The 115343-nt window shown below is 37.5% G+C and carries 83 protein-coding genes (2 of these 83 running past the window's edge); 46 read left to right on the top strand and 37 right to left on the bottom strand.

Going from position 1 to position 115343, the window contains the following annotated elements:
• From QM481_RS05325 to QM481_RS05295, 7 genes are all read right to left on the bottom strand, one after another.
• Positions 1 to 443: the 5' portion of a UDP-2,3-diacylglucosamine diphosphatase gene (locus tag QM481_RS05325; RefSeq protein ID WP_283380934.1), read on the bottom strand. Its footprint begins 361 nt before the window's first position; only the first 443 of its 804 coding nucleotides appear in the window; the start codon lies at positions 441 to 443; its stop codon lies off the left edge, out of view.
• A gap of 296 nt (positions 444 to 739) precedes the next feature.
• Positions 740 to 1426 carry a response regulator transcription factor gene (locus QM481_RS05320; protein WP_095163658.1) on the bottom strand — a complete coding sequence of 229 codons (687 nt, stop codon included), beginning with the start codon at positions 1424 to 1426 and terminating at the stop codon, positions 740 to 742.
• A gap of 269 nt (positions 1427 to 1695) precedes the next feature.
• Complete coding sequence (locus tag QM481_RS05315; protein WP_283380933.1) at positions 1696 to 2772, bottom strand: alkaline phosphatase family protein; 1077 nt, start codon at positions 2770 to 2772, stop codon at positions 1696 to 1698.
• Between the two features lie 163 nt (positions 2773 to 2935).
• Positions 2936 to 3505 (bottom strand): HD domain-containing protein, encoded by a 570-nt coding sequence (locus QM481_RS05310; protein WP_283380932.1) that lies wholly within the window; start codon positions 3503 to 3505, stop codon positions 2936 to 2938.
• Between the two features lie 280 nt (positions 3506 to 3785).
• Positions 3786 to 5258, bottom strand: coding sequence for a SusD/RagB family nutrient-binding outer membrane lipoprotein (locus tag QM481_RS05305; protein WP_283380931.1), 1473 nt, complete (start codon positions 5256 to 5258; stop codon positions 3786 to 3788).
• 162 nt (positions 5259 to 5420) lie between these two features.
• Positions 5421 to 8684 carry a SusC/RagA family TonB-linked outer membrane protein gene (locus tag QM481_RS05300; RefSeq protein WP_283380930.1) on the bottom strand — a complete coding sequence of 1088 codons (3264 nt, stop codon included), beginning with the start codon at positions 8682 to 8684 and terminating at the stop codon, positions 5421 to 5423.
• A 281-nt stretch (positions 8685 to 8965) separates the two neighbouring features.
• A complete protein-coding gene (locus tag QM481_RS05295) occupies positions 8966 to 10261 on the bottom strand; it encodes a DUF5690 family protein (protein WP_283380929.1) in 1296 nt (431 codons plus the stop codon).
• A gap of 252 nt (positions 10262 to 10513) precedes the next feature.
• On the opposite strand from QM481_RS05295, the gene QM481_RS05290 reads away from it, so the two are divergent.
• From QM481_RS05290 to thiD, 4 genes are all read left to right on the top strand, one after another.
• Positions 10514 to 11254: an HAD hydrolase-like protein gene (locus QM481_RS05290; RefSeq protein ID WP_283380928.1), complete on the top strand. Its 741-nt coding sequence runs from the start codon at positions 10514 to 10516 to the stop codon at positions 11252 to 11254.
• Positions 11255 to 11402: 148 nt separating this feature from the next.
• Complete coding sequence (locus tag QM481_RS05285; protein ID WP_283380927.1) at positions 11403 to 12557, top strand: TIGR03364 family FAD-dependent oxidoreductase; 1155 nt, start codon at positions 11403 to 11405, stop codon at positions 12555 to 12557.
• Positions 12558 to 13019: 462 nt separating this feature from the next.
• Positions 13020 to 13538, top strand: a complete 519-nt coding sequence (locus tag QM481_RS05280) for a hypothetical protein (protein WP_283380926.1) — start codon at positions 13020 to 13022, stop codon at positions 13536 to 13538.
• 158 nt (positions 13539 to 13696) lie between these two features.
• On the top strand, positions 13697 to 14491 hold the full coding sequence (gene thiD, locus QM481_RS05275; RefSeq protein ID WP_283380925.1) for a bifunctional hydroxymethylpyrimidine kinase/phosphomethylpyrimidine kinase: 795 nt from the start codon (positions 13697 to 13699) through the stop codon (positions 14489 to 14491).
• Between the two features lie 138 nt (positions 14492 to 14629).
• Here the strand turns inward: thiD and QM481_RS05270 are convergent, their stop codons facing one another.
• From QM481_RS05270 to QM481_RS05260, 3 genes are read right to left on the bottom strand one after another with little or no spacing between them, the layout of a single operon-like run.
• Positions 14630 to 15289, bottom strand: a complete 660-nt coding sequence (locus QM481_RS05270; RefSeq protein ID WP_283380924.1) for a hypothetical protein — start codon at positions 15287 to 15289, stop codon at positions 14630 to 14632.
• A 17-nt stretch (positions 15290 to 15306) separates the two neighbouring features.
• A complete protein-coding gene (locus QM481_RS05265; RefSeq protein ID WP_283380923.1) occupies positions 15307 to 17559 on the bottom strand; it encodes a hypothetical protein in 2253 nt (750 codons plus the stop codon).
• A gap of 40 nt (positions 17560 to 17599) precedes the next feature.
• A complete protein-coding gene (locus tag QM481_RS05260; RefSeq protein WP_283380922.1) occupies positions 17600 to 17998 on the bottom strand; it encodes a hypothetical protein in 399 nt (132 codons plus the stop codon).
• A gap of 715 nt (positions 17999 to 18713) precedes the next feature.
• On the opposite strand from QM481_RS05260, the gene QM481_RS05255 reads away from it, so the two are divergent.
• Entirely contained in the window at positions 18714 to 19103 is a 390-nt protein-coding gene (locus tag QM481_RS05255) for an RDD family protein (RefSeq protein WP_283380921.1), read from the top strand.
• A 303-nt stretch (positions 19104 to 19406) separates the two neighbouring features.
• Here the strand turns inward: QM481_RS05255 and QM481_RS05250 are convergent, their stop codons facing one another.
• Positions 19407 to 20276 (bottom strand): DMT family transporter, encoded by an 870-nt coding sequence (locus tag QM481_RS05250; protein WP_283380920.1) that lies wholly within the window; start codon positions 20274 to 20276, stop codon positions 19407 to 19409.
• Positions 20277 to 20513: 237 nt separating this feature from the next.
• On the bottom strand, positions 20514 to 21080 hold the full coding sequence (locus QM481_RS05245) for a Crp/Fnr family transcriptional regulator (protein WP_283380919.1): 567 nt from the start codon (positions 21078 to 21080) through the stop codon (positions 20514 to 20516).
• Between the two features lie 155 nt (positions 21081 to 21235).
• On the opposite strand from QM481_RS05245, the gene QM481_RS05240 reads away from it, so the two are divergent.
• The 8 genes from QM481_RS05240 (at position 21236) to QM481_RS05205 (ending at position 27784) form a co-directional block, all read left to right on the top strand.
• Positions 21236 to 21859, top strand: a complete 624-nt coding sequence (locus QM481_RS05240) for a chloramphenicol acetyltransferase (RefSeq protein WP_283380918.1) — start codon at positions 21236 to 21238, stop codon at positions 21857 to 21859.
• A gap of 164 nt (positions 21860 to 22023) precedes the next feature.
• The gene (locus tag QM481_RS05235; protein WP_283380917.1) at positions 22024 to 22710 is read left to right on the top strand and encodes a M48 family metallopeptidase; all 687 of its coding nucleotides are present in this window, start codon (positions 22024 to 22026) and stop codon (positions 22708 to 22710) included.
• Positions 22711 to 23026: 316 nt separating this feature from the next.
• Complete coding sequence (locus QM481_RS05230; protein ID WP_283380916.1) at positions 23027 to 23590, top strand: Crp/Fnr family transcriptional regulator; 564 nt, start codon at positions 23027 to 23029, stop codon at positions 23588 to 23590.
• 88 nt (positions 23591 to 23678) lie between these two features.
• Positions 23679 to 24131: a hypothetical protein gene (locus tag QM481_RS05225; protein ID WP_283380915.1), complete on the top strand. Its 453-nt coding sequence runs from the start codon at positions 23679 to 23681 to the stop codon at positions 24129 to 24131.
• An 11-nt stretch (positions 24132 to 24142) separates the two neighbouring features.
• On the top strand, positions 24143 to 25081 hold the full coding sequence (locus tag QM481_RS05220; protein WP_283380914.1) for an NAD-dependent epimerase/dehydratase family protein: 939 nt from the start codon (positions 24143 to 24145) through the stop codon (positions 25079 to 25081).
• Positions 25074 to 25769, top strand: a complete 696-nt coding sequence (locus QM481_RS05215; RefSeq protein ID WP_283380913.1) for a DUF4386 domain-containing protein — start codon at positions 25074 to 25076, stop codon at positions 25767 to 25769. Before QM481_RS05220 ends, QM481_RS05215 begins: the two co-directional genes overlap by 8 nt.
• A 29-nt stretch (positions 25770 to 25798) precedes the next feature.
• Complete coding sequence (locus QM481_RS05210) at positions 25799 to 26269, top strand: hypothetical protein (RefSeq protein ID WP_283380912.1); 471 nt, start codon at positions 25799 to 25801, stop codon at positions 26267 to 26269.
• A 54-nt stretch (positions 26270 to 26323) separates the two neighbouring features.
• Entirely contained in the window at positions 26324 to 27784 is a 1461-nt protein-coding gene (locus QM481_RS05205; protein WP_283380911.1) for a serine hydrolase domain-containing protein, read from the top strand.
• Between the two features lie 215 nt (positions 27785 to 27999).
• On the opposite strand, the gene QM481_RS05200 is transcribed toward QM481_RS05205, so the two are convergent.
• The 3 genes from QM481_RS05200 to QM481_RS05190 form a co-directional block, all read right to left on the bottom strand.
• Positions 28000 to 28350: an L-rhamnose mutarotase gene (locus tag QM481_RS05200; protein ID WP_283380910.1), complete on the bottom strand. Its 351-nt coding sequence runs from the start codon at positions 28348 to 28350 to the stop codon at positions 28000 to 28002.
• 162 nt (positions 28351 to 28512) lie between these two features.
• A complete protein-coding gene (gene fucP / locus QM481_RS05195; RefSeq protein ID WP_166552003.1) occupies positions 28513 to 29790 on the bottom strand; it encodes an L-fucose:H+ symporter permease in 1278 nt (425 codons plus the stop codon).
• Between the two features lie 383 nt (positions 29791 to 30173).
• Positions 30174 to 30938 (bottom strand): MeeY/MeeF family manganese export membrane protein, encoded by a 765-nt coding sequence (locus QM481_RS05190; protein WP_283380909.1) that lies wholly within the window; start codon positions 30936 to 30938, stop codon positions 30174 to 30176.
• A 390-nt stretch (positions 30939 to 31328) separates the two neighbouring features.
• Here QM481_RS05190 and QM481_RS05185 point away from each other — a divergent pair, with 390 nt between their 5' ends.
• From QM481_RS05185 to QM481_RS05170, 4 genes are all read left to right on the top strand, one after another.
• Entirely contained in the window at positions 31329 to 34154 is a 2826-nt protein-coding gene (locus QM481_RS05185; protein WP_283380908.1) for a TonB-dependent receptor, read from the top strand.
• Positions 34155 to 34359: 205 nt separating this feature from the next.
• On the top strand, positions 34360 to 36120 hold the full coding sequence (locus QM481_RS05180; protein ID WP_283380907.1) for a beta-helix domain-containing protein: 1761 nt from the start codon (positions 34360 to 34362) through the stop codon (positions 36118 to 36120).
• Positions 36121 to 36212: 92 nt separating this feature from the next.
• Positions 36213 to 36767: a hypothetical protein gene (locus QM481_RS05175; RefSeq protein WP_283380906.1), complete on the top strand. Its 555-nt coding sequence runs from the start codon at positions 36213 to 36215 to the stop codon at positions 36765 to 36767.
• Between the two features lie 499 nt (positions 36768 to 37266).
• Entirely contained in the window at positions 37267 to 37806 is a 540-nt protein-coding gene (locus QM481_RS05170) for an SRPBCC family protein (RefSeq protein WP_283380905.1), read from the top strand.
• Positions 37807 to 37970: 164 nt separating this feature from the next.
• On the opposite strand, the gene QM481_RS05165 is transcribed toward QM481_RS05170, so the two are convergent.
• From QM481_RS05165 to QM481_RS05120, 10 genes are all read right to left on the bottom strand, one after another.
• Complete coding sequence (locus tag QM481_RS05165; protein ID WP_283380904.1) at positions 37971 to 39794, bottom strand: RagB/SusD family nutrient uptake outer membrane protein; 1824 nt, start codon at positions 39792 to 39794, stop codon at positions 37971 to 37973.
• A gap of 38 nt (positions 39795 to 39832) precedes the next feature.
• The gene (locus tag QM481_RS05160) at positions 39833 to 43036 is read right to left on the bottom strand and encodes a SusC/RagA family TonB-linked outer membrane protein (protein ID WP_283380903.1); all 3204 of its coding nucleotides are present in this window, start codon (positions 43034 to 43036) and stop codon (positions 39833 to 39835) included.
• A gap of 37 nt (positions 43037 to 43073) precedes the next feature.
• Positions 43074 to 44531 carry a fasciclin domain-containing protein gene (locus QM481_RS05155; RefSeq protein WP_283380902.1) on the bottom strand — a complete coding sequence of 486 codons (1458 nt, stop codon included), beginning with the start codon at positions 44529 to 44531 and terminating at the stop codon, positions 43074 to 43076.
• Between the two features lie 27 nt (positions 44532 to 44558).
• Positions 44559 to 46214, bottom strand: a complete 1656-nt coding sequence (locus QM481_RS05150) for a fasciclin domain-containing protein (RefSeq protein WP_166551995.1) — start codon at positions 46212 to 46214, stop codon at positions 44559 to 44561.
• A 35-nt stretch (positions 46215 to 46249) separates the two neighbouring features.
• On the bottom strand, positions 46250 to 47755 hold the full coding sequence (locus tag QM481_RS05145) for a RagB/SusD family nutrient uptake outer membrane protein (protein WP_283380901.1): 1506 nt from the start codon (positions 47753 to 47755) through the stop codon (positions 46250 to 46252).
• A gap of 30 nt (positions 47756 to 47785) precedes the next feature.
• Complete coding sequence (locus tag QM481_RS05140; protein ID WP_283380900.1) at positions 47786 to 51064, bottom strand: SusC/RagA family TonB-linked outer membrane protein; 3279 nt, start codon at positions 51062 to 51064, stop codon at positions 47786 to 47788.
• Between the two features lie 44 nt (positions 51065 to 51108).
• Positions 51109 to 53373: a fasciclin domain-containing protein gene (locus tag QM481_RS05135; protein WP_283380899.1), complete on the bottom strand. Its 2265-nt coding sequence runs from the start codon at positions 53371 to 53373 to the stop codon at positions 51109 to 51111.
• 946 nt (positions 53374 to 54319) lie between these two features.
• Positions 54320 to 56449 carry a hypothetical protein gene (locus QM481_RS05130; protein WP_283380898.1) on the bottom strand — a complete coding sequence of 710 codons (2130 nt, stop codon included), beginning with the start codon at positions 56447 to 56449 and terminating at the stop codon, positions 54320 to 54322.
• Between the two features lie 169 nt (positions 56450 to 56618).
• Positions 56619 to 57842: an MFS transporter gene (locus tag QM481_RS05125; RefSeq protein WP_283380897.1), complete on the bottom strand. Its 1224-nt coding sequence runs from the start codon at positions 57840 to 57842 to the stop codon at positions 56619 to 56621.
• Between the two features lie 29 nt (positions 57843 to 57871).
• Positions 57872 to 58462, bottom strand: coding sequence for a TetR/AcrR family transcriptional regulator (locus QM481_RS05120; RefSeq protein ID WP_283380896.1), 591 nt, complete (start codon positions 58460 to 58462; stop codon positions 57872 to 57874).
• Positions 58463 to 58643: 181 nt separating this feature from the next.
• Here QM481_RS05120 and QM481_RS05115 point away from each other — a divergent pair, with 181 nt between their 5' ends.
• The 14 genes from QM481_RS05115 (at position 58644) to QM481_RS05055 (ending at position 81885) form a co-directional block, all read left to right on the top strand.
• A complete protein-coding gene (locus QM481_RS05115) occupies positions 58644 to 59735 on the top strand; it encodes a helix-turn-helix domain-containing protein (protein WP_283380895.1) in 1092 nt (363 codons plus the stop codon).
• An 88-nt stretch (positions 59736 to 59823) separates the two neighbouring features.
• Entirely contained in the window at positions 59824 to 60867 is a 1044-nt protein-coding gene (locus QM481_RS05110) for a hypothetical protein (RefSeq protein WP_283380894.1), read from the top strand.
• Between the two features lie 200 nt (positions 60868 to 61067).
• Entirely contained in the window at positions 61068 to 62465 is a 1398-nt protein-coding gene (locus tag QM481_RS05105; protein WP_283380893.1) for a Gfo/Idh/MocA family protein, read from the top strand.
• Positions 62466 to 62554: 89 nt separating this feature from the next.
• Positions 62555 to 63913: a putative oxidoreductase C-terminal domain-containing protein gene (locus QM481_RS05100; RefSeq protein WP_283380892.1), complete on the top strand. Its 1359-nt coding sequence runs from the start codon at positions 62555 to 62557 to the stop codon at positions 63911 to 63913.
• Between the two features lie 35 nt (positions 63914 to 63948).
• Positions 63949 to 65076 (top strand): Gfo/Idh/MocA family protein, encoded by a 1128-nt coding sequence (locus tag QM481_RS05095; protein WP_283380891.1) that lies wholly within the window; start codon positions 63949 to 63951, stop codon positions 65074 to 65076.
• A gap of 506 nt (positions 65077 to 65582) precedes the next feature.
• Positions 65583 to 66137 carry an RNA polymerase sigma-70 factor gene (locus QM481_RS05090; RefSeq protein WP_166553281.1) on the top strand — a complete coding sequence of 185 codons (555 nt, stop codon included), beginning with the start codon at positions 65583 to 65585 and terminating at the stop codon, positions 66135 to 66137.
• A gap of 52 nt (positions 66138 to 66189) precedes the next feature.
• Positions 66190 to 67185: a FecR family protein gene (locus tag QM481_RS05085; protein ID WP_283380890.1), complete on the top strand. Its 996-nt coding sequence runs from the start codon at positions 66190 to 66192 to the stop codon at positions 67183 to 67185.
• Between the two features lie 122 nt (positions 67186 to 67307).
• Entirely contained in the window at positions 67308 to 70664 is a 3357-nt protein-coding gene (locus tag QM481_RS05080; RefSeq protein WP_283380889.1) for a TonB-dependent receptor, read from the top strand.
• A 71-nt stretch (positions 70665 to 70735) separates the two neighbouring features.
• Positions 70736 to 72319: a RagB/SusD family nutrient uptake outer membrane protein gene (locus QM481_RS05075; RefSeq protein WP_283380888.1), complete on the top strand. Its 1584-nt coding sequence runs from the start codon at positions 70736 to 70738 to the stop codon at positions 72317 to 72319.
• Between the two features lie 284 nt (positions 72320 to 72603).
• Positions 72604 to 73728, top strand: coding sequence for an acyltransferase family protein (locus QM481_RS05070; RefSeq protein WP_283380887.1), 1125 nt, complete (start codon positions 72604 to 72606; stop codon positions 73726 to 73728).
• 232 nt (positions 73729 to 73960) lie between these two features.
• The gene (locus QM481_RS05065) at positions 73961 to 76159 is read left to right on the top strand and encodes an alpha-N-acetylglucosaminidase (protein WP_283380886.1); all 2199 of its coding nucleotides are present in this window, start codon (positions 73961 to 73963) and stop codon (positions 76157 to 76159) included.
• A gap of 65 nt (positions 76160 to 76224) precedes the next feature.
• Positions 76225 to 78447 carry a GH92 family glycosyl hydrolase gene (locus QM481_RS05060; protein ID WP_283380885.1) on the top strand — a complete coding sequence of 741 codons (2223 nt, stop codon included), beginning with the start codon at positions 76225 to 76227 and terminating at the stop codon, positions 78445 to 78447.
• Between the two features lie 146 nt (positions 78448 to 78593).
• Positions 78594 to 79115, top strand: coding sequence for an exosortase K (xrtK, locus tag QM481_RS24880; protein WP_374760874.1), 522 nt, complete (start codon positions 78594 to 78596; stop codon positions 79113 to 79115).
• Positions 79099 to 81885: an MSEP-CTERM sorting domain-containing protein gene (locus QM481_RS05055; RefSeq protein WP_283380884.1), complete on the top strand. Its 2787-nt coding sequence runs from the start codon at positions 79099 to 79101 to the stop codon at positions 81883 to 81885. The genes xrtK and QM481_RS05055 overlap by 17 nt, the downstream gene beginning before the upstream one ends.
• A 198-nt stretch (positions 81886 to 82083) precedes the next feature.
• Here the strand turns inward: QM481_RS05055 and QM481_RS05050 are convergent, their stop codons facing one another.
• The 5 genes from QM481_RS05050 to QM481_RS05030 form a co-directional block, all read right to left on the bottom strand.
• Positions 82084 to 82983: an AAA family ATPase gene (locus QM481_RS05050; protein WP_283380883.1), complete on the bottom strand. Its 900-nt coding sequence runs from the start codon at positions 82981 to 82983 to the stop codon at positions 82084 to 82086.
• Between the two features lie 134 nt (positions 82984 to 83117).
• Positions 83118 to 83942, bottom strand: a complete 825-nt coding sequence (locus QM481_RS05045; RefSeq protein WP_283380882.1) for an FAD binding domain-containing protein — start codon at positions 83940 to 83942, stop codon at positions 83118 to 83120.
• 62 nt (positions 83943 to 84004) lie between these two features.
• Positions 84005 to 86389 carry a xanthine dehydrogenase family protein molybdopterin-binding subunit gene (locus QM481_RS05040; protein ID WP_283380881.1) on the bottom strand — a complete coding sequence of 795 codons (2385 nt, stop codon included), beginning with the start codon at positions 86387 to 86389 and terminating at the stop codon, positions 84005 to 84007.
• A 42-nt stretch (positions 86390 to 86431) separates the two neighbouring features.
• Positions 86432 to 86914 (bottom strand): (2Fe-2S)-binding protein, encoded by a 483-nt coding sequence (locus QM481_RS05035; RefSeq protein WP_166553291.1) that lies wholly within the window; start codon positions 86912 to 86914, stop codon positions 86432 to 86434.
• 60 nt (positions 86915 to 86974) lie between these two features.
• Positions 86975 to 87415, bottom strand: coding sequence for an SRPBCC family protein (locus QM481_RS05030; RefSeq protein WP_283380880.1), 441 nt, complete (start codon positions 87413 to 87415; stop codon positions 86975 to 86977).
• 488 nt (positions 87416 to 87903) lie between these two features.
• Here QM481_RS05030 and QM481_RS05025 point away from each other — a divergent pair, with 488 nt between their 5' ends.
• Complete coding sequence (locus QM481_RS05025; RefSeq protein WP_283380879.1) at positions 87904 to 89016, top strand: XdhC family protein; 1113 nt, start codon at positions 87904 to 87906, stop codon at positions 89014 to 89016.
• Positions 89017 to 89574: 558 nt separating this feature from the next.
• Here the strand turns inward: QM481_RS05025 and QM481_RS05020 are convergent.
• Both QM481_RS05020 and QM481_RS05015 read right to left on the bottom strand, forming a co-directional pair.
• Positions 89575 to 90390, bottom strand: a complete 816-nt coding sequence (locus QM481_RS05020; protein WP_166553272.1) for a Cof-type HAD-IIB family hydrolase — start codon at positions 90388 to 90390, stop codon at positions 89575 to 89577.
• 177 nt (positions 90391 to 90567) lie between these two features.
• Complete coding sequence (locus QM481_RS05015) at positions 90568 to 91017, bottom strand: hypothetical protein (protein WP_166553271.1); 450 nt, start codon at positions 91015 to 91017, stop codon at positions 90568 to 90570.
• Positions 91018 to 91150: 133 nt separating this feature from the next.
• On the opposite strand from QM481_RS05015, the gene QM481_RS05010 reads away from it, so the two are divergent.
• Positions 91151 to 92107, top strand: coding sequence for a DUF6268 family outer membrane beta-barrel protein (locus tag QM481_RS05010; RefSeq protein ID WP_283380878.1), 957 nt, complete (start codon positions 91151 to 91153; stop codon positions 92105 to 92107).
• A gap of 139 nt (positions 92108 to 92246) precedes the next feature.
• On the opposite strand, the gene QM481_RS05005 is transcribed toward QM481_RS05010, so the two are convergent.
• Positions 92247 to 93191, bottom strand: coding sequence for a D-2-hydroxyacid dehydrogenase (locus tag QM481_RS05005; protein WP_283380877.1), 945 nt, complete (start codon positions 93189 to 93191; stop codon positions 92247 to 92249).
• A 996-nt stretch (positions 93192 to 94187) separates the two neighbouring features.
• Between QM481_RS05005 and dnaK the strand changes: the two genes are divergently transcribed.
• Together dnaK and QM481_RS04995 are read left to right on the top strand one after the other, a co-directional pair.
• Positions 94188 to 96092, top strand: a complete 1905-nt coding sequence (gene dnaK, locus QM481_RS05000; RefSeq protein WP_166553268.1) for a molecular chaperone DnaK — start codon at positions 94188 to 94190, stop codon at positions 96090 to 96092.
• 192 nt (positions 96093 to 96284) lie between these two features.
• Positions 96285 to 97445: a hypothetical protein gene (locus tag QM481_RS04995; protein WP_283380876.1), complete on the top strand. Its 1161-nt coding sequence runs from the start codon at positions 96285 to 96287 to the stop codon at positions 97443 to 97445.
• Between the two features lie 271 nt (positions 97446 to 97716).
• Here QM481_RS04995 and QM481_RS04990 read toward each other — a convergent pair whose 3' ends face one another.
• The gene (locus QM481_RS04990) at positions 97717 to 98202 is read right to left on the bottom strand and encodes an immunity 26/phosphotriesterase HocA family protein (RefSeq protein WP_283380875.1); all 486 of its coding nucleotides are present in this window, start codon (positions 98200 to 98202) and stop codon (positions 97717 to 97719) included.
• A 129-nt stretch (positions 98203 to 98331) separates the two neighbouring features.
• On the bottom strand, positions 98332 to 99090 hold the full coding sequence (locus QM481_RS04985; protein ID WP_283380874.1) for a hypothetical protein: 759 nt from the start codon (positions 99088 to 99090) through the stop codon (positions 98332 to 98334).
• Between the two features lie 482 nt (positions 99091 to 99572).
• Between QM481_RS04985 and QM481_RS04980 the strand changes: the two genes are divergently transcribed.
• From QM481_RS04980 to QM481_RS04940, 9 genes are all read left to right on the top strand, one after another.
• Positions 99573 to 99881, top strand: a complete 309-nt coding sequence (locus QM481_RS04980; RefSeq protein ID WP_283380873.1) for a nucleotidyltransferase family protein — start codon at positions 99573 to 99575, stop codon at positions 99879 to 99881.
• Complete coding sequence (locus tag QM481_RS04975; RefSeq protein ID WP_283380872.1) at positions 99850 to 100185, top strand: HepT-like ribonuclease domain-containing protein; 336 nt, start codon at positions 99850 to 99852, stop codon at positions 100183 to 100185. Before QM481_RS04980 ends, QM481_RS04975 begins: the two co-directional genes overlap by 32 nt.
• A 227-nt stretch (positions 100186 to 100412) precedes the next feature.
• Complete coding sequence (locus QM481_RS04970; protein WP_283380871.1) at positions 100413 to 100805, top strand: hypothetical protein; 393 nt, start codon at positions 100413 to 100415, stop codon at positions 100803 to 100805.
• Between the two features lie 319 nt (positions 100806 to 101124).
• A complete protein-coding gene (locus QM481_RS04965; RefSeq protein ID WP_283327187.1) occupies positions 101125 to 101721 on the top strand; it encodes an RNA polymerase sigma factor in 597 nt (198 codons plus the stop codon).
• A 153-nt stretch (positions 101722 to 101874) separates the two neighbouring features.
• Entirely contained in the window at positions 101875 to 103074 is a 1200-nt protein-coding gene (locus QM481_RS04960; RefSeq protein WP_283380870.1) for a FecR family protein, read from the top strand.
• Between the two features lie 644 nt (positions 103075 to 103718).
• Positions 103719 to 106982 (top strand): TonB-dependent receptor, encoded by a 3264-nt coding sequence (locus tag QM481_RS04955; protein WP_166552244.1) that lies wholly within the window; start codon positions 103719 to 103721, stop codon positions 106980 to 106982.
• 19 nt (positions 106983 to 107001) lie between these two features.
• Positions 107002 to 108618, top strand: a complete 1617-nt coding sequence (locus QM481_RS04950) for a RagB/SusD family nutrient uptake outer membrane protein (protein WP_283380869.1) — start codon at positions 107002 to 107004, stop codon at positions 108616 to 108618.
• 268 nt (positions 108619 to 108886) lie between these two features.
• Complete coding sequence (locus QM481_RS04945; RefSeq protein ID WP_283380868.1) at positions 108887 to 111100, top strand: alpha-N-acetylglucosaminidase; 2214 nt, start codon at positions 108887 to 108889, stop codon at positions 111098 to 111100.
• Positions 111101 to 111214: 114 nt separating this feature from the next.
• A complete protein-coding gene (locus QM481_RS04940) occupies positions 111215 to 112360 on the top strand; it encodes an acyltransferase family protein (protein ID WP_283380867.1) in 1146 nt (381 codons plus the stop codon).
• Positions 112361 to 112471: 111 nt separating this feature from the next.
• Here the strand turns inward: QM481_RS04940 and QM481_RS04935 are convergent, their stop codons facing one another.
• Together QM481_RS04935 and QM481_RS04930 are read right to left on the bottom strand one after the other, a co-directional pair.
• A complete protein-coding gene (locus tag QM481_RS04935) occupies positions 112472 to 113221 on the bottom strand; it encodes an SDR family NAD(P)-dependent oxidoreductase (RefSeq protein WP_166552240.1) in 750 nt (249 codons plus the stop codon).
• Positions 113222 to 113507: 286 nt separating this feature from the next.
• Positions 113508 to 114200 carry a hypothetical protein gene (locus QM481_RS04930; RefSeq protein WP_283380866.1) on the bottom strand — a complete coding sequence of 231 codons (693 nt, stop codon included), beginning with the start codon at positions 114198 to 114200 and terminating at the stop codon, positions 113508 to 113510.
• Positions 114201 to 114470: 270 nt separating this feature from the next.
• On the opposite strand from QM481_RS04930, the gene QM481_RS04925 reads away from it, so the two are divergent.
• Together QM481_RS04925 and QM481_RS04920 are read left to right on the top strand one after the other, a co-directional pair.
• Positions 114471 to 114929: a DUF1569 domain-containing protein gene (locus QM481_RS04925; protein ID WP_283380865.1), complete on the top strand. Its 459-nt coding sequence runs from the start codon at positions 114471 to 114473 to the stop codon at positions 114927 to 114929.
• A 133-nt stretch (positions 114930 to 115062) separates the two neighbouring features.
• A protein-coding gene (locus QM481_RS04920; RefSeq protein WP_283380864.1) for a CocE/NonD family hydrolase crosses the window boundary here: on the top strand, positions 115063 to 115343 show its beginning. It continues 1435 nt past the right edge of the window; the window shows 281 of its 1716 coding nt (coding positions 1-281); it begins with the start codon at positions 115063 to 115065; its stop codon lies off the right edge, out of view.

The following is a 115343-nucleotide window of genomic DNA, read 5'->3' as shown; positions in this document are numbered from 1 at the left end:
CCCAGAAGGAAGGTATAGCCTATATCGCCTAGGTGTGCCAACCACTTCATATTGGATGTCACGGAGTCGAAAATGTCCCCGTGCGTGATAAAAAACTGCTTTTTCCCAGATTTAAGAATATAGTCTTTTCGGATACTAAATTGCTTTCCTAATTGAAAAGGAATAATCTGGTCAAGAAAATCGTCGTGGTTGCCTCGTAAATAGATTACTTTGGTTCCATGTTCTTCAATCATTTTGAGTACTACTCTAAAAAATGCGGTATGCTTCTTTTTCCAAGAACCTCCTTTTTTGAGTTGCCAGCCGTCGATAATGTCGCCATTCATGATAAGCGTGTCGCATGAAGTTGATTTTAAAAATGCCACAACCTCCTTCGCTTTTGCCCCCTCAGATCCTAAGTGTAAATCTGAAATAATAATGGTTTTATATTGAGCTGGTGTTTTCATATATCTATCTATTCCAATTCAAGCAGACAGAAACGATATTTCGGGATAGTCGTTTAGTGCATTTTCTGCCTTGTTTTAACTATGACCAAAATTGAGGAATTACTTTAACCTTATGGTTGTGTGTATATTATGCTTTTGTTAATTGTTGTAATGGAGGCGATAACGAAAGAAAACCAACAAATTAGCCAATGAAAAATGGCAGGTTAAATAGAGGAAGACCAGAAAGGATTGGGAAATACGACTGGCTAATCTGTTGGTATAATTTTGTAATAATGGATACTCGGTTTTGTTTCTTTTTAGGCGTTGGCAAAAAGATACCCTACACCTTTGATGGTTCTGATGTAATCATCACCAATTTTTTCACGAATTTTACGGATATGTACATCAACTGTTCTTTCAGTCACGTGAATACCTCTACCCCAAACATTAGAAAGAATTTCGTCGCGAGAGTAAACTTTGTTGGGATTGGTGACGAAGAACATCAATAAATCAAATTCCTTTTTCGGCAATACCCAAGAGTTGTTATTTACCGCAATAGAATAATTTTGTTTGTTGATAGTCAAATCCTCGATAACGATTTTTTCGGTACCAGTTCCCTCGGCTAACTCACGTTTCAGCATGGCTTTAATACGACTCAACAAGGCTCTTGGTTTTACAGGTTTGATAATGTAATCGTCAGCACCGATGTCAAAAGCAGCGATTTCAGAATATTCTTCAGCACGAGCGGTCAAGAACAAGAGATACGTTTTGTTTAATTCTGGCATTTGCTTGATGATACGTCCCGCCTCGATTCCGTCCATAATCGGCATCATAATGTCCATCACAATCAAATCAGGGATATGTTGTTTGGCTTTTTCTACTGCAATTTTTCCGTTTTCAGCCGTGAATACCTGATACCCCTCGCCTTCAAGGTTGTATTGGAGTAATTCTAAGATATCTGGGTCGTCATCAACTACCAGTACTTTAAGAGAAATGTCGATCATAAGTAATTAATCTAGGACTAATAATGTTGTCGTTTGAGATGATAAGAAATTGGGCTTCTCAAAATTTGACACAAACTTATCAACCAGAAATTACCTCATCGTTACTCTTATATTAAGTGTAGATTAACATTTTTGAACGGTAAATTATTGGTAAAGAATTTATAAAATCGAGTGGGAGTAAAGTCTCTTATATTTATGATTATAGTTTGAAAATTACAACAACAAAAGGTTCAAGTCGGAGACTTGAACCAAAGGTGTGATTTTATTTTTTACTTATTCATTACTTCCTTTATAGGTTTGCCAACCTTATCATTGGGTGCAAACTTTTCACCCAAAAACTTAGCAAGCGTACTGGCAAACTGTGTTTGATAGTACTGCCCAGCCGTTTTTATCTCACCTTTTGCAGGGGTATCTGGCCCTAACACAGCAAACCATATTTGATCAGAATAGGCAGTTCTAAAACCATGATCTGTCCAACCTGATTTAGGATATTGTCCACGTCCATGGTCAGACGTAATGATAAGGGTTGTTTTGTCTTTGTATTCGGGCATTGACTGAACCGTTTTCCAAAGATCTGCCAAATAGCGGTCAAAATTGTTTGCAGCTTTCAGATAGGCATCATAATTACCTGCATGTGCATAGTCATCTGTTTCATCAAATGCCATAAAAAGTACCTTCGGCTTTTTGTTTACAAGGTATTCTTTGGCAAGATAATAGGTAATGAAATCGTGACGGTCGGCATTGGCGCTCGGAGTGCTTTCCTGAATTTCGTTGAGTAGTTTTTCTCTTGGATTTGGATTTTTTACCAGTTCCTTTCCTGAATTTACAGGGATTTTACTTCTTTTTTCATTGATAATAAAAGGGAAACAATCCCACGTAGAAAAAGCAGCAATTTTGCCTTTGTAGGCAGGTTTTTTATGTAAAAACTCCAAAACGGTTTCATTTGGATTGTCGATATGGTCGTTGCTGGTAATGCGCTCGTCGTCGGGCGCACCTGTCAGTATTTCATTGTAACCAGGATACGAAAACCATTGTTGGTTGGTGATATTGACAAAATTATTATACTCACGATTGCCGTAAATTTGCCCTTTTGAAGCAATGGTATTCCACAAAAATGGTAATAGTTTCGCACGACTAGCTTGTGGTGAACCTCCAAATCGGTCGATTAAATCGCGTTTACTTTTGGTGTATTTTTCTTGATTAAGCAGTGCCGTATCTAAGCCATTAAATACTTCTAGCCAGCGAAATCCATCGGTGGTAATCAAGATAACCTTTTCGGTTTTGTGTTGAGCTTGCGAGTAAAAAGTACCCAATAATAGGAGGAGGAATACGCATATTTTTTTCATTTATATAAAGGTTTTTGATTTGTTGACCTAAAGCATTTTATTTCGGCTAAGTAGCAGGAAAGATTAAATTAATAGTATATCTGATATGGTATTTGACGAAAGCCTTTTAATTATGATTATATTCTGATAACTGATATACAATTAACCAATAACGTCTTCTTACCTATACTTGTGTAACGAGAAAAGCTAATAAAAGTTTTTTGTAAGAATCTAAAGGTTGTACCTCGCAGTCGGTAAGTTTAGCTTGTTCATCCCAAGCTCTTAGTTGCAAGCTTTTTTTGAAAAGAGGATGTTTTTCAAAGGCCTCCGCTTCATCTGGAGTCATGACGCCTCCTTGGTATTTGAGGGTTGTTTTACTTGCTTCCGAAAGTTGCTCGTAATACTTGGGATGCTTGAAGGTTAAATAGCGTTTGGCTTGCACATGGCTTTTGACCAACATAGCCATGCTTTCAGGTAAACCTTTTGAAACCAAAAAATCTGCCCCAATAACCTCATGTCTCAAATGCCCCATCCCTTCCATATCCTCGGACTCCTGCATAGGAAGAAGATGTCCAATATCATGAAAAAAAGAAGCTAAGACCACCAAAGGTTCTTCGTTGGCATCCAGAGCCAATTGTCCAGCTTGTAAGCTATGCTCAAGAATAGTGACTGGTTCGCCAATATATTCGTTGCCACCTTGTTGGTCAAACAAAGTGAAAATTTCCTCTACGATTTGTTCTGGGTTGTTTTTCATGTTATTAGTGTGTTGTGAGTTAGCTAATCGTGAATTGGAGAGTAATTTTTATTTCCGAAATCCAACATCCCATATCCGCAATCGTACACCTCTCATTCATCATTTCAATTACCCTTAAAAAGAAAATAGTGAAGCAGGGCTTCACTATTTCTACGCATCATTAACCACTCAGTTGGAGGTTATTACTCGATAACGATTGTTATGCGATATTTTATGAACTCCCAATTTTCCTCCGACTATACTCTTTAGGTTAATGAATTCACCATATAAGAATTTAATACTATTTCAAAATCCAGAAATCATAGTTGATGTCATCTTTACCATCTGTAAATTGACGTTTTAAAGCTGCTTCAACGTTTGTTTTGTTGGTAGTAAATTCAGACTGTGGATATTGAAAACGCTTTGGAATTTTTGTACCATTACCTGTACCTGGTCCAATCAAGAAGCTTGGAATACCAGTACGACGTTGGTTGAAGAACGCTTCGTATCCAGAATTTTGAAAGAATGCTACATATTTTTGTTTCAAAATCTGAGTCAAACCATCAGCATTATTTCCTTTGTATTTCACAGTAGATTGTGTTAAATAATCCGCAGGTAATGCAGCTCCATAAAAGCTCATAGATGATTTGATACCTTGTTCATACCAGCTTTGAGCATCGCTAGTAGCCCACCCACGGTTGATACCTTCGGCAATGTTAAAACACATTTCAGAATAACTCAAAATGAAAGTGTTTTCACCTACATAGTTGCTATAATAGCGTTTACGACTCTGGAATGAATACTCGCCTTTCAATACTTTTGTTGACATATCTGCCAAATCTTCGCCTGAACTAGCACCTTCGTAAGCATTTACACTTGTCGCAGGAATACCAGCTTTGATTTTTGCTTCAGCAGGCTCTGCTACGATAAACAAACGAGGGTCGTTGTTTTCTTTCAAAATGTCGATATAGGTTTTCGACATATTTTCACGTGTTGCGTTGTTACCGAAGTTATCTGGATTACGAGGGTATTTGTTGTTGCTACTCCAAACATATTGCAAAGCATCGTCATTTGAGGTCATCAACGGATACTTCGTTGGGTTACTAATGGTGTTCGCAAATTGCTGTTTTACTTGCAAATCAGTATCATCAGCTTTTTTGCTCAAATGAATCAAAACACGCAATTTCAAGGTATTAACCGCTTTTTGCCATTTTGTCAAGTCGCCATTATAATAAATGTCTCCTGTCAAAGACTTGTCACTCGCCGCAATCAAAGTAGTAAGGTCTGCGTTAGCATCTTCCAACCATTTTAATACTTGTACAAAAACATCCTTTTGTGTGTCGTAAGTAGGTTGGTCAACCGTTAATCCTTTCAATGCATCTTTAACAGGTAAATCACCAACCGCCAAAGTCATTTTTGTATAATAATAAGCACGTAAAAATTTACCAACGGCTGCGTAAGGGTTTACAGCTTTTGCGCCAGAACGAATCGCTTCGCCTTCCATTTTTACCACGTTTTTCAAAGTAGTAAATTGTAAAGAAGCCGCAGACCAATTGTATTCGTTACTGCTATAATAGTTGTAATTAGAACAGTAAAATTGGTTACTACGCATGGCGTCGTTCCAAGCGCCTTCGTTCATATTGCTAAGAACTGTTCTGAGGGTAAGTTCTGCGGGAACTGATGTTGGTAAGTTGGGGTTTTTCTCCAAAACTGCATAATCATTACAGCTCGAAAGTAAACCAACCACGCAAAGTGCTGCTATATATTTTTTCATTGTTGTAAATGCTAAAGAATTTAAAACTGCTAAAAGTTAGATATTAGTGATGAATTGTGAGTGATGAGTTTAGAGTTCAATTTTTTGAAAATCAGTATTTGTATTTAAAAGTCATCACTCGTTACTCCCAACTCATCACTCATAATCGCTTGTTCCAAGTTTTTAGAATACTAAGTTAAGGTTAACCCCGAAACGCTTCATTGTTGGCGTTTGAAGACCTGTACTTGTACTCAAACCTGTGTATTGGTCTAAGTCTACACCTGAGTGTTTGCTATCTACGAAGTAGAATAGGTTACGACCTACAAATGAAACTGATGCTTGCTTGAATGGAGTGCGGTTCAACAAATGTGCAGGAACATTGTAAGAAATGGTAATCTCACGAATTTTAGAGAAAGTCTTACTCATCATGTTACCTTCAGATGTTGAATAATAACGGCTGATATAATCCTGTACGAAAGTTTTAATATCGTTTGAAGCAAACTTCAATTGGTTCATGTTGGTGATTGCACCAGTAGTTGGGTCATAAGTTGGCGTACCTTCTACGATTTTTACACCTTCACCAATGTATGATTTAATGCCTTTTACATCTTGCTCACGAGCAGCACCCAAAGCACCTTCTACCGTTTCGATATTACGTCCACCACGGAATGACTGACGACGGATATAGTCTTCGATTACGCCATCTACACGACCATCTAATAAGATATTCATTGACCAGTTTTTGTAACTAAACTTGTTGTTGATACCATATACCCAGTCTGGATTAGCATAACCTTGGAATGTCGATTTTGGTAGTACAATCGGACGACCACCTGCATCGTTGATGATTTGACCATCAGCGGTACGAGCATAAGCCGATACTATTACTGGGTCAATTCTGTCGCCAATGTTTAGGTTGATGTTTGAAGGGTTACCGCTTACAAAGTAGTTAGATGGCAATGAAGAAATGTTTCCGTAGATTTCTTTCAATACTTCTTTATAAGTTGACCAGTTCAATACGATATCCCATTTGAATGCTTGTGTTTTTACTGGCGTTGCTTTTAACGAAACTTCCCAACCTGTTTTTTGAGTACGAATACCGTTTACAATAGCATTGGTATAACCTGTAGTTTGTGATAAATCACGGTTGAAGATACGTGGACCATCGTTCGAGACAAAATAAGTTACTTCACCAGAAAGTCTGTTTTTCAAGAAACTTAAGTCAATACCTGCTTCAATTTGCTCGGTTGAGTTTGGTTTCAAGCTTGCATTATCCAATTTGTCAGAGTAAGAAGAAGATGGCAACAAGTTATATCCCGGAGCGATAGTATATCCAACTGAGTTAGCATAGCTTGGTCCATCATAAGATGAAGTATAGTCAACGCCATAGCCTACAGGGAACGAGCCACTTGGCGTAGAGCCAATTGTTGAACGAGTCAAACCGTCTTTTACGTTGGCATAAGAAGCACGTGCCTTCAAGAATGAGATGGCAGATGGTAATGTCACATAATCAGAAATTACAGTACTCAAACCAAATGATGGATAGAAGAACGTGTTGTTACCTTTTGGTAAAGTAGAAAGGTGGTCAACACGACCTGTTGCCGATAGGTTGATATAGCTTTTGTATCCTAAGTCAGCCGAGTAGTAAGCACTTTGTACTTCCATATCTGATGCAAAACTATAAGCCTTCACAGGACGAAGTGAGTTAGCAAAAGTATATACACCTGGTGTGTTCAAATAGTCAGTTGTTACAAAGCTTGAACGATAGCTAAAGCTACGAATGTTGGCACCAGCCCATACTTTTACATCAAACACATTGTTATACAATTTGCTATATTTCAACAAGATGTCAGTGTTGTTTTCGAATAAAGTACGTTTGTCTTCACGATAGTCACCTTTAGCTTCTTCACGACCATACGTTGTGGCAGAATAAGGCAGTTTCTCATTTCTAAACAAATCATAAGAAGTTACTGAAGTACGACCTGTTAATTCGAAATTGTCGTTGATTTTATAGTTCAATGAAGCATAACCGTAAATATCATTTTTGTAATGACCTCTTGTCCATTCGTAAGCTACAAAATATGGGTTGTTGTAACGTTGGTATTCAGCATAGATTTGTTGAATACCTTCTTTGCCTGGCTGCCAGTAGTTGCGCAATTGGTCAACATCCCAGTCTGCACCACCCCAAATTACCATGTTGTAAATCAATGAGTTTGGTCCATAGTTAACATCTGGTACGTTTGGTGTTGATTGGCGGTTGAAGTTGATGTTAGATTCCAAACGAAGTTTTTTAGAGAAATTAACACCTGCCGACATGTTGAAGTTGATAGAATTCAACTGCGTGTTTGGCACGATACCTTTTTGGTAGCTGTTTGACAATGAGAAACGTAAATCAGCTTTTTCAGTACTTGAAGAAATGGCAATGTTGTTGTTTGATTGCAAACCATCGCGCAAGAAGCGAGTTAAGTTGTTTTTACCACGAGCAATCCAAGGAGTACCTTGACGAACACCGTTTACCACTGGCGAGTCGTACTGAGGAATCAATTGACCTTCAAATTTTGGTCCCCAGATGTCGTAGTCGCCGTCATTTTTACCACCACCACGACCATCTACGAACTCATAAACTCCGTGGTCTCCAGGTCCATACAAATCCTGAACTTTCGGAATAGCGTTGAAGCCACTTTCTATCATCGTTGAAGAGTTAAACTCAACGGAAAAACCACGTTTATCTTTAGAACCTTTCTTCGTAGTAATCAAAATTGCTCCATTTTTTCCACGGAAACCATACAAAGCCGCCGCGTTTGGACCTTTCAATACCGAATAAGTTTCAATGTCATCTGCCGAAATATTCCAAGTATCAGAGTTGATAGGTACACCATCTACGATAAATAAAAGATCAGTGTTACCACGCAATACCAAGTTTGGACGACCCAAAATTTCAGATGAAGCACCAACGGTCAAACCAGCTACTTTACCACTCAACGAGTTGATAGCATTTGGCTCACGAGCTTTGATTAATTCAACGCCCTGAACTGATTGAATCGAATTGGTGAGGGTACGTTTGTCTTTCGAAATACCCAAGGCAGTTGTAACAACTTCCTGAAGCATTTTTGATTCTTGTGCTAGGCTAACATTAATAGAAGTTTTGTTGCCTACTGTAATTTCTTGTGAAGTGTAACCAATAAAACTGAAAACCAATATGTCTGTTGGCTTTGCATTGATTTTGTAGCCACCATCAGCACCAGTCGAGCTACCTTTGTCGCTACCTTTTACACGTACCGAAACTCCTGGAAGTGGAGAATTGTCGTCTGCAGCACTTACTTTACCAGTGATTTGTCCGAGTGTAGTCATTGAGCAACAAAGCACTAAAACTGGAACAAACATCGAGGTCATAAACCACGTAAAATTACGTTGAAACCTCCCTAGCATGGGTAAAAGTTTTTTCATTTGATTGTGTGTTTTGTTTTGTGATAGAGGAAAGAAATTGGGTAAAACGAATCAAGGGGTTTGAGTTTTATGGGTTAGGACAAAACCAAGGACTCGTTGAAATCTCCTTTTGAAAAACGATGCAAACCTACAATCAAAAAATAACCCCACCTTCAAGCTAGTATTAAGCTTGATTAAACTTTAGAGGTGTAATATGTGCTATATTCGTTGTTTGTGTTAGTAATGTGTTAAGTGTAGATAAATTACAGAAAATCGGCATTTTATTGCCTTTAAGTTGGGTTTTAAGCTCCCAAGAAACGTAAACCTGATTTGGTTTTTTGTTGGAAAATTTGGTTAAAATAGAAGTAAGATGATATCACCAAAACAATACAAAGTGTAGGTAAAAGCTGTGCAAAAGCATTGAGTAAGTCAAGCCAAGAAATAGGATTTTTTCCAAAATTCTTAACGAGTAATACTAGTACACTTCCTAAATATCCACAGAAATCTGCGGTGTAAAATAAGAAACCAACGTTGCCTCGTTCGTTGAGTGCTGCCAATAATCTGTCAAATAGAATGCCATTGAAAGGTACATATGCCATATATAAGCCAAGCCCGTTCCAGACCATCCACCAATAGCCCGTAATAGAGCCTCCATTGTACAATAAGGTACCCAAAAGCATAAGAAGGCATCCGCCCAGAATTAATCCATGATTAAACCACAAAGCATTTTTATGATTTTTGATTAGGAATGCTACGCCTGTCATCAAGCTAATAGCTATGCCTATGATAATTTCGGTTTCTGAAAAAATCTTGATGTCAGTCACCCCTAATTCTTGCCAAATTTCAACTCCAAAATTGTCTCGTATATCTCTAAATACAGTCATCAATACATAAATACTGACAAGTAAGACCATTCCCAGACCGTATTTTTTCATAAATTTTCGACGTTGTTTGGCAAACATCGGTACTCTTTCTACACGCTCTAATTTGTCTTGTTCATCTGGTTTTGGTACTAAATTCATACACCAAACAGATATAACTAAGGCAGGGAAAAAGCATAGCCCAACCATAAAAGGCATCCAAAACTCATCTATCCCCAAGGACAATGCCCATCTGGATACCGATTTGATAATTCCTGAAGAAACGATAAAACTAACCGCTAAGCCTGCACCTAATAAATCTGTAATTCTGCGACCTTCTAAATAACTAAAAACCAAACCGAAAATCATTCCTAAGCCCAAACCATTGAGATACATAAACATCCAATTGTCAGGGGCAGGTACAAGCGCAAACATCAATAAACAGATTTCGGAATACAAAATCATACCGATAATGTATAACAATCGCTGATGTGGCTTTACTTCTGCCACCACCTTTATTCCCATGCCTTTGGCGGTAGCATAGCCCAATACTTGAGCAACTACCAAAATAATTTTGTAGTCGATACCCCATAAGGTCAAATCTGAATAAATCGCCGCAGAAAAGGGCTTACGAAAGGCATACATACAGAAATAAGTACTAAATGCCATAGTACCCAAAAATATACCTCTAAATAAAGGAGAACTCTTTTTTAACAAAGATTGTAAACTAGCACGCATGAAAAAATGTATTTGATAAACTACAGTATGAAAGTTCAGGTGATTGAGTAAAACGACTAGTCAGAAGATTTGACTAATTCGAAAACTTTTTTTGGCAAGGATACAAATAAAACTTCTTGTTATTCAGTCTATTAATTAGGCTTAACGGACATTTAATATTTGCTTAAAAGTACTCTTGTTACCTTTGATTCACGGAGTTGGCGTTGCCATTCTGGTATATGTTTCTAGTTAATAATAAAATATTCGTCTCTTATGAAACCTATTGAGTTAGTCGTTTTTGATATGGCAGGAACTACAGTTACCGACCGCCATGAGGTAGAAGTATGCTTTATGCAAGCGGCAGCCCGTACAGGATTAAGTGTAACGCCTGAGCGAGTTTTGGCCTTACAAGGTTATGCCAAGCGACAAGTTTTTGAGATGTTGTGGGTAGAATTATTGGGTGAAAAGCACCCAGAATTGTCGGAGTATGTGGACATATCGTACACAGAGTTTTGTTCGATATTGGAAGATCATTATTTGGAACATGATATTTTCCCAACTGAAGGATGCTTAGAAATCTTCGAATATCTGAAAAGTCAAGATATAAAGATTGCATTAACAACAGGTTTTTATAGAAAGGTAGCTAATATCATTTTGGGTAAATTGGGCTGGCTAAAAGGACTCGATCATCATTATAAGAGTGATGGCTCAGGAATAATCGATGTCTCGATTACACCCGACGACGTGCTCAAAGGTCGTCCCGAACCCTTTATGATTCAGAAGGCTATGGAGGTGTTAGCTGTAAAAGATGCTCAACGTGTAATTAATATCGGTGATACTCCTTCAGACCTCAAGTCAGGTTTGCGCGCTGGGGTACGTTTGTCGTTAGGTGTAACTAACGGTACGCATACACGTAGTCAATTAAATATTCATAGAAATGATGGTTTGTTGCCTAACCTGCTGGCCTTGAAACCAATCATTGAAGAGATTTCCGAAAAGAGCTTAGCCGAGTAAGTGCTTCTGCACAACTATCTAAACAAAAATAGGTAGTAAAAACACGCTGACTGTGAGCTAAATGACAATTTTTTATTTATGCTCTATAAGCACAAAGTGAAGACAAATCACTTTGTGCATTTGACACTTTGTCCCTAAAAAACGACTAATGAAAAAATATGATTTGATTGTGGTGGGAGCAGGAAATCTTGGAACGTTCCATGCTTACCATGCTTTACAAATGGGGAAATCGGTGCTGATGATTGAAAAAGACTCAGAACCGATGGAAGCTACCGTAAGAAATTTTGGACAAGTAGTGCCCTCTGGACAAGCCCTTGATACATGGTTTGAATATGGTCGACGTTCGTTAGAGATATATCAAAATCTTCAAGACCTGACAGATATTACAGCTCGTAAAAATGGCTCCTACTATTTTGCTTCAGATGATGATGAAGCTAAGTTGTTGGAGGAGGCGCGTGCGTTGTTCAAAATTCGAGGATACGCTTGTGAGCTTATGAATAGAAAAGTTTGTTTTGAGCGTATGCCGATGCTTCAAAATGAATACTACAAACTAGGCTTGTTTTTTCCTAATGAATTTTCGGTAGAACCACGAACAATGGTACATCGTGTACGAGAAATACTCATCAAAAAATGGGGTCTTGATTTTGTAAATAATACCACAATTGTAGATTGTCAGATAAAAAATGGGATTTGTGAAGTCGTTAGCTCAAAAGGTGAAAAGTTTTATGCTGAAAAAGTAACAATTTGTAATGGTAGAGATTTCAAGGCATTGTTTCCAAGCTTGTTTGAAAACAGCGGCATGAAAGTGAGCAAACTCAATATGATGTCAACTTATCCTTTAAAAGATGTCCAAATTAAAGGAAATATCTTGTCTGGGTTGAGCATTCGTCGTTATGACAGCTTTAAATCTTGTGCCTCATATCCTCAAATATCACAACCAGAATGGCAAAAACCGTATAATGCTTGGGGAATTCACATTCTATTTAAACAAGCCTTTAATGGCTCAATTATTATTGGTGATTCTCATGAATATGCTAGTGTAAACGAAAATGCCACGCTTGATTTCGGCATTGATATGGACATCAACCAGTTGATCTTGAAAGAAGCACAACGAATTATGAAATTACCAAATTGGAATATTCAAAATTATTGGGCTGGCTATTACTCACAAACTGCCGATGGAGGTATCTACGAGCATCAACTTGAAAACAAAATTTATATCGCTACGGGCATTGGGGGCAAGGGGATGACCACTTCTCCTGGCTATGCCGAAAAGAGGATAAAGGAAGTTTTTTCTCAGTAGATAATACCACATGATTTAATTGGCTATAACTGGCAGTACGAAAGATTTTCTGTTGTTCAGAAGCGTTATTATCATAAGTATTTTGCTGTAGTGGCAACCCTTGCGGTTGTCATGTTGAGTTGGGCAACCGCAAGGGTTGCCACTACAGCAATTTTATTTTAAAACAAACAACGTAAACTTTCGTACAAGACTAATAACTAGTTCGGAATTCCGCCACGGACTAGTAATTCCTTCAGTTTCAAAACTGTTAAAATAATTAGTCCAAGACTTAGTCTTGAACTAGTTATGATGCGTGCCTTCAAATAACGGATATACCCATAACTAATAACATCACAGTACTCAATATTACCAAATCATTACCAAGTATTCAGATTTCTGAATCTCATTTAACATTCAATTAATTTTTCGTTAATCATGGGTTGAGTTTGGATTTTCACCTTTGTGAAAACAAATTTCAGAACCATGAATCGACTTTATACACTTCTTTTTCTATTTATCTCTTTTCTTTCACAAGCACAAGATGGGGTATTTTTAACAGCTGAAGATTTTATCGAAAATAAAGTCTATCGCCCCGAAGATTCCAAAATTCACGAACGATTTGCCACTATAAGCATAAAGAATAATGGTTCAAAAATCATCTATTCTTCCGATAATGCCTATGGATATAAGTTCAAGGGTAGACAATGGCGTTTCACCGAAAATCGAACTTATGAAGTAGTTTCAACCGAAGGACTGTGGGTTTACCGAGTCCAAAATGCGACCGATTTGAGTTCTTTTTCCTATTATTTTAGCGATGGTGCTTATGGTGAAGTAAAGCCCTTGACAAGACGTAATATCAGAAACTGTTTTTCTTCCAACTTAAAACTGATGGCAGTCTTAAATAAACTTGACTGGCGCATGGATTTGTTTCAGCCAACCAATTTTAGACATTTGCCCCTCATCTCAGCACTATTTGTTCAAGTTGTGGATACTTTCAAGTGAGGATCCACCATTTATTAATAACTTTTTGCACTTATTGCAGAAAAGATTTGTAAAATAGAGACAACAAAAATAACTTTTCCTAGAAAATAAAACTATCGGAAACAATTAGTGTTACGATTGTGTCTTATGCTTTGTAGGCAATTTGTATATTTGTTGTTATGAAGAAAACGTACTTTCCTGTTTTAAGCATTGCTGGTTCTGACCCTTCCTCTGGCGCAGGAATTCAGGCAGATTTGATTACCATTGCAGCACTGGGTGGTTACGCCTGTACAGCGATTACTGCCATTACAGTTCAAAATACCCTAGGAGTGAGTGGTATTTATCCTGTACCAGCACAGGCGGTTAGAGAACAGGTAGAGGCAATTCTAACAGACATTAAGCCCCTCGCCATCAAAATTGGTATGTTACACCGATTTGAAATTGTCAAGGAGGTGGTCGATATATTGAGTCAGTTTCCTAAAGTACCTATCGTGCTTGATCCTGTGTTTTTATCATCTAGTGGTCACCCATTGCTGGACGAGGAAGGCATACAGTTGATGATTGAGCAACTTTTTCCGTTGGTAACCGTGCTAACACCCAATCTTACAGAGGCGAGCTGGCTACTGGGGAAAGAAATCAAAGAAAAAGATCAAATGCCAGAAGCAGCTAAGGAGCTTTTGAAATTTGGCGCAAAAAGTGTTTTGCTGAAAGGTGGACATCTAGAAGAGGAAGTACTGTCAGATTGTTTGGTCAAATCTTCTGGAGAAATATTCTTTTTAGACCACAAAAAAGTAAATTCCAACAATACCCATGGTACGGGCTGTACATTATCGTCGGCGATAGCAGTAAATTTAGCACAAGGATTTAGTGTAGAATACGCAGTCGAACGGGCAACAGAATACGTCGTTAAGTCCATCGAAGGAGGAAAAGATTATCAACTAGGAGGAGGAAATGGTCCTTTGAAGCATATTTGATAAAATAAGCTAGATTGTGATTTAGAAAAATATTTCTAAATCACAATCTAAACTCATTGAGTCTAAAGAAACCAACTTATTTGAGTTCATCAAATAACCTATAAAATATTTCAATCATTTGTTTGTAGAATAACATTGTCAAGCAAAATTCTTATAGGGATTCCAAACCTCAATACTGGGGTACACCGCACAAATACCAAGATTATCGTGAACAAAGGGAACATAATAACTCCGAGCTTTATTGTTTTCATTCGTTCCCATTAAAACACCTATTACGTCGTTGTTTGCTCTACTAAATACCAAACTTCCTGATTCACCAGGTTCAGAGAAAGGACTGGCAGATAAAGAGGTTACTTCGGAAAGTCCTGTAAAAGCGTATTCATTATCACCAAAGCTAACCAAGTACTCTTTATCGATAAATAACTGACTAACTATCCCTTGTTTGGTTGAGCCGTTATTGGTAACCATGTACACCCTTTCGCCTTCTTCGGCCATTCGAATTTCTCCGGGTACTGTTTTATCATCTAAGAGCCTTCTCCAATAAGGTCTTGCATCTGGGGCTAGTTTAAATAAGGCAACATCAAGATAGTTTGTACTTTCGCTATTTATCTCTATCCAACATTGAAGTGAGCCTACTACAATTTGTGAACCAGACTTGCATATTTTATCTCCCATTTTACATTGTCCCAGATTTGCCAATACATGATTATTGGATATTCCAAAGATTTCATCTCCGCCAAAAGTAAAAAAACCGCCTAATGTTCCCGGATTAGTTGTTCCTCTTCTAATTATCCGCATTCCATTATAAATATCGCTCATTTCAGTATTTTTTTGGAATTATATAAATGGAAAAAGGTAACATCTACCGCACAAAACAGCCCTATACGCCAAGCATTATCTTTATATTCATTACCTGCAACATTCACAGTTCTGAGCGATGGCGTATAATTTACCCCTGCTCCTATTACCAAAGGCGAGTTCTTGAAATGCCTCATTACAGAGAACCCTGGTGAAAGCAATTGCTTAAAGGTAACATTGGGGCTAGCTTCTTCATCTTCCTTGCTATTTAATCGGTAGTTCAGCACAGCACCAAAATCTAAAAATTGCAAGAAAAGATTAGTACTTGAAAAACTCTTAGTTGAACCCTTCTTTTTGTTTCCAATGCTAAAATCTATACCCATTGGCATAAAAGCAGATATTGATGCGGCTTCAGTATTTGTTTTAGTTATTTTCTCCCAACCTCCAAAAATACCTGGATAAGCACTCAATGATATACTAAATGAATGGGTGTTTTTTAGTTGATATAAATTTTTTGGGATTAGTTCTTCTAAGGCTGTCTTTACTTCGTCGGCTGTTTTGGCATTAATGATATTTATCATAAAACTACCATAGATGTGTAGTTTAGTTATTACATCAGTTATTTTGTTCTGTGTATCAATTAATCGCATGATGCCCAACGTACCATCTACCACATCTCCATATTGTTTATTGGCCACGCCTTCGGCTATTTCAGATATGGCTGTGTAATATTCCTTACTGTCCTTTTTAAAATTTATAAGTTTTTCAGTATCATCCCCGTTATTCTTAATAAGGTACGATAGTATATCTACACTTTGTTCTGTCAGTTGAAAGCTTAACTCAAATAGCTTTCTGCTATCTTCAAAACTCAGTTTACTTTCTGTTTGATTCTCCCCGCCATTAATCATGGTTTGATAAGTACTTATCAACGAGATAGTCTTTTTGAATAGGTTGGCAAAATCGTCTACCTCTGCATTTTTGTTGTCTAATAATTTGGTTATAATGTTATTGCTATCATTACCTAAAGCAAATGCTAGTTCTTTTTGGTGCTTAGTATATAATAATTTGATAAATGCTTTCCAAGCATCTGTATCCATTTGTTTAAATCCCTCTACACTTACAGGCTTATACGTATCATTATCTTTCATTACGCCGCCTGCTTTTAATAGTATATCTGTCAATACTATGGCTTGTTTAAAAAAGGGTTGTGGGCAACCCTTATCTTTTTCTAAGAGGTAGTCAGTACTTAAATCACTAACAGAATTTACTAAGTGCTTCTTGAGGTATAAATCATAAACCAATTTGCTACCACCTGATATAATTGGTGCCACTTGCTTACTGTCTGTATCGCTTACTTTTGCTTTATCTAAAAGTAATTTTACAAACGATTCTTTTTGTAAAGCCAATGGTACATTTCGTAAGTCTTCCTGAAAGGCCGATTTCCACTTATCGCCAAACCTTGCCATGCTTAGGCTTTGTTCTTCATTAAAAGCTTTTAGGGTTCCTAAGGTTTGGGGTATCAGTTCTTTAATAATTTGTACTGAATCTAGCTTATCATACCATCCAGCCAAATATTTTTCTACCAATTGCTCTTTTGCTCTGCTAATGGTAAAGTCAACTATACCATATATTATTTGTGTTTCTGGAAAGGCAAAATTTGTTGAATTATCACCTGAGGTTCCATCAATATTTTTATCTATTTTTTGCTGTTCTGCAAAAGCACCAAATTTTTCAGGGACATCAGCAATTATAGTTTGGTCGACATCATCATGATTCATTATATAAAGGATATATCTTAATTCCTTTTTAGCTTCTTCTTCTTTAAGTTGTGTTTCAACTAAGCTTTCCTTTATAGTAACAGTATCATCTGTATGCTGAGTATTATTTTTTGGAGGGGTTATTCTATTTGCAGGTGGGCTGGGTTGATTTCCTACACCTGTGGGGGCTTTACCTGAGTTAGTCTTTGGGGTTTCGTGGATAACGGGCTGATTACCAGTATTTTGCTTGGTCGCTGTTTGGGGTAAAAGTTTTTTGTATAATGCATTAAACGCTTTATCATTTTCACTTACAAGTTGCTTTTTACCCCTATAGTTATCAATTTTTAACTTTAAAGTGGTGTCATTGATGTTTGCATCGTTTTTTTTGATAACCTCAATTTTTTTAATAACCTCTGAAATATACTTTGCTTCGTTCAGATAATTAGTCTGGGCATATATGCTTGTATTTGCAATGATGCACAAAAGTGCAATAAGAATGATGTGCTTTTTCATAGTGATATAGAGATTTTAGTAGAAAGAATATAAACCAAATTTATGCGGGCTGTGATGTTCCACCTTTGGGTACTTTAGGATCGGTACTTACTAAAGCTTGTTGTTGCTCAGGAATATACTTTTTGATGAAGCCCTCAATAAAGTCTGTGCCAGCGTATCCAATCCCTATAAGGGTCATGATTGTTCCTTTCAAGTTTGTGTCAAAGAAATTGTCTTTAAATTCTGATAAAGAGACTATTCCCAGTATCCCAGCCACAAAACCTATAATAAGACTTATAACAAACCTAGTAGTTTGGAACATTTCGGTAAGCGTGACATTTTTATTAGAAGCTTCGTCATTTAGCTTTTTAAGACCTACAACAAATCGTACCATTTGCCCAACTAAGCCTAATAGACCTCCAATAAGTAATTGCAAGAGAATTTCTGATGTTGTTGTCATAGCGCATAGCGATTGAAAATTTTGTATTGAATTATTAAATACACTCTCTGACATAGGTCTCAAATAGTACAGATTGTTAAGCCTTCATAAGTGATAGTCTAAGTTATTGATTAAGTATTAGTTATGATGAAAAAAGGAAGAATATCTAACCTGTTTTTTATTTTATGGTAGTAAATGCAAGCACTTGAGCGTCATTAAAGGAATGAATGTTGGTTATTTTGAGTTTCTTTATTATTCAGTTCAAAAATTCTACATCATCATCAATACAGGGTGAATAGCTTTTATCTTAATAGACTACAGAAAGGCCGAATGGAGATTTGTATCTTATCATGAGTTCTATCTTGCCATTTCACTAAATGCTTGGAGCTTTAAGTCTAGTTTTTTACAGGTATATGACAAATTGCTATGGATTCTATAATATCCTTATCAAGTATATGTTACGGAAAAATGTTACTTTGATATGGTGCAGAAAACAAATAGGGGTAGTCTTTTTATTTTAAGAAACGTGTCAAAAATCAAAAATGAATTAATCATATACAAATGATTATTAGTGCAGAAAATAATTGTTATTTATGTTAAATTATTTAGTTTTGGGTAATTGTTTCAACCAACCATAATTAATAAATAACAGTACATTTCTAATGAAGTAGTTCCTTGCACCAATGATTTTTATTGGAAAATAGGTATATACTTTATTGACTTTTAAACTAAAACTATGAAAGACAACTACCCTTTACTTAGAGAAAGAGTGCAATCCTCTATAATCGACTTAGTGTTCATAATCATCCTAATGTATCTTTTGACCCATCTTTTCAGTATTTTTAAAAATGTTCCTGACGAGATTCGTTTAAGTGCATTTCTTTTATTATTTGGAGGTTATGAACCAATATGCACCGCATTTGGCGCCACCTTAGGGCACTATTTAACTAGAATTAGAGTTCGCAAGCTCGCGGACACATCTCAACGTATCAATATTCTACAATCTTTCATTCGCTATCCTATAAAAGTTGCTCTTGGAATGTATGCTTACCTTTCTATTTCAAGAAATCCACAAAGAAGAGCTATTCATGATTTGGCAGCAGGAAGTGTTATGATCAGAGTGTAAGCTTAGACATTGAAAGAGTTTTCAATCATAAATTTATCTACAACTATAACTTATATTATCATGTTCAAAAAAACACTCTATTTTCTTACCTTAATTTCCTTGAACACTTGTCAATCAACCACTTCAAATCATTCTCATGGAACAGTGGATAGTCTTATCAAAGGATTTAAACGCTGAAACCAAATACTAGAAATATGGAAGTGTCAACCTCTCAAAGAGAAGTTGATGAGCATGACTAAAAAGTTATTACGATAACAAGAGATTGATAGAGCATACATCTATCAATCTCTTGCTGGTATTATTTTATTTTACTTTCCTGACCGTAATTAAGGTTTGCAAAACAACAGAGAGTATTACAAAAAACAAGCCCACATAAAATGAAGTGTTGACGTCCTTGCCTTCATCGAAGAAGAGAAATGCCATAATGATAGCATAAATCGGCTCCAGATTGAAGGTCAAATTTACAGTGAATGCAGGTATCTTTTTCAGAACTTCAGCAAATGAGACGTATAATCCAACGGTGCAAAAAAGAGATAGAAATAGTAAATAAAAAGTGTCCTTAGCACTAGGAATGATACTTTCTGCTGGAAAATAGTTTAAATATAGTGGCAACAATAAGCCAAGAACAACCGTCCCTCCAAGCATTTGATAATAATTAATTAGCTTACTATCGTAATTGCTCACTAATCTTTCATTATAAATGGTGTACAGCGCAGCAAATGCCGAAGACACCACCCCAAAAGCAATTCCCAACTGATTGGATGTATCAAAATGAAAGATGAGACTAATGCCCAATAGCGTTATTCCACTCAGCAACATTTCAGAGACGACAAAGCTCTTTTTGTCAATAATAGGCTTGAATAGTGCCGTAAAGAAGCTTGTCAAACTGTAGCATACCACTCCAACCGAAATATTAGAGTACTTAATACTTGCATAGAAAAATATCCAGTGTGTCGTAATAAGTAATCCAACTTTAGCAATATCCAATTTTTCTTTGAAACTGATTCGAGTACTTACTTTGAAAAGCTTTAAAATAACGAAGAGAAAAACAGAAGAAAAGAAAACTCGATACCATGTCAACAATCCTTCGTTTAAAGTGATGAGTTTGCCGAAAATGCCAGTAAATCCAGCAAAAACTACTGCTAAGTGTAGCAATAAATATGATTTTTTCATAACAATGCCTTTCTTGTTCATTTTCAGAACAAGATTTATTAAAACGTTAAAATTTTATCGAAATGTAAAAGCATAACAAATCATCCAATCTACAAATTGGAGTTATACTTCTTTGAGAATCGAAAGAAATATTAAGCGATTGGAGGCGAAAGACAACTGTTAGGAATCATATTTTGGTTTTATTAAGCCACAAATATAACCGAATACGGCATACAAATGGATAAAGTTTAGGTTAAATTATGAATTCATATTTTTCAAACTCCGATTGAGAGTCCGAACTGAAATACCTAAATAGGCTGCCATTTCTTCTTTTGAAAGTTGAATTTCTTGCTTAGTTTGAAGTTCAAGAAGTTTTGATAGGCTATGTTCTACAGTGTATAATTGTTGAAATGAAGCTCTGCTCGACGTGTTTACGATTCTCTCAGCAAAGGCTTCAAGTAGTAACTTGTTTAAATTCAAGTCTTTACTTAATAGCTCTTGAAAATAGGCACTAGGAATAACAAAAGCCGAAACACTCGTGATAGCCTCAATATTACACAAACAAGGCATTTGCCGAATACTTTCTATTTCTCCGACGATTTCCCCTTTTCCCAAAAACTCTACAATAAACTCTTTGTCATTCTCTTCGTTAAAAAAACATTTTGTAAAACCGCTTTGAATAAGCATCACATTGGGCGCTGATTGGTCTTGGTAAAGTAATTTTTGACCTTTTGCAAATGACTTTAGGACAATATTATGGCGATTTTTCTCACTGTCGTATATGCCTTGAATGAAGTCTAAAAACTTTTGATTGGTTCGTAACATCTTGACTTGGGACAAATGTCCTTTTTAATGTTTTCTCTTCTTCAGATTTTTGCCAAAGAAAAACAAAGTTAGCGGAAAAGGCTCTAAAGATTGGTACTAACCAGTCTGCTGAATGGAAAAAATAAGTCTTTGAGACAATTTTAAGTCAAAAATCAATGAAACAATTAATTAACTTAGAGGAGTGGGATAGAAAGGAACATTATCTTTTTTTCTCAAAATTTGAAGAACCATTTTACGGAGTAACAGTAAAAATAGACTGCACAATTGCCTATCAAAAAGCGAAGGAGAATGGAAAATCGTTTTTCTGGTATTATTTGTATCGTTCTTTAAAAGCAGCCAATGAAATAGAAAATTTTAGATATCGAATCATTGACCATAATCCTTACTGCTTCGACGTTATAAACGCTTCTCCAACTATTAGCCGGCCCAATGGTACTTTTGGATTTGGGCATGTTTATTATGATGAGTCAGAAGAACAGTTTTATCAAAACGCGAAGAATGAAATTGATAGAGTTCATAGTACTACTGGATTAATGCCTGCTGTCTCGGGTGAGAACTTGATTCATTATTCTGCCATTCCCTGGCTTGATTTTACGTCAATATCTCATGCAAGGAGTTTTTCTTTTCCAGATAGCTGTCCGAAAATATCTTTTGGCAAAATGATAGAAATGAATGGACAAAAAAGTATGAGTGTTTCTATTCATGTACATCATGCCTTGGTAGATGGCTATCACGTAGGTCTATATGTAGACCGTTTTCAGGCATTGATGAATGAATAGAGATATTGGTGAGTAAGAAACATTGGTTTTTATTTATTGTAATGGTAAGTTTTGGATTTAGAGTCGTTTTTGTCTCAAGAATTGAATGATATTCAGTAAATTAGAGGAGTATAAAAGCTTAGTAGTAGCTTTTATGCTTCAACATTCACATACAATTATATTAAATGAAGACAAACGTACTTACGTCGATTGCTATTTTACTATTTGCCACTTTGACAACTTTTGGACAAGGATGTTTTTTAAATGGAAGTTCGTCAAATCTTGGGCAAACTACCAAGTTTTCGGGCAATCCCAATTTTGACCAAATCAACACTCAAGAGTATTATTATCTTGTCCAGAAGTTTGGAGTATCTCCTGATTTATACTATCTACAAGATGGCGATACTCCCAATGCTTACGCCACCCCTAAAGTTTCAAATCCCAATCTGCAAGACGGAACTGTACTCATCGGCTTTTCGCTTATCCAACAAGAGTGCTTGCAGTCTTCGTCGGGCACTTGCAGCGCAATTCCGATTGTGATGGCGCATGAGTTTGCACATATTGTCGATTTTAAATTTGGGACAGGTTTGTCTGGAAAACATAAAGAATTGTTTGCTGACTATTTGGCTGGCTGTTATATGTATTTCAGGTCTGTCGAGTTTAAAACTACATTTGTGCAAGAGGCTGCACTTTCGTTTTTCCAAAAAGGCGATTATTCCTTTAATAGCCCACAACATCATGGAACCCCCAATCAACGCTATAATTGTCTCATGAATGGCTATCAATTGGCATATAATATGAGTATGAGAGGACAACATCTGTCACTGCAAGGCGCGGTTAACGCTGCGATTCAGTACGTTAGGCGCTTTTAAATTCTTTCTGAATTCAATGTAAGTAAGAATACGTCATTAGATAATAGAATATTCGTTATTTGAAGGTGCTCATAATCAAAATGTTATAGTAAAATATTGCCTCAGATATACTATTAGTTTAATCCTTTTTTAGTAATAGGAAAGATTAAATTGATAATATATCTGCGGTACATAGTGATAGTATCCTTCTGATTATGAGTTTATTCTGATAACGAATATACTGTTACCTAATAACTCCCTTATACCTAATGTAAAGTATTGATAATTAGGCAAATACATTTACAACTCACAATTCAGCATTCATACTCAATTTCCTATGCAAAAGGTGAAGAAATATTTTGAAAGTATTGGCTTTGGCGGGAGTGATCTCGAAAAAATACTCCATACATTTGAGTTACGCCATTTCAAAAAAAATGAATTTATCGTAGAAGAAGGCAAAGTAAGCCGATATATTGGCTTTGTTGAAACAGGAATGTTTCAGTACTATGTCATGGTGGATGGCGAAGAAAAGACATCCTATATTTCCATTGAAAATACCTTTTTTGCCTCAGTATTGAGCTTTATTAGTGAAGCCCCCGCTCGTGAGAATATCAAAGCGCTTGTAGATGGCAGTATTAGTACGGTGACTAGAGAGAATTTAAAAATGTTGGTGAACGAAATTCCTGCTTTTAAAGATTTTTATATTGGTTTGCTCGAAGCCAGCATTTGCGGAATAGACGCCAGCCGTCATGATTTGATTGTCATGACAGCCGAGCAACGATATGAAAAGCTTCTAACGAATGAGCCTCATTTGTTACAACAAATACCATTACAGCATTTGGCGTCTATGCTTGGCGTTACACCTCGTCATCTGAGTCGAATCCGAAGTAAAATTCGTTGATTTTCTCTTTTAGACATTTGTCCAGTAGAAACAAAAGTTGAGTCCTGAAATTTGCATTATCAATTCACAAATAAACATGCAAATTCACATGAAACAAGTAACAATTCTTCTATTGGTATTTTTATCAACTACAGCTTTTTCTCAAAGCAAATTCTCCAATGACGAAATCAGCATCAACGGATTTCGTAACCCTTCTATTGGTGTTGAATATCGCCACAAACACATTTCCGTACACGCAGGTTACTATATCACGGCATTCGAATCGGGAGTTACGACAAAATTCCTTAAAACGGGTGTAACCGCTTGGTTTTTACCTGTTGGAAAAAAAGAAAATCCTTCCTCATTCTATGCTGGCGTTTCTTTCTTGAGAGGAATCAATTTGGAGTATAAAGACGAAAATGCTTTAGGTATGGAAGTCGGTTTTCGCTGGATGGTTTGGAAAGGACTCAATCTTCGCATTGGCGCAATTGGCGTAGCAGCCAAGGGGCATGATTTCAAAATCAATCCTACGCCTGGTATTAGTTATTCCTTTTTCCTCTAAACTAGGCGGTCATGATTTCAATTTTAGGCACAGGACAATCTGGGCTTGCGGTGTTGCAATTGTTGCTTCAACGAAACCCCAAGGAAGAAATATTAGTCGTAAATCGCTCAGGGAAATCTCCCATGATTCTACCAGAAAATGTACAGGTAATAGCGGCAGATGTCACCAATCGAGTAGATGTGGAGGCAATTGCTCAAAAGTCAACGCTTATTTTTAGCTGTACTGATATGCCTTATCAGGACTGGAAAACGTTTTATCCTGCCACCGCAGAGGCTTTGAGATATGCGCTTCGGAAAACTACAACGAAGCTGGTTTTTGCAGATAATCTCTACTCTTATGGCAATACCTTTGGCATAGAAATGAAGGAGGAAATGGCTCATGTTGCACAAACTCAGAAAGGAATTATACGGGCAAAAGTTATCGAAAAACTTCTGTATTCTGGGGAAGATTTTAATGCGAGAGTTGCTTTTGTGAAAGCCTCAGATTTTGTGGGTCCACACATTCATAAAGGACTTTTTGGAACTGATTTTTTGAAAAGTATTTATGATGGCAAAACAATTATGCTGTTTGGTAATATAGCTGAGCCTCACAGTTTTACTTATCTGAAAGACTTTGCCATGGCAATGGTCAATGTCGGAACTGCTGACGATACTTTTGGGCAAGTGTGGCATGCACCAAATGCCCCTGCCTTGAGTATCGACAAATGGGTGCATCTTTTTGAAGTAATTGGCAATAAGAAGATCAAGAAAAGAATCATGCCCAAATTTGTCCTCAGACTTGCAGGTATTTTTAGCCCTTTTATCAAAGAACTTTATGAAATGGCCTACCAGTTTGAACAGCCTTTTGTGGTGAATCATGACAAATACGTGTCCCGTTTTGGTAATCATGCTACTTTCCCTTCCGAAATCGTTAAAGAAACCCTTGATTGGTATAACTCAAAAAATGAATAATTACTTCAAAATAATCGGAATCTTGCTGGTTGCGGGCGCAACAGCCTTGTTGATTCCTTACACAGTACTCACGATGATTTTTGAATATCCTGATATTCTCAGAAAAGATACGGCTACCATTCTTACCAAATTTCATGAAGGAGGAAGTAGGCTCATTTGGACTTGGTTTGCTTTTGCCATAACGGGTATTCCGCTGATACCAGCGTATATTTTGTTGGGTCAAAAAATCGAAAATAAATCATCTTTGGTTCGAATCGCTACCACAATTGGTGTTATTGGATTACTCGTCCAAATGATTGGTTTATTGAGATGGACATTTGTTGTACCTGTCCTTGCCGACACTTTTGTGAGTACCACTGACTATGCTACTAAAGCTGCTGTTATCATAACTTTTAAGGCAATTCACCAATTTGGAGGTGTTATTTTGGGTGAATACTTGGGGCAACTATTCACTATTATCTGGACATTTTTGATGACCTTAACATTTGCAAAGCACAAGTTAATGCCCCAATGGGTCAACGGGTTAGGTATCGGTAGCTCAGTCATTTATTTGCTGGCACAAGCAGAATTATTTGCTACTGTCATGAAAGATTTTCCTGTGTGGGATTTGGCTGGTTTTATCGGAAGTACACTTTGGTTAGTTTGGCTAATCATCGTGGGGGTAATTTTTATTCAGAAAAAAATATAAACTAGAAAATCACTTTTCTCTTAAGATTTATGATTACGAAAATTATCATTTTTATCACGCTATTAGCTTATGCAATCCTTGCGAGTCAGGCGTTTATGTATATCCTTTCCTTAAAACAGGTGCAACTCAGTTTGAATGCCAGCTCGTATATTGAGCTAAGGAAATTGACAGATACTTTTATGAGAGCAAATTTTAAATATGTGATTTATATCGCTTTCTTTGCTAATCTATTGCTCGTATTTTCAACGATAAAAACTCCTAAAAGTTTGCTGTTTGTATCTGCTACTGTCGGAATGATTGCCTTGGTGATAGATATTATGCTGACCTTAAAAGGCAGTTTGCCTATCAATGACATCATCAATTCATGGTCAAGTAATCATTTTCCAACCGACTGGACGACGTACCGAGATAGTTGGTTTACCATATTCCAATATCGTCAAATAGCTAATATCTTAGGTTTTCTGAGTTTACTTACGGCAGCAGTCTTTGGAGCAAAGTAAAAGGGGAGATGAAAAATGAACACATACATTGAATACATTTGATAAAACATTTTTATGATGAATAAAATCTTACTTTCGATACTCACCATTATTTGTTCATCTATTTGGGCAAATGCCCAAGTGGCTCATGATTCAGAACTATTTATTAGTCTCAAAAAGCAAGATAGCACTTTCTTTGAGCGAGCTTTCAACCTTTGTGATTTTGAATATTTGAACAAGGCAATTCATCCTAATTTACTATTTTTCCATGACCAGAGTGGCATTCAAACCAAAGCCGATTTTTTAAGAAATACAAAAGAAAATATCTGCTCTAATCCCAATATGAAGCCTATCAGAAGAGTGGATGAAAGTAGTTTAGAAGTTTTTCCACTTTACAATAATGGTCAATTATATGGCGCAGTGCAAAGTGGCGTTCACCATTTTTATATACGACAACCTCAAAAAAAGGATGTGCATACCAGTACAGCGAAATTTACACATGTTTGGTTATGGGAAAATGAAAATTGGCTGCTGAAAGAAGTGTTGAGTTTTGATCATCATGAACCCCCAAAATCGGTACCAACTAAAAGTTTTGAACATGACATAAAAGACTTATTACTTCAAGAAAAAGTTTCTGCTTTGGGATTGGGAATTATTAATAACGGTCAACTGACTCATATAGAAGTTATTAGTCAAGAAAATCTACCTTACAACGCTATCTTCAAGGTGGCGTCGCTCACCAAACCCGTAACTGCCTTAGTGGCTTTGGCATTAATCAGTGAAGGCAAACTGGGATTAGATGAGCAATTAAACAAATATTGGATAGACCCTGACCTCAAAAATGATTCAAGAGTCCATAAATTGACGCCAAGAATTATCCTCTCGCATCAAACGGGGTTTCCCAACTGGCGATATTTAACAGAAAGTAAAAAGTTGCAATTTGAGTTTGAACCAGCCGCCAAGTTTCAATATTCTGGAGAAGGCTTTGAGTATCTTCGAAAGGCCTTGGAAGTGAAATTTCATAAAAGCTTGGAAGAACTTGCCCAGAAATATGTGTTCAAACCTGCAAAAATGCAGGATACGCACTTTTGGTGGGACAAATCCTTCGATGAAAAGAGATATGTAAAAAACTACGATAAAGAGGGGAATGCTTTCCCAATAGAAAAGTATTATAAGGCAAATGCTGCCGCCAATTTATTGACTACCGTCGAGGATTATGGTAATTTTCTGGTCTATTTGTTAAATGGCGGAGGTTTGTCTCAGACTGTTTTAACTGAAATGTACAAAAATCAGGTGCAGTTAAATGTCAATGATTATTTTGGGTTGGGATGGGAAAAACTCACAAATTTCAGTGGTGACGAATATGCTTTGATGCATACTGGAAAAGACCCTGGGGTAAATACGATTGCCATTATGTTTCCGAAAAGTAAAAATGCGTGGCTGATTTTCTTAAATAGCGATAACGATGCAAAAATCATAGAGAAGCTGTTGACAGAGAAACTGTATCTAGGAAATGAACTTTGGAATAAGCGATAGACTTAAGGAGAAACATGAGTGCTCCATTCTAGCAGTAAAGATGCAATGATTGCGTCTTAAGCCGAGTCATATCTAGCATGGTACTATCAAAAAAGCGGTCGAAAAAACAATTTTCGACCGCTTTTTTGATGAGAAGTTGGAGTGTACCCCTAGTTCTAAAATTCGAGATTTTGATACTATATTCCAAAATGATACCTCTTTCTCCCTGTCTCGTGTTATTGAGATAACTGCGCTTTCAAATCAAAAATCTTATCCATTAGCAACCATTTTTCGCCTGGTTGTGCCATAGGCAAGGCATCTTGATATTTCCACATTAGTTTTTCCCATTCTTGAACTTTTGGATTTTCAGCATCCATTTGTCCTTTTCTTTCGAATGAAAAAGAATCATCGACTTCCATAATCATAAACAAGCGGTTTCCCAGTCGATAAATTTCCATCTGAGTAATGCCTGCCCCAGCGATACTTTGCAATATTTCGGGCCAAACTGCCTCATGGTATTTTTCGTACTCAGCTATCAACTGTTCATCGTTCACTAAATCAAGCGCCAAGGCAAATCTCTTATTCATGTTTTACTATTTTATGTTTGTCAACACGACGACGAATCGTGTAAAGTAGTCAAAAATTTACGATTAATTTGGTCTGTACCTAAGCTTGAATTTTAATTTCGGATTTTTTAATCATTCTCGAAAAAACTAAATCCAAAATCAAACATCCCAAATCCACAATCATTAGTGTCCCGCATTCGCAATGGCTCCCTTCGATGATTTTGTTTTCAACGCAAAGAAAAGTACTACTACAAAACATGCCAATGGAACAATATATGCCGTTTGGATTGAACTAATGTCGGAGATACGTCCCATGATAACAGGGAAAATAGCGCCTCCAACAATTGACATAATCACTAAAGATGAACCCAACTTGGTTTGTGAACCTAAACCTTGAATACTCAATGAGAAAATGGTTGGGAACATAATAGACATAAAGAATTCAACGCCAATTAATGCATAGATAGAGGTAAAGCCACCAATCATGATTGCTACCGCCAAAAGACCGATATTGAAAACACTATAAACCGCCAACAAACGATTTGGTGCGATATATTTCATCAAGAAAGTACCTAAAAAGCGTCCTAACATGAAGCACAACAAAGCAAAAGCCAAATAGCCAGCAGCTTCTTTTTCGCCAATGCCTGCCGTTTTACCCAAGAAACGAATAAAGAAACTAGATACGCAAACTTGTGCTCCCACATAAAAGAATTGTGCCAGAACACCCAACATCAAATTAGTCTGTTTGAAGATACTTCCTTTTTCTGTTGCGCTATTTTCGTCAGTACTTTCTTTAATTTCAGGCAAGTTCGTTTTCCATAAAATTGCCGCAACGCTCAATACCACTAAACCAATAACGATGTACGGAATTTGAACACTTTGTGCTTCGTGTGTCAAAAGTGCATCTACTTCACTACTCGATAATGTTTTTAATTGCTCTTCAGAGATAGTCGTATCTGTCAAAATAAAGAATTTGCCAGCCAATGGCGCTAACGAAGCCGCCAAACCATTGAACGATTGAGATAAATTAAGCCTTTGCGTAGCTGTATGCTCATCGCCCAAAACTGTTACATACGGGTTTGCCGCCGTTTCCAAGAAAGTCAAGCCACTCGCAATAATAAACAAGGCAAAAAGAAACAAACCATAAGTACGTGTTCCTGCCGCAGGATAAAATAAAAATGCCCCTCCAGCAAAAATCAATAGACCTAGAATAATCCCTGATTTATAACCGTATTTGTTCATCACCAAACCCGCTGGAATGGCCATCACAAAATATCCTACAAAAAAAGCAGAATCAATAAAAGCAGACTGAAGGTCGGTAAGTTGACAAGCTTTCTTTAGATGTGGAATCAAAATTGGGTTGAGATTGTGTGCAAATCCCCACAGAAAAAATAATACTGTTATTAATATAAAAGGGATTAAATAGGATTTCGTGGAATCGTTTGTTTTCGGCAATGCCATAAATGTTTGATTTAAGTTATTTAACTGTTGTCAAAAGTCAATTTTTTAGAAAAATACTCATACGGCAAAAATATGAGACATTCCTTAATTTAGCGAATGAGTGATTATGTTAAAATTTGTATTCTAGCAGTAGAGACGCAATGATTGCGTCTTAAGAGGTATCATTTGAAAAATAGTATCAAACATGATGCATCCCGAATGATCGGATTGAGATTATTCTTCAAGGTTTCATCAAAAAAGCGGTCGGAAAATATTTTCCGACCGCTTTTTTGATGCTATCATACTAGATTTCACTCGGCTTTAGACGCAATCATTGTGTCTCGACTAGTAAAATACCTATTAAAAATAATCACTCATTCGCTAAATTAAAGATGACTCAACTTTTACTTCTCATGTTTAGGGAAATTAAACAAAGAAGAAGTAATAATCGGAATCGCAAAGATGGCTACCGTCAAGATAGAAATATAAGAATCTGCTGTTTCTCCTTCCATAAAGTGACAGAACGTATTGTCTGGATACAAATGACAAACGGCTGAAAGCGCTAATTTTACACCAAGTACCCCAATTACGATAAATGCTGAAGTTTCAAGAAAAGGGTAACGCTCCATCAAGCGCACAAAAGCTTGGGCAACAAATCTCATCGCCAAAATCCCGATAAATACCCCAATCCAAATAAGATAGATGTTGTCAGTAAAGGCCACAGCTGCAAAAACGTTATCAATCGAAAAAGCTAAATCCATTACTTCTACCATAATGACGGTAGACCAGAAAATGCCAAAGCGACCAATGGTATGTTTATAAACCCAATTTTCTTTCTTATTTAAGGTATCATCCTCATGCTCTGGTGTTTTCTCTGTTTTGAAATAATCATAGCACAAGTACAAGAGGTAAAGTCCACCGAGAGGTTTGAGCCACCAAACTTTCACGAGCATTGCTGCAAATAGCAAGCAAATACCACGGAAAATATACGCGCCAATGATACCATACTTCAAGGCTTTTTCTCTTTGGTCTTTAGGCAAGTCCATCACCATGGTTGCCAAAACGGCAGCATTATCTACCGATAGTAAGCTTTCAATTAATACGAGGTTTCCAATAATCAAAAATGCTTTTCCTAAATCATCCCCAAGGATGTGATGCAATAATTCCATACTGTCTGTTTAATTTTTTTCAAATTTAGGCATAAAGAGGTCTAAAAATGCCCTGCACAAGTATTTTCTTTTTAACGGCAAATAAATCATGCAAACGGTTATAGATATTTTCTATGGTTTTAGTAGGTTATTTTCTAATCCTGATAATTTCTTATCATTTAATAGACTACCTGAAAAAACATCAGACGATGAGAACCTAGGATTCCACTCTCTACCAAGAGTATAATTATAAAATTAACATTGATAATATAGGGATAACAATAAGTTCAATCATGTTTAATCGGTAGGTAATATTGCGGTTAAATGACCGACTTACTTTTGTGCCATCATTCAAATAGAAACGTAGGAATAAACCACATAACTCAAAATCGTTTCTTAATCAATTCCAATATGAGGCACAAATTACTATTTACTGCACTATTATTCTTATCGAGTTTTACTTTATCTCTTGCCCAGCAGCTAGGTACTATTCGTGGTACTATCAAAGACGCCGTTACTAAGGAAGACCTTGTAGGAGCAACTGTCATTATTGAAGGACAAAATAAAGGTGCTGCGGCTGATATCAACGGATTTTTCTCTTTGAATAGAGTTCCAGTAGGTACATATACATTAAAGGTTTCGTTTGTAGGGTTTAATGTAAAGGTGATTGAGAAAGTTCAAGTGTTGGCTGAGAAGGTAACCGAAGTAAATGTTTTACTTCAAGAAGAAGGTTCAACTTTGAGCGAAGTAAAGGTTGTAGGACAAAAATTAACTAATACCGAAATTTCCGTTATTTCAGAAATTAAAGCGGCACAACAAATTGTAAGTGGTATTTCTTCAGCACAAATTGGAAAAACGCTTGACCGTAATGCTGCTGAGGTAGTAAAACGTGTACCAGGTGTAACCATTTTTGGGGATAGATTTATTAATATCAGAGGCTTGAACGAGCGTTATAACAGTGTAATGCTGAACAACACTTTTACGCCTTCGATGGAAACAGACGTGCGTTCGTTTTCATTTGATATTATTCCTTCTAACCAAATCGATCGTATTTTAGTATTCAAAAGCCCTGCGGCCGAACTCCCTGGAGAATTTGCTGGTGGTGTCGTGAAAATTTTTACGAAATCTATCCCTGAACAAAATAGCATTACCATTGATTTTGGAGGAGGATACAGAGATGGAACAACTGGTAAAAACTTCTTTTCGCCACAACATGGCTCAAGTTACTGGACAGGTTTCAATGATGGATATAATGATTTGCCAAAATTCTTCCCTGCCAATCGTCAAGAGTTGATTAATGCAAACCCAACTCGTTTGCAGCAAATTGGTCAGTCTCTTAAAAACAACTGGACGCCAGTTCAATCTACAGCTTTACCAGATTTGAGATTTACTTTGACGGGTGCTTTCAAAATAGAGAAAGAAAAATACAGAATTGGTAATATTACGGCGATTAACTACTCAAATACAAGAACGCTGTACAACATGGCTCGCAATGACTACGGATACAGTCGTATTCAAAGCACTGGAGAGCCAGATCCGATTTTTAACTTTCAAGATACACAATATAGCAACGCCATTCGCTTGGGTGTAATGCACAACTGGGCAGTGAAATTTGGTGAAAACCATACGATTGAATTCAAGAACTTATTCAACCAAATGAGCAATTCTCAGTTTGTAGATCGTATCGGTTTCGACAACGGAACAGATTGGAATATCCGTTCATTTGACCAAATCTACCGTGGTATCTACACTGGACAATTGGTTGGTAAGCACCAATTCAATAACAAAAATACACAAGTGGATTGGGTGGTAGGTTATAACCAATCATTCCGTGATCAACCTGATTACAAGCGTTTTAGATATAATATTTCGAACGGACAAAGAAACTTATTAGTACCGCAAGGGGCAGCTCAAACCTTCAATTTAGGTCGTACCAATATCATCATGGACGAAAACGCTATAACAGGTGGCGCTAATTTAGTTCAAAAAGTTGTTTTGCAAAAAGGAGCAAAAGCTGAAGATAATAAAGAATTGGAGCTAAAAGCAGGGGTTTATGTTGAAAGTAAGGAACGTACATTCAAAGCTCGTAACTTAGCCTATGTACAAGCAAACAGTTCATTGTTTAACATTGGCAATTTACCTATCGAAGAAATTTTTGCACCACAAAATATTAATAGTACAAACGGGGTGAAAATTGATGAGCAAACTAACCCGAATGACTCATATACTGCCAACAACCATTTGTATGCAGCATATATCTCAGGAAACTATTCATTAACGAAAAAATTCAATGTGATTGCAGGTTTGAGAGTTGAGAACAACGCTCAGAAATTGAATTCTTACGATTTAGTGGGTGCGCCATTAAATTATAACAATACGCAGACAACGTTGCTTCCATCGGTAAACATGACGTATAACTTTTCTGAAAAAGCTTTATTACGTTTAGCTTACGGAAAAACAATCAACCGTCCTGAGTTTAGAGAAGTCGCACCGTTCTCATTCTATGATTTTGTAAACAATCGTAATATTTCAGGTAATCCTCAGTTGAAGAATGCCAACATTCATAACGTGGATTTCAGATATGAGTTCTATCCAACACCAGCAGAGGTATTGAGTATTGCAGCATTCTACAAATACTTCGAAACACCAATTGAGGTTGTATTTGCAAGTGGTTCAAACCCGAACTTGAGTTTTGACAATGCCAAAAGTGCTTACAGTGCAGGTATTGAATTAGAGGCAAGGAAATCATTGGAAAATGTTTCAAAATCTCCTTTCATTCAAAAACTCAACTTAGTATTTAACGCTGCGTTTATTCATAGCCGTGTGTCATTGAATCCATCAACAGCTTCTACACAATCTGATAATCGCCCATTGCAAGGACAGTCACCTTACATTATCAATGCAGGTTTGAATTACAACGATACCAAGAAGAGCCTACAAGTTAACTTGTTATTCAACGTAATTGGAAAACGTATCTATGCGGTAGGTAATAACTATGGCTTTGCCTATCCAGACTGGTACGAAATGCCTAGAAACGTAGTTGACTTAACTTTCTCAAAAGGCATCGGTAAAAACTTGTTAATCAAAGGAGGTATTACTGACATCCTAAACCAGACAAATTACATCTTACAAGATGGTAATCAGGATAATAAGTTTGATAAAAACGAAGACCAGATTATCCAATCTTACAAACCTGGAAGTGTTTACTCTCTGGGTGTAGTATATACAATTAAATAGCAACAACCAGCTATAAACTATCGGTTTTCAGGGAAGGAAATATTTGAGAATTCCTGAATGCCGATAGCTCAAAGCCGAAAATTTTTCTGGCATTACTACTTTCTTTCCCTAGACATTGGTGGGATGCCTTTCTTTAAAACGGTGGCAACGTTACTCGTTTGCCCTTATAAATCATTCAATTTTAAACACATAATTTTACCAAAAAATGAGACTCTTCAAAATGAATGTAGTTAAGGTATTTGCCTTAATGCTCTCAATGGCTGTTTTGACAAACGCTTGTAAAAAAGACGAAGAAATCGGACCAGCACCAACTTTGACTGTCGCTTCTAACTTGGCTGGTACTCCTGGTACTACAGTTCAGTTGAAAGCATCTATCAATGCTCCAGAAGGTATCAAATCTATCACAGTTTTGAAAAACGGTGTAGCATTTGATGTAGTAACAAAGAATGGTGAGAAAACTTTCGAATATGCAAAAGACTATCAAATTGATAACCTTGCAGCTAATTCGGTTGTAAACTTTACAGTTTTGGTAACAGATATGAAAAACCAAAACTCTACGTTGACAACTTTACCAGTAACAGTTACAGCAGTTCCACCAAAAACTATCGTTGAGGTAAAAGGTACGTTGGAAGGTAACATTACATGGGATGCTACTAAAATCTATAAATTGGTTGGTTTTGTAAGAGTAGGTGAAGAAACTACTTTCGGTAGCATCACTAAAACTGCTACCTTGACTATCCCTGCTGGTACAGTAGTAATCGGTGACCGTGCTACTAAAGGTGCATTGTTAGTTCAACGTGGTTCTAAATTAATCGCAAACGGTACAGCTACAAACCCTATTATCTTTACTTCTGAAAGAAACGTAGGCGAACGTGAAGCTGGTGACTGGGGTGGTATTATCCTTTGTGGTAAAGCTCCAAACAACTTGCCAGACAACGCTAACGACAGACAATTAGAAGGTGGTTACGGTGGTTTCCACGGTGGTTCAGATGCAGCAGATAACTCTGGTTCATTGAAATATGTTCGTATCGAATACGCTGGTGTACCAATCAACCCGAACCAAGAGGTTAACTCTTTGACAATGGGTTCTGTAGGTAACGGTACTACAATCGACTATGTTCAGGCTTCATTTGGTTTGGATGACTCATTCGAATGGTTTGGTGGTACAGTAAACTGTAAACACTTGGTAGCTTACAAAGGTTTGGATGATGACTTTGATAACGATAACGGTTTCTCTGGTTATGTTCAATACGGTATCGGTATCCGTGGTACTACACAAGCTGACCAATCTGGTTCAAACGGTTTTGAAGTTGACAACGATGCTAACGGTTCAAACAACACACCATATACTTCAGCGATTTTTGCTAACATGTCAATCATCGGTGCTAAAGGAAATGCTGAGACTTCAATCTCTACATTGTTCCAAAATGGTGCTCAATTGCGTCGTAACAACAAATTGAAAATCTACAATTCATTCTTCACAGGTTATCCTTTCGGTATCTACATCGATAGCCAAAGAGGTGATGCAAAAGGTAATGCTGCGAAAGGTGACATCGTATTACAAAACATCGTATTGGCTGGTGTTGCTAGCTGGGGTACTAACAACTGGGGAACTGGTGCTGCTACAAACCCTAAAGGTTTCCCAGTATCTGATACAGAACAAACTACTGCCGCTCCAGCAATCTTGATTGGTACTCAAACGCCAACTGACTGGTTCAAAGCTCAATCAGGTAACAAAATCTTGACTGATTTCTCTAAAACTGGTATCAGCACAACATTGTGGTCTACTGGTCGCCCAACATTTACTTTGACAACTGGTACAGCTGAATCATTAATCGGTTTCAACTTGCCATCAACGCTTCCTTCATTCTTTGACAAAACTGACTACGTTGGTGCATTCAAAGATTCAGATTGGACAGCAGGTTGGACTGAGTTTACTCCACAATCAGTTGTTTATATCAAGTAATCTGAAATACTACAGATTTCAAATTTCTGAATAATTAAATAGTACATCCCGAGTCAATATTTTGACTCGGGATGATTTAAACAAAAACCAATATGAAACATTTATTTGCCTTCACATTTATCCTTTTATTCTTTACTCAATGCGGTACTAAGAAAGAACCATTACAATATTTCTCAGAAAGCGAAAGAGACTCTCTTCTGACAGATATGATTACCTATGTGTACGTTCCTGCGCCTTATGCCAATAATCAAACCAAGTTTGATGCTAAATACAGACCTTTCTACATCAAAAGTTTACCAAGTTTTTATCTACAAAATTACTTCGAAGCCGATAACGGATATGCCTACTTTTTTATGATTAGACCCGTAGGTTCAAGTCCAGTGTACCGAAGAGGTGTGTTAGGGAAAATGAAATTAGACCCTAAAACGCACAAGATTACCGAGTTTGAAGAAATTGTAAATACTCCACACATGAAAGAGGAGGAGGTAAGAGAAAAAGGTCAATTTCTTTTTAATAAACTCATTGAAAAAGGAAATATACAAGAGTATTTGGGCATGAATCAATACATTCAATGGCCAGATAGTACTTTAAGATATGACAAGCCTACCCATACGTGGGTAAGTGTTGGAAGCTTTACTATTAAATAAACTATGTAAGGGCAATTCCCTCACCTCTGGTGGGGGAAAGTCCAAATGGATTTTCATATTGGTGCAAATAAGCAAAGGTCATGGTAATCATCATGACCTTTCTGGTTTTGTGGAAGGTATAAAAAAATAAGAATTTTGCTTTGAGATATAATTTAAAATAGTCAATTTAAACATTGTTATGCTAACCGAGTAAATTGGAGCGGAGAATGCATTGTTATGATTGTAGGAAGGATTTTTGACTATTGCGGATTTGTGATTTCTGATTTCGGAAATGAATAAAGTGCTTTTTTAGAAAATGTTATTTAAAAAGTAGATTATACTTCCGAAATCCATCATCCGAAATAAATGGTTTTTACAATTCTTCGTATACTTCTAATGCAGAGTTTTGAATTTAAAACCTTCCCTGCGATTCACAAATACTTGTTTCGGATTATTGACGCATAACCTCAAACCTCTTTTTGATTATATAATAGCTTTTCACCCAAATAATAATTGCTTTATGGAAACCTTAACTACTATCCTGATTGGCTTAGCCACTTTCTTTGCACTTTGGCTAGGTCTTGCTTTGTTGATGAAAACCGAATACACCGTTTCTCGCTCGGTAATCATTCAAAAACCTCTCGAATCGGTTTTTTCGTATCTGAAATTGCTCAAAAATCAAGACAATTTTTCTGTTTGGGCAAAAATGGATCCCAATATGACCAAAACCTACAAAGGCACCGATGGTCAAGTGGGTTTTGTATCAGCATGGGATAGTCCTATGAAGAATGTAGGGACTGGAGAACAAGAAATTTTGGAGATTGAAGAAAATGTAAAAATTGTTTCAGAATTACGTTTTTTGAAACCTTTCAAAGGTGAGGCTACCGCTCAGATGATTGTCAAAAATAGTGGAGAATCTCAAACCAAAGTCTACTGGCAATTTCATGGTAAAATGAAATATCCGTTTAATTTGCTCTTAGTTTTTTTAAGGATGGATAAAAAAATCGGTGGAGATTTGGCAACGGGTTTACATAATTTAAAGGAGATTTTAGAAAAATAAAGTTGAATTTTATCCCTCAAAAAATACCCCCAAACACATTACGTGAATGGGGGCTTTTTATTTAGGGTTGGTAATTAGGTTTAGAGATGAATATCTTTGTGCTACTAGCCCGAGACTAAGTCTAAGCAATCAGGCAATGTTTTTTGCATGATTGCGAATAACAACTACTGAATTCTGAATGGAAGAAACCAATTATCCTTGTTCATCAATCTAGATCTAACAGCTTCAGCATTCGGGTTGTTCGACTTGCGAAGTTTGTCATAGACCTTATTTGCCAAGAATGAAGGGTCATTTCTTCTAATCGCTACACGAACTAAATCTCCCCAGCGATGTCCTTCAAATGCTAATTCCAAAGCGCCTTCTTGAATGATAGAGTTTTCAATAGCCAAAGTACTGTCACCTTCTACGGTATTACTTTTGACCATCGCACGTCCACGAATCCCTGTTGCCAAGTGCCATGATGAGCGATAGCGAGTAGGAGCGTCGCCATTACGAGCATCAAAATCATACGGAGGTGAATCGAAGGTATTCATCAAGTTGGTTTTGTCCGAGATGGCAGTGTTGTTGTACGTGCTCGCAACGCCTGCGTTCACCAAGGCATAAGCCAACTTGCGACGACCATCACGGTTGGCAGCTTCAGCAAATTTTAAGTGAACATTGGCTGCACGGTTCAAAAACCAACGCCCGTTTTTCTCTTGCAAGCTTTTTCCAACCAATGAGTAAATAGAGCCAGCGGAGTTTGGATTCATGAAATTGTACAAATACTTAAATACCACAGGATTGCCATTAATGTTTTTGTAAGACATAACTCCACGGGCATCGTAGGCAAAATTGTTGGTTTGCGTTTGTCCATTCCAATAATCAATAGCGGCTTTTGAAGGCTGTAATAAATATTTTCCTCCAACATTCGAGAACAATTCTACAAATGGATTTTCAGGTAAAAACTTACTGTCAAACGGCAACAACCACAACCACTCAGGGTCACGAGAAATACTCGAAGTGTTTGAGATACTGTTGTAGTTGGTATTTGAACGGTCACGGGCAAAAATTGAGCGCCAGCCTGTTGTATTGTTATCCAATAAGTTATTAACGTCGTTGATATCAGAGTTATAGCTGACCGCAATTGGACCCATTCCTGACGAAATTTGACCTCTTGTAATTTTGTATAAATGATACCAAACGTTAATATCAGTTGCTTCAAATCCCAATCGGTCAGAGGTTGTCATGATATACTTATACATCGATGCTGCTTTAGTATATTGTTGATCCCAAAGGTATAAATCTCCCAACAACAAGTGTTTTTCAATGAAAAAAGTCGTCGGAGAATATCCATCCACGTTTGCCGAAACCAAGGTGTTATCCAAGGTATATGGGTCGAGGTAAGTAGCTGGAATAGCTTCCAATTCTTTAATCAATTGTTTGATAATGTCTGCCAAAGGCACACGAGCTTTCGTTGCCAACGATTTAACATCATCTACTGTTTCCACACTTTCAGTTACATAAGGTACACTGCCGTAATGGATACCCAACTGGAGATAAATCCAACTACGAAGTGCCAATACATCTGCCGAACGTTGGTAATACTCAGCACGTTTGATTTTGTTTTGATCTAGCATGATTTTGAAGTTTTTCAAAATATCATTACAGTTCAAAATTACCTCGTAATATGCTCGAGGATTGGCGTATTCGTTGGTTTCAGAAACAGCGTGTGCATTGATTTCTCGTAAAGACAAGTCAGCATTGGTAGTTACATCTAGCAAATCCCCACGTAATTCATTGAGGATGACATATTGCTTAGCCAAAGTCGAGAATTTTCCATAAAGACCAATAATGGCTGCATCAGCATCATAGATGTCACGATACATCTGTTTGGTACTTAATGCCTCCTCTGGTGCCAAATCAAACATTTTCTGACAACCTGACATACCCAAAAGCACGCCAGTAGCTAGTCCAATGTTCAGCGTTATTTTTCTTATCGTTGATTTCATTTTTTATCAAATTAAAATTTTCCCAAAAGGTATTAAGGTTACAAACCGAGTTTTACGCCCAAATTGAATGATTTTTGAATCGGTTCGAGCGTATTGTCAATTCCCTGACCAATCACAGAATTGGTAGCACTAAACTCAGGGTCATAGCCTAAGTATTTAGTGAATGTCAGTACATTGTTGGCATTGGCATATACCGTTAAGTATTTCAATATGCCTTTGTCAACATTGAAGTTGTACGACAAACCTACCGAGCGAAGACGGATATAAGAACCGTCCTCAATCCATCTGCTAGAGAAACGGCTGTTTTGCAACGGATCACCATAGGTAGCTCTTGGGATATTTGTTACTTGGCCATTGCCTCTCCAACGACCTTCTACAGCACGTGATTGGTTGTTGTAAGAATCTCCTGACTCGATATTGCGACGAGTATAGTTATACACATCATTTCCTGAAACAAAACTTACCAAAGCATCCAAAGTCCAGTTTTTGTACACAACTCTGTTGGTGATACCACCATAAATAGTAGGGTTGGGATTACCTAAAATCGTACGGTCTTTATCATCGATGATTTTATCGCCGTTCAAATCAGCAAATCTTGCATCACCAGCTTGGAAAGCGCGAAGTGTTCCATCTGGTAAACGAGTTTGTAAACCTTCGGCAGCTGCTTCAGCATCAGTAGCATATACTCCTTTGTAGATGGTTCCGAAGAAAGAGTTGGGTGCATCACCCATGCGAGTAACAATATTGCCAGCTCCGATATTAGTAACGATGTCAGCGTTGCCGTTAGGTAATTGGTCGATAGTAGACTTGGCGTGTGCAAGGTTTACGCCCAAATCCCATTTTACTGAAGATTTGTTTAATACCTTGAAATTGATGCTTGCCTCAAAACCCTTGGTTGTCATAGCACCACTATTCGTTAAGGCATATCCCAAACCAGCCGTTGTAGGAAGTACTTCAGCTACAATCATATCTGAGGTTTTGTTTTGGAAAACATCCACACTCAAACTAATTCTTTCTTTCAGTACTGCCACATCTAAACCTAAGTTAGATTTTGCTACAGTTTCCCATTTCAAACTTGGATTTGCAATATTTCCACGTACTAATCCTTGTAAGCCCAATAAATTTTGACCTACATAGAACTGTTTTGAAGAATAGTTACCAATGTCATCATTACCAACTTGTCCAATCGAACCGCGAAGTTTTAGTAAATCAAATGGACCATCAGCCAAAAATGGCTCTGCCGATAGTAACCATGCTGCCGAGAGTGATGGCATAATGGCGATAGGAGTACCACCTACTTTGAAGGTTGAGGCTTCTTTTCCAAATCTTGAAGAAGCATCCATACCAACGTTTAATCCTAAGAAATACTTGTCTGAATATGAATAGTTTACGGAACCATAAGTATTCATCCAGTTATAAGTTCCTATTCCTCCTTCAATATTGTTGTACAATACTAAGCCATTGCCAACACTGATTAATTGGTCAGTCGCAGAGTTATAGGCCAATAACTTATCTTGTTCCACACGAGAGCTGATAAACCTTACACCCAAACGAGCTGATAGTTCATGAACGTTTTTGAATGTTTTATCATAACTCACGAAAGTTTCGTTCGAAATATTGAAAAGGCGCTTGGTCTGTGAGCTCAATTGGTTGAGTGCCAAGGTATTTTTCAGTGTATCAGCTACCAAGCCATAGTTTGGAATAAATCTGTTTTCTTTGATTTTGTCAAAAGTAACAGCGATGTTAGTTCCTACTTTGAGGTTTTCATTAAACGCATATTTGAAATCCAATACCCCAAAAAAGCGGTATGCTTTGTTTCCACCCAAGGTGTTTTTAGCGGCTACGATAGGGTTGCCAATATTGAATACATCGTGATCCGCATAGTCAGGTGAGAAAATCCCTTGTGATGAAACACGATAGTCCGTCAAAAATGGTGCTTTTACCAGAGCCAAATAAATGGGGTTTGTTTTAGATGCAAATCCAAAATCCTTTGTCTCGGCTTCATTGTAGGCAAAACTCAAGTTGGCAGCAGCGGTAAGTTTACGACTCAGGTTCATATCAGCGTTGAAACGAGTACTGTATTTCTCCAAAGTCGAACCAATTACCCCATTTTTATTGCTTAAATAGTTGACAGAAAGGGCATATTTGGCAATGTTATCACCCCCAGTTACTTTCAAAAACATATTGGTAAGTGGACTACTTGCATATACTTTCTTTTGCCAATCTGTATTGTTGTGATAAGTATAATAATCTGGATTTGAGGTATTATCGTTCATGTATGGCAAGGCCGAAATCTGATTACTATTCAATCCTTGGCTCAACAACAAATCAGAAAGGTAACTTTTGTAACCGTTTACACCCATGACAGGTAAGTCTTTCGGTGCCATATTGACGCCACCATATAGCGCAAAGTCGATTTTAGTTCCTAATTCTTTAGCTCTAGAGGTAGTAATCATGATTACACCGTTCGCACCTTTTGTACCGTATAATGCCGCTGCTGAGGCATCTTTTAAAACAGAAATATTGCTAATATCTCTGATATCGATATAGCTTAAAGGGTTGTCGAAATAATTGCTATTTAACGAATTGCCATAAATGCCAGAATCGTAAATAACATTGTCAACCACGATCAAAGGACGATTAGTCGCCTGAAGGGAATTATAACCACGAATCGTAAAAAACGAACCTATATTAGTTGAACCAGAAAAGCGAGTGCTATTTAAACCAGCAATTCTGCCTTGCATATAAGTATCAGCAGATTCTGTCAGTTGAGACCATGCTTCTGCCGCAGCCGAGGAGGCTACTGCTCCTAAAGAACGCTGCTCAGAAATAGTACCCGTTGGGAGGGTAATATTACTTTCGGTTCCTAAGACATCTTGCAAGTACACATTAAACTTGGCACGTTTTGCCACGGGGATTTCCACAGAGGCAAAACCTGGACATTCAACATTGACAGCCACCGATGAACTTGGTACAGTTAATTGAAACTTACCATCTTCACCTGTAATGGTTGAGGTCATATTTTTGTAAAAAACACGAGCTCCTAATACAGGCTTGCCAGTAGCAGTACTAATGACCACCCCACTGATTTGTGTTTTGTATTGCACATGCACTTTGACCACCTCTGTAGGCTTTTTTTCCTGTGCTATGGCATCGAAATGTGCGAGCATAGTCCCGTAAACCGTCAGTGCCATGAGGGTCACTTTGGGAATTGCTGCGAATGGATTTTTGATATATTTCATGGATAAATGTCGTTATCGTCAAATGAGTTAGTTCCAATTAGAATGAGGGAACCAATTTGATATAGTCCAAACTCATGGCATTGGTACCGTTGGCAACCAAATACATATTAAGCTTTCCGAAAGAGTTAACCGTATATTCGCCTAGCAATTGTTCGGTGTAGGTCTTCACAGGAAGAGCCGCCGCTGGATAAGCAAAAGTGGTTGCACTCAAAGACGCCATGGCAAGCTTTTGGTTAATAGCAAAACCTGCCGTTTCGGCCACTGCAGTATTAGAGTTATACAAGTCATTGATCACCACCCAATACACTTTGTATTTGATAGATGGTACATCGTTGAGCTGATAGCGTAACCAAAAACCTGAGTTACCATGACCGATAACTGATACAGAGTTTGAGGTAAGGTTAGTCACAGGATTCAAACGGTTACGAACTGCAATGACAGCCGAGCCAATTGAAACAGGCATACGCTCTACGAAGTTTTCGCCCTCAACTACAAGGGTAGGGAATTTCTCTGTAGGAATTACCGTGATTTTGTCCAACACATACACTACACCATTACTCACTTTTACTGTTTGACTAATTGATGATTTGTCGATAGTAACATTTACACCAAATTTTGATTTCAATACAGAAGGAATTTGGTCAATCGTATAATTACCTTCAAACACTAAATCTTTGATAGTTGCAAAAGCCGATTGACGATAGGTACTATCAGCGGTACTTGTTTTGAAATAAGGTTTCAACTTTTCAACTTCTGCCAAAAAAGAAGCATCCTTCAACTGGAAGTAGGTATATTGTTTGGTTTCCAAGTTGAGGTCATATACATTTTGCGTAAAAGCATTAACCGTTTCAAATCCTGTTCCAGGGCGATAAATTGGTTGACCTGTCGTTGCACTAATACTATCGATGGTAGCTTTACTAGCATTGAATACCTGAAAAGTCAAGTTGGCGATTGCCGTATTTTGTGCCGAGCCTGTTTGGTTTGTACTAATGTATTTCCACAAAGATGGTAGCACAGTGATTGATTGCGAGAGAGTATGCAATACACCGTTACTAGCAAAGGTATTGGCAGAAGCAATCGTGGCTGTACCCAAGGTTGTTTTGCTCAATTTATAAAACTTGCCATTTACCATTTGTAAAGATTCAGAAGTGCCATCGTTTACAGGAACATTGTGACTCATGAGCGCAATATGGTTACCTACAAAGGCTTTCAATTGTGCTGTGTCACTCAAGATGGTTGTACTCAAACCATTCAAGGCATCGTTACTTGGCGCAAAAACAGTATAGTTGGTTGAAGAACTCAACACTTTGTCATAGCCTGTTTTGATTAGTAAATCTTTGAAAGTGCTCAGATTACCTTGTGTGCTAATCTGCTCAAAAAGATTTTTTCCCAATGATTCGGTAGGAGAAACTAGACGGTCATCCCAATTTTTACAGGCGACCATCCCTAAGCTCCAAACCATGAGAAAAAGGATATATATATTTTTTGAACGCATTTTTTTACAAGTTAAAATGTTGGAAAATTATTCATTAATCAGAGAGCCATCAGGCAAATGACGTGGTGAAATCTGATTTTGAGTAACTGGGATAAACTGAATCATGTCAATGTTGTTCGGTGAGTGCGTACCATTGATAGCTTGCAATCTGAACATGTGACGGTCAGTCGTTTTAATGTCCACCGTTCCCAATAATCTACCCGCCATGTTGATGTCTGTACCTGGAGACATATAGATTTTCCAACCTAATGATTCCAATTCACCAGCACCTAGCGTTGGCACTTGGTCAATAAATAAGAATGGTCTTGTCAATACCTCACCATCAATCGCACCCGTACAAGTAATCGTAAAACTGTTTGAGGTACGTTGACGACGATAGCACATCCAAACTTTATAGCGACCTTTTGGAATAATTGGAGTTTTCATATCTAACCAAAGGTTACGGCTAGGAACTCCCATTGGAACTTGCAAATAGTCTTTTTTCGCAGCAACCGCATCAATCACATAAGTAGGAGGGAACGAAGCATTTGCCCATTGAATATCCTGAATCACCGTACCAACAGGGAAGCTGTAAGTTTTCTTTCCATAATATGCTGAAAGCTTTTTCATTTCAGGGAAATCACAAACATCCCAGTCAATTCTTGTAGGAAGACGCAATTTGATATTATAGTGTCCTGACGCAGCGTGTAATACGCCGTTGGTGGCTGTATTATCACTTTCTGTACGAACCAACTCAATACCTGGTTCACGAACCCCATTGAATACGTCGTCATTCAAAAGAATGGTTTGTCCGTCTAACTTTGAACTTACTACGGTTGGTTCAGTACTTACTTTGGTCAAATGTGAACTTGCCGTGATAATGTCTCCAAGGTATTTGGCACCTACCAAAATGTGATATGCCACGTAGATATTCAAACTATCGGATTTGAGTTTAGGATTGCCTGTTTGCGAAAATCTTGCTTTTAATTTGGCAAAATCAGTGTATCCAGCTTTACTCAAAACAGTATTAGACTCAGCAATCAATGTGGTAAATCTTTTATCCAAATTGTCGTTTAGCACATTCAAACTATCATAATAGCCAGTTTCTTTAAGGGCTTGGGCAAAAATGGAATAGTTAGAATTGGCTGCTACCAACTCCGCAATGGATTTGGTAGCTGGTGTTAATACTGCATCTACAGCATGTAACATACCGTTACCAGTTTTCACATTGGTTTCAATGACATTCGCCTGACGGTTGAGTGTATAGCTTGAACCAGCAGTAGAATTGCTCACACCTGACAAAAGGTATTGTCCGTACATGGTTACTAAAGGAAGCTTCCCATCTTTGAACGAACTTGTGGTCAAAGTATCTCTAATGACATGAAGTTTCACAATGCCCTGAGCTTCTTCTTTCGTCAAACTTGTAGCCTGTTTTCCAACAGAAGTCAAGTATTTCTGTACGGCCTGATTGTTCGGTGCAAACATGGTGTAGGCACCATAAGCATCTAGGAAACTATCGTAACCCGCTTTTTCTACAATTTTAGCAAAGTCTCCATATTTGTCAGGATACTTGAGTAGGTAACTATAAAGGTTGGCATCGCCAGTGGTTGTTTCAACGATAGTAATATCTGCACATCCCCACAGGCCGATTCCTAACATAATGGTTAGGATAAATGCCGAAATTGATTGTATGATATTTTTCATAATCTCAATAAAATTTTTTGTGAGTGACAGACGCATTATTTATAGAATGGATTTTGAACCAATAATTTATTCGTTTGAATTTCGTATTGGTAAATCGGTAAATAATGGCTGTTAGGGTCTTTGATTTTTGCAATAGCTGATTGCTGACGTTCAGAAGGAACACTTCTTGCCGTAAGGTTTACCAACAAATCGATTCGTTTGTAGTTGGCACGTTTGGCATTTCTAAGTACATCAAACCAACGCTTTCCTTCAAAAGCAAATTCGCGAGCTCTTTCATCCAAGATATAGTCGAGAACACCGCCTGCACCATCGATATTCGCTGGGTCGGGTGACTGCTCTGTTTGAACAATCGCCCATGCTCTGGTACGAATTTGTTTGACAATAGCGAGCGCTTCTGTACCTCTATTCAACATCGCCAACGCCTCCGCTTTCATTAATAAAACATCTGCATAGCGATACATGACTACATTAAAGGGTGTTTCGCCAGCGGCACGGTCATATTTTCTAATAACCCCAGTCGTCATAGTCAAAGAGGACTCATCCGCACGTGTATCGTAGTTGGTTGGGTCGAGCAAATCTTCGGTAAAGATTTCTTCATTCACATACGCCGATGCTTGGTATCTTCTGTAGGCAGAAGAGTTGCCAAGTCCAAAAATAGCATACATAGGATAGTTAGTAATCCCGAAACGAATGGTATAATCACTACCGTAAGCTAATTCAAAAATACCCTCTGTAGAGTTACCTGAACGAACTGTGCTAAACCAAGCATTGCTTCTTGTAGCTGGGTTTGAAACTAAACCAAATTTGGCGCTACTAATCACTTTATTGGTTGCTGCTAATGCTTCGGTTGGTTTTTCCATCCATAAATACACATCAGCTTGAAGGGTATTTACCATGTATTTAGTTACACGACCATGGTCTTTTTCCTTTGTTCCGTAACTGGTGGGAGCATCAGGCTCAGCTTCAAGTAAATCTTTCTCTATTTGAGCAAGAATTTCTTTTTGAGTCGACTTGGCAATCGGTACAATTTCATCGTCACTACTAGTTGCCGAAGTTTTCAAAGGAGCATCGCCATATAAGCGTACAATGTAAAAATACATCCAAGCACGAATAGCTTTTGCTTCTGCCACATGTGCTTTCAAAGCATCCTGTGTATAGGTTTTATCCTTGTCGAGTACAGCAGGTGCAAATGAAATAACCGTATTACAGTAGTTGATAATTCTGTAAAAATCTCTCCAGTCTGTCAAGGCATTGGTTGGCAAAATGTTTGAGTTTAGGATATCCAATTCGTTGTTGGTAATACGAAAAGATGGACTTATCATATCGGCACGAATTTCGCCCATTACAAAAACTTTTTCAGGAATCACATCGATTACTGATGCGTAAATACCGCCAACTGCTGAAGCAACTTGTTCTTTATTGTTCCAAAATCTATCTTGAACAATACCGTCTTGAGGTCGCAATTCTAACCAACTATCACAAGAGGTAGTTAGTAAAAGAGCACTCAGGGCGATGGTTTGTATAAAAACTTTTTTCAACATTTTTCTATATAATAAAGGGTTGAATCTACATTAGAATGTTGCTGCAAAACCAAATGTGACTGTTTTTGCAGGTGGTGTCATCGAGTTGTCCGTTGCTACTCTGAATGGATCACTACCTCTCATTTGAACCTCTGGATCTTGACCTGTGTATTTAGTCCAAGTAATCAAGTTTTCCACGGTTGCATAGGCGCGAAGTGCGGTAAAGTGCAAGGTCTTCAACACATTTTTCGGGAAAGTATAGCTGAAAGTAGCGGTACGGAAACGTACAAACGACGCATCTTCTACATAGCGACTAGAACCTAACCAGTTATAACCTGAGTTATAAAGCGCTCTTGGAACCATCGTAACATCTCCTTCTTTTCTCCAACGAGCCAAAACTTCTGTACTTTGGTTACCAAAACCATACATATTGGTGGTGTTCATTCTAGTGGCGTTTACTACATCATAGTCGCTACGGAAGTTGAAGAAGGTTGTCAATTTGAATGATTTGTAAGAAACACTTCCGCCAAAACCACCTGTGAAAGCTGGGTTTGAGTTGCCCAAATACACTAAGTCCATATAGTTGATGTTACCATCTTTGTTAACATCTTCATACATAGCATCACCTGGCTGGAAGGTATAGTCGGTATTAGGGTAGTTAAAACGCATATATACCGATTGCCCGTCTGGCGTTACGATTGGTTCACCGCTTTTGCCTTTAGCTACCGTAGCGGCTTTGTCTTTATAAACACCCAAATAACGGTATCCATAGAATGACCCAAATGGGTTGTTTACCTGCATATAGGTCATATAAGCCCCGTTCAAAGTAGCATTCCCACCCGTACGAGGATACAAATCAGAAATCTCACGAATTACGTTGGTGTTACGAGCAATGTTAAAGTTGAAATCAACACTCCAATCTTTGGTTTTGTATGGATTATACATCATGTTTAATTCCCAACCCATGTTATCCATTGTACCAACGTTCATTTGGACATTACTAAAACCTGTGTAAGCAGGAATTTGTAAGTTTTCGAAGAAAAGGTCTTTTGTACTGTTTTGATAAAATTCAGCATCTAACGTAAACTTTCTTTTCGAAGTAATAATGTTTACCCCTAAGTTGCGACCGATGATTCTTTCCCAACGAAGGTTGTTAAGTTGCATCGTTTGTGGTACAACCGCTGCATCGCCCAAATACGACCATCCCAAGGTATTGTATTTTCCATAATACAAATAATCATAACGAGGTGCATTACCACTTTGACCGTAACTAGCACGGATACCAAGGTGCTCAAAAATATGTTCTAAAGGACGCATAAATGGCTCGTCAGATAGAATCCATTTAGCCGAAATACTTGGAAACAAACCATAACGGTAAGCTGGGCCAAAGCGTGAGTTACCATCTCCTCTAAGACCCAAATCAATGATATAGCGGTCTAAAAATCCGTAGTGAACATTCCAAAGTAAACCTACATTACGTGTTTGAGATACACCAGAAGCAAGTCTTGAAGTAGTCAAACGGGCAGGATTCGAAGCATCTGTCAAATCGGATGAAGCAGTGTTGGTTACATAAGATTCTTGCCAAACTGATTTTACATCTGAAGTGTTCAAAGCCCAAAGCGAGGTGAAATCATGCTTCGTGTTTTTGATTTTTGGGGTATAAATCAATGTCGATTTTGTAGTAACCGCAAACCCATCAGCATCGCCGTCTGTGGCTACGTTTACAAACGAACTTGTAAAGGCTTGTCCAGTGGCTACTTGTGGTAAAAATGAGCTCGTCTTGTTGTTATTGATGTCAAACTGAACGTCAAAAGTTGCTACCCATCTTCCTGGTGCAAGGTCATATTGCACTTGAAAGTGTGGAATGATACGTTCCGAAGTAATAATGTTTTTCGCAGATTTTACCATTGCTACAGGGTTGTAAGTGGCATTGGTCAAACCAGTAAAAGTACCTTGAATATTGGTTAATGGAGAGAAAAAGTTTCCTGTCAATTGTCCCAAATCGTTGTATTCATAGATACTCATGTTCGGCATTTTACTGTAAGCTACCGAACGTACTAAATCTTTATTGCTTGTTAAAGATGACACATAGTTACGATTGTTTACTGAGTGCGTAAACGAAAGGTCAGTTTTAAAGCGAATTCTATTTGATACGTTATAGTCCAAGTTGATACGCGTGTTAATACGATCTAATCCTGTTCCTATGGTTGTACCTACTTGGTTGAAATACCCTGTTGAAGCATAATACTTGGCTTTCTCTCCACCACCCATAATCGATACGTTATGGTCTTGAGAATAACCCAATTGCGTAATAGCATCCACCCAATTGACATTCTGGCTGTAGTTGTTGTACCAGTATGGGTCGTTGGGGTCATATTGAAATTCTTTTATGTTTTGGGTATTTAATGGTATACCATTTCTATTCATATACGCTTCAGGAATTAACATCGAATATTGGTCACCCGAAAGCATTGGAATGGCATTAGGTTGTTTTGATACCGAACCTTTGAAAGTATAAGTTACTTTCGGTGTACCAATTGCACCACGCTTAGTGTTGATTACTACAACCCCATTCGCAGCGCGCGAGCCCCACATAGCAGTCGCAGCAGCATCTTTCAATACGGCAATATTTTTAATATCCGAAGGAGCAAGGTTCAATAAGGACGCATAGCCCATTTCATCGGCTGTACCAAAGTTAAAGTCAGACGGAATGGATGTTTCGTAAGGCATACCATCAACTACAATCATCGGGTCGACAGAAGAGTTGATAGACGAAGTACCACGAATACGAATTTGCATCCCTGTACCTGGGTCACCAGAAGCAGCAGTAATATCTACCCCCGCCAAACGTCCTTGTAGCATTTGGTCGATAGACGTTCCTTGCATATCTTCTAAAACCTTCGCATCAATTTTTGCTACTGCGATGGTCGTATTTCTTTCAGAAACTGTCATTAAACCATTATCTGTTGGCTTGGCAGTTACCACAACTTCATCTAAGTCTGCGGAACTCGATTCCATCCAGATTTTGATATTGCTACGACCTTTAATGCCTACTTTCTGAGTTTTAAAGCCAATACTTGAAAATGACAAAGTGTTATTTTGGTTGGAAACTCTGATGACGAAGTTTCCCTCTACATCGGTTGTTACTCCTTTAACTATACGATTATCTTTGTCAAGCTCGGCGACTGTAACGCCAATTACAGCCGAACTATCTTTTGCTTCAACAACTTTCCCTCGCACCGTAAAAAGGTTAGGGCTTTGGGCATGGCTCCAGCTAACTCCTGTCAGCACCAAGCCACATATTAAGAGTATTTTGGTTAATATTTTCATTGGCTGTGAACATAGTTAAACACTATGTAGGTTTGGTTGGAGAATTAGTTCGACTTTAGGTAATTGTCAATTAAGTGAATCACGGCGCGGTTCGACAAGTTGTTACTTTTGTTGACAATCACGGTTGCTTTGCGCAACTTGGCATCAGATAAACTCATGGCACCTTTGCTGTTCAAAACAGTGACATTTACAGCATCTCCGTTTCCATCTTTTAGGAGTGTTTCCATCGCACCTGACTCTTTACCATCCGTTGCCACAGCCTTTTTATTCAAAATATGATAATTGATAAAATCTTCTACCTTTTTCTTATCCAATAAACTCGTTGGGTTGTAGACTGGCGTCTTCGTTGCACCTGTTCCAGTACCTGGCAAAACACCATCATTCACTGCTGCCTGAATTGCAGCATTGTTTGGAATAAACAATGTGTAAAATGTGCCTTCGCTTACATTGGCAATAGCATTTGTTGCTGCAGTGTACACGGTAGAGTTTTTCAAATATTCGAAAAAGTAGCCAAAATCCGACGTTAGGGTAGGAGCCAGATTAGCCAAATCTTTCCCGATTGGGTCTGCTATTGTGGTATTGGCAGGTGCGAAATTAAGGACGCCATTGGTGTAATACACTTTGCCATTAGAAGCAGTCTTGCTACTCAGAATAGTCAATGGAGCCGCTTTTGTACCTGTTGAATAGACCTTATTTCCATCAAAGCGAATGTATTCACCATTAATTGCATCGATAACACCTGAACCAGAAAGGTTATCCAATTCTTTGTTTGGAGTATATACTACAGAGGTAGCAACAATACGCTGAAGGTTAGCCAAAATAGAAGTCCCAGAAGTACGAGTTGTAGTGCCAGGTGCCGTATATCCCCACTCACTGTTCGCAACGTTCGCTACCGATTTTGATATATCGTAATCATACCCAGCCGCTTTGAAAAGGTCATCGCTAATCATAAATAATACGTAGTTCACTCTCGGATTTAGGATCGTGTTTTTCCAGTCCATATCCAAAATACGTGTCATCATTGAGTATTTAGGATCTAAATATGATTTTGAGTAAACAGATGAGAAAAGGTTAGATTCCTGAACTTTGTTGGTTCCGTAGAACATCGCATTACTCAAAATTTTCTTCTCAACGACGTTGGCATTAGCATTAAAACGAGCCTCTTCACCTAAAGCATTGAAGGAGTTTTGGAACTTGGTTGGCCAAACGGTTGACGGAAACAAATGCGCATTAATCAAGTCGATAATAATGCCTGGAGGCATTGCATCTAATGATTTGTAGTTTTCTAACAACACACTATTGATATAAGGAGTAAGTACATCGTTTGTTGGAACAAAAATACTCCACATATCTAACTGAGCATCATTTTCTGCATTTTTCAAGAAGTTTTCACAGTTGGGAGCAAACGTTAAATACTTACCCGAACTAGCTTGCTTATTGTAATTTTTCACATAAACTTTATCGCCTCTTCCAGTCAAGTTGGCATACTTAATCGTCATGGCATCGTTCAAACCGAAGGTTGCCGCATACTTCTCAATAAGGTTACGGAACACGCTATACTCTGGTTTGTTTCTGATGTATTCGTCAATCGAAGGTTGTACTGTGGGTACATCATCAATTTCATGAATCATTCCATTTTCAGCAAAAATATCAGCATTGACTACTTTCGAGTTCATCACGTTGAAGCCGCTATAGCTTACATTAGGATAGAAATAATTGTAGTCAGTGGCAGTTAGTCCACGAGCGCTCAGGTATTCATCCGTAAAGTACGCAATGTGCTTATTGTTGTTGTCGCCCACAATGTAATTACCGTTCTGACGGTTGGTCGCAACAGATTTGAATGAATTTCCATCAAAGGATTTTTCATCGTAAAAACCTGTGTAATAGGCTGTCTTACGTCTAAATGAACGAGAATCTTGCCACCCAGCAGGCGCTTGGTAGTCTGCCAATCGGTTTTTGTCAAAAGCATTAAATACCAATAATCCCTGAACAATTTCACGGGCTTTGGTTGAATCCATAGCGTTGAGGCTTTGACCCGAAGCGGTAAAATACTTATTGAAAGCGTCATCATTTGGAGCAAAAAAAGTCCAGTAACCTGCACTTGATAGCGTACGTTGGTAACCACTTTTGTCAATGACACCCAGTAAGGTTTTGAAATTACCCCGTTTCGTAAGCACTTGATAAATAGGAGGTTCGAGTGTCTCAGGACGTTTGTAGATATCCAACTCTTCTTTGGTACAACTACCTAGAAAAGTACTGATGAGCACACTCAGTACCAGCCAGTAGCGAATAGAGTATCGATGCATCATGCGTTGTTGTTTAATTTGAGATTTACTGATTTAATATATTAGTCCTATCGGATTTATTGGTTTACTATATGATTCTATGTTGGTTTGTTAATTATGCTGGCAGGTAGGTTGTGCCATAATTTGGAGTTTTATTAGATTTTGAGTTAAAACAAAAAGTGTTAGATTGACACATTTATCTTGGTTTTACTTTTGTTAAGTATTGCGCAACAAACGTGTTAATCACAGAAAAAAAATATGAAAAAATGAAGTTAAAGATTGGTTACACGTCAAATCAGAGAGAATTGCTTGTTAGTATATGGTAAACAAAAGACGTGCGGATTCATTAAAGGTATATATTTTTCCATAGGATTAAATTGGTTTTTTAAAGGTTATAAATCAGCTTGTATCGGGATGGTTAGGTAATACTTTACCTGTATTTTCGATGTAAAATAACAAGAAGTCCAATCTATAACCATCATGCTCCATCCTGTTAGTGATGAAAAATCTTGAAATAGTTCAATAATGATTTTTGATTTCAAATAATACCTTCTTATAATACAAATTTTCGTCTAAAACACTCCGAGACAGCCTATTAGATAGACTGTCTCGGAGATAAAGAGATTTAATAAAACATGAGTCATCCCTAAATTAGTGATTTAGCGAGTGAGTGATTATGTGAAAATTTGTATTCCATCACTAGAGACGCAATGATTACGTCTTAAGAGGTGTCATTCTGAAAAATAATATCGAAGCTGTTTTAACTTGGTTATTTTGAGGAAAAAAAATGCTTGTATTTAGGCTTAACAGGTATTCAGTGTTACAATTAACTAGATGTCCAGCTATTGACTGAAGATTCCTATTAGTGGATGAATTTATTCACCCGTGACAAAAAGCTAAAATACAATTTTTATAATAATCACTCATTCACTCAATCTCAATTCACTCAATTAGGAATGCCCCATGCTTCCTATGGCATTTTTTTGAAGCCTTCCCATTTCACCTTCCATTGTCCGTTGGTAGGGAATGAGGTTTTACCTGTGGGTAAATCGTCTCTGCTACACATCATGGCTATCGTGGCTAGCAAACCGCCATTTCCTGGCAAATACAAGCGCAAACGCTCGTCTTGAAAGTTGTGACCATTTGGCAGGTAGGTATTGGTTCTGATATTCATCATCAAGCCATCAATCGCTTTTTCAGGACGTCCTAGTCGTGCGGCAGTCATAGCAACCATCGGAAAATCCCAGCCCCATGTATCATGCCATTGCCATACATCCCAAACCTTGTCGAAAGTTCGTTGCATCGTTGGCATGTCGACCATTGGTGTTGGCGGAAGCATACCCAAAGCTCCCAAAACTGATGGGTGGTCTGTCAAAAACTTGGGATTGGTATAAGAATCCTGCGCAGATTCAGTAGCTAGATATACACCATCTTTTACAGGTAGTTTTGATAAATTTTGAAGGATTTTATCATACTTTTCATTAGGTTTCAAGCCCATGGCTTTGCGCCAATCTTGCGCAACTTTCAATGCCCAATGCCAATACACTAATTCGTAGGTAGGATTGAAAGTTTCTTCTGGATTAAATCGTTCTTGCGCTGGAATAAGCCCTTTGCCAAGGATATAGCGCTTGTTTTCTTCATCCCAATGCGGGTAAGATGCCATGAAATCTGCGGTGGCAAATACCAACTTACTATATTTTTGCAAGGTAGCCTTGGTTGGCTTTTGACGACGAACTAACTCTGCAAAATAGATAAAATGTGGTTGTTGCCAAATCAAAAATGCCCCAACCGAAGAGGGTGATTCTTCCCCTGCGGGATCGGTCATTTTTTGCCATCTTGCACCTTCGTAGCCCTGTCGTTTGGCTATGCCAACGGCATTAGGATATACTTTTGCATACCAATCTAAACTTTTTTCTAGTAAATCAACCCTTCCCCATAAGGCAAAATGGATTCCATGCCACCAGTGCATTTCGAGGTGCGGTTTTCCGTACCAAGAGTTATACGTCAAACCTGTTTCTTGAGGAGGCTGTTCGTTGGCACATTGTATTTTGGTGAGATACTGAGAAAGTACAATTCTTCTTTCCAATTCTTTTGCACGGACATCTGTACTTCCTTCAAAGTCAATGGCGCCACCACTGTTCCAGAAGTTTTTCCAAGCTAACAAATTACGTTGATTGATTGCAGAAAAGGTGCTAGTAGTTACAGGAGTTTTTTCTGAAAAATTTGCTGAAAATTCCCACGAGCCATCTTCAATTTTTGGGGTTAGAATAAACTCATGTGTCTTATTTTGAATGATCGTCCCCTTTTTATTCCAGTCAAATCTAACAAAATATTGGTCTGCATCTAACTGATGTTTGATAATCGCTGATTGAGTTTGTGAAGACACAATGGCAGACTGATGCTGGTCTGGATTTTTGTAGTTAGTACCGCTATCCAAAAATTGATTACTTGGAAATGGAAATTTCAAGAAAACCTGAATTTGCCCTGTTTTCAATAAATTTGATTGAATATTTACTGAAACAACATCTTGATTAGGGTCGCAAATAGTCACTACCGTTACGGGCTGACCTTCCAAAGAAAAATGACTGGTGATTTGTCCTGTGTATGGATTTAATTGCTGGTTTTGAACGACAATATCCGTGATTTGGGCAGTACTGCCATCTTTTTTCTTGAAAATAAAACCCAGATTTCCAAGCTGTAAGCGGTGAGGATTTTCACGATAATAATTGATAGCTTCCTTGCTTTTAGCATTTTTTGCACCTTGCACGCTATAAGTAACCTTTCGTCCATTGAGGTTATATTCTTTTAAAGTTTCCTCAAATTTGACATTTTCTTTATTAGGGAAAGAATGCCAACCCCAAACAGATTGTGTCCCGAGCGGTACACCGTTGGTATAATAATTGGGAAAACTCTGTAGTCCTGTGGCATCTACAGTAAAGGCAAATCGACCATTTCCAACAGAAAGTGAGGCTAATGTGTCAAATGAAGCAACAGAAATCGTGTGTCGTTCGACAACAGCTTTGCGATTGATTTTCTGTGCATAAGAAGAGAGGTAAGTCATTCCTAGTAAACCTAGGAGTAATAATTGTTTTTTCATCATCCTTCAATATTAGATCTAGTTTTTCTCAAAAGAGTGTTTTACTAGATTTATACTGAAAGAGGGGTTAGGGGTGAGGGTTCAGGGGGGAGTTAAAAGATAATCTTAATAGAAAATATCGCCGAATGCCAATAGCTGATAGCCTAAATCCTAACCTCTGCCCCCTCATAACTTATTTCGCTTCCTTATTTTTGACAAAATTATCAACCCATTTCATCAAAATAACAGAAATAATCATACTTGCGATTACGGTATATCCCAACCAATCATAGCGTTCTAAATGCCCATCTGGAGCTTTTACAACAATTGCACCTGCCAACAAGGAAGCCAAGCCACCCGAAATTTGCTGAATAGAAGAGTTAACACTCATAAAAGCGCCCCTATCTTCAAGGTTTGGCACCGAAGTCATTAAGGCAGAAGCCGAAATCATACGAGAAGAAATCCCTGCGAACATAATCACATTGATTACCATAATGATTTGTAGGGGAGTTGTTCCAAGATTACAGAAAATACCCACTAATAATGAGCTGATTAATGAACCAATGACAAACATATTGTATTTGCCAAAACGGTCGCTTAACTTACCAATCATTGGGCCGAAAAATAGTGCTGCAACGCCAGTAACTGCATATAATACAGGAAGTTGTTCGAGGGTAAGTCCTAGATTTTTTGTGCTAAATGCACTACCAAAAGGCATTAACATAAAGCCGCCTGTCGCCAGTAAAACGGTACTTGAAAAAGCTCTTAAATAATGAGGTTTTGATACCGTATGGAATAGGTGTACAAAAGGATTGCCATCTTTTTGATAAGCCAAATGTTGCGTTAGAGGCTGCATTTTTACCAAAATAATAATACCAACTAAGACTCCTACCATCACAATCATCCAAAAAGGAGCATGCCAATCAAACATATTAGCAAGTTGCAATCCAATAGGCAAACCTAATACCTGACTCGCCGCAAATGACATTTGCACAAATCCCATAACACGCCCACGAACTTCAGGTTTGAAAATATCAGAGATAACGGCAACCGATACGGAGCCAATTACACCGCCAAAAATACCTGTGAAAATACGAGCAGCCATCAATAACTCATACGTTGGAGCCATCGCACAAAAGGCAGTACCAATTAAAAAGCCAACGTAGAAAAATAAAAGAAACTTTTTACGGTCAAACTTATCGGCAAAACCCGCTGCTAACAGCCCAGAAGCACCAGCGCTAAAGGCATAAGCCGAAACCACCAGACCAAATTGTTGAGGAGTAATATGAAGTTCTGGCATGAGGATAGCACCTAAAGGAGATAATACCATAAAATCCAGAACGACAGTGAATTGAATAAAAGATAAAACCGCTATCATAAATTTTTGATAGGGCGTAAAGATTTGTGTTTGTTCCATGGAGATAGATAATTTTATAAAGAGAAATATTAGGGTTTAAGAGATTTGATGACTTGATTAAAAGTCATTCGCATGATTTCCTCAGTAAGCACGAATGGTTCGCCTGCCATATTATGACCATCTTGGGCAAAATGAATTAATTGATAGAGAGGAGCAAATGCCAATGTCCAGAAAACTTCTTTGGGTAAAGGGATTAATTCACCTTTTTCGATAGCTCTTTTCAAGAATTTAGTCATATTATTTCTAAATTCTTGAAAGTACTCATCCCCAAGTTTTTTCTTGTAAGGTGAGTTTCTGAATTGCTCGATAAACGCGGCAGCGATAGGGTTTTCAAGTACATATTTCGCACGATTTTTCCATTGCATCCATAGACCATCCTCAAAACTTGCCTCGTAATCGAATCCTGCAAAAGTAACCACATGAATCTTTAGACCGACTTCAATACCTAATTGTACAATTAGATCTTCCTTATTTTGGAAATAGATATACAAAGTAGCGGGAGATACATTGGCTGCTTTGGCAAGTTTGTGCATACTAAAACCATTAAAGCCTTCTTCAACCAATAACTCAAGGGCTTTTGTTCTGACCAATTGTTCTTTTTGTTCATCTCTTAATCTCATAGTACAAATATAAATGAACATTTGTTTATTTATAAATTTAAAAGACAAATTTTCATATATATCCTAACATCAGCTTCAAATTGCTCCCTTATTTTGATTAAAACCATTCCGTTCTAATAGATTTTTGTATTTTCCCTGCTCAGTTTTATTTTATCGTAAATTCCTATTTAAATATAATTCTATGATTCATTCTTTGGTTGCTGGATGCTTTATTATATTGGCGTTTATAGTTCTTATAAATCCTCCTGCACACAATACAAAAGCTAAATATTGGTTTAGCGGATTTCTGCTATGTGTGGGTTTAGGCTTGGCAGAAAGAGATTTGTACCAACAAAATCCTGATTTTGTCGTTGTAAGTGAATGTAGTCGTTTCTTAATTGCCCCTTTTTTATACTTTAGCATTGTTTATTTCACCAAACCAAAATTCGTGTTTTCAATTTACAGTTCCCTTCATTTTATTCCATTTGTCATCTTTAGTTTTTTTGCCATTGTCTTTTTAATTCAACATGAATATCCTCTTAGTTTACCTAAGCCAATAAGTAGATACTTTGGTCTTTTTCTATCACTTTCTCTAAAGCTTCAGATTTTAATTTATTGGGTTTATTCCTTCTTGTTATTAAGAAAACATAGAAAAAATGTTCAGTTGTTTTCCACAGAAACGAACCAAGTAAATCTCAACTGGCTAACGAATTTGTTGTATATAATTTTAGTCATTATTGTGATAGCTATATTAAGTGCAGGATTTAGCCATTTGCTCATATTTCCTTATCTACCAATTATTTACTGTTTATGCTCAGGATTTATCGCTTACTATATTATTCCTCAGAAAGAAATTTATCCATTTCCAGAAACGGTTAAAACCGAAATTCAAGAAATTATTGAAGTTACATCGTCCAAAAAAAGCCCAATAGCCCGTTTAAGTGAAGCTGAAATGGCATTTTTGAAAACGAAGTTGGAGTTAATCATGGAGCAAGATAAACCGTATCTCCAAAGTGATATTAACTTATTCCAACTAGCCGAATACCTTAATATTTCTACTCATGACCTATCTTTTTTACTCAATACAGGGTTATCCATCAATTTCAATGATTATATCAATAATTATAGAATCAATGAAGCTAAAAGGCTTTTGAAATCTCCTAAACATACCTATTTAAGTATTGAAGGTATTGGCTATGAATCGGGATTTAGTTCGAAATCATCGTTTTTTACTAGCTTCAAAAAGATTGTTGGGTTATCTCCTTTAGCATTCAAGAAAGTTGATATGCCATAAAAGTTTGATTTTTTGGTTCAAATGGATAATTCTGAACTCTGGGTTGAGGTGTTGTCGATAGTTTTGACAAACTAAACTTTTAAAGAATATGCATTTTATCCAAAAAATCATGCTATCTATTATTTCAGGATTGGTAGTAGCAAAAGTATTAAGTCGAATCGGACTAGCTTGTTTTAAATTTATCCCATCTTCCATTATCATTTCTATAAGCATTATTTTTCTACTTTTTTATGTATTTTATTTCATTAGAAAGGCTAAAAAAGAGTTGGACTTCAGTAAGATTTATAAGCTCCAACTCGCCATGCTGTGTGGAGCCGTTGCCTTTGACTTGATTACTTTTGGTTGGCAAAAAATTTATCATCTTCAATTTATTGTTCCCTTGGGTATGCTAGACTTGCCCTTTAGCAAGGTCGATGATGTTTCATTGATGTGGGCATTTTTTGGGCATTCATATCCCTTCACCGTTACGATTGGTCTTCTCCAAATGCTGGGATCGTTTTTATTACTTTTTTCCAAAACCAGACTTCTCGGTGTTTTTATGCTGTTACCCATTCTTGTGACTATTTTAACGATTGACATTTTTTATCATCTAGACATGGGTGTAATTCTTCATGCCCTCATATTAATTATAGCATTGCTTTATCTGGTTTTTCAAGATTTTGAACAGCTACAAAATTTCTTCTTTAATCAAAAATTGAAAACATCTGATTTGCTAGAACTAAGACAGACTATTAAGACAGGGATTCGTGTGGGAATCCTATTGTTACCTTTGGTCTTTGTTTTATTGAGATTACCCATCGATAAAAACCCACAGTTGACAGGGAAATATCAAGTGCAAAAAATCAAAATAAATGATGTGGATACAACTGCAAAATCACCTTATGATAGTACCCTGACAAGGGTTTATTTTGACATAGGAAATGATATTGTATTTGATTTTAATACAACAGAAAGAAGATATATAGGAACTTATCAATTGAAAAATAATCAGATAGAAGCCCAATGGCGTTATCCTAGCAAGGACTTACCAATATTTAGAGGTAAAATTAGCTTAGCAAGTAATCAAATTCTACTTTTAGGGAAAATGGGAAAAGATTCCTTGGAAATACACCTAAAACCATTTAAACCTTAGTTGCATACTCCAGTTAGCGTTTGAAAGCCCAAAAAACGTTGTTGGAAATAGGTTTTCAACAACGTTTTGGCGCTTCATGAATATTTTTTGCCTCCGCTTCTTACAATTTTTCCCTTTCATATTAATATTTCGAGTAAAAAATTACGGCTTGCTGGCTTTCATGATTAAAATCTCCCAAACATAATAATCCTATTTTAATCATGAATGAAAAAAAAGACAATGGAATGAGTCGCAGAGGCTTTCTCGACCTATCCATTAAATCAACCTTAGCAACTACTGCTGTCATTTCAGGCTTTCCGACAATTGTTCCCGCTTCTGTTTTTGGCAAAAATGCGCCAAGCAATCGCATTACCATTGGTGCAATCGGTACAGGTCGTATTTCACGCGGACATGATATGCCTGGGGTTTGGAAGTTTGATAATGCACAAATTATTGCCGTTTGTGATGTAGATAGCAACCGAGCTAAACTTGCCAAAGATTTGGTGGTTGATACCTATTCAAAGAAAAATGGAAAACCTTACGATGGTGTAAATGTTTACACTGATTATCGTGAATTGCTCAATAACAAAGATATTGACGCCGTTTTAGTGAGTACGCCTGACCACTGGCATGCGCCAATTGTTATTAGCTCAGTGCGTGCAGGTAAAGATGTGTATATGCAAAAGCCTGCTTCCTTGACTATTGCAGAGGGTAGAGCCATGGCTGATGCCGTAAAACAAACTAAGAGAATTGTACAAGTTGGTAGCCAACAACGTTCGAGTTGGCAGTTTAGATACGCTGCCGAATTAGTAAGAAATGGCAGAATTGGCGAACTAAAAACCGTGTACGTTGGACTTCCTGGTGACCCAGGTGGAGAGGTGGAACCTCAAATGCCAATTCCAGCAAATCTAAATTATGATATGTGGTTGGGCACAACGCCAGACGTTTATTATACTGAAAAACGTGTGCATCCACAGGTAGGTTTTGACCGTCCGGGATGGTTACGTTGTGAGCAGTTTGGGGCTGGGATGATTACAGGTTGGGGGTCGCACCATATTGATTGTGCGCACTGGGCTATGAATATGGAGCATTCTGGACCAGTAGAAGTATGGGGACGTGCTGATTTTCCAAAAAGCGGTTTGTGGGATGTTCACGGTATTTTTAGAACTGAAGCCATGTATGCTAATGGGGTGAAAATGGTAGTTACCAACGAAATCGCCAACGGTATTCGATTCGAGGGAACGGAAGGTTGGATTTTTGTTTCTCGTGGTGATGCTTCTGTAACTGCTTCAGATCCTATTGCCAAACAGCAAGCTGCCAAGGCAATCGATGCAAGTAATCCAAAAATTTTGGAATCGGTGATTGGTCCAAATGAGATTCATTTGACTGAAAGTAAAGACCATCATGGCAACTGGTTGGAAAGTGTTATTTCAAGAAAAGACCCAATTGCTCCAGCTGAAATCGGTCACCGCTCATGTAGCGCTTGTTTGTTGCACCATGCAGCCATGAAACTCAAACGTCGTTTGTATTGGGATCCTAAAAAGGAAAAATTCCTTAACGACCCCGAGGCTAATACTTTATTGTCAAGACCTCAAAGAGCAGCTTACGCAGTGAGATAATGTAGAGACGCAGGGTTGCTGGAGTTAACTCCAGCAACGGCGTAAAAGGCATGAAATCACTGAAAAACATTTATATAAAATTCTCAAAGATGAAAAAAAGATATTTGCTTGCCGCTTTTTTAATGGCTGAATTTTCTCAAACATTTGCGCAAAAAACAGAGCAGATCAAACTCATTACCCTCGACCCGGGTCATTTTCACGCAGCTTTGGTGCAAAAAAATATGTTTCCCAATGTTAGTTCTGAGGTGAAAGTTTATGCACCGCAAGGGAAAGACCTTGATATGCATTTAGCTCGTATCAACGGCTATAATACCCGTGCCCAAAACCCTACTGCTTGGAAGGAAATTCTTTATACTTCACCAGATTTTTTTGAAAAAATGGTTCAAGAAAAAGTGGGTAATGTGGTGGTAATGGCAGGAAATAACAAAAAGAAAACGGAGTATATCAAAAAAGCCATTGATGCAGGATTTAATGTTTTGGCGGATAAACCAATGGTAATCGACCCTCAAAACTTTGATATGTTGAAAGCCGCATTTGAGTCTGCCAAGAAACAGGGTGTGTTGCTATACGACATCATGACTGAGCGTTCGGAGATTACTACGATGCTTCAAAGAGAGTTTTCTATGGATGCTTCGGTTTTTGGAACGCTACAGAAAGGAACGCCTGATAATCCTGCGGTAACTAAAGAAAGTGTTCACCATTTTTGGAAATATGTTTCTGGAAGTGTGCTCACTCGTCCAGCTTGGTTTATGGATGTAGCGCAGCAGGGGGAAGGTATCGTGGATGTCAATACTCACTTGGTGGATTTGATTCAATGGGAGTGTTTTCCTGAACAAATTATTGATTATAAAAAGGAAATAAAAGTGAATAGTGCCAAACGTTGGGCGACGGATATGACTTTAGCTCAGTTTAAGGACATTACTCAACTCGAACAGTTTCCTGATTATTTGAAAAAAGATGTAAAAGGAGATGTATTAAAGGTTTATTCAAACGGCGAAATCAATTATACCATCAGAGGAGTTCATGCCAAAGCTTCTGTAACATGGGCTTATAAAGCACCTGAGGGCGGTGGCGATACGCATTACTCGATTATGAGAGGTACCAAATCAAATTTGGTGATTCGTCAGGGGGCAGAACAAAAATATCAACCTGTTTTGTATATCGAGCCTGCGAAAAATGCCCCTGATTTTGAACAAAAATTGACAAAAGCTGTCGAAAAAGTTGCTCAGAAATTCCCTGGTATTAGTATTCAAAAAAATGATAAAGGTTGGGCGTTAGTCATTCCCGATAAATACAAAGACGGTCATGAAGCCCATTTTGGTTTGGTAGCTCAACGCTATATGCAATATCTAAAGGACGGTAAATTGCCTGTTTGGGAAGTACCTAATATGTTGGCTAAATATTATACAACTACAGAGGCGTTGAAACTTGCCCAAAAATCTAAATAATTTTAGTAAAATCCCCTAATAAAAATATCATAATCATGCAGAATAATAGAAGAGAATTTATAAGAAATACATTCGGTACAGCCGCTGGGATTGTGCTCGCAAATCAGGTTGCCACTGCAACAAATCCCTCAAGTGCTGAACCAACCTTCGCAGAACCAAGAATCAAGTTTGCGGTGATTGGTATGAATCATGGGCATATTTACGGTCAAGTGGAGGCAGTTATCCGTGGAGGAGGACAGTTGGTGGCTTTCTATGCCAAAGAGGCAGATTTGTTAGCCGCTTTTGCCAAACGCTATCCCAACGCTAAACAGGCAAGTTCCGAAGCTGATATTTTAAATGATAAGTCTATTCACTTGGTACTGAGCTCAGCTATTGCCAATGAGCGCGCGCCTTTGGGGATTCGTGTCATGAAGTCTGGGAAAGATTTTATGTCTGATAAGCCAGGTATTACGACCCTTGAGCAGTTGGCAGAAGTGCGCAAAGTACAGAAAGAAACCAAAAGGATTTATTCGATTTTGTTTAGCGAACGTTTTGAAAATAAGGCAACTGTAAAAGCTGGCGAATTAGTAAAAGCTGGTGCTATTGGTCGTGTGATTCAAACTATTGGTATGGGACCACACCGTATTAGCTTATCAACTCGTCCAGCTTGGTTCTTCAATAAAGAACAATTTGGTGGAATTCTTTGTGATATTGCTTCACACCAATTTGACCAATTTTTATTCTTTACAGGTTCAACAAAAGCAGAAATTGTAACCTCACAAGTTGGCAATGTAAACCATCCTCAATATCCAAATTTCGAAGATTTTGGTGATGTTATGGTAAAAGGCGATAAAGGAACTGGCTATGTTCGTGTAGACTGGTTTTCACCAGATGGACTCAAAACTTGGGGTGATGGTCGCTTGACTATCCTTGGAACTGAAGGATATATTGAAATTCGTAAAAATATTGATATTGCTGGAAAAGAAGGTGGAAACCATTTGTTCTTGGTCAATAACAAAGAAACCGTACATATCGACTGTAATGACGTAGAATTACCTTTTGGTCGCCTTTTGGTGGATGATGTGGTGAATCGCACTGAAACTGCCATGTCACAAGAACATTGTTTCTTGACTTCGGAGCTTGCTATCAAAGCACAGAAATATGCTAAACAGTTGAGTATTTAGTTAAGGTAATAACGGTTCAAAGGCACAAAGTGGTTAAGGGTTTTGGATAAAAACTCAATCATTTTGTGCCTTTTTCAATTTCAGAACTATAACCATAGACTTTGAAACTTGGATAAATAATAAATGACTAGCTCAGGACTTAGTCTTGGACTCTTATTTTTAAACAGTTTTGAAACTGACATAATAACTATTAAAATCAAGAATTAGTTATTGGTAAGTTTTTCAAATTATCAGCGTGTGTTACAACATTAAAGCTTAAAAAGTAAACTGTATTTTTCAAAGAATTAATAAAATAGTTTAAATATCGCTTCCTTGCCTTATCTTTACGGCAATTCCCTCCAAATCATTCTTTTGCTTCAAGAAAATACACCTTTTTTAAGGATAAAATCACCTTCTTCTATTCAATTTGTGAAAATTGAAATATAAACTTTCAAAGAATATTTAAAATCAATTAGGGATTTTACTGACTTGTTTGACTATACAGTAATATACCCTGAATCGAATCTATGAAATATAATAAGTTAACGGATGAACAATTGGTTAACCTCATTATCGAGGATAACAAGTATGCCTTTGAGGAGGTGTATCACCGTTATTGGTACAAGCTTTTTGGTGTAGCATATCACGAAATTGGAACTCGCGAAGAGGCCGAAGAACTCGTTCACGACTTATTCGAAAGCCTTTGGAATCGTCGGCATCAGCTCAATATCCGCATGTTGAGCGCCTATCTGGTTGTGTCCATCAAGCACCTGAGTACTAATTATATTAAGTCTCAAATTACAAACCGCAAGTTTCAAGAGTATCTTATTTTCAACGAAATAAGACAATCTCATGCAACAGAAGAAGTAGTTCATTTCTCCGAACTTTCCGACGCTGTGGAGGAGGCAATGAAAAAGCTTCCAGAAAAAACTTGCGAAGTGTTTAGAATGAGCCGTTTCGAAAATCAATCTGTGAAGGAGATTGCCGTTCAATTGAATTTGTCAGAAAAGGCCGTAGAATATCATATTACAAAATCCCTCAAATTGTTGAGAGAAAACTTAAAAGCATATCAGCAAACATAATCTAAATCTGTTTGGAAGACACCTAGTGTTATTTCATTAGCCATTTACTATCATGAATCAATTTGAATTTGACCAATTACTCGAAAAATATCTGAACGGGGAATGTACCCCCGAGGAGATTGCTTTTGTAGAGCAATGGTCTGAAAATATGCTTTCGATAGCCTCTACCCCCTTGAGCGCTAGCGAACAACAAAACTTAGAAAAACAACTTTGGGAGCGTATTCAGCAGTCTATCGGGATTAAGCCTTTCAAGTGGAAAATCTGGGCTATGGCGGCGACTGTTCTGATTTGTGTCGGACTGGCACTGAAGTGGTATGCTTGGCAAGATAGTCCAGAACAGCTTATACGTCAGTCGATTGCGTCCAGTAATTGGGGTGTGATTGACTTAACAAACCATTCTTCGACGGTACAAAAAGTTACGCTGGAAGACGGTAGCGTGGTGCAACTCAATCCTAATAGTACGATTTCCTATCCTGAACATTTTGGACAAAAAACTAGGACAGTTTATTTGAAAGGAGAGGCTTTTTTCAACATCAAAAGAAATCCAGCGAAACCTTTTGTAGTACACACTGGCGATTTAGTTACTGAAGTGCTTGGAACAAGTTTTACCATCAAATCCTACGAAAACTCCAAATCTATTGAGGTATTGGTTCGAACGGGAAAAGTATCGGTTTATGAACGAAAAAATGAAGAAAAACAAAAACGCAATGGGGTCATTTTAACACCTAATCAAAAAGTGGTTTTTGTGAAAGATTCTCGAAAAATCATTCCAAGCTTAGTTGAAGAGCCTGTGGTGATTGTTCCACCTGTACAACTGACACAATTTATTTTTGAAGAAACTCCCTTAGCTCAGGTGCTGCAACACCTAAAGCAAGCCTACATGATAGATTTTGAGGTGGAGAGCGACGCATTTGAGAATTGTGTTTTTACAGGCGACCTCAACGAACTGCCACTTCATACCCAACTCGACCTTGTTTGTAAAGCCGTAAATGCTAATTACGAACAAAGAGGAACTGTCATATTTCTCTACGGTACGGGTTGTAAATAAAGAAAAACCGACAGTGCAATAACACTGTCGGTCGCATACCTTGTTCGAACTGCAATTCGAACCCACTGCAATGGGTACCAAGGTGTGTTTTTATCCAGTCACAGTTAAAAACAATTAAAATTATGAAAAAAAACGTACTATTTAAAAAGATTCTCTCCGAAGCAATGCGAATCACTTTGACCCAGCTATTGCTGTCGTTTGTGTTTTGTGGGATTACCCTAGCAAACGATGCTTTTTCTCAAGAAGTACTCAACAAGAGTATTTCGTTAAGACCCGAAACAATCACAGTAAAAAAAGCTTTATCTCAAATTGAGCGTCTGGCTGATGTTCGCTTTGTGTACAGTCCAAATCTTATTCAATCAGAAAGAAAAGTAAGCCTTTCTTTCGAAAATAACCGTCTTTCGACCGTTCTTAATGAATTTTTGACCCCATTACATATTTCTTATGAAGTGGTAGGTAATCGTATAGTTTTAAGCAAAAAAGAGGCAGAAATTACGCTACCAACCAATGTTACCAAAGAACTCCCAAACGTAGTAAACGCCGATATAAACGTAACAGGACAAGTAACTGACGAAAAAGGTCAGCCTTTGACTGGTGTATCGGTGTTGATTAAAGGTAGTACACGTGGTACAACATCGGATGCTAATGGTAATTTTAGAATTGCAGTGCCAGACAACGATGCGGTGTTGATTTTCTCATTTGTTGGCTATAAAAAACAAGAGGTTAGTGTAGCAGGAAGAAGCAAAATTATGCTTTCATTACAACCTGAAAACCAAAACTTAGAAGAGGTCGTAGTAGTAGGTTATGGTACTCAATCTCGTAAAAACTTGGTTTCTGCTGTAACAACCATTAAACCTGAAGAATTAAATAAAGGGGCTATTTCAGACGTAGGTCAACTATTGCAAGGTAAAGTACCAGGTTTGAATATCACTCGTAGTGGTGACCCAAACCGTTCGGCAGCTATTATTTTACGTGGAGCCTCTACGCTTCGTGATGGTGCACAATCGCCTCTATTTGTGATTGATGGAGTGCCAGGAGCCGATATTTCATTGATTGCTCCTGACGATATTGCTTCAATGGATGTATTAAAAGATGCGGCTGCCACTGCGATTTATGGTAACCGTGCATCAAATGGGGTAATTATGGTAACAACTAAGCGTGCAGGTAAAGGGCAAATGCAAGTTTCGTATGGTGCGTATATGGCAGTTGATAAAGTGTCAAATAAATACGAAATGATGGATGCCAATCAATTGAAAAGCTTTTTGTCAGCTAATGGACAAGCTCTAACTCCTGCGGATGATCAAGGTGCTAACACCAATTGGCAAGATGCTGTACAACGCAAAGAGGCATTTTCTCAAAATCATAATTTGTCTTTCGGTGGAGGAACAGAGAGTACGGTTTATAATGCTAGTATCAACTATTTCAATCAACAAGGGATTCTTAAATCCTCTGGCTTAAGTCGTGTGGTAGCTCGTTTGTCAATTGAACAAAAAGCAATGAATGACAAGTTGAAGTTTGGTTTATCGGTTACAAATTCGATGAGTGATGCTGATTGGGTTCCTTACAGAAATACCGTTCTTGCGCAAATGTTGACGTATTTGCCAACAGTACCTATCAAAAATGCTGATGGAACGTGGTATGACAACTTTACCAAAAGTAACTATTATAACCCAGTTTCATTGATTGAAAATGGTACTGAAAAATTGAAGTACAAAAGCTTAGTTGGTACATTCTTTACACAAGCGAAGTTACCTTTCGGTTTGACGTATGACTTAAAATTATCATACCAAAACTTCCAAACAAATTACGGAGCGTACTACAATAGTTATTATACCCAGTACTATAACAACATCCGTAGCACGCCAGAACCTCCTGGTAACCCATCTTTTATTACCTTGGTTGGAACGAATGGTTTTGCAACACGTAATGCTTATGAAAACCGTCAGAGTTTGTTAGAAACCTACTTGACTTGGGATAAACAATTAGGTGATCACTCTATCAACGCAGTTGTTGGGTATTCTTGGCAAGAAAGTATCAATGGCGATGGTTTTCAGTCGACAAGTACCAACTTCCCAGTGGACGCCGTAAGTTATAATAATTTAGGAATGGGTAACCCTTATGCAGTGGCGTCTTTTAGAGTGAATTATGGTGGTGATAATTATCAACAAATACGTTTGATTTCTGATTTTGGACGTTTGAATTATAACTATAAAAACAAATACTTAGTCCAAGCATCTGTTCGTCGCGATGGTTCTTCTGTATTTGGAGCAAACAAACGTTGGGGATATTTCCCATCAGTAGGTTTGGCTTGGAGAGTTGATAATGAGCCATTCATGGAAAATCAAAAGGTTTTTGATGAATTAAAACTTCGTGTAAGTTACGGTGTAACAGGTAACTCATTAGGCTTTAGCCCATATACTACTAAATTAATTTATGGTAATGTTGGTACATTCTACTACAATGGAAGCCAACAGTCAGCTATTGGGGCATTGCAAAATGAAAACCCAGATTTAGGTTGGGAAAAAACTGCTACTTCAAATATTGGGGTTGACTTTGCCGTGGCAAAAGGTCGTGTAAGTGGTACGTTGGAGGTTTATGACAAGACCACCTCAGATTTGATTTGGACGTACCCAGTAAGTACTGTACTTTATCCAAACGGTTCTTTGACGGCAAACGTTGGTAAAATGAGCAACAAAGGTGCAGAATTGACTTTGAATTTTAGTGCAATTAAAACAAAGGACTTTTCTTGGAATACAACCTTGAACTTGGCTCATAACCGTAATAAAATCGAAAGTCTTTCGAACTCAACTTTGAAAACAGACTCAGTGAAAATTGTTCAACCAGATGGTGGTGGTCAAACAGGTGAAACTGTACAGGTAATTGTTGCTGGTATGCCAATCGGACAATTCTATACGTACGAATACGCAGGAAAAGACGCAAACGGTGTTTCTCAATATTACAAAGCGAATGGAGAGTTGACTACTCGTCCTGAGATTGGTAAAGACTACCGTATGTTGGGTAATGCGCAGCCAAAATTGTTGTTGGGTTGGACAAACTCATTTACCTATAAAAACTTCGACTTGAATGTATTCTTCCGTTCAGTGCTTGGAAACAAAATCATGAATGTGACGCGTGCAGACTTGTATAGACCAAGTACTGCTCGATTTACCAACATTCCTGTAGAAGTGGCAAGTGAATCTGCGGCAGATTATAACTCATACCGTTACTCATCAAGATTCATTGAAGACGGTTCGTATCTAAGATTAGATAATGCAACGTTGGCTTATACTTTCAAAAATTTAGGTAAAAATTTCAAAAGAGTACGTGTTTATACTTCTGTAAACAACCTTTTTGTAATTACAAGCTACAAAGGTATTGACCCAGAGATCAACCAAGGAGGTATCGCTCCAGGGGTAGATTCAAACAATTTCTATCCTAAAACAAGAACTTTCTTGTTTGGTGTAAATGCTTCATTCTAAAAGTTTAGAAGAGATTTTCTTGAAAAGAGATAATAATTAGAGTTTCAGACTCAAATCAAATACTGAAAACGATGAAAAGATTTTTTAATATATTCTTATTATTCATAGGTGTTGCGGGGTTATATTCCTGCCATGACCTCGAAGTACCTGTCACAACACAACTTACGCCAGAAGTGTTTCCTCAGACACCTGCTCAGTTTGTACAAGCGGCTGGTCCGACGTATAATAGCTTTCGTCAAAACTTCTCGACAGACTGGTGGTTTCTACAGTCGTTGAGTACAGATGAAGCCATTTTGCCTGCTCGTGGAGGTAACTGGTATGATGGTGCACGTTATGAACAACATCACAAACACACTTGGAATAGAGATAATGCACACGTGCAAAGTGCATGGGCATGGCTTACTTCAACCATTTCGACGAGTAACCAAAATATCTATTTGATTGCAAAAGCTCCTGAATCGGCAGCCAAACAAACATCATTGGCAGAATTGCGTTCGATGCGTGCATTATGTTATTTTATGATGATGGATTTATGGGGAAATGTGCCAATTACTACTCAATTTGGAGATACAACTACAGCTCGTACTACAGCTCGTGCCGATGTATTTAAATTCATCGAAAAAGAGTTGAACGAAAGTATCCCAAATCTAAGCGAAGTAGTTGGTCAAGAAACTTACGGACGTCCAACCAAGTATACAGCGTATGCGATTTTAGCAAAAATGTATTTGAACGCTGAGGTGTATACTGGAACAGCTCGTTGGAACGATGCCATTATAGCATGTGATAAAGTAATTAGCTCAGGGAAATTTGCCTTAGAATCTGATTACAGAAAGATGTTCTTTGTCAACAATGGTCCGCAAATCAAGGAGTTTATTTATGCGATTCCTTATGATGCCTCGGCTCCAAATGGATATATGTTCTATGCACGTTATTCATTACCAAGATCATTGAGAGCTAAATATAGTTTGCCATTTACACCAAGTGCTGCGTGCAGTACCTTGCCAGAATTTTATGCATATTTCAATGACTCGAAAGACGTAAGAAATCAGCAATGGATTACGGGTAAACAGTATGACTATAAAGGAAATCCTGTTATCGTAAATACCACGAAGCAAGGTTTTGACGAGGATTACAAGGGCGCAGATGCATCGGCAGCATTGGCATATCATGTAGAAATTACACCAAATGTAGTAATTAAAAACCCTGCAAGTTTTGATTTGGGTAATGACGAAAAAGCTTGGAACATGGGATATCGTAATAACAAGTTCTACTGCGATTCTACATCAGCTACTCGTAACCAAAATAATGACGTACCTATTTTCCGTTATGCCGACGTATTGTTGATGAAAGCAGAAGCTATTTTAAGAGGAGGAACTGCCACAAACGGACAAACTGCCTTGAGCTTAGTGAATGAATTGCGTTCAAAGCGCACGACTTCGCCTGCTTGGACTTCGGTAACTTTACAAGCCGTGTACGAAGAACGTTCTCGTGAGTTTACATGGGAAACTTGGCATAGAAACGATATGATTCGTTATGGAAAATACGAAGATAAATGGGGTGCGAAAACGGATACAGATGTGCGTAAACGTTTGTTCCCGATTCCGACCAATGCCTTACAATTGAATAAATTACTAGTGCAAAACCCTGGGTATTAAGCGTCCGTGCAGAATTGTGAGTCAAGACTGGAATTGTTATTTCTGATTTTGGACCTATTGAAATAATAGGATTAATGAAGTTAGGTGATACATCCGCAATCCGACATCCAAAGTCCGAAATGGATAACTCTCAATTCTGAGCAAAACTTTACAAAATTTTCACATTGCCAAAGCCAAAAACTTTGGCAATGTGTGTAAATAGGGGTTGCGATGTTCGATTGAGTAGATTTTTAAGAAAACTGTTTTTAACAGTATGGAATAATACTTTGATAAATCCCTTCTTTATGCAAAAAAAACGACTTGATTCATTAGATGCTTTGCGTGGGTTTGATATGTTTTTTATTATTGGTGGCGAAGCATTTATTCACACATGGGCAACGTATTCTAATTGGCCACCCATCGTTTGGATGTCCTCACAATTACACCATAGTGACTGGAATGGACTTACTTTTTATGATTGTATATTCCCTCTATTCATCTTCATTGCAGGGTTTTCGATGCCACTAAGCTTTGAAAGTCAAATTCAAAAACTGACGCAACTTTCACATCCTAATCCCCAATCAAAAATCTTATTTCATCTGCTGAAAAGAACGCTAATTCTTATTTTACTGGGTGTTGTGGTAAATGGCTTTTTTAAGTTTCAAGGATATGAAAATACCCGTATCGCCAGCGTATTAGGACGTATTGCTTTGGCGTGCTTAGGAGCAGGAATTTTGGTGCTTTACACCTCAGTTCGAACACAGATCATTGCTTTTGTGTCGATATTGGTGGGCTATTTTTTACTGGTAAGATTTTACCCTGTTCCAGATTTTGGCGTATTTGATTTTACCAAAGAAGGAAATGTGACAGCATATTTTGACCGACTTTTTTTACCAGGAAAATTACATCGTAAAGTGTATGATCCAGAAGGAATTCTTTCCACGATTCCTGCTATCTGCAATGCCTTGATGGGTGCATTTACAGCTCGTTTTTTATTGAAAAATCCTTTAAAATTAGATTCTAATAGACTTTTGGGAGCAATGTTTTTTATTGGAGGAGGATTAATTGTAGTGGCTGAATTATGGGCCTTGGTATTCCCAATCAATAAAATTGTTTGGACATCTTCTTTCGTTTTGATAACAGGAGGTATCAGTATATGGTTTTTGACATTCTTCTATTGGTTTGTCGATGTAATGGGTTTCAAAAATGTCGTTCAACCCTTTATTTGGATTGGTACTAACTCCATTACGATATATTTGGCGGTGCATAATATCATCAATTTTGAGTCTACAGCGCATTATTTTTTAGATGGAATGCTACAAAATTCTACGATTGATGCACAAAACTTTGTCATTGCTTCAGGCGTATTATGTTTGCAATTAGCGGGTTTATATTTTTTGTATAGAAATAAATTATTCTTAAAAATATAGGTCATAAGTATTAATGTTGAATTGTGAGTGGAGAATTGTAAATGTAATATTCTAATTATTGAAGCTATTTAAACTTTTCAAAAAACAGATTTTATGGAGTAGGAAAGATTAGATAAATAATACATCGGAGGTGAAATTTTGCTATAATTTTTTGATTATGAGCACCTTCAGATAACGAATATACTATTAACTAATAACGTCTTCTTAATTACCCAATTTTAATTAACATAACATGAAAAAAGTATCTCTAACGTTGTTGGTAAGCTTGTTTTGTATTTTTCAATTATCGGCACAAATCGATTTAGGAGAATCCAAAGCATTAATCAAACGAATTATTCCAACCAGAGCCAGTGCCTTTGAAGTCGGTTATCTTCCACAAGAAAACGGGAAAGATGTTTTTGAAATCAGTTCAAAAAATGGCAAAATTCTCCTTAAGGGAAGCACTGGGGTAAGTATTGCTTCGGCATTTAATTACTATCTGAATGAATATTGTCACTGCCAAATTACTTGGAATGGTTCAAACTTGGCATTACCTAAGGTACTGCCTATCCTCAAAACTCCTGTAAAAAAGAACTCAGATTTTCTTTACAGATATTATCTCAATTACTGTACATTCAATTACAGTATGTCATGGTGGGATTGGAAACGCTGGGAAAAGGAAATTGACTGGATGGCACTTCATGGTATCAATATGCCTTTGGCGATTACGGGTGAAGAATACACTTGGTATGAAGTTTATAAGGAAATGGGCTTTAGCGATGATGATTTAAAAGGCTTTTTCTCAGGACCTGCGTATTTTTCATGGTTTTGGATGGGAAATCTTGACGGCTGGGGTGGACCACTTCCTTTAAGCTGGATGAAAAGTCATCATGAATTACAAAAGAAAATTATTCAAAGAGAACGTGCTTTGGGAATGAAACCCGTTTTGCCAGCCTTCACAGGTCACGTACCGGAGGCTTTTAAAAAGCATTTTCCGAAAGCGAAACTCAAAGCTACCAACTGGACAAATGGTTTTGCTGATACGTATATTCTAGATGCTGAAGATCCGCTATTTGCTGAGTTAGGTAAAAAGTTTTTGCAAAAGCAAACGAAAATGTTTGGTACTGACCATTTTTACTCTGCTGACACTTTCAACGAAAACGAACCTCCATCAGATGAACCTGCATTTTTATCAAAATTGAGTGCAAAAGTCTATGAAGGAATGCAGCAAGCCGACCCTAAAGCAGTTTGGGTAATGCAAGCTTGGTTGTTTTATTCGGATAGAAAATTCTGGAAAGAGCCACAGGTAAAAGCTCTTTTGGAGGCAGTACCAAACGATAAAATGTTGTTGCTGGACTTGGCAACCGAAATTGAACCCGTTTGGAAACGTACACAAGCCTATTATGGTAAACCTTGGGTTTGGAATATGTTGCATAATTTTGGGGGTAACGTCAATCTTTTTGGACGAATTGAAGGTGTAGCCAACGGACCTGTTCAAGCGCTGAATGACCCTAACAAAGGAAATTTACAAGGCTTGGGTTTGACAATGGAGGCGATTGAGCAAAATCCAGTATTGTATGCTTTGACAATGCGCCATGCTTGGGATAGTTCGCCATTGGATTTGGATAAGTGGTTAGACGGTTATATCCGTAATCGTTATGGAAAAGTGACGCCAGAAAACCGTGAAGTTTGGCAAATTCTCAAAAGAACTGCCTACAACGGAACAACAATTCGTGATGGAGCTGAGTCTATTTTGACGGGTCGACCAACTTTTGATTCGACGACTGTTTGGACAAGAACAAAATTGAATTATCCTCCCAAAGAGTTATTGCCAGCATGGCAATTGATGGTGAAGTCTATCGCAGCAAATGGAAGTAAAGAGGGTTTTCAGTACGATTTAGTCGATATTTCAAGACAGGTACTGGCAAATTATGCCTTGCCTTTACAGAAAAAATGGGTAACCGCTTATCGTAAAAATGATTGGGAAAGTTTTAAAAAATATACGAAAGAATATCTGATATTGATGGATGATATGGACGAATTATTGGGAACTCGTCAGGATTTTTTACTAGGTAAATGGATCAAAGAAGCGCGTGCTTGTGGCTTTACACCTGCTGAAAAAGACTTGTACGAACAAAATGCCAGAGACCTAATAACACTTTGGGGAGATGCCAATTCGCCATTACACGAATATTCAAATCGTCAATGGAATGGTTTAATGAAGGATTTCTATAAAGTTCGTTGGGAAAAATTCTTTGATGCTTTGACTACTGCTCATCAAAAAGGAGAAAAATATCAGCATGAGGCCTTCGAAAAGGAAATCAAACAATGGGAATGGTCATGGGTAACTTCACATAAGGATTTTATGGCTACGCCAAAAGGAAATCCAAATCAAATTGCCCAAAAGCTGTTTGATAAATACTATGTAAAAATCCAGCAGGCTTACGAATAAATTCTAGATTCGCTTAAATCACTTGGAGACGTTGCTTGCAACGTCTCTACTAATTTAATTCTATTGTGAAAAAAATCTTACTTATCTTATTACTATCGACGTCCCTTTTTGCACAGAAAAAACCGCTTGATTATGTCAATCCATTGATTGGATCGGCACCGAGTACTACGCCAAGTGCCAAAAAACATAGCGAGGCTGGTTCTGAATTAAAAGGACAAGTAGTTCCTATGATTGGTGTTCCACAAGGATTAACCACTTGGACACCTCAAACAAGAGCTACCGAACAAAAATGTATTCCACCATATTACTATAACGATGGAAAAATTCAAGGATTTCGTGCAAGTCATTGGATGAATGGAAGTTGTGTGCAAGATTATGGCACTATGACTCTTATGCCTCAAGTGGGAAAAGTCGAAATTAACCCAGAAAAAAGAGCAGAAGCTTACTCACGAAAAACTGAAATAGTACGTCCAGATTTGTATCAGGTAGATTTACAAAATTCTGGAATCAACGTTGCCATGACAGCACTTTGCAGAAGTGGATTTTTTAAAATTAAATATCCTAATCAGCAGGAGAACTATCTTATTATCGAGCCAAATTCCGACGAAGGCGTTGGTTTTGTACAAATTTTTCCAGAAAGAAAAGAAATAGTAGGTTATAACCCCGTACACCGTATTTATCAAGGTTGGGGACAACCTGCAGGATTTAGCGGCTATTTTGTCATACAATTCGACTCCGATATTTCAGATTTTGGGACATGGCTCAAAAATGAAATAATCCCTAAACAGACTATCGCTCAAGGAAAAGCCGTAGGAGAAAATGTGGGAGCTTATGTTAGATTTGCGTCCAAAGTTGTAAACGTTCGAATAGGCACATCGTTTACAAGTATCGAAGGAGCTCGTAAAAATTTAAAGGCAGAAATTTCGCATTGGAATTTTGATTTGGTCAAACAAAGTGCTGCTAACCAGTGGAATATGGCGCTTGGTAAAATTCAGGTAAAAGGTTCTGATAATGACAAAACGCTATTTTACTCAGCGCTTTATCATGCCAAGCTGACACCAAGAGTTTTCTCAGATTTTGATGGAAAATATCCTCAGTTTGCAGGTGGCAAAACCATAGAAACTGCCAAAGGATTTACCTATTATGAAGATTACAATCTCTGGGATACTTACCGTGCAGTTCACCCACTTCATACGATTTTAGAGCCAAAACGCACCGCCGATATGATGCAATCATTGATAGTAAAAGCAGAGCAAGGCGGTTGGTTACCTATTTTTCCGTGTTGGAATCAGTACACGGCTGCCATGATTGGCGACCATGCGATTTCAGTTATTGGAGATGCGTATATCAAAGGCATCAAAGGTTTTGACATCGAAAAAGGCTATCGGTATATGCGCAAAAATGCCTTCGAACCTAACCCAGATGCCAAGAGTTATGAGCAAGGACAAGGGCGCAGAGCTTTATCAAGCTATCTCAAATACCATTATATTCCCTTAGAAGATTCTGTATGGCAAGCATTTCATAAGCGAGAGCAGGTTTCGCGTACGCTAGAATATGCCTACGACGATTTTGTATTGGGAAAAGTAGCGGAAAAAATAGGGAAAAAAGCTGATGCTGAAATACTTGCCCAGCGTGCTCAAAATTACAAGAATGTCATTGACCCACAAACAGGATGGGCAAGAGTACGATATGCTGATGGTTCATGGATTGCCAAATTTGATCCTTTTGCACAGCGTTCGAGTTTTATTACAGAAGGTTCTCCTGCTCAATATACGTTCTATGTGCCGCAAGATATTCAAGGATTAATAGCCCAAGTAGGAGGGAAGGAGCGATTTATTCAAAAGTTAGATACCCTTTTTGAACAGGGATATTATTGGCATGGCAACGAACCTAATAATCAGATTGCTTATTTGTATCCTTATGCAGGTCAGGCGGAAAAAACTCAGAAATGGCTTCGCAAAATTATTAGAGAAGAATACGATACCAGTGCTGGGGGCATGAGTGGCAATGAAGATGGTGGACAAATGTCATCTTGGCTAGTGTTTAGTATGATGGGTTTTTACCCAGTTTGCCCAGGCAATCCAAGTTATACACTTGGGAGTCCTATGTTTGATGAGGTAAAAATTCAGACACCATCAGGGAAATTTTTTACAATAAAAACATATAACCAATCAGACAATCATCCAATGATTGATAGAATGAAATTAAATGGTAAGCCATTTTCAGCTATTGAAATTACACATCAAGAATTGTTAAAAGGCGGTCTTTTAGAAGTTTGGATGAAATAAAAATGAAACCTTTTGCCTAGATTGTATGGTATTTTTGAACAAACGCGATACAATCTAGGCATATTTTTAAAGCTAAAATTTTTATTTTGAATTTACATCTCTATCTTCACGACATAAAATTTATGATGTTTTAAAGTAAATAGTTCGTGAAAAGTAAATATTCTACCTTGTTCGTACTAGGAACACTGTTTCTGTGTGCCAAAACTTTCTACAAATACGCCAAAATCCCGCAACTTCTCTGGCTTGTCAAACCTGTTGCTTTTTGGATTTCTTCGATTACCAATACTTCAAAGTATTGGGATGATTCAGCGGGCTATGTTTTTCCTAGTTTAGGTATTTGTATTGAAAAATCCTGTTCGGGTTTCAATTTTTTGCTGATATGTTCTGCAATGTTATCCTATTTAATTTTGCAGAAAAATAAACGAATTTCTCCAAAATATGCCCTATCAATATTGCTGATTTCATATCTGAGTACGATTGTTAGCAACACTACACGAATTTGTTTTTCCATTTTATTAAGTCAAGCATTTCCTCAGAATTGGATAGTACATCATTCTTTTGTTCATCAAGGAGTTGGGGTTCTCACCAATTTATTTTTCCTCATTTTCACGTATTTAGTTTTTCAATACCTATTCAAAACAAGTCTACAACATGAAAAGTCTTCTTAAACCCTTTTGGATTATCCTATCCAACACGCTGCCTCTTTCGGTACTACTTTTTTTACTCTTTATTGAATGGCAAACAATTCATACACTCTTGCGGGAGGACACCCAAAAGTACTGGTTTATAGTAGCTGGTATCGTGTTGGGATTGCTAATAGTACAAAGTATTTATGCTATACGACTCATCATTCTTCGAAAAACTATACCGCTGGTCTACGGAGTGATAACCTTGATTGTGCATTTATTATGCTTAATTATTTATGTGACCTACAGTGATGAAATTGTACCAAGGGAAGTACCTGCATGGATGATTGATGGTAATAAATATGTCTACATATTCACGTTTATGATGCCAAGTCTGCTATATGCCATGATTGTACTAATCCTTGAATCTACTCCTGATGTATCCAAGGTTAGTTTTTCTAAAAATCTAGCACTTTCGTTGGCAATTCCGATTGGGTTTTATTTTTTCTTTTTCATGATGGGCTCCGTCTATCATCCAAATCAAATATCTGATTATTTAGAGATTTTCCTCTGGATTTTGATAGTTGGTGTTATGGTTAGCTTTTTTTATTTTGCTACAAGGGCGCTTTATATTTTAATATTCAATAAAAATCTACTCAAAAAGATACCAGCCATTTTATGGAAAATTATCATTGCATTGATCTTTCCAATTCTTGGGTTAGGTCTGTACGCTACTTTGATGCCTATAGGAGGAATTTTCGGCGACTTCTCAAACAAATGGTTTTTTATTTTGGCCATTATCAATGGTATTATTGTTTGTGTACCGAGAAGTCTTAACCCTACAATTAACCTCTGTCTGTGGATATTAAGAGCAAGTACCTTTAGTTTTACCTGCTATTTCTTTTTGGTATTTTTACCGTATACACCCCTTTCTTTTATTTTGCTTTTTACGGTAGTTTTTGGCGTGTTAATGCTTACCCCAAGTGCACTTTTTATAGTTCACAGTGCGGAATTGTATCAAGACTTTCAGGATTTAAAGCAAAGTTTTAACGCTTACTATTTGATAATTAGTGGATTATTGTCATTTGCATTCATTCCCACGATAATTATTATTGATTTTTGGAATGCCAGAAACGATTTACATACAACGCTTGAGTACGTTTACAGCCCCAATTATGAAAAAGAACCTCAAACGACTTCGGTGAATCTTAAAAAACTATTGAAATATGTAAAATCTACCAAGCAGAGCCGCCCCGCTACCTTTAGCTGGACTCCCTATATTGATACTTTTTATTCATGGATGGTATTGGATAATTTGAGTTTGTCTAATCGAAAAATTAGTGATTTAGAACAGATTTATCTTGGGAAAGCCTCACAAATTCTTGTAGAAACCACCCCCAATCAAATTGCAAGTCTGCAAGATGTCAGAACCGAAAGTATGTATGATAGTACCACTCAAACTTGGAAATCTTGGGTACATTTAGCAATCAGGAATGGTAAAAATCAAAATGCAGAATATCATGGAAAATTCAATCTGCCGGTAGGAACCTTTGTCACTAATTATTATTTAGATATAGCAGGCAAAAGAGAAATGGGAATTTTGGCGGAGAAAAAAACAGCAAAATGGGTGTATCGAAATATCGTAAATGAAAGCATAGTAAAAGACCCTGGTTTATTGTATTTTTCTGATGAGAATAAAGTTGAATTGCATGTGTATCCTTTTGCTCCAAACGAATTGAGAACTACTGGTTTTCAGTTGATTCACAGAGAGCCTATAGAGCTTTTAATCGGAAACAAAATAGCCAAATTAGGAGCAGATAAACACCCTAATGTAATACTGAATACGCCACATTTTATCTTTATACCCAACAAAGAAAAAGCAAAATTATCTGAATCCTATCGGAAACCCTATTTTCATTTTATTTTGGATGTTGCCCATGGAAACTCCTTTCAGAGATATACATATCAATTACAAAAGTTAAAGAATGAATACCCTGATTATTTTCCAAAAGCCAAGATAAGCTTGGTTAATTCTTATGTTAAAACTGTCGATTATACAAATAATTGGATGGATGAATTATCGGAAGACGGTATAGAAGGGGGCTTTTTTCTAGAAAGAGCAATTCAACAAATTGCTTATCAAGAGACAAAAAATCAATCTAGTTTTTACCCGATTATAGTCGTACTAAGTGATTCGATCACTAATGGTGTCTTTCCTGAGAATAGATTATCACATTGGTGTTTTGCTTTTCCAGAAGGAGCTAATTTTCTGTTGTTGGACAGTCAGAATATACTCACTAATCACACTTTAGAAAACCCAATAAAAGGATATCCAGCAAAATTAGATTCTATTTTGTATCCTAAAAAAGTGCGTCTATTCGTATCAGAAGGGAAGAAGTATTTTCTTGCAGATGATGATAAAATAACTGTTATCTTCAAGTCGAATGCTTTAGAGGAGCCACTTACGTTTTCAAAGGAATCATGGCAGTGGGGTATGTTGTTAGAAAGCCAGAGAAGACAACTTTTGCTGCATCCCGAACAACAGGAAAAATATTGGCGAACTTTAGTGAAAAACAGTTTTGAGAGCAATATCCTTAGTGAATACACCTCGTACATAGCACTTGAAAACGAAGCACAAAAAGCAGTTTTGAAGAGAAAACAACGTGAAGTTTTGAATGCGAATTCCAATCTTGACTTGGTACAAGATTTGGAACGTATGAGTGAACCTGAACTTTGGCTTATGATAGCTTTAGTAGGTTTATTGGGAGTTTATCGCGAGCGAAAAAGAATTGTCTCCCGATTTTTCTCTTGATTTTTCTGCTTAAGGTCGCGAGTAAAATAAAAATAATTTTATTCGCTTTAAGCTCTAGGCTGTATGCAATAGGCTAAAAGTTAAATCGTATTTCTCATGAAGTAATAGAAACTTTTTTGCCTATTGCCCTACAGCTTACTGCATGAAGTGTATTAATACAACTTTATTTTACACGATTACTTAATAATTTAAACAAAACTAGATAGAATCTACTTTTGAATATACACCCGTTTTATCTAGTAACTCACTTAGTGATAACTGAATCGAGCGAATGTCTTTCCAGTCTTTTAGGATAACTCCTAGCGTAGATTCAATGATGTTTTTGTCCAAAGCAGAAAAATGTAACGTTGCCAAGGCTGTTGCCCAGTCCAAGGTTTCGGCAATTCCTGGAGTTTTTTCTAGTTTTTGAGCACGTAAAACCTGCATAAAACTACAGATTTGTTCGGCTAGTTTGGCGTCAATATCGGGTAAATGATTTCTGACAATCAATAACTCTTTTTCAAAATCGGGATAATCAATCCACAGATATAAACAACGTCGTCGCAAGGCCTCTGAAAGCTCTCGAACACGGTTGCCCGTTACAATTACCTGCGGTATTGATGTGGCTTTGATAGTTCCAATTTCAGGAATGGTAATTTGCCAATCTGATAAAACCTCCAATAGAAAACTCTCAAATTCTTCATCAGCTCGGTCAACTTCGTCAATTAAAAGCACACATTTTTGGGGTGACTGAATGGCTTTGAGCAAAGGACGTTTCAATAAAAATTTTTCCTCAAATAACCCTTTTTCTTTTTCTTCTACACTGATTCCTGACTCTTCTGTAGCCTTCAAATGTAATAGTTGTCGTTGATAATTCCATTCATACAAAGCTTGTGAGGCGTCCAAACCTTCATAACATTGCAATCGAATCAGCTCAGTTGCCAATATCTGCGTCATGACTTTTGCAATCTCAGTTTTTCCAACCCCAGCTGGACCTTCAATGAGTAATGGTTTTTGAAGTTTGAGCGATAAAAATAACGCCATTTCAATCGAATGGTCGGTAATATATCCTCTTTCAAATAACAAACCCCGTATAGATTCAAGCGTGATTTCTGACATAGTTTTCTTGTTGTAGTATAAAGAGACAAAGGCACAAAGTGAAATACTGAAATAAGAATACCAGCAAAAAATAATCAATAAACTACCGTATTTCAAACTCAAATCACTTTGTGCCTTTGCTCCTCTGTGCCTGTTTAACTAACTTCCACTAAAGCCCTTCTTGCATAAACTTTGGCCAAATGTTTACGATAATCCTCTGAGGCATAATGGTCTGACATAATACTTACCCCTTCAGCGGCTTTAGAAGCAGCTTCTTCTGCTGAGGCGCCTGAACTTGAAGCACTTTCGACAGCTTCGTCTCTAAAAGCATAATCGGATACACCTGCAAAAGCAACTCTGGTAGCTCCAGAAGGCTCTTTTACTGCGGCACAACCAACAATAGCAAAGCGAGAAGCTGGTTGGACAAATTTCTGATAAGTTGACTTTGTTCCTTCAGGAGGAATAGGGATTCTGATTTGAGTAATAATATCAGACTCTTCGAGTATGGTAGAGAAAAATCCTGTGAAGAAATCCTGAGCAGCTACAGTTTTAGTGCCGTCAGCACCTTGAATGACAATGCTGGCATCTGCTGCCAATAACAACGCTGGCCAATCGGCAGAAGGGTCGGCGTGAGCGATACTTCCGCCAATAGTTCCTTTGTTACGGACTTGCACATCACCAATAGCACTAGCTCCTTTAGCCAAAAAAGAGAGAGTATTTTGTACATCAGCAGAGGTGGCTATTTCATGATGCGTATTGGCTGCTCCAATAACCAAGGTTCCGTCCTCGATAGCAATGCCTTTTAGCGACTCGATTCGGGTAACATCTACTAAGGTTTCTGGTGCATTGAGACGCAGCTTTAGCGCTGGAACTAGGCTATGTCCTCCTCCAAGTACTTTAGCATAGCTTCCATTTTGTAATATTTCGATGGCTTCTTCCACGGAAGACGCTCGTTTATAATCAAATGAATGAGGTATCATTTTGGTAAAATTTTGATGGTTGATTTTCTAGAAAAGAAAATATTTCTAGAAATAGAGACGCTTTAACTGTTCATCGCACGCCAAACTCGCTCTGGCGTTGTTGGCATAAGAATATCCTTCACGTGTCCAAAGCCTCCACTCCAGAGTGCATCCAATACGGCATTTACAACTGCTGGGGTCGAACCAATACAACCTGCCTCACCAGCGCCTTTTACGCCAAGGGGGTTGTGTGGACAAGGTGTTTCAGTGCGATCTAGTTCAAACATTGGTAAATCGTCGGCTCTTGGCATACAATAATCCATGTACGAACCGTTGATGAGCTGTCCATTTTCATCGAAGATTGCTCCTTCTAATAATGCCTGACCGATACCTTGCGCCAAACCACCATGAATTTGTCCATCTACAATCATTGGATTAATGACATTACCAACGTCATCAACTGCAATAAAGCGTTTCAGACTTACTTTACCTGTTTCTTTATCTACTTCTACCACAGCTATATGACAGCCATAAGGATAGGTAAAATTGGCTGGGTCATAAAAACTAGAGAAGTCTAAGCCTGGTTCTAATCCTGCTGGATAATTGTGAGGAACATAAGCAGTAAGTGCTACATCACCAAAAGCTACCGATTTATCGGTTCCATTCACGGTGTATTTCCCATCTGCAAACGTAAGGTCATCCACATTCGCTTCTAGCTTATGGGCGGCTATTTTTGCCCCTTTTTCGATGATTTTTTCTAAGCTTTTTACAATAGCACTACCACCAACTGCCAGAGAACGAGAACCATACGTACCCATACCGAAAGCTACTGTTTCGGTGTCCCCATGATGAATTTCGACATCCTCCAAAGGAATACCGAGCTTGTCGGCTACCACTTGAGCAAAAGTCGTCTCATGTCCTTGACCGTGTGAGTGTGCACCCGTGTAAACACTTACTTTACCTGTAGGTTGTACGCGAACTTGTCCGACTTCGTATAAGCCTGCTCGAGCACCTAACGCACCAACTACCGCCGAAGGAGCAATACCACATGCCTCAATATAAGTTGAAAAACCTACGCCTAAAAGTTTGTTAGATTGAGCTGCTTCAGCTTGTGCTTTTCTGAATTCTTCATAGCCAAGCATAGCAACGCCTCTTCTCAATACTTCATGGTAATTACCTGAATCATATTGTAAGGCTACTTGCGTTTGATAGCCAGGCTGATTTACCCCATCAAATGGAGGAATAAAGTTTTTCAAACGTAGTTCAACTGGGTCAACTCCCATTTCATGTGCCGCCAAATCCATGAGACGCTCCAGTAAATAGGTTGCTTCTGGACGACCCGCACCACGGTAAGCATCTACAGCATTGGTATGCGTAAAGGCACAAGTCATATCCAAATGAATTTTTGGAGTGGTGTACAAACCTTGCAAAAGAGTACCATGCAAATAGGTTGGTACAGCAGGAGCAAAGGTCGAAAGATAGGCACCAAGATTAGCGAACGTTTTAATGCGTAGCGCTGTAACGTTCCCATCTTTGTCAAAACCCATTTCGGCATGAGTTACGTGGTCACGACCATGGGCATCTGTAATAAATGCTTCCGAGCGCTCAGAAGTCCATTTTACAGGTCTTTCAATTTGTTTTGAACACCATGTAACCAAGGCTTCTTCAGTGTAGTGGAATATTTTTGACCCAAATCCACCACCCACATCTGGACCTACTACACGTACTTTATGTTCTGGAATACCCAACACAAAAGCACACATCAATAAGCGAATCAAATGAGGGTTTTGGGTACTGGTATAAAGCGTATATCTGTCTGAAGAAGGCTCATAAAGCCCAATCGCCGAACGTGGTTCGATAGGATTTGGCACCATCCTCTGATTGACAAATTCCAATGAAGTCACATGATGAGAGTTGGCAATAGCCTCATCAACTTCAGCTTTGGGGTTGCCTATTTCCCAGTCAAATGCAATATTATTAGGTGCTGATTCATGCACTAAGGGTGCTCCTTCTTTTACAGCATCAGCGGGATTGACTACGGCATCAAAAACCTCATAATCTATTTCTACTAACTCAGCAGCATCGGCTGCAATTTCTTTGGATTCTGCAATAACTACTGCCACCGCATCGCCTACGTGCTTTACAGTGCTTCCTGTTCCAACCAATAAGGGGTGAGGAGGTTCTTTCATAATGTCTCCATTTTTGAAATTGACCTGCCAACCTGCTGGTACGCCATTGATGCCAGATTGGGCTATGTCATCGCCTGTAAATACCGCTACAACTCCCTCGGCTGTGAGCGCCTGACTGATGTCTATACTCTTGATTTTGGCGTGGGCATACGGACTTCGGATGATATATGCGTAGGTTTGTCCCGGCAAAATCATATCATCGGTATATTTGCCTTTGCCTGTAATAAAACGCTTGTCTTCAACACGTTTTACGGCCTTACCAATATATTTATTACTCATGATTTCTGAATGAATGTTAAGAATGATTAATCGGTGATACGTTTAGGCGCTTACTTCGTTACCCATTTTCTCGGCAGCGTATTGCACTGCTTTTACGATATTGTGATAACCAGTGCATCGACAAAAATTACCTTCTAAACCATGGCGAATTTCAGATTCGCTTGGACATGGATTTTTAGCCAATAAATCTGCCGCAGTCATAATCATTCCTGGCGTACAAAAACCGCATTGTAAACCATGACATTCTTTAAATCCTTCTTGCAAAGGGTGTAGTTCTGCTCCTTGAGCCAAACCTTCAATCGTTGTAATCGAACTTCCGTCGGCTTGAACAGCTAGCATAGTACAAGATTTTACAGCAATACCATCGACATGAATCGTGCAGGCGCCACAACTACTGGTATCACAGCCAATGTGTGTGCCTGTCAATCGAAGAGTATCTCGCAAGAAGTGCACAAGAAGGGTGCGAGGCTCCACTTCTCGGACATAATCCTTACCGTTTACATTTACTGAAATTTTAATTTCCATTTTCGATAGTTGTTATTTAAAGGTTTGTATTTGTTTGATTATGAAGGATATGAGTCCAATCTATGAAGCAATTTCTTCATCGAAATTGGTGAAAAACTGCTTGGTCAAGGTGTTGGCAACACCGCTCAACACTCGCTGACCTGTACGAGCCAACAGACCAGATAATTTAGCATCTCCATCAAAGCTGATTTCCGTTTGCTGAGCGTCCACTGATACTAAATTGATTTTGATGGAGGCATCTGCATTGCCGATTTTACTATTTTGACTGACATTGAGCGTAAAAGTTGATGGTTCTATAATGTCAGATAAGGTAAGACCACCAGAGAATTTGCCACTCACAGGACCCAATTTGATTTCAGAAATAGCTTCAAATTGGTTTTCGCCAGTTTTTTCAAGTCTCGAAACTCCTGGGACAATCTTGGCAAGTATGTCGGTATCCATCAGCATTTGCCAGACTTTCTCAATGGGAGCAGCCAAAGTATGTGAACCTGTTAATTGCATATTTTCGTTAAGTTAAATTGATAAAGAGTGACAAAAATCATTTATAATTTAATTGTATTTTTCTAATTTAATATTAAGGAATTACCAAATGTTAATTAGTTTTTGATAATTTTAAATTGAATTATTTCTCTATTTTATAAAACATTTTCTATCTTTCAAAGTAAAACTTGTATTTAATCAAGTTGTTGTGAAATAGTACAATTTTTAGAGTTTTTTGTCTTGAAAAAATATAATAAATTTTATTCCTAGGCTAAAAATTTAACAATATGATTCATGCTTTTTACCGACTTTTAGGTTTATAATGAAAATTATTGAATCACATTTCCTTCAGGCAAGAAATATTGTTAGTAGAAGTAAAATAGATGTTGGTCGAAAAAAGAGGTTGGCTTGGAATAAAAATGAGGAGGTATATGTTGAGATTTCGTAAAATTGTTAAATGAGTACGATAGGTTAGAAAACTACCAAATATTAATATTGAATTTTGAGTTATGAAAGAGATAAAGGCGATAATTGACGCATATCAGAAGATAGATTTTGAAACACACTCTGCTGCCTTAGCTACAGTCGTGCGTGTAGAAGGTTCTTCGTACAGACGAGCAGGAGCACGCATGCTAGTGAGTGATTCGGGAGAGTGGATTGGAGGTATTAGTGGGGGATGTTTGGAAGGAGATGCGCTCAAAAGAGCTCGTTTGGCGATGGCTCAAGGTAAAGCCACCATTGTAACATACGATACCACCGACGATGACCCGTATCAAATTGGAGTCGGTTTGGGCTGTAATGGCATTATTGATGTCCTACTAACGCCCATTGACCCCAAGGATGACAATAATCCTGTCGCTATTTTGTCGGATATTATTGATAAACGTGTTCCAACGGTAGTCATAACGGTTACTGCAACAGATATACCTGAGCAATTACCGCTGGGTAGTGTTTATAAGTACGGAAACGGTCAATTTGCCACTGATTTCCCTCTAAGCGAAATTCAGGAGGAAGTTACCAAAGCAGCGGATGGGGCTTTGTTTTCGGAAAAATCAAGCTCATATCATTTTACGATAGATAGTGGTGAAGAAGTAAGCATTTTCGTAGAAGTGATTTTGCCTGCGACTCATATTTTGATTTATGGAGGCAATTACGATATATATCCAATGGTACAATTAAGCAAAGAGGTAGGTTGGAAAGTTTCAGTAATTTGTAACCCTCTAAAAGTGCACAAAAGGCTATTTGATTGGGCCGATAACGTTATTGCTAAGGAAGACGCAGATATCGTTCAAATTGATGCCTATACCGTTGCAATTTTAATGGCGCATGATTACGAAACAGATTTCAAGAATATGCGTGCGCTCATTCAGACTCCAATCAAATATATCGGAATGCTTGGACCCAAAAAAAGAACCGATAAAATGTTTACTAAAATGGAGGAGGAGGGAAACCCCCTTGCAGTACATGATTTGGAGAGAATTGCTACACCTGTAGGATTAGACATTGGAGCAAATACGCCTGAGGAAATTGCCATATCAATCATAGCCGAAATTCGTGCTATGTTTGCTGGTCGTTCGGGACAAAGATTGAGATTAAGAGATAAGCCAATTTACGAGAGCTAGCTGCTATTATTTAGTGATTGAGCGGTTGAGTGAATGAGTGATTTTTTTAAATTGGAGGCTAGTGGTAGAGACGCAATGATTGCGTCTTTCAGAATGGTAACATCAAACATGAGTCATCCCGAGTTTTTAGGATTAGGATTATGCTCCAAATTTTTATCAAAAAAGAGGTCGAAAAATATTTTTTGCCCCCTTTTTTGATGCTACTATGCTAGATATGAATTGGCTTAAGACACAATCATTGCGTCTCTACTGATGGAATATATATTTTTACATAATCACTCACTCGCTCAATCACTAAATCGCTAAATTAGGGATGACTCATTTTTTTGATGAACATTTATTAGAGAAGCTGTTTAAACTTTTCAAAAGACATATTTTATTGATTAATTCTTCATCTTACTTTTTAACTAGGCGTTCTCGCCTTGATACAAAAAGTAACCGCAGCGGCGGCCGCAAAAAAATCAAGAATTTATAAACTCGCTTCGCTCAAACCGTATAAATTCATTGCTGACGCAAGCAGTTTTACGAAAGTTTAAACAGTTTCAGAATAAATCTTATTTACACCAATGTTTCTTCCAAAATAAATCTTTCAATTACCTCGGCAACACCATCTTCATTATTCGAAGCAACAACGACATCTGCATGATGACGTAGCGCATCTTCTACATTATCTACCCAAACGCCCAAGCCAGCGTATTGAATCATCGATAGGTCGTTGCTCGCATTGCCAACAGCAATAATTTCGTCGGATGAAATACCTAATTTTTGAGCTAATCTATCCAAACTCGCAGCTTTGTCGATACCCAATTGCATGATTTCTAAGAAGAAAGGTTTCGACGTAGTAATACTTTTGTGATTTACCTGCGCCTTGAGTTTTGCCATCACTTCAACCAAACGCTCTGGCTCATCAAGCATAATACATTTTACAGAATCACGGTCAACCGCCTTTTTGAAATCATCCACTTTGATAAGAGGCATTCCAGTAATATGGGTTTCAATATCGATATAAGGCGATTCTGAGGAGGCAATAATATTACCATCTAAATACGTAATGATATGCACGCCGTTTTCTTGGCTAAAATCATACAAGGCATGGATATCTTCTTTGCTTATACTTTGTTCAAAAAGTACTTCTTCAGTGGTCATATCCAATATCACAGCTCCATTGTAAGCCAAGATATAAGAGTTATTTTGATGCAAGCCTAGTTCTTTGGCGTAACTCAACATGGCAGGAGTGGGTCTGCCCGAGGCTAATACCACTTTTACACCTGCTTCTTGTGCTTGAGCTATGGCAGATTTATTCTTTTCTGAGATACGGTGGTCATCGGTCAACAAAGTGTCGTCCATGTCCAATACCAACATTTTATATTTCATAAGGGATAAAAATAAGTATGAATTGTGATAGCTTGAACCAAATTATCGCTTCAAGCTGTGGTAAATTTGAAGTTAAGTTTACCCAATCATACAAAAATAAGTGCTTGAATTACTTCCTATTCTTATCCCTTTGAATATTCGAAAAAATTCTTTTGAAAAGCTAAAAAAATCTTTGAATCATTTTAATTTCAATTCGTAAACACCAAATTGATTTTGAGACGCCAATATAGAATTGCCATTGAAATTCAAGGTTTTAATCACCGAATTAGAACAGCATTCTGATTTTACCACCGAGGTTTCATAGAGGAGGTTTCCTAATTTGGTATCATTAATATACAGCTCAAAATCTTTGACGCCATTGCCAGCTTTGGTAAATAATATATCCCAGTAAATAACCGCTGTCGGCGTGGCTACCACAGTACCTTTGTACTTGGTATCATCGCCAGCGCTTCGAATATAAAAACTAGTAGAATCTGTAATGTTTTTTCCAGAAGCATTAAAAATAGAAAACCTTGGAATTGGGGGAGGAGAGACACAAGCATAACCTTCGCATTTGGAGAAGTGGTTGCAAGAACTAAATAAGGCGATACTTGCCAACAGGACTAGGGTGTAAGTAATGATTTTCATGATAAGAAGATATTTAGTAAACGAATAGATTTATGAGATACTCGTATAGACGTAGCAGTGCGAATAGGGGTTGCATTACCATCATACTATTTTTGGTGTATTTTCGTTAAAACCGCATATAACCTTTGATAATATGTTCAAAAGATTCAGCTTTACAATTTCTCTTATGGCGCTAGGATTATATGCCCAAGCCCAAAACAACTCAATCTCTCAAATATTTTACCCTAATATCACGATCAAAACCGAAGCAATTCCGTCAGCTAATATGGGCGATGGAAAAGACTTTGGACTTACTCGAACCTCAACACTTGGTTTTGTGCCACTTTCCACGGATTTTAACGTAGGTATTGGTTTTGGAAAAAAGTTTGATATTCAGGCGAAGCATACCTTTTTAGTCGCAAATTTAAGTCAGATAAACCCCACTATTTCTGGAAAAGAAACTCCGTCAGGCGGTTATAAAACTCTTTCGGCAGGCGTTTTTCAATTGAAGGCAAGTTTACGAGACAAATTTTGGTTATACGGAGGTGGATTAGGCATCACGGAATCTAATGAAACATTTTTTTCGCCCCAACCTTTTTTATGGGGAGGTGCAGCCCGTGTACGAGTTTTGGGGCTAAATACCCAAATCATGTATGGCACAGCGGTGGTGTTCAATCAAAAATTTAGAATTATTCCGATTTTCGGTTTCAACAAACGGATTAATGAAGATTGGCGTATTTCTGGGATTTTGCCTTTCCAAGTGACTGGTACTCGTAAAATAACAGAATGGTTTAATTTGGGAGGAAATATTGCCTTAGGAGGCTATAGCGGAGGTTTTCAGGAGTTGGGTACAGGAGAAAAGTTAGCTCGAAAGGAAAATTATCAGCAAGTAAAGTTTACAGTTTCAGCCAATGCACACGTGTTGAAGGTATTCAGTTTTTCATTAGAAGGTGGAATAGTTACTTTCAGACAGGACAAAATCTTCAATTCAGCGGTTGAAAATCTACAAACGTATCATCCTGGCACTGCACCATATATCGGTGCGAGCGTGCGTTATATTTCTAACAAAAACAGCATGGGTGCAAAATTGATGTCCAAATTAGGAATATGATTATTTGCTTATAGAGACGTAAAATACCACGTCTTTGGTAGATATTTCTACACAATTTGTAATTGATTGGGTGTTAGCTATGAGGTTAGGGTTTGGAATGTGGCTAACTCCGCACTCCAAACTCAACACTCATCACTCCCTAGTATCCTTTCGCCAAATCTGCGATATTTTCCAAGGGTTCATTATTTTCAAAACGTTGAAGATTGTTTAAAAATACCTTGACCTTATCGGCGTTTTCCTCAGCCCAGCCCCCTGATGAGTGTTGTGTCAAAAGCACGTTTGGCATATTCCATAAGACATGATTTTGGGGAAGTGGTTCTACCGCCGTAACATCTAACACTGCTCCTGCGATGGCGCCAGCTTGTAACTTTTCGATTAATACTGGTTCATCGACAGCCGAGCCACGACCTACATTGACAAACAACGCTTCCTTTTTCATTTGATTAAGAAAAGCTTCATCAATCAAGCCGATTGTTTCGGTGGTTTCTGGCAAACAGGCGACTAAAATATCTAAATCAGGTAGATAAGCTCCTATGTCTGACCATGACCATACTTGTCCTTCGATGGCAGTTCTTGAAAAGATTTTAATATCGCAGTCAAAACCATTTAAGATTTTTGCTACTGTTTGACCAATAGCTCCATTGCCTAAAATTCCGACCTTTTTTCTAAATAATAGATGCAAAGAAGGGCGAATACTACCGCCCACCCAGTGATTTTGGGGTTGTAGCACAGACAAACGGTCGATACCACGATATACTGCCATGATACCAGCCACAGCAGTTTCGGCCACTGACTGACCAAAAAATCCTTTCAGGTGAGTAATCGGAAAACGGCTATGTGATAATTGCTGATAGGGGTCTAAGCCAGCAGAATGTAGCTGTAGCCATTGTAGTTTTGTGCTTTCCTCTGCCCAGTCTAAGGGTACATTGCCCATGCAAACACTTGCCTCCAAGAATGTTGTTCTACGATTTTCGGGTAATAGCGTATCTCCAAAGCTGAGTTGATAACCTTTTTCTGAAGGTAAAGCGCTGATTAGTAGTTGCTTTTCAGACTCTTTGAGTAATGTGTGGATATAAATTTTCATTTCGAGATAAGTTAATGGAAGTAAAATGTTAACAGTATATCAAGTATTAGTGCTGAATTATGAGTTATGAATTATGAATGTAAAATTTTAATTATCAATATCTTACATTTTCAATTGATTAAATATTTTTTGCACGATTACTCAGTTATCTGTATAAAATTATAATCAGAAGAATATAAACAGTTTATAGATATATTTTCCAGCTATAATGAATATTCAAGTTAACACTAATAATAATTTGAGCATAAATACGATGAAATCTATTTCTCGCAAAAGTATATAGTAGGTGGAATTCTACTTAACGGTCTTTACATGTGTTACAGGTTATTTGTGTATTTGTTATTTAAAAAGTGGCGTATTCGTTTTTTTTAATCGGTGAATTTATTCACCGACTAAAAGGAATCACTATTCTTTCAAGCTTTTAGTTCTAAAACTACATTTCATTAAATACACTTTGAGTGTCTTTTTTTTGTTTTTGAGGATGTAGAGGCAACCCTTGCGGTTGCCGTTCCGAATGTGGCAACCGCAAGGGTTGCGTCTACATCGTTAAACAGCTATCCCAAATTTGTATTGCACAAAGGATTATAAAAACCATTTATTTAGGATATCGGATGTTGGATATCGGAAGTGTAATCTTCTTCTTTTTGTAAAAACAAAGGTAGTTTTCTTTATTTCCGAAATCAGAAATCCCAAATCTGAAATTTTTTAAACCTATTCAAAACTCACAACTCAGCACTCATCACTCCGAAGAATCTGCCATTCCTGTCATAGTGCCTAATCTTTTGTCAGACATTAAAAATGGGCTATTTTGACATACTGACAGATTGTCAGCAAAATTAACTGAATTTTCGGTTGGCATTAAGATTGTTAAATACTTTACGTCGTCAGATGAAAAAAAGATACAAAAGGCACAGTCCGAACGGTGGAATAAACCAATCTTAACATTTGACCTAAAAAGAAAACAAGATATTTAACAATAATTAATTCACTCTAGCAATGGGAAAAATTATCGGTATTGACTTAGGCACAACCAACTCTTGTGTTGCAGTTATGGAAGGTAACGAGCCAGTCGTAATCGCCAACTCAGAAGGTCGTCGTACTACACCTTCAATCGTAGCATTTTTGGATAACGGAAACGGAGAACGTAAAGTAGGAGATCCAGCAAAACGTCAGGCAATTACAAACCCAACAAACACGATTTCATCTATCAAACGTTTTATGGGTAAGCGCTATTCTGAAGTAGGTAGCGAGCTTAAAACAATTGCTTACACAGTAGAACAAGGTTCAAACGATACTCCACGCGTTCGTATCGGTGACCGTTTATATACTCCTCAAGAAATCTCAGCGCAGATTTTGACTAAAATGAAGCAAACGGCTGAAGATTATTTAGGTCAAACTGTTACTGAAGCTGTTATTACAGTTCCTGCATACTTCAACGATGCTGAGCGCCAGGCCACAAAAGAAGCTGGTGCAATCGCTGGTTTGGAAGTAAAACGTATCATCAACGAACCAACTGCTGCTGCTTTGGCTTACGGTTTGGACAAAGGTGGTAAAGATATGAAAATCGCAGTATTTGACCTTGGTGGTGGTACTTTCGATATTTCAATCTTGGAATTAGGTGACGGTGTATTCGAAGTAAAATCAACTGACGGTGATACTCACTTAGGTGGTGATGACTTCGACCAAGTAATCATCAACTGGTTGGCAGACGAATTTAAAAATGACGAAGGTGTTGATTTGCGTCAAGACCCAATGGCATTACAACGTTTGAAAGAAGCAGCTGAAAAAGCTAAAATTGAGTTATCTTCTGGAGCATCTACAGAAATCAACTTGCCATATATCTTCCCAGTAAATGGTATGCCGAAACACTTAGTACGTTCATTGTCACGTGCTAAATTTGAGCAATTGGCTGATACTTTGATTCAAAGAATGTTGGAACCTTGCCGTCGTGCTATGAAAAACTCTGGCTACAGCAACTCTGATATCGATGAAGTTATCTTGGTAGGTGGTTCGACTCGTATCCCACGTGTAGTTGAAGAAGTAGAGAAGTTCTGGGGTAAAAAAGCATCTAAAGGCGTTAACCCTGACGAAGCAGTAGCAATCGGTGCAGCAGTTCAGGGTGGTGTATTGACAGGTGAAGTAAAAGATGTATTGTTGCTAGACGTTATTCCTTTGTCATTAGGTATCGAGACTATGGGTGGCGTGTTCACTAAATTGATTGAAGCAAACACTACAATCCCAACTCGTAAGTCTGAGGTATTCTCAACGGCATCTGATAGCCAACCATCTGTGGAATTGAACATCTTACAAGGTGAGCGTCCAATGGCAGCTAACAACCGTTCATTAGGTCGTTTCCACTTAGACGGTATTCCACCAGCACCACGTGGTGTTCCTCAAATCGAAGTAATTTTCGATATCGATGCCAACGGTATCTTACATGTATCTGCGAAAGATAAAGGTACAGGTAAAGAAAACAACATCCGTATCGAAGCATCAAGCGGTTTGACAGATGCAGAAATCGAAAGAATGCGTCAAGAAGCGAAAGCAAACGAGGCAGCAGATAAAGCAGAAAAAGAAAAAATCGAGAAAGTTAACCAAGCAGACTCATTGATTTTCCAAACAGAAAAACAATTGAAAGAGTACGGTGAAAAACTTTCAGAAGGTAACAAAACTGCAATTGAAGGAGCTTTGGCAGAATTACGTACAGCTCACGCTTCACGTGATATTGCTTCTATCGATGCATCATTAGAAAAATTGAACAACGCTTGGATGGCAGCATCTCAAGAAATGTACGCTCAAGGTGGTGACGCAGCTCAACCAACTGGCGATGCAGGTCAATCAGCTAATGCAGGTGGCGGTTCTTCACAAGCAGAAGACGTCCCATTTGAAGAAGTGAAATAATAAGTCGGTAACCGACCCTTAGCCTCTGGCTAAATATAATTTAAAGTGCTATTAAATCTCCCTTCGGGAATCTTTCAGTTTTTGAAAGGAGATTTTGTAGCACTTTTTTTGTGAGTAATTGTTTGTACTTATACAAATAATTATGTCTAATGTAATAACTAAATGGGGGACGTTTTAACTCGAACTCAAAAAATGGAACACGAAAAATACTTTTTATATTTTAGTAGAGAAGTTTTAAATTTTTATAGAGTAAATTCTCATATATATAACCTAAAGGAAGATGATATGGGAGGGGAAATACAAGTTTCTGATAGCTGGAATGAAAGTATGAATAGTGTTTATCCATGTATTCAATTAAAGTTCGCTTTCAGGAAACTTGAAAATGAACACATGTGCGTTGCAGTATTTATGCCATTATTCGATGAGAGGGTTTCAGAAGAAAATTACAGAAAATGGAATGCATTTCGTATAGAAAATCCAATTTTTCACGAAATCAATAATGGATTTGATAGGTGGGTAAATAGATATATCAATGGTTCTTGGAAAATAGAGAATGGTCCTAAAATAAAGATTGAAAAAGAATTAAGACTTATTAATTCTCTTTCAAAAATCAAATTTGGTAGAAATTTATTTAAACATGAGGAATACATATTAGTTAATTATCCAGTTGCTGAAAATAATGTAGAATATACTAAATCAGTACTAGAACTTTATCGCCTTGTTATCGATGGTATGGAAAAGGAATGTATTGTGCAAATTTCAGAGTTTTTGAACATTGAATTGAATGACAAGACAAAAAGACTAAATTGTGTCAAGGAGTTACTTGAAGATGATTTAGTAGAAAAGATACACTCACCATTAAATTCTTTAAGCAAAAAACGAATGCCAATTCACGGTATTCCCTCTCAAGGAGTTGTACCGTTTCCTGCCTTTGAATCATTCAATAATGATTTGAAGGATATATATCAAGCACTATTCGAGCTAAGATCTTGGCTTGAGGATAAACTAAATTTAGATTCAGAACTTTGTCGAAAAAGGCTAGAATCGTTTTTAAATTTTCCAAAACTGGATAAACCCCCTCGTCCTGAATTCAAATTATTAGAGGTTCAACGTATGATAGGTAAAACAATTCAAAGAATAGAATTTGGTGAAATCAGCTCAAATGAAAATGTTCATCAAAGCGAGGCATTAAATATATACTTTTCAGATGGTACAGCTATGACTGTTCAAATTGGTTCAAATGCTGGCATTGTTGCCTCAGAATATGAGGGTATGAAACCGTCTGATTTCCACACTGATATTATGATATTTTGGGCTGAAGAATTAAAGAATAAGAACGAACTCCCTCGCTAGTGCTGGCTTCCAAGCCAGTATTCACATTTTCTAATGATTCAATCCTAATTTTCAGAATGTTAAACCATTTGAAAATAGTTACAAGGAAAAGTTTACATTGTTATAGCTCCGTAGGAGCGACAGAAAACAAGCCATATTCTGTCGCACCTACGGTGCTGATAAATTTTCGAGTGTATTGTCTTCAAAGCCAGAACTAGCGCTAGACTAATTTTTTAGTGATAAAAAGCAAGATAATATCCATAAACAAATCAAATTTATTAATCTTTATCGGCTAAGAGTTATGATTACCTAAATCTCTCTTTTTGTAATTACCTAATACATCAAGTCTTTTGACGAATAAGTTCTCTATACCCTGATAATAGTCCTGTAATCTCTGTTCTATATGAATTGGATCCCAAACCCCTGCGACATCTAAACCAGCACATTCATCTTTAGTTGCAACTCTAAAATACCCATTTTCATGAATTCGAAAAATTTCTGGACTCATGATTTCAGTGTCATAATACTTATCATTTTGTAGATTCTCTTCGAGTGGGATTATTCCTATTATTGGCCATTTACCTTTTTTGATCCCATTATCATTTACCATAGCTGAAAATAATATAGGTAAACTGATAATTTCATTCAAATCCAACATATCAATTCTCGTTCTACAATCATAAAATGCCACACCAGAATTTAATACACGGGCGTAGGTATGATATTCTCCATCAATTTGAACTTTAGCTATTGCTCCAGGGATTTCTTTTTGCTTCATTTTTCTCATTCGGAAGGTAAATTTAAAAATTGGATTCCTTAATCTTAGCTTGTAATATCCTGAAAGATGGCTCAAGAGTCAGCTTCCCAAAAATAGTATAATACGAAAAGTGCTAAATAAAGAAACAAGCTAATTTTCGGGGAGAATAAGTGTATTATTGCCGTGTTTCTTTTTATTTAGGGAAAACCAATAGTTTAATTGAATTGATAATGAATTGGTTGTTACTCTTATTGGAGATGCTATACCTGTAAGTGGGGAAATATTGCTATCTCTTAAATCAGAAATACCTAAGTTATATTTCACATTCAATGAGATTGGCAATTTTAGGTAGGATTGTAAATTCAAATCTGCTGCCGCTAAAATTCCCCAATTAAAAGAACTATAGTTTATTATAGTTCCATTGTTACATGTACAAGTATCAGTTCCTATAATCTTCGTTGTTATATAAGGTGTAAGTATTTTGCCTAAAAATACACCTACTCCGAAAGACAGACTGCTAAATTTTATTCTTTTTAAATTGAGTTTTGAATTGAAAGATAAATCGGACTGAATATAGGGGAGAATAAAATCATCTTGGTATTGTATACCCGCCACAAATGGGTTATAGTATTTATCTATTTCACCAATCCTTACAAAGTCAGTTTGTAGTTTAATTTTATAATTTTTATGAATATTTCTAACAATAGCTACCCCAAAAATTGGTCTTATTAATGTCTTATTCGAAAATAATCTATTAGTTTTTCCGAAATAAGAAGCTATTACTCCCATTTCTGGACTTATTTCCCAACTCGGTTCAATGATATTTTGTGAGATAGCTTTTGGATTGATTAGGAATACTAGAACTATTAATGAAAATAGTCGGATCGGGTAGAGTGCTTTGATTTTCATATAAGTTTAGTTTTATCCTTGATGTAGTTAAAAGAATATATTTCAAGTAAAGATAAGTGAAGATTTATATAGTTAAAAGGGAAAAAATAACATTTCATACCAAAATATGTCAATGTTCGGCTAGTGCTGGCTTCCTAGCCAGTACTCATATTTTCTAAGGATTCTATCCTATTTTCAAAATATCAAACCCTTTATAAATACTTTCAAGGATAAGTTAATAATGGAATAGCTCCGTAAGAGCGACAGTTTGGTAGTATTATCGTTATGAATTATAATCATTTAAGCGCCGTAGGTGCGACAGAAAACAAACGATATTCTATCGTACCTATGGCGCTTTTTAATTCTCTCGCATTAATACTTTGCTACCAAACTGTCGCACCTACGGCGCTGAATTTGCTGTCCCTCAAGCCTCTACTAACATTTTATACTGTTTTTTTGATGAAATATCTTATATTTGAATCATGCAGTTCCAGAAAGAAATATTGAAACCAGAATTTCAAGCAATGTGTCAAAAGCACAATGTGCTAAAGCTATTTGCCTTTGGTTCTGCTATAACAGATAGATTTGATGCTCAAAATAGCGATATTGATTTACTGGTAGAAATAGATGAAAAAGATCCTATTGAACGTGGGGAAAAATTGATGTCGCTTTGGGATACGTTCGAGAATTTTTTTCATAAAAAAGTGGACTTATTAACGGAATCATCTATCAGAAACCCATATCTAAAAAGGAATATTGATGCCACAAAAGTTTTAATTTATGACAGAGAAGGCACTAAAATATTTGTATGATATTCTGTATGCGATTGACTCAATAAATGATTTTTTGGGGACAATATCTTCCTTTGAAGAATATGATGCAGATTATAAAACACAAAGCGCTGTAGAAAGACAATTAGGAATAATTGGAGAAGCCGTGAATAAATTTGATGGGCTGCACCCCGAACTAAGTTTGGAAAACACTCGTAAAATTGTAGGGTTTCGAAATCGACTAATACATGCTTACGATGCAGTAGATTCTGCAATGGTATGGGCAATAGTAAAAAAACACTTAGAGCCTCTTAGAAAGGAAGTCGAAAATCTTATCTATAAATAGAAATATTGCCCCACTAGCGCTGTCTTCCAAGTCTGCACTGGATTTCTAAGGATTTGATCCTACATATAATCGCTAGTAATGCCGATTAAACGCCGAATTTTCCTGTTGTTTTTTGTCATCAAATTGTCATCACTGTTTTTCTGTGGTGTTTTGGTTTACTTTTAAAAAATCTTGTAATTTGACATTCTAAGAGGTTTTCTTCTTGTAAACACTTTAACATATCTCACATGAAAAACAACATTTTCAAACTTACCGCTCTTGTATTGTTCACTTTTGTAGTTGCAGTAAACGCCTCTTTAGCACAAGCTCCCAAACGTATCGATTTTGCTAAAGAAGGTTCTAACTCTTTGGTTTGGGAACAAAAGGTTGAGGCTAACGCTAGTAAAAGTTTTGTGTTCAAAGCTACAAAGGGACAAGTATTGACATTGAGTTTTATTGACGATACCAAAAAAGGTATGATGGAACTAGGCAAGGAATCTATAGAACCTAATGCTGATCCTTATCAAGCAACCATCTCGGTGACCAAAGACTATACTTTTACAGTAAAAAATAATACTGCGAAAAAGACGAGCTTCAGAATTGCGATTAGTTTGGAGGATGCTAAGGCAAAAAAGAAATAAATACTGTAATCCTTCTGTAACACAAATCCCCAGTAATGACTTGAAAAACATTGCTGGGGATTTTTTGTTATACAGATACTTCTGTCTTATTTTTGATTAAATATTGGAAAAGTACTATTGTTGTTTAAGTAATTGATTTTGTTTATTATTCGTTTTTTGATGCGTTTCGGTACTATGTTTCCGTTTGTTGATATTTATATTTCCTATATTAGATGATTTTGATACAATAATTATCCAAAATTTATATTTTTTTGAAATTATTGAGTAGATTTATACAAGGAATCGATTTGAAATTAGTGACCTTATTATAAAAGATTGAATGGCTACAAAGATTTTATATGATGAAAAAGAACTGTTAATTCATGCCTCTAATGGTAGTGAAGAGGCATTTTCTTTAATTTTTCATACTTATAAAAACAAGCTATACGGTTATTTATTCCGAATTACAGAGTCGAGCGAAGTGGCAGAGGATATTGTTCAGGAGATTTTTTTGAAACTCTGGAAAGATAAATCTGACTTAGCCAACATCATTTCTTTTGATTCTTATCTTTTTAGAATGGCAAAAAATTATGCCATCAATTCTTTTAAATCAAGAGCTCGCCAAGCCTTGCTATATGTCGAATACCTCGAAACGCAAACCGAAGAAGACTACAGCACTGACCATAAAATCCAATTTGAAGAAACGCAGTATTTGCTTCAACAAATTGTGGATACATTACCTCCTCAACAAAAATTAGTGTATCAGTTGAGCCGCGAACAGTATCTCAAGCATGATGAGATAGCCGAAATGCTCAATATTTCTCCTTTAACAGTCAAAAATCATATCATTCAGGCGCTTAATACTATCAAAAAAAGCCTCAAGTATCAGGCTGTTTTGATGATGGCGTTGGCTTTTTGGTATCAATTGAAAAAATAATTTAATTTTTTTTCAATTCGACTAGTCCTATCCTTTTCGAGAATTGTCTTCTTTATAGCTAACCTCTTCCGTGAGCCCTTCGGTTACGAATTTTGACCATTGGGATGTTAAATAAAACCATAATCCAAAGGGAGTAAACTCCATAGAAGTGATATGCCTTCGACACGAATTGACTTTTTGATAGATAAATATTTTCAAAGCTCCTGTTCCGAAGAGGAATTACAAGAGCTAATGGAGTGGGTAGACGCAAGTTCGGAAACTGAACTAGGTCAGAAGTTGGCGGGTATTTGGAAAAACTTTTCTTCGGATACTTCAATGCCCGAAGAGATGTCGGAGCGAATACTGACTAATATCTTCAATCATGAGGAAGAAGCGACTCCGGTAGAAGAAGAATATAGAGAACCAAGTTTTTGGCGAACCACTTATGGCATGGCTGCCTCGGTGGCATTGATTATAAGCTTTGGCTTTTTTGGTTGGTTACAGTATAATGCAAATCTGAAAAGAACTGAAAACCGAATTGTAGAAGTAAAATCGTTTGAACAACATGATGTGCTCCCAGGGGGAGATAAGGCCGTTTTGACACTTGATGATGGCTCGAAAGTAGTATTAGATAATTCTGCTAATGGGAGTTTGGGTAAGCAAGGAGAAACAGATATTCGTAAAACCCAAAGTGGTAAAGTCGTTTATGAAGGTGGACAGGTTGCTGTGGCTAAGCCTATGTTCAATACATTGACAACGCCTAAAGGGGGGCAATATCAGGTGGTTTTGTCAGATGGTACGAAAGTATGGCTCAATGCTGCCTCAAGTCTGAGATTTCCAACGGCTTTTACGGGCAATGAGCGAAGGGTAGAAATGACAGGAGAAGTGTACTTTGAAGTGGCAAAAAATCCCAAAATGCCATTCAAGGTTATTACTCAAGGACAAGAAGTAGAAGTGTTAGGAACGCATTTTAATGTGATGGCTTTCCAAAATGAAAAGGTTATCAAAACCACCCTACTGGAAGGTTCTGTAAAAGTGAGTAATAATGAAAAGACAGCTGTGTTGCAACCTGGTCAGCAATCGAAGGTGGGTATAAATAGCAATATTTTCAGAACGGTTAATGATGTAAATATAGAGGAGGAATTAGCATGGAAAAATGGTTATTTCCAATTTAACGATGCGAGCCTCGAACAAGTTATGCGACAAATTGAGCGCTGGTACGATGTCGATATTGAGTATGTTGGCAAAATATCCAACGAGCATTTTACAGGAAAACTTCCTAGAAATACCAATCTTTCGAATGTCCTAAAAATACTTTCGATGAGTGAGGTGGAATTTAAAATTGAAGGTAAAAAGATTATTATTACCCCATAAGTGAAATTGACTACTGAGTGTTTTAGTCGAAATTTTATTTTGCACATATGGGAAAAACAAAATTTCCCTTCGCCACTGCTTACTTTTCTTCACTAGGCGTGCCCGTCTGACACAAGAAAAGTAACCGCAGCGACGGCCGCAAAAGAAAGTCAAGAAATCCAAATCGGAGTGGCGACCCACCTCGCCATCGGCTCAAACAGTAGGATTTCATAAAATAAATCTAAGCTTTTTTATGGATAATGACCCACAAAATTTAAACATATTCTGAGTATAAATAGGGTGGAATTGCGTTAGTGGAAATTGATTTCCTATTTACTGTGAAAAAATACTAAACATCAATAGATGATTAAATGACAAATACGATTTTGAGTCGACCCAGATATGGTATTTGTAAATTATATCCTTTTAACTAGAACAGTGCCTGTGACACTTATTTCACAACAAGATATTAAACAAAGAAAAAGCGAAAACGCTGGCACGTCTTCGCTCGAAATCGGAGTTTGATAAAATCAGTTTTCCAAGTATCTTATTTTAAAACCCCAAACAAAAGTATGAATCGCAATCCTATTTTCCAAATTAGGCTGGATTTGCCATGCCTTTCGGCTTCCTGTCGTGGGCACTTTTCCACAAAACTTTACAGGGTCATGAAACTAACCTTTATTTTATCGCTTACGATATGTTTACAGGTAAGTGCCGTTAGTTTTTCGCAGAGATTTAATATCAATCTTCGAAATGCTAGTGTTACGCAAGTTTTTAAAGAAATTGAACGTCAAAGCGGTTATACTTTTTGGTATAAATCAGACTTATTGCAAAAGTCTGATAAAGTAACTGTAGTAGTAAAAAATGCTAAGCTAGAAGAAGTACTGGAATCTTGTTTTGCGAATGAAAAAATAGAATATTCTATCGTAGACAAGACCATCGTATTAAAACCGCTTAAATCAGCACCCGTTCTTGCACCAGTGGAAGTGGTGGCAACACCTGTGAAAGGGAAGGTTACTTCTTCAACCGACGGAAAGCCCTTGGTTGGGGTAAGTGTAGCGATAAAAGGAACAACACGTGGTACCACTACCGATGCCAATGGTGAGTTTTCACTCAATGCTTCAAAAAATGAAACCCTTGTATTTTCTTATATTGGCTTTAATGGAAAAGAAATTGCGGTAGGAAATCAAACTTTTATTTCATTGAGCCTTCAAGAATCTGCTACTTCGTTAACTGAAGTTGCGGTTGTGGGCTATGGTAGCCAGTCTCGTAAAAACTTATCGAGTGCTGTGAGTTCGGTTAAAACTGAGGAACTTAATAAAGGTGCGATGACTGATGTTGGTCAGTTATTACAAGGTAAAGTGCCAGGCTTGAATATTACAGCCAGTGGTGACCCAAACAAACCTGCTGCGGTTGTTATGCGTGGAGCTTCGACCTTGAACAGTTCGCAAGGACCATTTTATGTGATTGATGGAGTGCCAGGAGCAGATATTTCGACAATTGCACCTGACGATATTGCTTCTATTGATGTGTTGAAAGATGCCGCTGCTACGGCAATTTATGGTAACCGTGCTGCCAATGGGGTAATCATGGTAACGACCAAAAAAGGTAAGGCGGGTCAAATGCAAGTGTCTTATAGCTCGTTTATTAGTGCAGAAAAAGTATCTAGCAAATTAGATATGATGAATGCAGATCAGTTGAGAAGTTTTTTAAAGAAAACGGGTGTTGGACTAACTGATAAAGATGATTTGGGCGCAAGTACAGATTGGCAATCAGCAATTCAAAAAAGCACAGCGATTTCTACAAACCATAACTTATCAGTATCGGGTGGTGGCGAACATAGCAACTATAGTGTAAGTGTAAACTATGTTAAAAAAGATGGTATTCTCTTGAATAGCTCATTGGAAAGAGTAATTGGTCGTTTGTCAGTAGAACAATATGCTTTGAAAGACAAATTGAAGTTTGGTTTTTCTGTAACTAATTCTACAAGTGATGCAGAGGATATTCCTTACAGAAACTCAGTTTTGTTACAATCAACTTTGTATTTGCCTGTGTCGCCGATTAGAAGAGCAGATGGAACTTATTTCGAAAACTTACAAAACAACAATTACTATAACCCAGTGGCAATGATTAATAATAGCCAAATGGATACTAAATACAGTAATTTGATTGGAAGTTTCAAGACGGAATTGCAATTGCCTTTTGGACTAACTTATAATTTGAACCTTTCTTATCTTAACTCAAATAGCCTATCAGGAAGTTTTTACAATAGTTATTATACATCTACTTACAACAACATGTATGATAACCCCGACCCAGGTTTAGGATTTCACTACCAACAAGTTTTTGGTAAAAATGGACAAGCTAACCGTAGTTCGTACCAAAATACATCAAAAATTTTGGAAACGTATTTGACATGGAATAGAGAATTTGGCGATCATTCGGTTAATGCAGTAGTAGGGTATTCTTGGCAAAGCAACAAAATCGGTGAAGGTTTTCAGGTAACGACGAGTAATTTGCCTGTAGATAATATTGGATATAACAACTTGGCGTTGAGTAATCCTTACGGAATTTCTGGTTACCAAATTAGCTTTGGCCCTGATGGTGTTTATCAAGAAACTCGTTTGATTTCAGATTTTGCACGTTTGAATTATAACTACAAAAGCAAGTACTTGTTACAAGCCTCTGTACGTAGAGATGGTAGCTCTGTATTTGGAGCAAATAATCAATGGGGGATATTCCCATCAGTTGGTGTAGCTTGGAGATTAAGTCAAGAGGACTTTTTGCAAGGACAAAACATTTTTGATGACTTGAAACTAAGAGCAAGTTATGGAGTAACAGGTAATGCTTCTGGCTTTAATGCTTATACTTCACAATTTATCTCAGGAAGTTTAGGGACATACTATTATAACGGAGCTGTAACAGGTGCTTTTGGTCCAACTAAGGCTGCAAACCCAGATTTACAGTGGGAAAAGACTGCTACAACTAACATTGGTATTGACTTTACTTTAGCAAAAAGTAAACTTACAGGTTCGATTGAATTCTATAACAAAAATACAACTGGTATGATTTACTCATACAGTGTTGACCCTATCAAAGTGCCAACTGGTAGTATTGTTGCCAACGGTGGTAGTATCAACAACAAAGGGATAGAATTATCATTGAATGCAAGATTAATCCAACAAGGTGCATTTTCTTGGAATAGTTCATTGAACTTGGCTCATAACAGCAACGTAATTACAAGCTTAACTAATCCATTATTTGCAGGTGGTGACTCAGTATTGCTATCTCGTCCAGAAGGTGGAGGTCAGTCAGGTCGTTCGTTACAAATTTTGAAAGCAGGACGTCCATTGGGTCAATTCTTTGCGTTGGAATATGCAGGTAAAAATGCAGATGGTGTTTCTCAGTTTGTAGGAGCTGACGGTAAATTGACAACTACACCTGTAGATGGCAAGGATTACAAATATTTGGGAAGTGCTCAGCCAAAATTGATGTTGGGCTGGAACAACACCTTCAAATATGGCAATTTTGATTTGAATGTATTTATTCGTGGTGTATTTGGAAACAAAATTTTCAACGCAACTCGTGCTGATTTATTCAGACCAAATACTGCTCAATATTCAAATATCTTGGTGGATGCAGGTAACGAATCTGCTTCAGACTACAATGCTTATTTCTATTCGTCACGCTTTATTGAGGATGGAAGTTTTATCAGATTTGATAATGCAACATTAGGTTATAATTTCAAGAAAACAGGAGTTGTTAAAAACCTAAGAGTGTACACTTCTGTGAATAATTTGTTTGTGATAACAGGTTACAAAGGTATTGATCCAGAGGTAAACCAAGGTGGAATTGCGCCAGGGGTAGATTATAACAACTTCTATCCAAAAACTCGTACATTCTTGTTAGGTGTTAATGTATCATTCTAATCCTCTTTTAGTTGAAATCATGAAAAAGACATTTTTACATATATTCGCAATCATTTTGATGTCGGGAGCATTATTCTCCTGCCACGATTTGTATGTTCCTGTTACGACAGAACTTACGCCCGATGTATTTCCTTCAAATACAGCTCAATATATTTCTGCTTCAGGTCCTGCGTATGTAGCCTTGAGAGGAAATTATGGTGTGGAATATTTCCAGCAACAATCTTTTAGTACCGACGAAAGCATCATGCCTGCTCGCGGTGGTAACTGGTTTGATGGGGGTCAGAACCAAACCATGCACTATCACACATGGACGCAAGACAACGGTTATCTGAATGGTAACTGGTATTGGATGTCGACAATTATTGGAGTTTCGAACCAAACGATCAATATTTTGAGAACAACAATGCCATCTGGTACAGCTAAAAATACAGGTATCGCAGAAATCAAAATGGTAAGAGCGTTTGCTTATTACATGATGATGGATAACTACGGGAATGTGCCTTTGGATACGCTTTATGGAGATTTTACACCAAAAACTAACACGCCTCGTGCCCAAGTTTTTGATTTTATCGAGAAAGAAATCCAATCAAGTATTCCATTTTTAAGTGAAGCCAACGATGTATCTCAGTATGGACGTCCTAATAAATGGACTGCCTATGCGCTTTTGGCAAAACTGTATTTGAATGCTGAAGTGTACACAGGTACTAAACGTTATGATGATTGTATTGCGGCTTGTGATAAAGTGATTGCAACTGGAAAGTATTCAATTGAGCCAAGAGCGTCGTATTTACAGATGTTCTACCCAAGCAATGGTCCACAAATGAAAGAGTTTATCTTTGCGATCCCGTACAATCCAACGATGACAAACAGCTTCCCATTCCGTTCGGTAAATATTCATGCTCGTTATCAAGTACCAAGAAGTATGGCAAAACGCTTTAGTATGCCATATACTCCAGCAGGCTCTGCAAGTACTTTACCAGAATATTATGCTTATTTCAACGATGCTAACGATATTCGTAATGGACAATGGTTGACAGGTTTACAGTTTATGGCTGATGGTGTTACTCCAATTACAGTAACAACCAACAATTTGGGATATGATCAATTTTACAAAGGTAGCAACCCTACAGAATCGAAAACTTTCCAAGTAAACCTAACACCAGATATCGTATTGCGTCAGAGTGTAGCTTCATTTGATGCAGGAAATGACGAAATTGCTTGGAATATGGGGTATCGCAATATCAAATTCTATCCTGATGCTACTTCATTGAACCGTGATCAAAATAACGATATTCCTGTATTCCGTTATGCAGATGTTTTGATGATGAAAGCGGAGGCTATTTTGCGTGGAGGTGCGCCTACGTCTGGTGCTACGGCAGTGTCATTGGTTAATCAAGTACGTTCTCAACGTACAACTTCACCTGCGCTTTCAACGATTGATCTAGAAGGTCTTTATGCTGAACGTGTAAGAGAATTTGCCTTTGAAGCTTGGCACCGTAATGATATGATTCGTTTTGGGAAATTTGAAAACAAATGGGGTTTCAAAACCAACACTGACACTTACCGTAGAATTTTCCCAATTCCACGTAATGCCTTGCAGTTGAATCCAAACTTGAAGCAAAATCCAGGCTATTAATAAGTGATGCGTTGTGAGTGTGGAGTTTTGAAAAAATAACCTCAAATTCACACTCATAACTTTTATCAAATCATATAAAATTTATTGAATTAGAAATCACTCTCATAAATTTTGATATAGCGTATAACAAAATACGTTAGTGTTTTATTTACCTCTGACAAGCGTCATTTTCTTGTCAGAGGTAATCAAAATCTTACTATCTATCCTACCTAATAAGGCTCAAATGAATGCTTGTGCTTTGTTTTATCAACTTAATTATAATACCTCAATGAAAACATTTTACCAAACTCTCAAAATATGTGGCATATTGCTGGGTCTATTTGTAGGCGCAGACGCAATGGCACAGTTAAATTTAAAAGAATCGCAGGCACTCATCGGACGTGTGATTCCGCAAAGAGCACAATCATTTGTGGTTGAGTCCCTTTCCGCTTCTGCACCGAAAGATCTTTTCGAAATAGAAAGTAAAAACAATAAAATTATATTGCGAGGAAATAATGGTGTATCCGTTGCCTCAGCTTTGTATTACTACCTTACTGAGTACTGTCATTGTCAAATTACATGGAATGGTGAAAACCTTGATTTGCCTTCTAAATTACCACAGCTTACAGCAAAAATCACCAAAACTACGCCATACCAATACCGTTATTATCTCAACTATTGTACCTTCAACTACAGTATGTCATGGTGGAATTGGGAAAGATGGCAAAAAGAAATTGACTGGATGGCGATGCATGGCATCAATATGCCATTGGCCATTACAGGCGAAGAGTTCACATGGAGAGAGGTGTACAATGAAATGGGCTTTTCGGACAATGACCTAAAAGACTTTTTCAGTGGACCCGCCTATTTCTCATGGTTTTGGATGGGAAACTTAGACGGTTGGGGTGGTCCTTTACCCGTGAGCTGGATGAAATCACACAAAGATTTGCAGGTCAAAATCCTTCAAAGAGAGCGAGCTTTAGGCATGACGCCTGTATTGCCAGCTTTTACGGGACACGTACCAGCGGCATTTAAAAAGAAATATCCTAATGCTAAGCTCAAGGCCACAAACTGGACTAATGGCTTTGGCGATACTTATATCCTTGATTCAGAAGACCCACTTTTTGCAGAATTAGGGAAAAAGTTTATTGATAAACAGACTAAACTTTTTGGTACAAATCACTTGTATTCTGCTGATACTTTCAACGAAAATGAACCTCCAACAGACGAGCCAGCCTATTTGTCAAAATTGAGTGCAAGGATTTATGAAGGTATTCGTCAGGCAGACCCGAAAGGTATTTGGGTAATGCAAGGTTGGTTGTTTTATAGTGATAGAAAATTCTGGAAAGCGCCTCAAATCGAGGCATTGTTAAATGCTGTGCCTAATGACAAAATGTTGCTTTTGGATTTAGCCACTGAAATTGAACCTGTTTGGAAAAGAACTGAAGCCTTTTACGGGAAACCGTGGATTTGGAATATGTTGAATAATTTTGGAGGAAATGTCAACCTATTTGGACGAATGGAAGGAGTTGCATCAGGACCAGCATTGGCACTCAACGACCCAAATTCAAAGAATTTGCAGGGAATAGGTCTAACCATGGAGGCAATTGAGCAAAATCCTGTGATTTATGAGTTGATGATGCAACATACTTGGCAAACAACTCCTGTGGATTTGAACGAGTGGTTGGTGAAATATGCCAAAAACCGTTACAAAACAGAGGACAAGAGTTTAGTAGATGCATGGCAAATTTTAAGAAAAACGGTTTATAATGGCAAAGACATTCGTGATGGTGCTGAGTCAATTGTTACAGGTCGTCCTACTTTTGATTCAACTACAATTTGGACTCGTACTCGCTTGAATTACGCTCCACAAGATTTATTACCAGCTTGGGATTTGTTTGTGGAAGCATCTAAAAAAGGAGTAAATGCAGACGGTTTTCAATATGATTTGGTAGATATTACTCGTCAGGTTTTGGCTAATTATGCCTTGATTTTACAGAAAAAATGGAAAATTTCTTACAAGGATAAAAACGCTGTTCAGTTCAAAAAAGACTCAGAGGCATTTTTAACCTTGATTGCTGATATGGATGACCTATTGGCAACACGCAAAGATTTTATGCTTGGTCCTTGGATTAGTTCGGCCAGATCTTGGGGAAATACACCACAAGAAAAAGCATTGTACGAACAGAATGCTAGAGACTTGGTAACGCTTTGGGGCGATGCTAACAGTCCATTGCACGAATATTCTAATCGCCAGTGGAGTGGTTTGTTGAATGATTTCTATAAACCTCGTTGGACGCAGTTCTTTCAAGAATTATCAAAAGCTATGTCGGAAAACAAAGAGCCTGATTTGAAGGCTTTCGACGAGCAAATTCGTGCTTGGGAATGGAAATGGGTCACTACCCAAAAATCATTTCCTACCACTACGCAAGGTAATAGTATTTTGTTGGCTCAAAAGCTTCATCAGAAGTATCAAAAAGCTTTGTTAGAGGCGTATAAATAATGCCAAACAAGTTTTGCTGGCAATAACTCTAACAAAGAGTTAATGCAGTCGAGCTGGCGCTCCGATGGAGTTTTTACAAAAGAAAATAGAAAACGTTTTTCGACAAACTAATATATGAGCAATCAGTCAAAAAATCTAAGACTCATTTCGCTGGATGCGCTTCGTGGGTTCGACATGTTTTGGATTATGAGTGGTGAACATATCATTCATGCTTTGGCAGAAACTACGCATATCCCAGCATTTGAGTGGATGTCAGAGCAACTACATCATACCGCATGGGACGGGATTACTTTTTATGATATGATATTTCCGCTGTTCTTGTTTATTGCAGGGGCTTCTATGCCTTTTTCTATGCAAAAAAAAGTTCAGGAGGCATCTGTCGCAGAGGCTTATCAATTACCCTTTAACATTAAAAAGCCTTTATATTGGAGTATGTTGAAGCGTACCATTACCCTCATTTTTCTAGGAATGGTTGTCAATGGTTTATTTAAATGGAATGGATACGAACAGACTCGTATGGCAAGTGTATTGGGAAGAATTGGCTTGGCGTGGTTTTTTGCTGGACTTATTTACCTTAATGCAGATACTAGAAAACAGGTGTATTGGTTTGTGTTTATTTTGGTGCTTTATTGGGCGCTAATGAAACTGGTGCCAGTACCAGGTTTTGGAGCTGGAGTACTTACAAAAGAAGGTTCCTTGGAATCGTATATCGATAGATTGTTGTTGCCAGGAAGATTACATAGCAAAGTGTTTGACCCCGAAGGAATTTTGTCAACCATTCCTGCCATAGGAACAGCGCTATTAGGTGTTTTTACAACTACATTTTTAAGAAGTAAATACTTTACCTCTTCAACTGGAAAGATAGCTGTATTGGCATTTGCTGGACTTGTTTTGGTGTTAATCGGTTTAGTTTGGGATATATCATTTCCCATCAATAAAAGATTATGGTCAAGCTCCTTTGTGTGTGTAGTGGGAGGGTTTTCTATTTGGTTTTTTGTGGTATTCTATCTGATCATAGACGTTTGGGGTTTTCAAAAATGGGCAGCACCCTTTATTTGGATTGGCTCAAACTCCATCTTGATTTACATGGCATCTGAAGGAATTGTGAATTTTGGACATACCGCCAATTTCTTTTTTGGAGGACTCATTCTACACAGTCCAGAGCATTGGCATAATGTATTGACAGCCTGCTCAATAACGCTTACTCAGGTGATTTTACTAAAAATACTATACAAGAATAAAGTTTTTTTGAAAGTATAGAAAATGGAATGAACTGGTTAATAATGTCACAGTGACATTATTAGAAATTGGGAGTATTACAGTAAACCCAATGCCGATAAAGGCATTGGGTTTCTCTTATTTTTGGTATTATTAGATAGCAGTATATCCACCATCGACCAAATAGGCTGCTCCAGTAATGAATGAAGCTTTATCAGTACTTAAGAAAAGTACTAACTCTGCTACTTCTTCAGGGCGACCTAATCTTCCAATAGGATGTTTCGCTGCCAGAGCCTCTTTGATGTCGCCAGATGCTTGGTCTAACAAGGGTGTTTGGATATACCCAGGACAAACCGCATTACAACGGATGTTTTTCTGAGCGTATTCAGCACCAATATTCTTGGTCAAACCAATCACTGCATGTTTCGAAGTCGTGTAAGCAGATGACATTGGAGCTGCTACCCAACCATGGATAGACGCCATATTGACAATCACACCGCCACCGTTTTTCTCCATGTATTGAAGCGCATATTTACAGCCGTAAAACACGCCATCAAGGTTAACAGTCAATACTTTTCTCCAACTATCCAAGCTATAATCGCCAGTGTTGGCTAGTTGACCGCCAATACCGGCATTATTACAAATAATATCCAGACCTCCAAAAGTACTTACAGTTCCATTGACTAAGGCCTCTACCTCTTCAGCTTTTGACGTATCGGCTTTAATGTAAGTTGCTACGCCACCAAGCTCTTCAATCTGCTTCACTGCGCTAGCACCATGTTCATCGTTAATGTCCGAAATGACAACTTTTGCTCCTTCTTTCGCATAAGCTATTGCTACTGCTAAACCTATTCCTGATGCTCCACCAGTTACTATGGCTACTTTATTTTCTAGCGTTTTCATACTGTCTACAATTTGTTTTTGAAATGAATGAATTCAATTCGATAGGTGAAATGATTATTGTATCAAATTGATAATTTATATAGGTATGATGTAATTTTGATAGGAGAGTTTAAAGGAAAAAGAGAGATTGGGCTTAGAATTTGATTAGAAAAAAGAATGAATTTCGCCCTCGTTGGAGATTTCTCCAACGAGTCGAGTGTAAGCAACTAGCTAAGTACTGTGAGCAAAATTTCGATGGTTTGTTGCTGACGCAAAGTTTGTTGAAAACAACACCAACGTTTAACGGCTACTGCAACTTACCCGTAGTTTTAACTTTCCCTAAATAATATTGCAAAAATTTAAGGACGAAATAGCGTTTTTCTTCCGTTAGCGATTCACCAATTTCGATTCTTTGATTGGCATAAATGACTATTTTGTGAAAAGGCTGAACTTGGTCTTTATTTTGGTAATAGGCAACTTCTTCTTCAATGCCAGAAACTCCTTTCCAGTCAAATAAATAGCTGGAGTGCCAACCAAATATTTTTATTCCTTTTTCAATATTTCCTCCTTTATTGGTGAGATTGATAATGAGTTCACCAAAAATTGATTGTAGGAATAACCAAATCATAAAGCCCCCAAAAATTGCCGCAAATCCCCAAATGATATATAGAACCGTCGAATCTATGGATTCTAAATTGATTACTTGTTTGGCAAAAAAATAAAAGAATAAAAATACTGAAATGGGTAGCACGCTTGCAATTAAGCCATAACCCAAAGAGTTTTTTATCCGCAAAGTAATCCCATCAACCTCTTTGGTTAAATACATATCTTCGGGAACTTGGGTCAAATCTATTTCATAAGAATAAGTTGTTTGTGAAGGTGGACGATGAAATGATTCGGATAGCTTAAATACTTGCTGGCAGGCATCACATTTACCCATATCGGTTTGAATGTTGATGTTGTGGATTGAAACAGGCGTGTAACAATTTGGACAGTTCATACAAGAGGTGTTTTGGTTTTTATTTTAAAGATAGATAAATCGGATAAATGAAAGTGAAAATCATAGTTGGTCGAGATATAATAAGGTTAAGCGGTTATAACGTCACTTGTATGAAGGATTAGTATTGCAAATTCGCCCTCGTTGGAGTTTTTTCCCACGAGTTAAGCTAAGAAACTTACCCATTGCATAAGTATTTGGTTTTCTTTATACTATGTAAACTATTTCCTATTTTTATCAAAAAATCCTCATTTAACTTACTCTAATCTCGTCATGGCTTTACCAAATATTTTTACCTCGGAAGTTTCTCAAGAAATTACGCAAAGAATTAATACCCTTCACAAGGATTCACAACCACTATGGGGCAAAATGAGTGTTGCCCAAATGCTGGCGCATTGCTCGGTGACCTATGAATTGGTTTATGAAGACAAGCATCCTAAGCCCAATTTCTTGCTTAAATTCTTTCTGAAGTCTTTTGTGAAGAATTTTGTCGTAAATGAAGTACCATATAAACAGAGTTTAAAAACGGCTCCTGCTTTCATCATCACCGACCAAAAGGATTTTGAGACTGAAAAAAATCGACTGATTAATTATATTTCTCAAACACAACAATTAGGGGAGGGCTATTTTGATCAGAAGGAGTCTCACTCATTTGGGAAATTAAATAAGACAGAATGGAATAATATGTTTTACAAGCATCTTGACCATCATTTAAAACAGTTTGGCGTTTAGTTTTTCTGAAAAAGTAAAAGGAATATCTTGGTTTTACAAAAGTCTTAAGGACACTTCAATGAGTGTGTGGTGATTATATGTTTTTGATTTTTAGTATTTTAGGATAATATTCCATTAGCCTAAATCAATAACGATGAGAACACTTCTAATTTTTTTGTTTGGAATTTTATCATATTTCCAACTGAATGCACAAAGAACTGAAGATTCATTATTTGTCCAAGAAGACAATGTACAAATTCCACTAAAAAATGGAAATACGGTTTGTGCGATGTTTGTATATGCCAAAATTAAGCCTCAACCCTGTATTATTTGGTATGACATTTATGCCGACAGTAGTAAAAATTTACTTCTGGATATTACTAACGCCGCCAAAAGGTATCAATATAATTTGGCGATTATCAATACTCGTGGAAA

The sequence above is a fragment of the Flectobacillus rivi genome (assembly GCF_030056655.1).
GTDB lineage: Bacteria > Bacteroidota > Bacteroidia > Cytophagales > Spirosomataceae > Flectobacillus > Flectobacillus rivi.
This window is presented reverse-complemented; position numbering and strand designations above follow the sequence as displayed.

What these genes read in the sequence shown, in the direction of transcription:
- QM481_RS05050 (WP_283380883.1), bottom strand. Translation starts at nt 82,983, where the DNA reads ATGTCAGAAATCACGCTTGAATCTATACGGGGTTTGTTATTTGAAAGA.
- QM481_RS05035 (WP_166553291.1), bottom strand. Translation starts at nt 86,914, where the DNA reads ATGGAAATTAAAATTTCAGTAAATGTAAACGGTAAGGATTATGTCCGA.
- QM481_RS05110 (WP_283380894.1), top strand. Translation starts at nt 59,824, where the DNA reads ATGCATTTTATCCAAAAAATCATGCTATCTATTATTTCAGGATTGGTA.
- QM481_RS05020 (WP_166553272.1), bottom strand. Translation starts at nt 90,390, where the DNA reads ATGAAATATAAAATGTTGGTATTGGACATGGACGACACTTTGTTGACC.
- QM481_RS05010 (WP_283380878.1), top strand. Translation starts at nt 91,151, where the DNA reads ATGTTCAAAAGATTCAGCTTTACAATTTCTCTTATGGCGCTAGGATTA.
- QM481_RS05120 (WP_283380896.1), bottom strand. Translation starts at nt 58,462, where the DNA reads ATGAGATTAAGAGATGAACAAAAAGAACAATTGGTCAGAACAAAAGCC.
- QM481_RS05125 (WP_283380897.1), bottom strand. Translation starts at nt 57,842, where the DNA reads ATGGAACAAACACAAATCTTTACGCCCTATCAAAAATTTATGATAGCG.
- QM481_RS05025 (WP_283380879.1), top strand. Translation starts at nt 87,904, where the DNA reads ATGAAAGAGATAAAGGCGATAATTGACGCATATCAGAAGATAGATTTT.
- QM481_RS05040 (WP_283380881.1), bottom strand. Translation starts at nt 86,389, where the DNA reads ATGAGTAATAAATATATTGGTAAGGCCGTAAAACGTGTTGAAGACAAG.
- QM481_RS05260 (WP_283380922.1), bottom strand. Translation starts at nt 17,998, where the DNA reads ATGACAACAACATCAGAAATTCTCTTGCAATTACTTATTGGAGGTCTA.
- QM481_RS05030 (WP_283380880.1), bottom strand. Translation starts at nt 87,415, where the DNA reads ATGCAATTAACAGGTTCACATACTTTGGCTGCTCCCATTGAGAAAGTC.
- QM481_RS05270 (WP_283380924.1), bottom strand. Translation starts at nt 15,289, where the DNA reads ATGCGGATAATTAGAAGAGGAACAACTAATCCGGGAACATTAGGCGGT.
- QM481_RS05185 (WP_283380908.1), top strand. Translation starts at nt 31,329, where the DNA reads ATGAGGCACAAATTACTATTTACTGCACTATTATTCTTATCGAGTTTT.
- QM481_RS04995 (WP_283380876.1), top strand. Translation starts at nt 96,285, where the DNA reads ATGGAACACGAAAAATACTTTTTATATTTTAGTAGAGAAGTTTTAAAT.
- QM481_RS05255 (WP_283380921.1), top strand. Translation starts at nt 18,714, where the DNA reads ATGAAAGACAACTACCCTTTACTTAGAGAAAGAGTGCAATCCTCTATA.
- QM481_RS05320 (WP_095163658.1), bottom strand. Translation starts at nt 1,426, where the DNA reads ATGATCGACATTTCTCTTAAAGTACTGGTAGTTGATGACGACCCAGAT.
- QM481_RS05280 (WP_283380926.1), top strand. Translation starts at nt 13,020, where the DNA reads ATGAATCGACTTTATACACTTCTTTTTCTATTTATCTCTTTTCTTTCA.
- QM481_RS05080 (WP_283380889.1), top strand. Translation starts at nt 67,308, where the DNA reads ATGAAAAAAAACGTACTATTTAAAAAGATTCTCTCCGAAGCAATGCGA.
- dnaK (WP_166553268.1), top strand. Translation starts at nt 94,188, where the DNA reads ATGGGAAAAATTATCGGTATTGACTTAGGCACAACCAACTCTTGTGTT.
- QM481_RS04965 (WP_283327187.1), top strand. Translation starts at nt 101,125, where the DNA reads ATGGCTACAAAGATTTTATATGATGAAAAAGAACTGTTAATTCATGCC.
- QM481_RS04945 (WP_283380868.1), top strand. Translation starts at nt 108,887, where the DNA reads ATGAAAACATTTTACCAAACTCTCAAAATATGTGGCATATTGCTGGGT.
- QM481_RS05190 (WP_283380909.1), bottom strand. Translation starts at nt 30,938, where the DNA reads ATGGAATTATTGCATCACATCCTTGGGGATGATTTAGGAAAAGCATTT.
- QM481_RS05085 (WP_283380890.1), top strand. Translation starts at nt 66,190, where the DNA reads ATGAATCAATTTGAATTTGACCAATTACTCGAAAAATATCTGAACGGG.
- QM481_RS05100 (WP_283380892.1), top strand. Translation starts at nt 62,555, where the DNA reads ATGAAAAAAAGATATTTGCTTGCCGCTTTTTTAATGGCTGAATTTTCT.
- QM481_RS05170 (WP_283380905.1), top strand. Translation starts at nt 37,267, where the DNA reads ATGGAAACCTTAACTACTATCCTGATTGGCTTAGCCACTTTCTTTGCA.
- QM481_RS05240 (WP_283380918.1), top strand. Translation starts at nt 21,236, where the DNA reads ATGAAACAATTAATTAACTTAGAGGAGTGGGATAGAAAGGAACATTAT.
- QM481_RS05245 (WP_283380919.1), bottom strand. Translation starts at nt 21,080, where the DNA reads ATGTTACGAACCAATCAAAAGTTTTTAGACTTCATTCAAGGCATATAC.
- QM481_RS05065 (WP_283380886.1), top strand. Translation starts at nt 73,961, where the DNA reads ATGAAAAAAGTATCTCTAACGTTGTTGGTAAGCTTGTTTTGTATTTTT.
- QM481_RS05155 (WP_283380902.1), bottom strand. Translation starts at nt 44,531, where the DNA reads ATGCGTTCAAAAAATATATATATCCTTTTTCTCATGGTTTGGAGCTTA.
- QM481_RS05105 (WP_283380893.1), top strand. Translation starts at nt 61,068, where the DNA reads ATGAATGAAAAAAAAGACAATGGAATGAGTCGCAGAGGCTTTCTCGAC.
- QM481_RS05250 (WP_283380920.1), bottom strand. Translation starts at nt 20,276, where the DNA reads ATGAAAAAATCATATTTATTGCTACACTTAGCAGTAGTTTTTGCTGGA.
- QM481_RS05160 (WP_283380903.1), bottom strand. Translation starts at nt 43,036, where the DNA reads ATGAAATATATCAAAAATCCATTCGCAGCAATTCCCAAAGTGACCCTC.
- QM481_RS05265 (WP_283380923.1), bottom strand. Translation starts at nt 17,559, where the DNA reads ATGAAAAAGCACATCATTCTTATTGCACTTTTGTGCATCATTGCAAAT.
- QM481_RS04955 (WP_166552244.1), top strand. Translation starts at nt 103,719, where the DNA reads ATGAAACTAACCTTTATTTTATCGCTTACGATATGTTTACAGGTAAGT.
- QM481_RS05095 (WP_283380891.1), top strand. Translation starts at nt 63,949, where the DNA reads ATGCAGAATAATAGAAGAGAATTTATAAGAAATACATTCGGTACAGCC.
- QM481_RS05210 (WP_283380912.1), top strand. Translation starts at nt 25,799, where the DNA reads ATGATTACGAAAATTATCATTTTTATCACGCTATTAGCTTATGCAATC.
- QM481_RS05045 (WP_283380882.1), bottom strand. Translation starts at nt 83,942, where the DNA reads ATGATACCTCATTCATTTGATTATAAACGAGCGTCTTCCGTGGAAGAA.
- QM481_RS05180 (WP_283380907.1), top strand. Translation starts at nt 34,360, where the DNA reads ATGAGACTCTTCAAAATGAATGTAGTTAAGGTATTTGCCTTAATGCTC.
- QM481_RS04950 (WP_283380869.1), top strand. Translation starts at nt 107,002, where the DNA reads ATGAAAAAGACATTTTTACATATATTCGCAATCATTTTGATGTCGGGA.
- QM481_RS05200 (WP_283380910.1), bottom strand. Translation starts at nt 28,350, where the DNA reads ATGAATAAGAGATTTGCCTTGGCGCTTGATTTAGTGAACGATGAACAG.
- QM481_RS05135 (WP_283380899.1), bottom strand. Translation starts at nt 53,373, where the DNA reads ATGATGCATCGATACTCTATTCGCTACTGGCTGGTACTGAGTGTGCTC.
- QM481_RS04960 (WP_283380870.1), top strand. Translation starts at nt 101,875, where the DNA reads ATGCCTTCGACACGAATTGACTTTTTGATAGATAAATATTTTCAAAGC.
- QM481_RS05310 (WP_283380932.1), bottom strand. Translation starts at nt 3,505, where the DNA reads ATGAAAAACAACCCAGAACAAATCGTAGAGGAAATTTTCACTTTGTTT.
- QM481_RS05290 (WP_283380928.1), top strand. Translation starts at nt 10,514, where the DNA reads ATGAAACCTATTGAGTTAGTCGTTTTTGATATGGCAGGAACTACAGTT.
- QM481_RS04990 (WP_283380875.1), bottom strand. Translation starts at nt 98,202, where the DNA reads ATGAAGCAAAAAGAAATCCCTGGAGCAATAGCTAAAGTTCAAATTGAT.
- QM481_RS04930 (WP_283380866.1), bottom strand. Translation starts at nt 114,200, where the DNA reads ATGAACTGTCCAAATTGTTACACGCCTGTTTCAATCCACAACATCAAC.
- QM481_RS04970 (WP_283380871.1), top strand. Translation starts at nt 100,413, where the DNA reads ATGAAAAACAACATTTTCAAACTTACCGCTCTTGTATTGTTCACTTTT.
- QM481_RS05315 (WP_283380933.1), bottom strand. Translation starts at nt 2,772, where the DNA reads ATGAAAAAAATATGCGTATTCCTCCTCCTATTATTGGGTACTTTTTAC.
- QM481_RS05295 (WP_283380929.1), bottom strand. Translation starts at nt 10,261, where the DNA reads ATGCGTGCTAGTTTACAATCTTTGTTAAAAAAGAGTTCTCCTTTATTT.
- QM481_RS04935 (WP_166552240.1), bottom strand. Translation starts at nt 113,221, where the DNA reads ATGAAAACGCTAGAAAATAAAGTAGCCATAGTAACTGGTGGAGCATCA.
- QM481_RS05115 (WP_283380895.1), top strand. Translation starts at nt 58,644, where the DNA reads ATGATTCATTCTTTGGTTGCTGGATGCTTTATTATATTGGCGTTTATA.
- QM481_RS05205 (WP_283380911.1), top strand. Translation starts at nt 26,324, where the DNA reads ATGATGAATAAAATCTTACTTTCGATACTCACCATTATTTGTTCATCT.
- thiD (WP_283380925.1), top strand. Translation starts at nt 13,697, where the DNA reads ATGAAGAAAACGTACTTTCCTGTTTTAAGCATTGCTGGTTCTGACCCT.
- QM481_RS05070 (WP_283380887.1), top strand. Translation starts at nt 72,604, where the DNA reads ATGCAAAAAAAACGACTTGATTCATTAGATGCTTTGCGTGGGTTTGAT.
- QM481_RS05075 (WP_283380888.1), top strand. Translation starts at nt 70,736, where the DNA reads ATGAAAAGATTTTTTAATATATTCTTATTATTCATAGGTGTTGCGGGG.
- QM481_RS05285 (WP_283380927.1), top strand. Translation starts at nt 11,403, where the DNA reads ATGAAAAAATATGATTTGATTGTGGTGGGAGCAGGAAATCTTGGAACG.
- QM481_RS05215 (WP_283380913.1), top strand. Translation starts at nt 25,074, where the DNA reads ATGAATAATTACTTCAAAATAATCGGAATCTTGCTGGTTGCGGGCGCA.
- QM481_RS05055 (WP_283380884.1), top strand. Translation starts at nt 79,099, where the DNA reads ATGAAAAGTCTTCTTAAACCCTTTTGGATTATCCTATCCAACACGCTG.
- fucP (WP_166552003.1), bottom strand. Translation starts at nt 29,790, where the DNA reads ATGGCATTGCCGAAAACAAACGATTCCACGAAATCCTATTTAATCCCT.
- QM481_RS05165 (WP_283380904.1), bottom strand. Translation starts at nt 39,794, where the DNA reads ATGAAATCAACGATAAGAAAAATAACGCTGAACATTGGACTAGCTACT.
- QM481_RS05005 (WP_283380877.1), bottom strand. Translation starts at nt 93,191, where the DNA reads ATGAAAATTTATATCCACACATTACTCAAAGAGTCTGAAAAGCAACTA.
- QM481_RS05175 (WP_283380906.1), top strand. Translation starts at nt 36,213, where the DNA reads ATGAAACATTTATTTGCCTTCACATTTATCCTTTTATTCTTTACTCAA.
- QM481_RS05235 (WP_283380917.1), top strand. Translation starts at nt 22,024, where the DNA reads ATGAAGACAAACGTACTTACGTCGATTGCTATTTTACTATTTGCCACT.
- QM481_RS04940 (WP_283380867.1), top strand. Translation starts at nt 111,215, where the DNA reads ATGAGCAATCAGTCAAAAAATCTAAGACTCATTTCGCTGGATGCGCTT.
- QM481_RS04975 (WP_283380872.1), top strand. Translation starts at nt 99,850, where the DNA reads ATGACAGAGAAGGCACTAAAATATTTGTATGATATTCTGTATGCGATT.
- QM481_RS05230 (WP_283380916.1), top strand. Translation starts at nt 23,027, where the DNA reads ATGCAAAAGGTGAAGAAATATTTTGAAAGTATTGGCTTTGGCGGGAGT.
- QM481_RS05145 (WP_283380901.1), bottom strand. Translation starts at nt 47,755, where the DNA reads ATGTTGAAAAAAGTTTTTATACAAACCATCGCCCTGAGTGCTCTTTTA.
- QM481_RS05150 (WP_166551995.1), bottom strand. Translation starts at nt 46,214, where the DNA reads ATGAAAAATATCATACAATCAATTTCGGCATTTATCCTAACCATTATG.
- QM481_RS05225 (WP_283380915.1), top strand. Translation starts at nt 23,679, where the DNA reads ATGAAACAAGTAACAATTCTTCTATTGGTATTTTTATCAACTACAGCT.
- QM481_RS05015 (WP_166553271.1), bottom strand. Translation starts at nt 91,017, where the DNA reads ATGAAAATCATTACTTACACCCTAGTCCTGTTGGCAAGTATCGCCTTA.
- QM481_RS05220 (WP_283380914.1), top strand. Translation starts at nt 24,143, where the DNA reads ATGATTTCAATTTTAGGCACAGGACAATCTGGGCTTGCGGTGTTGCAA.
- QM481_RS05090 (WP_166553281.1), top strand. Translation starts at nt 65,583, where the DNA reads ATGAAATATAATAAGTTAACGGATGAACAATTGGTTAACCTCATTATC.
- QM481_RS04985 (WP_283380874.1), bottom strand. Translation starts at nt 99,090, where the DNA reads ATGAAAATCAAAGCACTCTACCCGATCCGACTATTTTCATTAATAGTT.
- QM481_RS05140 (WP_283380900.1), bottom strand. Translation starts at nt 51,064, where the DNA reads ATGAAAATATTAACCAAAATACTCTTAATATGTGGCTTGGTGCTGACA.
- QM481_RS04925 (WP_283380865.1), top strand. Translation starts at nt 114,471, where the DNA reads ATGGCTTTACCAAATATTTTTACCTCGGAAGTTTCTCAAGAAATTACG.
- QM481_RS05305 (WP_283380931.1), bottom strand. Translation starts at nt 5,258, where the DNA reads ATGAAAAAATATATAGCAGCACTTTGCGTGGTTGGTTTACTTTCGAGC.
- QM481_RS05130 (WP_283380898.1), bottom strand. Translation starts at nt 56,449, where the DNA reads ATGATGAAAAAACAATTATTACTCCTAGGTTTACTAGGAATGACTTAC.
- QM481_RS05300 (WP_283380930.1), bottom strand. Translation starts at nt 8,684, where the DNA reads ATGAAAAAACTTTTACCCATGCTAGGGAGGTTTCAACGTAATTTTACG.